General features: G+C 71.7%; 112 protein-coding genes and 3 tRNA genes. 63 read left to right on the plus strand and 52 right to left on the minus strand.

The genetic code is table 11. The features are described 5' to 3' along the window. The coding region (locus tag ABD241_RS12265) for an NAD(P)/FAD-dependent oxidoreductase (protein ID WP_344062681.1) at positions 1–823 on the minus strand (823 nt) is incomplete at its 3' end. Between the two features lie 34 nt (positions 824–857). Here ABD241_RS12265 and ABD241_RS12270 point away from each other — a divergent pair. The 7 genes from ABD241_RS12270 to lysS all read left to right on the plus strand — a co-directional run bounded on the left by ABD241_RS12270 (position 858) and on the right by lysS (position 8,517). Next, positions 858–1,706, plus strand: coding sequence for a GNAT family N-acetyltransferase (locus tag ABD241_RS12270; protein ID WP_344062684.1), 849 nt, complete (start codon positions 858–860; stop codon positions 1,704–1,706). Between the two features lie 131 nt (positions 1,707–1,837). Further along, positions 1,838–2,866 (plus strand): class II fructose-bisphosphate aldolase, encoded by a 1,029-nt coding sequence (fbaA, locus tag ABD241_RS12275; protein WP_344062687.1) that lies wholly within the window; start codon positions 1,838–1,840, stop codon positions 2,864–2,866. Continuing rightward, positions 2,863–3,270 carry a DUF3151 domain-containing protein gene (locus ABD241_RS12280; protein WP_344062690.1) on the plus strand — a complete coding sequence of 136 codons (408 nt, stop codon included), beginning with the start codon at positions 2,863–2,865 and terminating at the stop codon, positions 3,268–3,270. The genes fbaA and ABD241_RS12280 overlap by 4 nt, the downstream gene beginning before the upstream one ends. 10 nt (positions 3,271–3,280) lie before the next feature. After that, positions 3,281–4,084, plus strand: a complete 804-nt coding sequence (locus ABD241_RS12285) for a Cof-type HAD-IIB family hydrolase (protein WP_344062693.1) — start codon at positions 3,281–3,283, stop codon at positions 4,082–4,084. 190 nt (positions 4,085–4,274) lie between these two features. Further along, positions 4,275–5,186, plus strand: coding sequence for a hypothetical protein (locus ABD241_RS12290; protein WP_344062696.1), 912 nt, complete (start codon positions 4,275–4,277; stop codon positions 5,184–5,186). A 197-nt stretch (positions 5,187–5,383) separates the two neighbouring features. Next, positions 5,384–6,694: an adenylosuccinate synthase gene (locus tag ABD241_RS12295; protein ID WP_344062699.1), complete on the plus strand. Its 1,311-nt coding sequence runs from the start codon at positions 5,384–5,386 to the stop codon at positions 6,692–6,694. Between the two features lie 29 nt (positions 6,695–6,723). Continuing rightward, positions 6,724–8,517, plus strand: a complete 1,794-nt coding sequence (lysS, locus tag ABD241_RS12300) for a lysine--tRNA ligase (RefSeq protein WP_344062702.1) — start codon at positions 6,724–6,726, stop codon at positions 8,515–8,517. An 81-nt stretch (positions 8,518–8,598) separates the two neighbouring features. On the opposite strand, the gene ABD241_RS12305 is transcribed toward lysS, so the two are convergent. Next, entirely contained in the window at positions 8,599–10,173 is a 1,575-nt protein-coding gene (locus ABD241_RS12305; RefSeq protein WP_344062705.1) for a M4 family metallopeptidase, read from the minus strand. A gap of 521 nt (positions 10,174–10,694) precedes the next feature. Further along, on the minus strand, positions 10,695–13,010 hold the full coding sequence (locus tag ABD241_RS12310; RefSeq protein ID WP_344062708.1) for a HelD family protein: 2,316 nt from the start codon (positions 13,008–13,010) through the stop codon (positions 10,695–10,697). A gap of 59 nt (positions 13,011–13,069) precedes the next feature. Between ABD241_RS12310 and ABD241_RS12315 the strand changes: the two genes are divergently transcribed. The 7 genes from ABD241_RS12315 (at position 13,070) to purL (ending at position 20,091) form a co-directional block, all read left to right on the plus strand. Beyond that, positions 13,070–13,708, plus strand: coding sequence for a GNAT family N-acetyltransferase (locus tag ABD241_RS12315; protein WP_344062711.1), 639 nt, complete (start codon positions 13,070–13,072; stop codon positions 13,706–13,708). Positions 13,709–13,718: 10 nt separating this feature from the next. Next, positions 13,719–15,005 (plus strand): phosphoribosylamine--glycine ligase, encoded by a 1,287-nt coding sequence (gene purD / locus ABD241_RS12320; RefSeq protein ID WP_344062714.1) that lies wholly within the window; start codon positions 13,719–13,721, stop codon positions 15,003–15,005. Beyond that, entirely contained in the window at positions 15,002–15,895 is an 894-nt protein-coding gene (locus tag ABD241_RS12325) for a phosphoribosylaminoimidazolesuccinocarboxamide synthase (protein WP_344062717.1), read from the plus strand. Before purD ends, ABD241_RS12325 begins: the two co-directional genes overlap by 4 nt. 122 nt (positions 15,896–16,017) lie before the next feature. Next, positions 16,018–16,647, plus strand: a complete 630-nt coding sequence (locus ABD241_RS12330) for a hypothetical protein (RefSeq protein ID WP_344062720.1) — start codon at positions 16,018–16,020, stop codon at positions 16,645–16,647. Between the two features lie 92 nt (positions 16,648–16,739). Continuing rightward, a complete protein-coding gene (gene purS / locus ABD241_RS12335; protein WP_344062723.1) occupies positions 16,740–17,081 on the plus strand; it encodes a phosphoribosylformylglycinamidine synthase subunit PurS in 342 nt (113 codons plus the stop codon). After that, entirely contained in the window at positions 17,078–17,773 is a 696-nt protein-coding gene (purQ, locus tag ABD241_RS12340) for a phosphoribosylformylglycinamidine synthase subunit PurQ (protein WP_344062726.1), read from the plus strand. Before purS ends, purQ begins: the two co-directional genes overlap by 4 nt. Further along, the gene (purL, locus tag ABD241_RS12345; protein ID WP_344062729.1) at positions 17,770–20,091 is read left to right on the plus strand and encodes a phosphoribosylformylglycinamidine synthase subunit PurL; all 2,322 of its coding nucleotides are present in this window, start codon (positions 17,770–17,772) and stop codon (positions 20,089–20,091) included. The genes purQ and purL overlap by 4 nt, the downstream gene beginning before the upstream one ends. Positions 20,092–20,107: 16 nt before the next feature. Here the strand turns inward: purL and ABD241_RS12350 are convergent, their stop codons facing one another. Genes ABD241_RS12350 through ABD241_RS12360 form a run of 3 tightly spaced genes read right to left on the minus strand, consistent with a single transcriptional unit; the run spans position 20,108 to position 22,777 of the window. Then, positions 20,108–21,124, minus strand: a complete 1,017-nt coding sequence (locus ABD241_RS12350) for an LLM class flavin-dependent oxidoreductase (RefSeq protein WP_344062732.1) — start codon at positions 21,122–21,124, stop codon at positions 20,108–20,110. Between the two features lie 46 nt (positions 21,125–21,170). Beyond that, positions 21,171–21,989, minus strand: a complete 819-nt coding sequence (locus ABD241_RS12355) for a spermidine synthase (RefSeq protein ID WP_344062735.1) — start codon at positions 21,987–21,989, stop codon at positions 21,171–21,173. Next, positions 21,986–22,777 carry a GNAT family N-acetyltransferase gene (locus ABD241_RS12360; protein ID WP_344062738.1) on the minus strand — a complete coding sequence of 264 codons (792 nt, stop codon included), beginning with the start codon at positions 22,775–22,777 and terminating at the stop codon, positions 21,986–21,988. Before ABD241_RS12360 ends, ABD241_RS12355 begins: the two co-directional genes overlap by 4 nt. Positions 22,778–22,799: 22 nt before the next feature. Between ABD241_RS12360 and ABD241_RS12365 the strand changes: the two genes are divergently transcribed. The 6 genes from ABD241_RS12365 (at position 22,800) to purF (ending at position 27,766) form a co-directional block, all read left to right on the plus strand. Beyond that, positions 22,800–23,681 (plus strand): LLM class flavin-dependent oxidoreductase, encoded by an 882-nt coding sequence (locus ABD241_RS12365; protein ID WP_344062741.1) that lies wholly within the window; start codon positions 22,800–22,802, stop codon positions 23,679–23,681. Positions 23,682–23,746: 65 nt separating this feature from the next. Beyond that, the gene (locus tag ABD241_RS12370) at positions 23,747–24,109 is read left to right on the plus strand and encodes a sterol carrier family protein (protein WP_142219449.1); all 363 of its coding nucleotides are present in this window, start codon (positions 23,747–23,749) and stop codon (positions 24,107–24,109) included. Between the two features lie 14 nt (positions 24,110–24,123). Continuing rightward, positions 24,124–24,387 carry a hypothetical protein gene (locus tag ABD241_RS12375; RefSeq protein ID WP_344062744.1) on the plus strand — a complete coding sequence of 88 codons (264 nt, stop codon included), beginning with the start codon at positions 24,124–24,126 and terminating at the stop codon, positions 24,385–24,387. Then, entirely contained in the window at positions 24,384–25,607 is a 1,224-nt protein-coding gene (locus tag ABD241_RS12380; protein WP_344062747.1) for a CaiB/BaiF CoA transferase family protein, read from the plus strand. The genes ABD241_RS12375 and ABD241_RS12380 overlap by 4 nt, the downstream gene beginning before the upstream one ends. Next, positions 25,604–26,176, plus strand: a complete 573-nt coding sequence (gene thpR, locus ABD241_RS12385; protein WP_344062750.1) for an RNA 2',3'-cyclic phosphodiesterase — start codon at positions 25,604–25,606, stop codon at positions 26,174–26,176. Before ABD241_RS12380 ends, thpR begins: the two co-directional genes overlap by 4 nt. 27 nt (positions 26,177–26,203) lie before the next feature. Further along, positions 26,204–27,766 carry an amidophosphoribosyltransferase gene (purF, locus tag ABD241_RS12390; protein WP_344062754.1) on the plus strand — a complete coding sequence of 521 codons (1,563 nt, stop codon included), beginning with the start codon at positions 26,204–26,206 and terminating at the stop codon, positions 27,764–27,766. 39 nt (positions 27,767–27,805) lie between these two features. On the opposite strand, the gene ABD241_RS12395 is transcribed toward purF, so the two are convergent. Further along, on the minus strand, positions 27,806–28,720 hold the full coding sequence (locus ABD241_RS12395; protein WP_344062757.1) for a hypothetical protein: 915 nt from the start codon (positions 28,718–28,720) through the stop codon (positions 27,806–27,808). 183 nt (positions 28,721–28,903) lie between these two features. Between ABD241_RS12395 and purM the strand changes: the two genes are divergently transcribed. Continuing rightward, positions 28,904–30,034, plus strand: coding sequence for a phosphoribosylformylglycinamidine cyclo-ligase (purM, locus tag ABD241_RS12400; protein WP_344062760.1), 1,131 nt, complete (start codon positions 28,904–28,906; stop codon positions 30,032–30,034). Between the two features lie 237 nt (positions 30,035–30,271). Here the strand turns inward: purM and ABD241_RS12405 are convergent, their stop codons facing one another. Then, positions 30,272–30,466, minus strand: coding sequence for a DUF3073 family protein (locus ABD241_RS12405; RefSeq protein WP_142181019.1), 195 nt, complete (start codon positions 30,464–30,466; stop codon positions 30,272–30,274). A gap of 358 nt (positions 30,467–30,824) precedes the next feature. Between ABD241_RS12405 and ABD241_RS12410 the strand changes: the two genes are divergently transcribed. Together ABD241_RS12410 and ABD241_RS12415 are read left to right on the plus strand one after the other, a co-directional pair. Then, positions 30,825–31,016 (plus strand): BldC family transcriptional regulator, encoded by a 192-nt coding sequence (locus tag ABD241_RS12410; RefSeq protein WP_045191048.1) that lies wholly within the window; start codon positions 30,825–30,827, stop codon positions 31,014–31,016. Positions 31,017–31,147: 131 nt separating this feature from the next. After that, entirely contained in the window at positions 31,148–31,618 is a 471-nt protein-coding gene (locus ABD241_RS12415; protein ID WP_344062763.1) for a VOC family protein, read from the plus strand. A 12-nt stretch (positions 31,619–31,630) separates the two neighbouring features. Here ABD241_RS12415 and ABD241_RS12420 read toward each other — a convergent pair whose 3' ends face one another. Next, complete coding sequence (locus ABD241_RS12420; RefSeq protein ID WP_344062766.1) at positions 31,631–33,271, minus strand: PucR family transcriptional regulator; 1,641 nt, start codon at positions 33,269–33,271, stop codon at positions 31,631–31,633. Between the two features lie 142 nt (positions 33,272–33,413). Between ABD241_RS12420 and ABD241_RS12425 the strand changes: the two genes are divergently transcribed. Then, complete coding sequence (locus ABD241_RS12425) at positions 33,414–34,682, plus strand: NAD(P)/FAD-dependent oxidoreductase (protein WP_344062769.1); 1,269 nt, start codon at positions 33,414–33,416, stop codon at positions 34,680–34,682. A gap of 72 nt (positions 34,683–34,754) precedes the next feature. Here ABD241_RS12425 and ABD241_RS12430 read toward each other — a convergent pair whose 3' ends face one another. From ABD241_RS12430 to ABD241_RS12480, 11 genes are all read right to left on the minus strand, one after another. Beyond that, on the minus strand, positions 34,755–36,524 hold the full coding sequence (locus tag ABD241_RS12430) for an alpha-amylase family glycosyl hydrolase (protein ID WP_344062772.1): 1,770 nt from the start codon (positions 36,522–36,524) through the stop codon (positions 34,755–34,757). A gap of 136 nt (positions 36,525–36,660) precedes the next feature. Beyond that, positions 36,661–37,614, minus strand: a complete 954-nt coding sequence (locus tag ABD241_RS12435) for an N-acetylglucosamine kinase (RefSeq protein ID WP_344062775.1) — start codon at positions 37,612–37,614, stop codon at positions 36,661–36,663. Further along, positions 37,611–38,519, minus strand: a complete 909-nt coding sequence (locus ABD241_RS12440) for a carbohydrate ABC transporter permease (protein ID WP_344062778.1) — start codon at positions 38,517–38,519, stop codon at positions 37,611–37,613. The genes ABD241_RS12435 and ABD241_RS12440 overlap by 4 nt, the downstream gene beginning before the upstream one ends. Continuing rightward, positions 38,516–39,415, minus strand: coding sequence for a carbohydrate ABC transporter permease (locus tag ABD241_RS12445; protein WP_344062780.1), 900 nt, complete (start codon positions 39,413–39,415; stop codon positions 38,516–38,518). The genes ABD241_RS12440 and ABD241_RS12445 overlap by 4 nt, the downstream gene beginning before the upstream one ends. A 22-nt stretch (positions 39,416–39,437) precedes the next feature. Continuing rightward, the gene (locus tag ABD241_RS12450) at positions 39,438–40,763 is read right to left on the minus strand and encodes an ABC transporter substrate-binding protein (protein WP_344062782.1); all 1,326 of its coding nucleotides are present in this window, start codon (positions 40,761–40,763) and stop codon (positions 39,438–39,440) included. 65 nt (positions 40,764–40,828) lie between these two features. Then, positions 40,829–41,752 carry an N-acetylmuramic acid 6-phosphate etherase gene (locus ABD241_RS12455; RefSeq protein WP_344062784.1) on the minus strand — a complete coding sequence of 308 codons (924 nt, stop codon included), beginning with the start codon at positions 41,750–41,752 and terminating at the stop codon, positions 40,829–40,831. Positions 41,753–41,875: 123 nt separating this feature from the next. Then, positions 41,876–42,775 carry a MurR/RpiR family transcriptional regulator gene (locus ABD241_RS12460; protein ID WP_344062786.1) on the minus strand — a complete coding sequence of 300 codons (900 nt, stop codon included), beginning with the start codon at positions 42,773–42,775 and terminating at the stop codon, positions 41,876–41,878. A gap of 4 nt (positions 42,776–42,779) precedes the next feature. Beyond that, complete coding sequence (locus ABD241_RS12465) at positions 42,780–44,522, minus strand: serine hydrolase domain-containing protein (protein ID WP_344062788.1); 1,743 nt, start codon at positions 44,520–44,522, stop codon at positions 42,780–42,782. 46 nt (positions 44,523–44,568) lie between these two features. Beyond that, a complete protein-coding gene (locus ABD241_RS12470; protein ID WP_344062790.1) occupies positions 44,569–45,891 on the minus strand; it encodes an exo-beta-N-acetylmuramidase NamZ family protein in 1,323 nt (440 codons plus the stop codon). Positions 45,892–45,926: 35 nt separating this feature from the next. Continuing rightward, the gene (locus ABD241_RS12475) at positions 45,927–47,741 is read right to left on the minus strand and encodes a glycoside hydrolase family 3 protein (RefSeq protein ID WP_344062793.1); all 1,815 of its coding nucleotides are present in this window, start codon (positions 47,739–47,741) and stop codon (positions 45,927–45,929) included. 173 nt (positions 47,742–47,914) lie between these two features. Next, entirely contained in the window at positions 47,915–49,471 is a 1,557-nt protein-coding gene (locus ABD241_RS12480; RefSeq protein WP_344062796.1) for an ATP-dependent DNA ligase, read from the minus strand. A 196-nt stretch (positions 49,472–49,667) separates the two neighbouring features. On the opposite strand from ABD241_RS12480, the gene ABD241_RS12485 reads away from it, so the two are divergent. The 18 genes from ABD241_RS12485 to ABD241_RS12570 all read left to right on the plus strand — a co-directional run bounded on the left by ABD241_RS12485 (position 49,668) and on the right by ABD241_RS12570 (position 64,630). Then, positions 49,668–50,678: an alpha/beta hydrolase gene (locus tag ABD241_RS12485; protein WP_344062799.1), complete on the plus strand. Its 1,011-nt coding sequence runs from the start codon at positions 49,668–49,670 to the stop codon at positions 50,676–50,678. 144 nt (positions 50,679–50,822) lie between these two features. After that, complete coding sequence (locus ABD241_RS12490) at positions 50,823–51,617, plus strand: SDR family oxidoreductase (RefSeq protein ID WP_344062801.1); 795 nt, start codon at positions 50,823–50,825, stop codon at positions 51,615–51,617. Next, complete coding sequence (gene fabG, locus ABD241_RS12495) at positions 51,614–52,381, plus strand: 3-oxoacyl-ACP reductase FabG (RefSeq protein WP_344062804.1); 768 nt, start codon at positions 51,614–51,616, stop codon at positions 52,379–52,381. Before ABD241_RS12490 ends, fabG begins: the two co-directional genes overlap by 4 nt. Position 52,382: 1 nt before the next feature. Beyond that, positions 52,383–53,435 (plus strand): phosphotransferase family protein, encoded by a 1,053-nt coding sequence (locus tag ABD241_RS12500; RefSeq protein WP_344062807.1) that lies wholly within the window; start codon positions 52,383–52,385, stop codon positions 53,433–53,435. 1 nt (position 53,436) lies between these two features. Beyond that, positions 53,437–54,657 carry an acyl-CoA dehydrogenase family protein gene (locus ABD241_RS12505; protein ID WP_344062810.1) on the plus strand — a complete coding sequence of 407 codons (1,221 nt, stop codon included), beginning with the start codon at positions 53,437–53,439 and terminating at the stop codon, positions 54,655–54,657. After that, entirely contained in the window at positions 54,644–55,909 is a 1,266-nt protein-coding gene (locus ABD241_RS12510; protein WP_344062813.1) for an acyl-CoA dehydrogenase family protein, read from the plus strand. The genes ABD241_RS12505 and ABD241_RS12510 overlap by 14 nt, the downstream gene beginning before the upstream one ends. A gap of 148 nt (positions 55,910–56,057) precedes the next feature. Beyond that, positions 56,058–57,866, plus strand: coding sequence for a GAF domain-containing sensor histidine kinase (locus ABD241_RS12515; protein ID WP_344062816.1), 1,809 nt, complete (start codon positions 56,058–56,060; stop codon positions 57,864–57,866). A gap of 208 nt (positions 57,867–58,074) precedes the next feature. Further along, positions 58,075–58,305, plus strand: coding sequence for a hypothetical protein (locus ABD241_RS12520; protein WP_142181040.1), 231 nt, complete (start codon positions 58,075–58,077; stop codon positions 58,303–58,305). A gap of 240 nt (positions 58,306–58,545) precedes the next feature. Further along, positions 58,546–59,430, plus strand: coding sequence for a hypothetical protein (locus ABD241_RS12525; protein ID WP_344062829.1), 885 nt, complete (start codon positions 58,546–58,548; stop codon positions 59,428–59,430). A gap of 5 nt (positions 59,431–59,435) precedes the next feature. Beyond that, positions 59,436–60,731 (plus strand): SRPBCC family protein, encoded by a 1,296-nt coding sequence (locus ABD241_RS12530; RefSeq protein ID WP_344062833.1) that lies wholly within the window; start codon positions 59,436–59,438, stop codon positions 60,729–60,731. A 52-nt stretch (positions 60,732–60,783) separates the two neighbouring features. Beyond that, positions 60,784–61,200 carry a gas vesicle protein GvpJ gene (gvpJ, locus tag ABD241_RS12535; protein ID WP_344062836.1) on the plus strand — a complete coding sequence of 139 codons (417 nt, stop codon included), beginning with the start codon at positions 60,784–60,786 and terminating at the stop codon, positions 61,198–61,200. A 15-nt stretch (positions 61,201–61,215) separates the two neighbouring features. Then, positions 61,216–62,016, plus strand: a complete 801-nt coding sequence (locus ABD241_RS12540) for a GvpL/GvpF family gas vesicle protein (RefSeq protein ID WP_344062839.1) — start codon at positions 61,216–61,218, stop codon at positions 62,014–62,016. Then, on the plus strand, positions 62,007–62,252 hold the full coding sequence (locus tag ABD241_RS12545) for a gas vesicle protein GvpG (RefSeq protein WP_344062842.1): 246 nt from the start codon (positions 62,007–62,009) through the stop codon (positions 62,250–62,252). The genes ABD241_RS12540 and ABD241_RS12545 overlap by 10 nt, the downstream gene beginning before the upstream one ends. Then, positions 62,173–62,742 (plus strand): gas vesicle protein GvpO, encoded by a 570-nt coding sequence (locus tag ABD241_RS12550; RefSeq protein WP_344062845.1) that lies wholly within the window; start codon positions 62,173–62,175, stop codon positions 62,740–62,742. Before ABD241_RS12545 ends, ABD241_RS12550 begins: the two co-directional genes overlap by 80 nt. After that, positions 62,739–63,194: a gas vesicle protein gene (locus ABD241_RS12555; RefSeq protein ID WP_344062848.1), complete on the plus strand. Its 456-nt coding sequence runs from the start codon at positions 62,739–62,741 to the stop codon at positions 63,192–63,194. Before ABD241_RS12550 ends, ABD241_RS12555 begins: the two co-directional genes overlap by 4 nt. 4 nt (positions 63,195–63,198) lie before the next feature. Continuing rightward, positions 63,199–63,996 (plus strand): GvpL/GvpF family gas vesicle protein, encoded by a 798-nt coding sequence (locus ABD241_RS12560; protein ID WP_344062851.1) that lies wholly within the window; start codon positions 63,199–63,201, stop codon positions 63,994–63,996. A gap of 80 nt (positions 63,997–64,076) precedes the next feature. Then, positions 64,077–64,244 (plus strand): gas vesicle protein GvpJ, encoded by a 168-nt coding sequence (gvpJ, locus tag ABD241_RS12565; protein WP_344062854.1) that lies wholly within the window; start codon positions 64,077–64,079, stop codon positions 64,242–64,244. After that, positions 64,241–64,630, plus strand: coding sequence for a gas vesicle protein K (locus ABD241_RS12570; protein ID WP_344062857.1), 390 nt, complete (start codon positions 64,241–64,243; stop codon positions 64,628–64,630). The genes gvpJ (ABD241_RS12565) and ABD241_RS12570 overlap by 4 nt, the downstream gene beginning before the upstream one ends. 31 nt (positions 64,631–64,661) lie before the next feature. Here ABD241_RS12570 and ABD241_RS12575 read toward each other — a convergent pair whose 3' ends face one another. Genes ABD241_RS12575 through ABD241_RS12605 form a run of 7 tightly spaced genes read right to left on the minus strand, consistent with a single transcriptional unit; the run spans position 64,662 to position 67,673 of the window. Then, the gene (locus tag ABD241_RS12575; RefSeq protein ID WP_344062860.1) at positions 64,662–65,231 is read right to left on the minus strand and encodes an Asp23/Gls24 family envelope stress response protein; all 570 of its coding nucleotides are present in this window, start codon (positions 65,229–65,231) and stop codon (positions 64,662–64,664) included. Continuing rightward, a complete protein-coding gene (locus ABD241_RS12580) occupies positions 65,228–65,812 on the minus strand; it encodes a DUF6286 domain-containing protein (protein WP_344062863.1) in 585 nt (194 codons plus the stop codon). The genes ABD241_RS12575 and ABD241_RS12580 overlap by 4 nt, the downstream gene beginning before the upstream one ends. Beyond that, the gene (locus ABD241_RS12585) at positions 65,809–66,228 is read right to left on the minus strand and encodes an Asp23/Gls24 family envelope stress response protein (protein WP_344062866.1); all 420 of its coding nucleotides are present in this window, start codon (positions 66,226–66,228) and stop codon (positions 65,809–65,811) included. Before ABD241_RS12585 ends, ABD241_RS12580 begins: the two co-directional genes overlap by 4 nt. Continuing rightward, entirely contained in the window at positions 66,221–66,400 is a 180-nt protein-coding gene (locus ABD241_RS12590; protein WP_344062869.1) for a DUF2273 domain-containing protein, read from the minus strand. The genes ABD241_RS12585 and ABD241_RS12590 overlap by 8 nt, the downstream gene beginning before the upstream one ends. Before the next feature lie 51 nt (positions 66,401–66,451). Then, positions 66,452–66,781, minus strand: coding sequence for a hypothetical protein (locus ABD241_RS12595; RefSeq protein WP_344062871.1), 330 nt, complete (start codon positions 66,779–66,781; stop codon positions 66,452–66,454). Next, positions 66,781–67,185, minus strand: a complete 405-nt coding sequence (locus ABD241_RS12600) for a hypothetical protein (protein WP_344062873.1) — start codon at positions 67,183–67,185, stop codon at positions 66,781–66,783. The genes ABD241_RS12595 and ABD241_RS12600 overlap by 1 nt, the downstream gene beginning before the upstream one ends. After that, positions 67,182–67,673, minus strand: coding sequence for an Asp23/Gls24 family envelope stress response protein (locus tag ABD241_RS12605; RefSeq protein WP_344062876.1), 492 nt, complete (start codon positions 67,671–67,673; stop codon positions 67,182–67,184). Before ABD241_RS12605 ends, ABD241_RS12600 begins: the two co-directional genes overlap by 4 nt. A gap of 187 nt (positions 67,674–67,860) precedes the next feature. Between ABD241_RS12605 and ABD241_RS12610 the strand changes: the two genes are divergently transcribed. Both ABD241_RS12610 and gvpJ (ABD241_RS20685) read left to right on the plus strand, forming a co-directional pair. Further along, positions 67,861–68,193 (plus strand): hypothetical protein, encoded by a 333-nt coding sequence (locus ABD241_RS12610; RefSeq protein WP_344062879.1) that lies wholly within the window; start codon positions 67,861–67,863, stop codon positions 68,191–68,193. Between the two features lie 37 nt (positions 68,194–68,230). Beyond that, positions 68,231–68,740 carry a gas vesicle protein GvpJ gene (gene gvpJ / locus ABD241_RS20685; protein ID WP_425580757.1) on the plus strand — a complete coding sequence of 170 codons (510 nt, stop codon included), beginning with the start codon at positions 68,231–68,233 and terminating at the stop codon, positions 68,738–68,740. Between the two features lie 42 nt (positions 68,741–68,782). Here gvpJ (ABD241_RS20685) and ABD241_RS12620 read toward each other — a convergent pair whose 3' ends face one another. Further along, positions 68,783–69,547 carry an endonuclease/exonuclease/phosphatase family protein gene (locus ABD241_RS12620; protein ID WP_344062882.1) on the minus strand — a complete coding sequence of 255 codons (765 nt, stop codon included), beginning with the start codon at positions 69,545–69,547 and terminating at the stop codon, positions 68,783–68,785. Between the two features lie 99 nt (positions 69,548–69,646). Here ABD241_RS12620 and ABD241_RS12625 point away from each other — a divergent pair, with 99 nt between their 5' ends. From ABD241_RS12625 to ABD241_RS12635, 3 genes are all read left to right on the plus strand, one after another. Next, positions 69,647–70,207, plus strand: a complete 561-nt coding sequence (locus tag ABD241_RS12625; RefSeq protein ID WP_344062885.1) for a nucleotidyltransferase family protein — start codon at positions 69,647–69,649, stop codon at positions 70,205–70,207. A gap of 184 nt (positions 70,208–70,391) precedes the next feature. Continuing rightward, positions 70,392–71,852, plus strand: a complete 1,461-nt coding sequence (locus tag ABD241_RS12630) for a TIGR00366 family protein (RefSeq protein WP_344062888.1) — start codon at positions 70,392–70,394, stop codon at positions 71,850–71,852. A 5-nt stretch (positions 71,853–71,857) separates the two neighbouring features. Beyond that, a complete protein-coding gene (locus tag ABD241_RS12635) occupies positions 71,858–73,342 on the plus strand; it encodes an amidase (protein WP_344062890.1) in 1,485 nt (494 codons plus the stop codon). A gap of 85 nt (positions 73,343–73,427) precedes the next feature. On the opposite strand, the gene ABD241_RS12640 is transcribed toward ABD241_RS12635, so the two are convergent. Beyond that, positions 73,428–74,048: a DUF6448 family protein gene (locus tag ABD241_RS12640; protein ID WP_344062893.1), complete on the minus strand. Its 621-nt coding sequence runs from the start codon at positions 74,046–74,048 to the stop codon at positions 73,428–73,430. A gap of 132 nt (positions 74,049–74,180) precedes the next feature. Here ABD241_RS12640 and ABD241_RS12645 point away from each other — a divergent pair, with 132 nt between their 5' ends. The 6 genes from ABD241_RS12645 (at position 74,181) to ABD241_RS12670 (ending at position 80,279) form a co-directional block, all read left to right on the plus strand. Beyond that, entirely contained in the window at positions 74,181–75,272 is a 1,092-nt protein-coding gene (locus ABD241_RS12645; protein WP_344062896.1) for a glycosyltransferase family 2 protein, read from the plus strand. Beyond that, positions 75,269–75,766, plus strand: coding sequence for a glycosyl-4,4'-diaponeurosporenoate acyltransferase CrtO family protein (locus ABD241_RS12650; RefSeq protein ID WP_344062899.1), 498 nt, complete (start codon positions 75,269–75,271; stop codon positions 75,764–75,766). Before ABD241_RS12645 ends, ABD241_RS12650 begins: the two co-directional genes overlap by 4 nt. Before the next feature lie 41 nt (positions 75,767–75,807). Beyond that, complete coding sequence (locus ABD241_RS12655) at positions 75,808–76,368, plus strand: DJ-1/PfpI family protein (protein WP_344062902.1); 561 nt, start codon at positions 75,808–75,810, stop codon at positions 76,366–76,368. 161 nt (positions 76,369–76,529) lie between these two features. After that, positions 76,530–78,347 carry an amino acid permease gene (locus tag ABD241_RS12660; protein WP_344062905.1) on the plus strand — a complete coding sequence of 606 codons (1,818 nt, stop codon included), beginning with the start codon at positions 76,530–76,532 and terminating at the stop codon, positions 78,345–78,347. 3 nt (positions 78,348–78,350) lie between these two features. Continuing rightward, positions 78,351–79,250, plus strand: coding sequence for a universal stress protein (locus ABD241_RS12665; RefSeq protein ID WP_344062908.1), 900 nt, complete (start codon positions 78,351–78,353; stop codon positions 79,248–79,250). A gap of 546 nt (positions 79,251–79,796) precedes the next feature. Continuing rightward, on the plus strand, positions 79,797–80,279 hold the full coding sequence (locus ABD241_RS12670) for a hypothetical protein (RefSeq protein WP_344062911.1): 483 nt from the start codon (positions 79,797–79,799) through the stop codon (positions 80,277–80,279). On the opposite strand, the gene ABD241_RS12675 is transcribed toward ABD241_RS12670, so the two are convergent. Together ABD241_RS12675 and ABD241_RS12680 are read right to left on the minus strand one after the other, a co-directional pair. Further along, on the minus strand, positions 80,203–81,513 hold the full coding sequence (locus tag ABD241_RS12675) for a PP2C family protein-serine/threonine phosphatase (protein WP_344062914.1): 1,311 nt from the start codon (positions 81,511–81,513) through the stop codon (positions 80,203–80,205). The genes ABD241_RS12670 and ABD241_RS12675 overlap by 77 nt on opposite strands. Before the next feature lie 265 nt (positions 81,514–81,778). Beyond that, complete coding sequence (locus ABD241_RS12680) at positions 81,779–82,564, minus strand: ATP-binding protein (protein ID WP_344062917.1); 786 nt, start codon at positions 82,562–82,564, stop codon at positions 81,779–81,781. 1,896 nt (positions 82,565–84,460) lie between these two features. Here ABD241_RS12680 and ABD241_RS12685 point away from each other — a divergent pair. Further along, positions 84,461–85,492, plus strand: coding sequence for an AraC family transcriptional regulator (locus ABD241_RS12685; protein ID WP_344062920.1), 1,032 nt, complete (start codon positions 84,461–84,463; stop codon positions 85,490–85,492). Positions 85,493–85,922: 430 nt separating this feature from the next. Then, positions 85,923–86,171: a DUF7455 domain-containing protein gene (locus tag ABD241_RS12690; RefSeq protein WP_344062923.1), complete on the plus strand. Its 249-nt coding sequence runs from the start codon at positions 85,923–85,925 to the stop codon at positions 86,169–86,171. Between the two features lie 550 nt (positions 86,172–86,721). On the opposite strand, the gene ABD241_RS12695 is transcribed toward ABD241_RS12690, so the two are convergent. Together ABD241_RS12695 and ABD241_RS12700 are read right to left on the minus strand one after the other, a co-directional pair. Next, positions 86,722–87,222, minus strand: a complete 501-nt coding sequence (locus ABD241_RS12695; RefSeq protein WP_344062927.1) for a DUF4825 domain-containing protein — start codon at positions 87,220–87,222, stop codon at positions 86,722–86,724. Between the two features lie 310 nt (positions 87,223–87,532). Continuing rightward, a complete protein-coding gene (locus tag ABD241_RS12700; protein ID WP_344062930.1) occupies positions 87,533–88,471 on the minus strand; it encodes a GlxA family transcriptional regulator in 939 nt (312 codons plus the stop codon). Positions 88,472–88,569: 98 nt separating this feature from the next. Here ABD241_RS12700 and ABD241_RS12705 point away from each other — a divergent pair, with 98 nt between their 5' ends. Beyond that, entirely contained in the window at positions 88,570–89,130 is a 561-nt protein-coding gene (locus ABD241_RS12705; protein ID WP_344062933.1) for a cysteine hydrolase family protein, read from the plus strand. 209 nt (positions 89,131–89,339) lie between these two features. Here the strand turns inward: ABD241_RS12705 and ABD241_RS12710 are convergent, their stop codons facing one another. Then, a complete protein-coding gene (locus tag ABD241_RS12710) occupies positions 89,340–89,798 on the minus strand; it encodes an HIT family protein (RefSeq protein WP_344062935.1) in 459 nt (152 codons plus the stop codon). A 129-nt stretch (positions 89,799–89,927) separates the two neighbouring features. Between ABD241_RS12710 and ABD241_RS12715 the strand changes: the two genes are divergently transcribed. Next, complete coding sequence (locus tag ABD241_RS12715) at positions 89,928–90,302, plus strand: AAA family ATPase (RefSeq protein WP_344062938.1); 375 nt, start codon at positions 89,928–89,930, stop codon at positions 90,300–90,302. Between the two features lie 279 nt (positions 90,303–90,581). Here ABD241_RS12715 and ABD241_RS12720 read toward each other — a convergent pair whose 3' ends face one another. After that, positions 90,582–90,944: a GNAT family N-acetyltransferase gene (locus ABD241_RS12720; RefSeq protein ID WP_344062940.1), complete on the minus strand. Its 363-nt coding sequence runs from the start codon at positions 90,942–90,944 to the stop codon at positions 90,582–90,584. 755 nt (positions 90,945–91,699) lie between these two features. Between ABD241_RS12720 and ABD241_RS12725 the strand changes: the two genes are divergently transcribed. Continuing rightward, positions 91,700–92,026 carry a hypothetical protein gene (locus ABD241_RS12725; RefSeq protein ID WP_344062943.1) on the plus strand — a complete coding sequence of 109 codons (327 nt, stop codon included), beginning with the start codon at positions 91,700–91,702 and terminating at the stop codon, positions 92,024–92,026. A 509-nt stretch (positions 92,027–92,535) separates the two neighbouring features. Here the strand turns inward: ABD241_RS12725 and ABD241_RS12730 are convergent. Beyond that, a tRNA-Phe gene (locus tag ABD241_RS12730) sits at positions 92,536–92,609 on the minus strand. Between the two features lie 94 nt (positions 92,610–92,703). Beyond that, positions 92,704–93,225, minus strand: coding sequence for a hypothetical protein (locus ABD241_RS12735; protein WP_344062946.1), 522 nt, complete (start codon positions 93,223–93,225; stop codon positions 92,704–92,706). A gap of 154 nt (positions 93,226–93,379) precedes the next feature. On the opposite strand from ABD241_RS12735, the gene ABD241_RS12740 reads away from it, so the two are divergent. After that, complete coding sequence (locus tag ABD241_RS12740) at positions 93,380–94,816, plus strand: GuaB1 family IMP dehydrogenase-related protein (protein ID WP_344062948.1); 1,437 nt, start codon at positions 93,380–93,382, stop codon at positions 94,814–94,816. A 115-nt stretch (positions 94,817–94,931) separates the two neighbouring features. Then, positions 94,932–95,873: a hypothetical protein gene (locus ABD241_RS12745; protein ID WP_344062951.1), complete on the plus strand. Its 942-nt coding sequence runs from the start codon at positions 94,932–94,934 to the stop codon at positions 95,871–95,873. 5 nt (positions 95,874–95,878) lie between these two features. On the opposite strand, the gene ABD241_RS12750 is transcribed toward ABD241_RS12745, so the two are convergent. Genes ABD241_RS12750 through ABD241_RS12760 form a run of 3 tightly spaced genes read right to left on the minus strand, consistent with a single transcriptional unit; the run spans position 95,879 to position 98,947 of the window. Beyond that, positions 95,879–96,574, minus strand: coding sequence for an HAD family hydrolase (locus ABD241_RS12750; RefSeq protein WP_344062954.1), 696 nt, complete (start codon positions 96,572–96,574; stop codon positions 95,879–95,881). A gap of 5 nt (positions 96,575–96,579) precedes the next feature. Next, positions 96,580–97,863: a fatty acid desaturase family protein gene (locus ABD241_RS12755; protein ID WP_344062958.1), complete on the minus strand. Its 1,284-nt coding sequence runs from the start codon at positions 97,861–97,863 to the stop codon at positions 96,580–96,582. A gap of 13 nt (positions 97,864–97,876) precedes the next feature. Then, positions 97,877–98,947, minus strand: a complete 1,071-nt coding sequence (locus ABD241_RS12760; protein ID WP_344062960.1) for a ferredoxin reductase — start codon at positions 98,945–98,947, stop codon at positions 97,877–97,879. Here ABD241_RS12760 and ABD241_RS12765 point away from each other — a divergent pair. Then, positions 98,946–100,235, plus strand: coding sequence for a PucR family transcriptional regulator (locus ABD241_RS12765; RefSeq protein ID WP_486388858.1), 1,290 nt, complete (start codon positions 98,946–98,948; stop codon positions 100,233–100,235). The two genes, ABD241_RS12760 and ABD241_RS12765, sit on opposite strands and share 2 nt — an antisense overlap. An 89-nt stretch (positions 100,236–100,324) precedes the next feature. Here ABD241_RS12765 and ABD241_RS12770 read toward each other — a convergent pair. The 11 genes from ABD241_RS12770 to ABD241_RS12820 all read right to left on the minus strand — a co-directional run bounded on the left by ABD241_RS12770 (position 100,325) and on the right by ABD241_RS12820 (position 107,110). After that, positions 100,325–100,401 (minus strand) — tRNA-Asp (locus ABD241_RS12770). A 32-nt stretch (positions 100,402–100,433) separates the two neighbouring features. Further along, positions 100,434–100,506: transfer RNA gene (locus ABD241_RS12775), tRNA-Glu, on the minus strand. Positions 100,507–100,598: 92 nt separating this feature from the next. Then, the gene (locus ABD241_RS12780; RefSeq protein WP_344062967.1) at positions 100,599–101,645 is read right to left on the minus strand and encodes a PHP domain-containing protein; all 1,047 of its coding nucleotides are present in this window, start codon (positions 101,643–101,645) and stop codon (positions 100,599–100,601) included. 52 nt (positions 101,646–101,697) lie between these two features. Further along, complete coding sequence (locus tag ABD241_RS12785) at positions 101,698–102,555, minus strand: hypothetical protein (RefSeq protein ID WP_344062969.1); 858 nt, start codon at positions 102,553–102,555, stop codon at positions 101,698–101,700. Further along, positions 102,552–103,055: an RNA polymerase sigma factor gene (locus tag ABD241_RS12790; RefSeq protein ID WP_344062971.1), complete on the minus strand. Its 504-nt coding sequence runs from the start codon at positions 103,053–103,055 to the stop codon at positions 102,552–102,554. The genes ABD241_RS12785 and ABD241_RS12790 overlap by 4 nt, the downstream gene beginning before the upstream one ends. Before the next feature lie 139 nt (positions 103,056–103,194). Continuing rightward, positions 103,195–103,740, minus strand: coding sequence for an NUDIX domain-containing protein (locus tag ABD241_RS12795; protein WP_344062974.1), 546 nt, complete (start codon positions 103,738–103,740; stop codon positions 103,195–103,197). Positions 103,741–103,832: 92 nt separating this feature from the next. Further along, positions 103,833–104,312 (minus strand): PNPOx family protein, encoded by a 480-nt coding sequence (locus tag ABD241_RS12800; protein WP_344062977.1) that lies wholly within the window; start codon positions 104,310–104,312, stop codon positions 103,833–103,835. Between the two features lie 57 nt (positions 104,313–104,369). Beyond that, entirely contained in the window at positions 104,370–104,981 is a 612-nt protein-coding gene (locus ABD241_RS12805) for a methylated-DNA--[protein]-cysteine S-methyltransferase (RefSeq protein WP_344062980.1), read from the minus strand. Beyond that, entirely contained in the window at positions 104,974–105,474 is a 501-nt protein-coding gene (locus ABD241_RS12810) for an RNA polymerase sigma factor (protein WP_344062983.1), read from the minus strand. Before ABD241_RS12810 ends, ABD241_RS12805 begins: the two co-directional genes overlap by 8 nt. Positions 105,475–105,581: 107 nt before the next feature. Then, positions 105,582–106,094, minus strand: a complete 513-nt coding sequence (locus ABD241_RS12815; protein ID WP_344062986.1) for a methylated-DNA--[protein]-cysteine S-methyltransferase — start codon at positions 106,092–106,094, stop codon at positions 105,582–105,584. Next, a complete protein-coding gene (locus tag ABD241_RS12820; RefSeq protein ID WP_425580760.1) occupies positions 106,091–107,110 on the minus strand; it encodes a cation diffusion facilitator family transporter in 1,020 nt (339 codons plus the stop codon). The genes ABD241_RS12815 and ABD241_RS12820 overlap by 4 nt, the downstream gene beginning before the upstream one ends. Positions 107,111–107,241: 131 nt before the next feature. Here ABD241_RS12820 and ABD241_RS12825 point away from each other — a divergent pair, with 131 nt between their 5' ends. Next, complete coding sequence (locus ABD241_RS12825; protein WP_344062989.1) at positions 107,242–107,436, plus strand: CsbD family protein; 195 nt, start codon at positions 107,242–107,244, stop codon at positions 107,434–107,436. 137 nt (positions 107,437–107,573) lie between these two features. Further along, positions 107,574–109,970, plus strand: a complete 2,397-nt coding sequence (locus ABD241_RS12830) for a phosphoketolase family protein (RefSeq protein WP_344062992.1) — start codon at positions 107,574–107,576, stop codon at positions 109,968–109,970. 34 nt (positions 109,971–110,004) lie between these two features. On the opposite strand, the gene ABD241_RS12835 is transcribed toward ABD241_RS12830, so the two are convergent. Further along, the gene (locus tag ABD241_RS12835) at positions 110,005–111,198 is read right to left on the minus strand and encodes a thiolase family protein (protein ID WP_344062994.1); all 1,194 of its coding nucleotides are present in this window, start codon (positions 111,196–111,198) and stop codon (positions 110,005–110,007) included. Positions 111,199–111,291 lie beyond the last annotated feature (93 nt).

Here is a 111,291-nt window from a genome sequence, read left to right on the forward strand (position 1 = left end):
TCATGAGGACGTGGTCGTAGACCGGGAGCACCCAGGCGCTGAAGCGGCGGAGCACCCCCTGCGACGCGTTGGTGCCGATGACGACGCGGCGGGCGTGGATCGAGCCGCGCTCGAGAGTGACGCGCACGCCGGCGCCATCCACGTCGAATCCCCTTGCGCGCGTGTGCTCGTGGAGGCGCACCCCGAGCGACTCGGCCGCGCGGGCGAGCCCCCAGACGAGTCGGGCCGGGTCGACGAGCGCCACCTCGGGGTCGTACATCCCGGCGAGGTAGCGTGGCGAGTGCACCCGCGCCTGCGCCCCCTCGGCGTCGAGGAGCTGGGCCGGGACGCCGTGCGCCCGGTGCAGCTCGTACGCCTCGCGCACCGCGGGCACCTGGTGCTGCGTCAGGGCGAGGGTCAGCTCCCCGGGACGGTGGAAGTCCGCGTCGATGCCGTATGCCGTCAGCGTCCTCTCGAAGCCCGCGACGTTCTCCGCGGCGAGCCGGTCGAGAACCGGCATCTCGTCGGGCCAGCAGCTCACGCCCTGGGCCAGCCCGTGCGTCAGCGACGGCGCGAGGAATCCGCCGTTGCGACCGGAGGCCCCGTCGGCCAGCCGCCCGCCCTCGACCACGACGACGTCGCGAGACGGGTCCGCCTCCTTGGCCTGGATGGCGGCCCACAGCCCGGTGAAGCCGCCGCCGACGACGAGCAGGTCGGTGGGCCGCGCGGCGCCGGTCAGGGGTGCCCGCGGTGCCGGACGCTCGGGTCGGTCCGTCCAGAAGGGGACAGGGCGGGCATCGGCGAGGGCGGCGGCGGCGCGCGTGGAGGGCGAGGAAACACGCATGACGAGACGGATTCGACCATGCTTGGCTTCGCGTGTGAACCCCTCTTCGTTCCAGAGCGATGCCCTCCCCGCCGCCGACCGCGATGCCGTCGGTCCCGACCAGCTGCTCCGCGTCTTCCACGACCAGACCCGCGCCCCCGTCCCGGTCGGGACGGCCGAGCGTCCGGTCGAGCTCGACGGCCCGGTCCGCAAGCACTACGACCTCGACCCCGCCGGCCACTTCGCGATGGTCGAGAGCCCCGACGGGCTGGGGGAGGACCCCGAGGCGCGGATCGCCCGGGTCCGCGACTTCTTCGCCGAGCGCGGGCAGCGCGTCGAGTGGAAGACGTACGACTACGACGAGCCGGCCGACCTCGGTCCCCGGCTCGAGGCGGCCGGCTTCGTACGCGAGGACGACGAGGCCCTCATCCTGGGCGAGGCGGCGCCCCTGGCCGAGCAGGAGCTGCACCTGCCCGAGGGCGTGGTCGTCCGGGCGGCCGACTGCTACGAGGACTTCGTGCGCTTCCGCACCATGTCCGAGACGGTGTGGGGCGAGGACCACGCCTACGTCACCGACTCGCTCTACCCCGACTGGGTCGCCCGGCCCGAGTCGATGCACGTCGTCGTGGTCGAGGAGTCCCGCGAGGGACCGGTGCTCTGCGCGGCCCGCGGCGAGTACGACGAGAGCAGCTTCACCGGCTTGTGGGGCGGCTCCACCCTGCCGCAGTGGCGCGGTCGCGGCCTCTACCGCGCCACCCTGCTCCACCGGGCGCGGCTCGGCCTCGAGCGCGGCAAGGACTACGTCCGGGTCGACGCCTCACCCGACTCCGAGCCGATCCTGCGACGCCTCGGCCTGCACCGCGTGGCGACGACGACGCCCTACGTCTTCGACCCGCGGCGCTGACCTGGTCGAGCCCGTCGGGTGCCTGGTGAGCGGGCGCTCACCGGTTCGTGGGCACCCGCCGACGCGGGACGGCATACGTGGCAGGATTTCCGACGGACCAGGAACCCGCTTCCCAGACAGCAGGAGTTGCAATGCCCATCGCCACCCCCGAGGTGTATGCCGACATGCTCGACCGCGCGAAGGCCGGCTCCTTCGCGTACCCCGCCATCAACGTCTCGAGCTCGCAGACGCTGAACGCCGCGCTCAAGGGCTTCGCCGACGCCGGCTCCGACGGCATCATCCAGGTCTCGACGGGTGGGGCCGAGTACCTCTCCGGCCCGAGCATCAAGAACATGGTGAGCGGTTCGCTGGCGTTCGCGGCCTACGCGCACGAGGTGGCCAAGAACTACCCCGTCAACATCGCGCTGCACACCGACCACTGCCCCAAGGACAAGCTGGACGGCTTCGTGCGCCCGCTCCTCGCGGCCAGCACCGAGCGCGTGAAGGCCGGCGGCACGCCGTGGTTCCAGTCGCACATGTGGGACGGCTCGGCCGTGCCGCTCGAGGAGAACCTCCAGATCGCGCAGGAGCTGCTCGCCCTCGCCAAGGCCGCGAACGTCATCCTCGAGATCGAGGTCGGCGTCGTCGGCGGCGAGGAGGACGGCGTCGAGGGCGCCATCGACGAGAAGCTCTACTCGACGCCCGAGGACGCCATCGCCACGGTCAAGGCGCTCGGCGCCGGCGAGAACGGCCGCTACCTGACGGCCCTGACCTTTGGCAACGTCCACGGCGTCTACAAGCCGGGCAACGTCAAGCTGCGCCCCGAGATCCTCCTGCAGGCCCAGCAGGCCGCGGCCAAGGAGCTGGGCCTCGGGGACGACGCGCGCCCGTTCGACCTCGTCTTCCACGGCGGCTCGGGCTCGCTGCCCGAGGAGATCTCGGCGGCCGTCGACAACGGCGTCATCAAGATGAACGTCGACACCGACACGCAGTACGCCTTCACCCGCAAGATCGCCGACTGGATGATCTCCGGCTACGCCGGCGTCCTCAAGATCGACGGCGAGGTCGGCAACAAGAAGCAGTACGACCCGCGCGCATGGGGCAAGGCGGCCGAGGAGGCCATGGCCGTGCGCGTCGTCGAGGCCTGCACCGCGCTGCGCTCGGCGGGGACCCGCGCGTGAGCGACAACCTGCTCGGCATCCCCGAGACCCGCCTCGCACCCGACCCGGCGGCCGAGAGGCTCGACGCCGGCGTAGACCCGGTCCAGGTGGCCGCGGCCTTCCCCGCGAGCTCGCTCGCGTGGGCCGTCCTCGCCGAGGACGCGCTGGCCGACGGTGACCGCGACGTCGAGGCGTACGCGTACGCCCGCACCGGCTACCACCGCGCGCTCGACAGCTTGCGCAAGTCGGGCTGGCGTGGCCAGGGGCCCGTCCCGTGGTCGCACGAGCCGAACCGCGGCTTCCTCCGCGCCCTCGCCGCGCTCGCGCGCGCCGCCCGCGCCATCGGCGAGAGCGACGAGGAGGCCCGCTGCACGCAGTTCCTCCGCGACAGCTCGGCCGAGGCGGCGCGGGAGCTTGGTCTCTGAGCTCCACCGCATGACGCTCTTCTGCTCCGACGTCGACGGCACGCTCCTCGACCACCGACGCACCCTGTCCGACCGCACCGTCGCCGCCATCCGGGCGGTGCGGTCGGCGGGGCACGCCTTCGTCCTGTGCTCCTCGCGGATGCCCGCGTCCCTGGAGGGGCTCGAGCGGCTCTGCGGCGTCGATCCGGCCCCGCTCATCGCGTACAACGGCGGCCTCGTGCTCCGCGCCGACCGGAGCGTCGTCACCGACGTGCCGATCGCAGCGGGCGACGCCCGGGAGGCGTATGCCGTGTGCTCGCGGCTCGGACTCCACGCGAGCTTCTTCGCCGGTGACGACTGGTACGCCTGGGGCCCGGACGAGTGGACCGAGCGGGAGGCGACGATCACGGCCGTCGACCCGAATGCCGAGTCGGCGCACGACTACGTGGCGAGCGGGCGCGTCGACACGCAACCGCCGCACAAGGTGATGGCGATGGGCGATCCCGCACTGGTCGACGAGCTGGAGGCGGCGCTCGCCGGCCGTGCCGGCATGGTGACGTACCGGTCGAAGCCCACCTACCTCGAGATCGCCAATGCCGGCTGCTCCAAGGGTGACGGGCTGCAGGCCCTGGCGGGCGAGCTCGGCGTCGACCTCGCCGACACCGTCTTCTTCGGCGACAACCACAACGACGTCTCGGCGTTCGAGGTGGCCGGCACCGCCGTCGCCGTCGCCAACGCCGTCGACCCCGCCCTCGAGGCCGCGACGGCGGTCACCGCCCACCACCGCGAGGACGGCGTCGCCGAGTACCTCGAGGACTGGCTCGCGAGCCACTGAGCCGGTCCGGTCCATGCTCGGTTCGTCCGCCGGCGTCCCGTCCTTCGGTACGTGGTCGACCACGTACCGAAGGACCGTGCCGCCCACACAGGGATCGGGCGCGTCCACACCCCGTCCGCATGCCGGTGCGGCATCCACAGCCGCCGAGTCGGCGATGGCGCCCCGGTGCGGGCCGAAGCAGGGTCGGCACATGGACCCCGCCCTCATCGCCCACGACGACGTCTTCCCGGCCGCGCGCGCCACGGCGCTCGGCCTGACCCGCGCCGACCTGCGCCGGCTGCTCCGGGACCGGCGCATCGTCAGACTCCACCGCGGCTGGTACGCGACGCGCCAGCCCCGTGACGACGCCGACCTGCACCGCCTGCGCGTCGCGGCGCTGCTCGCGGAGTACGACGGACGCGCTGTCGCGACCGACGCGTCGGCCCTGCTGCGTCTCCGGATCGCCACGTGGCGGCCGGACCTGCGTCGCGTGCACCTCGCCCTGACCGACCCGGGGCTCAACAGGCACCGCAAGGCAGATCTCGTCGTGCACGCGCACCGGCCGACGGCACCCTTGCTCGCACCCAGGCCCGCGGTGGGGACGGTCCATCCGGCCGTCGCCATCGCGGCCGCCGGGCTGACGGACCCACGCTCGTTCCTCGTCCCCGCGGACGACGCCCTCCGGCGAGGCCTGGTCACCGCGGCCGAGCTCACCGCCGCGGTGGACGCGCTCGGCCGTCGTCACGGCGCCGCCGGAGTGCGGGCTGTGCGCGACTGGTGCGATCCACGGCACGAGTCCCCGGGGGAGACGCTGGTCGCCCACCTCCTGCGGCTGGCCGGGCACCCCGTCGAGCCGCAGTTCGTCGTGCCGGGCACCGGGAAGTGGACGCGGGGCGGCCAGGGTTACCGTGCCGACCTACGGCTGACCGGGACGCACGTGCTGGTCGAGTTCGACGGGCGGGTGAAGTACGAGAGCCGGGAGGCGCTCTGGGAGGAGAAGCTGCGCGAGGACCGCATCCGCTCGTTGGGGTGGGTCGTCGTCCGGGTCACGATGGCTGACCTGCGCGACCCGGCGGCGGTCCGGGGCCGGGTCGACGCCGCCGTGGCGCTCGCGGCAGCGTGACGGAACGGTGCGACGGTATGCGTTCGGAGCACTCTGTACGCGGTCCACCGCGTACAGCAGGCCGCAGCAGTGGCCAAGAGACCCAGTGGGCGAGGACGGACGGACCGACGGCTGGCGGCCGGCGGCCGGGGTCGGGGGCACGGGTCCCGAACCGATAACCTTGCGGTTGGCTTGGACCACAACCGGAAGGCAGACCGATGCCGGCAATCGTGCTCGTCGGAGCGCAGTGGGGCGACGAGGGCAAGGGCAAGGCGACCGACCTGCTCGGCAGCAGCGTCGACTACGTCGTGAAGTTCAACGGCGGCAACAACGCCGGCCACACCGTCGTCATCGAGAAGGACGGCAAGCGCGAGAAGTACGCGCTGCACCTGCTGCCCTCCGGCATCCTGTCGCCGAACTGCACGCCGGTCATCGGCAACGGCGTCGTCATCGACCTGTCGGTCCTCTTCGAGGAGCTCGACGGCCTGCAGGCCCGCGGCATCGACACGAGCAAGCTGCTCGTCAGCGCCAACGCGCACGTGATCCCGAGCTACAACCGCACCATCGACAAGGTGACCGAGCGCTTCCTGGGCAAGCGCCGCATCGGCACGACCGGCCGGGGCATCGGCCCGACGTACGCCGACAAGATGAACCGTGTCGGCATCCGCATCCAGGACCTCTACGACGAGGGCATCCTGCGCCAGAAGGTCGAGGCGGCCCTCGAGCTGAAGAACCAGATCCTCGCGAAGGTCTACAACACCCGCGGCTCCGAGGTCGACGAGGTCGTCGAGGAGCTCCTGTCGTATGCCGGCCGCCTGGCCCCCATGGTCGCCGACACGAGCCTCGAGCTGAGCCGGGCCCTCGACCGGGGCGACACGGTGCTCTTCGAGGCCGGGCAGGCGACCCTGCTCGACGTCGACCACGGCACCTACCCCTACGTCACGTCCAGCAACGCCGTCGCGGCCGGCGCCTGCACCGGGTCCGGTGTGCCGCCGACCCGCATCGACTCGGTCATCGCGATCCTCAAGGCCTACACGACGCGCGTCGGCGAGGGCCCCTTCCCGACCGAGCTGCACGACGACATGGGCGAGTTCCTCCGGAAGACGGGCGCCGAGTTCGGTGTCACCACGGGCCGCCCGCGCCGCTGCGGTTGGCTCGACACCGTCATCGGCCGCTACGCGACCCGGATCAACGGCGTCACGGACTTCGTCATCACCAAGCTCGACATCCTGACCGGGCTCGAGAAGGTCCCGGTCTGCGTCGCCTACGACGTCGACGGCGTGCGCCACGACGAGATGCCGGTCAACCAGACCGACTTCCACCACGCGAAGCCGATCTACGAGGAGCTGCCCGGCTGGTGGGAGGACATCAGCCGGTGCCGCACCTTCGAGGACCTGCCGGCCAACGCCCAGGCCTACGTCCTGCGCGTCGAGGAGCTCATCGGTGCCCGCGTGTCCGCGATCGGTGTCGGTCCGGGCCGTGACGAGATCATCGAGCGCTTCCCGCTCAAGCCGGCCGTCGCGGGCTGACCGCAAAGTTCTGGAGCTGAAGGAAACCCATGACTGAAGAGGTCACCCCGCTCGACTGGGTCACGCGTCTGGCCGACGACGTGATCGCCGAGGCGCAGGAGCGCAACCCCGGCGAGAAGATCGTCTGCGCGTCCGGCATCAGCCCGTCCGGGCCGATCCACCTCGGCAACTTCCGTGAGCTCATCACGCCGCACCTGGTCGCCGACGAGATCAAGCGCCGCGGCATCGACTGCGAGCACATCCTCAGCTGGGACGACTTCGACCGCTTCCGGCGCGTGCCGAAGAACCTTGCGGGAGTGGACGACTCGTGGGAGCAGTACATCGGTATGCCGCTCACCTCCGTGCCGCCGCCCGCCGGCTCGCCCCACGCCAGCTGGGCCGACCACTTCAAGGCGCCGCTGCTCGAGGCGATGGCGGCCACCGGCATCGAGGTGCGCCAGATCAGCCAGACCGAGCAGTACCGCGCCGGCGTCTACCGGGAGCAGGTGCTGCTCGCCATGCGTGAGCGCACCACCATCGACAAGGTGCTCGACCAGTACCGCACGCTCGAGGCCGTCGAGGCCGCCCGCCAGAAGGCCAGCGGCAAGGGCAAGGGCGGCCAGCAGGGCGGCGGCGGCGGCAGCAAGGCCACGAAGCTCACCGAGGAGCAGGCTGCCGCAGCCACCGAGGCCGAGCGCGGCTCCGGCGCGGCGACCGAGGACGACGGCAGCCAGGGCAAGGCCGGCTACTACCCGTTCAAGCCGTTCTGCACGAGCTGTGGCACCGACTTCACGACCGTCACCGCCTACGACGACGACAGCCACGAGCTGACCTACGAGTGCGCGAAGTGCGGTCACACCGAGACCGTCGACCTCGACACCTTCACCAACGGCAAGCTCGTGTGGAAGGTCGACTGGCCGATGCGCTGGGCGCACGAGCACGTGATGTTCGAGCCGTCGGGCGTCGATCACCAGAGCCCAGGGTCGAGCTTCGTCGTCGGCAAGGACCTCGCGCCGATCTTCGGCTGGGAGCGCCCGATCGGCCCGATGTACGCGTTCGTCGGCATCGCCGGCATGGCCAAGATGAGCTCGAGCAAGGGTGGCGTGCCGATCCCGACCGACGCGCTCGAGGTCATGGAGGCGCCGGTGCTGCGCTGGCTCTACGCCCGGCGCCGGCCCAACCAGAGCTTCGACGTCGCCTTCGGGCCGGAGCTGCAGCGCCTCTACGACGAGTGGGACGCGCTGGGGCGCAAGGTCGCCGACGGCTCCGCCCAGGCCGGTGACCTGGCCGCCCACCAGCGCGCCACGTCGACCGCGGCAGGCCCGCTGCCCATGACGCCGCGACCCATGCCCTTCCGCACCATCGCCTCGGTCATCGACGTGACCCAGGGCGACGAGGCGCAGGCCGTGCGCATCCTCGGCGAGCTCGAGCCCGACAACCCGGTGACCTCGACCGACGACCTGCGGCCCCGGCTCGACTGCGCGGAGCGCTGGATGCTCGGCTACGTGCCGGCCGAGGACCGCACCATCGTGCGCTCCGAGCCGGATGCGGAGCTGCTCGGCAGCCTCAACGAGGCGCAGCGCGAGTCGCTGCGCCTGCTCGTCGACGGGCTCGACGAGCACTGGTCGCTCGACGGCCTGACCCACCTCGTCTACGGCGTGCCGAAGATCCAGCGCGGTATCGACCCGGCGGCCAAGGTGAAGGACCCCGAGCTGTCCGCGGCGCAGCGCGCCTTCTTCGTCCTCGTCTACCGCCTGCTGGTCAGCAAGGACACCGGCCCGCGCCTGCCCACCCTTCTGCTCGCGGTCGGCGCCGACCGGGTGCGCACGCTCCTCGGTCACTGAGCCACTCGGCATACGGCCACGAACGCGAAGTGCCCAGTCGACGACCGTCGAGTGGGCACTTGCGTGTGCGAGGCGTCCGGGTCAGTTGACCCCGACGGCCGACCAGGCGGCGGCGGTCGCCGTGTACTGGGCGCTGCCGGCTCCGTAGAGGTCCTTGGCCGCCGAGAGCATCCCGGTGCGGGCACCCGCGTAGTTGGTCGACGAGGTCCAGTACGTCGTCAGGGCGCGGTACCAGATGGCGGCCGCGGCGTCGTGGCCGATGCCGGTCACCGTGGAGCCGTTGCACGTCGGGCTGTTGTAGCTCACGCCGTTCAACGTCTTGGCGCCGCTGCCCTCGGACAGCAGGTAGAAGAGGTGGTTGCCGACCCCCGAGGAGTAGTGCACGTCGAGGGTGCCCACCCGCTTGCTGTAGCAGTCCGCGGAGGCGCCGTCCTTGCTCGGCTTGTCCATGTAGCGCAGCGGACCGCCCGAGCCGATGGCGAAGCGCTCGCCGATGAGGTAGTCGCCCGGGTCGCCGGAGGTGTTGGCCGTGAACTCGACCATCGTGCCCATGACGTCGGACGTCGACTCGTTGAGGCCGCCGGATTCGCGGGCGTAGGTCAGACCGGCCGTCGCCGACGTCACGCCGTGGGTCATCTCGTGTCCGGCGACGTCGAGCGAGACGAGCGGGGCGTAGCTGACGCCGTCACCGTCGCCGTAGCGCATGCAGAAGCAGGTGTCGCTCCACGAGGCGTTGACCCAGTTCGTGCCGACGTGGACCAGGCTGCGGGCGCCCTTGCCGTCGTTCTTGATGCCGTTGCGCCCGAAGGTGTTCTTGTAGAAGTCCCAGGTTGCGCCGACCCCGAAGTCGGCGTCGACCGCGGCGCTCTGGCGGTTCGTGTTGGAGCCGGTGCCCCAGACGTTGTCGGCGTCGGTGTAGAGCGTGCCGGTGGTCGTGGTGGTCGCCCCGTTGTTGGCGTCCTCGGTGCGCGCTCCGCCGCGCGTGCCGTCGACCAGCTGGTAGCTGCCGCCGGAGAGCGTCGTCTGCAGGGTCACCGTGCCGAGGTAGAGGCTGTTGCCCGTGCCGGCGTCGTTGAGCTCCGTCGCCCACTGGTCGACGACCGAGCCGGTGCGAGCGTCGACGAAGACGACCTTGCCGGCCGGCTCGCCGTGCGAGCCCGTGCCGTCGACCTGCGTCTTCCACACCAGGCGGGCCGGGGCTTCCATCGCGTAGACCGCGAGGGTGGGCTTGGACGTGCTGACTGTGAAGTCGGCGGTGCGGGCCGCGGTGGTCGCGGCCGTGGCGGCAGCGACGGCAGGGGTGGTCGAGGGGACCCGGACCGAGGTGGCAGCGGCGTTGACACCCTTCCAGCCACCCGCCTTGTCGGTGTGGACGACGAGGTCACCGCCGACGACCGGCAGTCCCTTGAACGTGCGGTCGAAGCGGACGTGGGTCGTGCCGTCCTTGTCCGCGGCGACGCTGCGGGTGCTCAGGGCCTGGTCCGCGTCGAGACCGAAGGCGGCGCCGTGGGCCTTCGCGGCGGCGACGACGCGGTCGACTCCCGCGCCGGGGGTCGACGCGGTGGCTGCCTGCGCGCCGCTCGTGGCGACTGTCGCAAGGGCGGTTCCGGCGATCGCGGCGGTGGCGATCGTCGTCGAGATGAAGCTCTTCTTCAAGGCGTTCTCCTGGCTGCCGAATTTCCCCCGGGGGCGGTCCGGATGACCGTGCCGCAACAGTCGTCGGTCGAAGAAGAGGGCGCCAGAGCACCGGCGCAATGTTTGCCGCCGCTTGAACAACATTTGGAGTGCACAGAGCGGTATTCCCAGACTTCTCCCAGAAACGGCCGCAACCAGCGGCGTGAGCGGCCGTGCATGCCAATCGCCTGAGAAATGTCTCGGAGCTGGCTCGGAAAGCGTGAGGGCGCTGACGGCCGGTGACAGGGAGCGGCGAGGGGCGAGATGCAGGGGGGTAGCGTCTCGCCCCTCGCCTGGTTGCGCCGTCCGTATTGGGGGGGCCGGACCGGCGCAACGCCGAGGGTCTCGGGGGAGGAGACAGCGGGGAGGGTAGGTTCGCTCGCCTCGGCGATGAGTCCATCATCCCCCTGACAGGGGCTGGCGTCGACGACATGCACGCAACTTTGAGAAACCTTGACCGACCGTCGGTGGGCAAGGCTCACGAAGGCCCCAGGACGGCGGCCTCAGGACAAGATGGTCATCCGGTGCGCAGCGCGGGTGAGTGCGACGTAGAGGACGCGGATGCCGCCGGGCGACTCGCGGCTGATCTCGTCGGGATCGACGACCACGGTGGCGTCGTACTCGAGCCCCTTCGTCGACATGGGGTCGATGACCTGGACCCGTCCGTCGCCCAGCTCGGCGGCCGGTGCGAGCGCCGCCGCGTGCGCGGCCGGCGTGATGACGGCGATCGCCCCCTCGACCTGCTCGAGCAGCGACTGCACCGCATCGGTGACCGACGCGAGAACGTCCGCCCCGAGACGTAGCTCGAGCGGCTCGACGCCGGTCTCGCGCACGGCCTGCGGGATGTCCGCGTCGGGCACCTCGCGGCGCACGACCTGCGCCGCGAAGTCGAAGATCTCCCGCGCGTTGCGGTAGTTGGTGTCCATGTGGAACTGCTGGCGCACCTGCGACCCGAAGGCCTCCTCGCGGGCGGCGGCTGCCTCGGCCGCATCGGGCCACGACGCTTGGGCGGCGTCACCGACGACGGTCCACGACGCGTACCGGCCTCGGCGCCCGACCATGCGCCACTGCATGGGGGAGAGGTCCTGTGCCTCGTCGACGAGCACGTGGGCGTACTCGTCGGGCTTGCCGATGCGGCCCGCGAGCAGCTTCTCGCGGGGCTGGGTGAGCACGAGGGGAGCGCCGTCGTCACGGGCTGCGCTGCGGACCGGCTGCACCTCGGTGACGCCGTACTGGCTGAGGTCCTCGAGCTCCTCGATCTCGTAGAAGCCGCGCTCCTCCTGCGGTGCCTCCTGGACGGGGCCGAGACGGGCCGCGACGTCGTCGATGAGGGCGACGTCGGCCACCGACCACGTGCCCGTCTCGAGGGCCAGCCGGAAGGACGCGGCCAGGGGCTCGATCTCGTCCTCGCGCAGGGACCCGCGCGCGTGCCGACGCACGAGGGCCGGGTCGGCGAGCCAGAGCAGCACCTCCCGGGGATCGACCTGGGGCCACCAGTCCTGCATGAACGACTCGACGTCGAGGTGGTCCTCCCACTTGTCGAGGAACTCCTCCTTGGCCTCCCGGTCACCCGTGATGCCGAGCGAGGTCCACGCGGCCTCGCCGAGCGCAGCCTGGGCCGCGGCGGTGGCGGTGTTGCGCTGGTGCTGGCGCAGCACCTGAGACCGGACGCGGTCGAGGTCACGAGCCTCGAGCCGGACCGGCCGGCCGGCGACCATGGCGCGGAACTCGGTCGGAGCCTCCGGCACGCGGCCGCGCACGGCAGCGCCGAGCAGCGTCCGGATGCGGGTCGAGCCCTTGGTGCGGGCGACGGCGGGGGAGTCGAGGCGCTCGGTGTGCACGACGTCCAGCACGTCGCCGAGGGCCCGCAGGATGACGCTCTCCTCGCCGAGCGAGGGAAGCACCCGCTCGATGTAGGCCGTGTAGGCGCCCGACGGACCGACGACGAGGATGCCGCCGGACTCGAAACGGCGGCGGTCGGAGTAGAGCAGGTAGGCGGCGCGGTGCAGCGCCACGACGGTCTTGCCCGTGCCGGGGCCGCCGGTGATCTCGGTGATGCCGCGCGCGCTGGCGCGGATCGCCTCGTCCTGGTGGGCCTGGATCGTCGCGACGATGTCGCGCATCCGCTCGCCGCGGCTGCGGGTCAGGGCGGCCATGAGGGCGCCGTCGCCGACGACGACGAGGTCGTCGGGCGCCTCGGGCACCATCAGGTCGTCCTCGACACCGATGACGGTGGTGCCGCGGCTGCGCAGGACACGTCGCCGGATGACGCCCATCGGCTGGGCCGGCGTGGCGCGGTAGAAGGGGGAGGCGGCCGGGGCCCGCCAGTCGATGACGAGCGGCTCGTAGTCGTCGTCGCGGACCCCGAGGCGACCGATGTAGCGCACCTCGCGGTCCTCGCCGGAGGCGTCGCGGACGGAGCCGTGGCCGTTGCCCTCGGAGCCGGCGGCTGCCCGGAGCATGGCGTGGTCGATGTCGAGGCGCCCGAAGACGAGGCCTTCGTACTGCGTGTCCAGTGCCGTGCGCCGCTTGGCCGCGTGGAACATCAGGGCGTCGCGCTCGAAGAGGCCGGCTCCCTCCGCGTCGCCGATCTCGACCTGCCGACCGAACTGGGTGCGGGCCAAGCCCTCCGCCTGGACGCTGTCGGCGCGCAGGCCGGCCTTCTCCAGCTCCTGGTGCACGCGGTCGACGTGCGCCTGCTCGACGGCGATCTCGCGGGCGAGCTCGTCGGGGATGCGTTTGGTGCCCACCGGTGAGGCATCCCGGGCGCCGGGAGTGCTGCCCCGCTGGGACGACTTGTTCGAAGTGCTCACTGACATCCATGGACTCTCGAAGGGCGCCTGGGTGGCGCGGGAACCATCAAGTCTACTGTCACTCCATGCTCGAGAAGGCCTGTATCGCACCGACCGGCGCGCCGCTCCTGGGCCGGTTCGTCCGGCTCGACATGACGACCCCCGAGGACGCCCCCGGGCTCTTCGAGGTCTACTCGGACCTGCGCTGCTACGAGCAGGGCTACGCGATGATGCGGCCGCACCAGACGCTCTCCGAGACGGAGGCGCTGGTGGCGGCTGCGGTGGCGGCCCGAGCTGCCGACGGGACGGGCCGGACGGCATACACGATCAGGCTCGTCGCCGACGGGGACCTCGGCCCCGCGGGCACCGTCGTCGGGACGAGCTCGCTCGGCGACGTCGACACCGCACGCGAGCACGTGCACCTCGGCTGGACGATGTACGGCTCGCGCTGGTGGGGCACCCGGGTCAACCCCGAGGCCAAGCTGCTGCTGCTCGGGCACGCGTTCGACACGTGCGGCTTCGGACGCGTCAAGATCCAGACCGACGTCGTCAACGCCAGGTCGCGGGCCGCGATCCTCAAGCTGGGTGCGACGTTCGAGGGCGTCACCCGGCGCGACGTGCGCCGCCCCGACGGCTCGTGGCGCGACACGGCCGTCCACTCGATCCTCGCGGACGAGTGGCCCAGCGTGCGGGCACGGCTGCTGGCCCGGCTGGGCGCCCCCTAGGCTGGCGCCCGTGAAGGTCCTCGTCCTCGGTTCCGGCGCCCGTGAGCACGCACTCGTCAAGGCCGTCGCGGCCGACCCCGAGGTCGACGCGGTGATCGCCGCGCCCGGCAACCCCGGCATCGACGCGACCGCCCTCTGCGTGCCCGTCGACATCCTCGACGGCGCCGCCGTCGCCGCCGTCGCGCGCGAGCACGAGGTGGACCTCGTCGTCGTCGGACCCGAGGCGCCCCTCGTCGCGGGCGTCGCCGACGTATGCCGGGAGGCCGGGTTCGCCGTCTTCGGCCCCTCCGCCGAGGCCGCCCGGCTCGAGGGCAGCAAGTCCTTCGCCAAGGAGGTCATGGCCGCGGCAGACGTGCCGACGGCCCTCGCGCACGTGTGCACCACCATGGCCGAGGTCGAGGCGGCGCTCGACGCGCTCGGCGCGCCGCACGTGGTCAAGGACGACGGTCTCGCCGCCGGCAAGGGCGTCGTCGTCACCGACTCGCGCGAGGTCGCCCTCGAGCACGCCCGCACCTGCCTCGACAAACCGGACGGGCGGCTCGTCGTCGAGGAGTTCCTCGACGGCCCTGAGGTCTCCGTCTTCTGCATCAGCGACGGCGAGACGGTGGTCGCCCTCGCGCCGGCGCAGGACTTCAAGCGCGTCGGCGACGACGACGACGGCCCCAACACCGGCGGCATGGGCGCCTACTCGCCACTGGACTGGGCCCCGGCGGGCCTGGCCGACGAGATCGTCCGGCGGGTCGCGCAGCCGACGGTCGACGAGATGCGCCGCCGCGGAACGCCGTTCGTCGGGACGCTCTACGTCGGGCTCGCCCTCACCTCTCGTGGGCCCAAGGTCATCGAGTTCAACGCGCGCTTCGGCGACCCGGACGGGCAGGCCTCGATCGCGCGACTCGAGACGCCCTTCGCGCAGCTGCTCCTCGCCGCCGCGACCGGTGGCCTGGCGGAGTTCGGCCGGCTGCGGTGGTCGGACGACCACGCCGTCGTCGTGGTCGTCGCGTCTGCGGGCTACCCCGCGTCGCCGCGCACCGGCGACCCGATCACCGGGCTCGACGCCGCGGCCGAGGTGCCCGGTGTCGTCGTGCTCCACGCCGGCACGGCCCTCGACGCGGAGGGGACGCTGGTCTCGGCCGGCGGTCGGGTCCTCGACGTCGTGGCTGTGGCTTCCTCACTCGCCAAGGCCCGCCAGGCGGCCTACGACGCCGTCGCCGTCATCGAGCTCGACGGCTCGCACCACCGCACCGACATCGCGCTGCGCGCCGAGCGCGGCGACATCACCATCGGAGGGGCTCGATGAGCGCGCTCGACCTGCCCGGCTACACCCACGTCTACTCGGGCAAGGTGCGTGACCTCTACGCACCGGTCGGTGCCGACGGCGAGGTGGTGCCCGACCGGCTGCTCCTCGTGGCCTCGAACCGCCTGTCGGCCTACGACTGGATGATGTCGCCGGAGATCCCCGACAAGGGTGCGGTGCTGACGAGGCTGTCGCTGTGGTGGTTCGACCAGCTCTCCGACCTCGTGCCCAACCACGTCGTGTCGACCGACGTGCCGGAGGCCGTCGGGGGGCGCGCCGTGCTCGTGCGCAAGCTGGAGATGCTCAAGGTCGAGGCGATCGCCCGCGCCTACCTCACCGGTGGCGGACTCGAGGAGTACCGCGAGAAGGGGTCGGTGTCGGGCGTCGTGCTGCCGGACGGGCTCGTGGACGGCTCGAAGCTGCCGGAGCCGGTCTTCACGCCGACGACGAAGGCACCCGTGGGCGAGCACGACCTGCCGATGTCGCCTGCCGAGGTCGAGGCCGAGCTCGGCGCCGACGTGGCGGCCGAGGTGTCGCGCCTGACCCGCGCGATCCTGGCCCGGGGCAACGAGATCGCCGCCCAGCGCGGCATCCTCATCGCCGACACCAAGGTGGAGTTCGGTGTCTCGCCCGACGGCAGCGGCGGCCTCGTCCTCGCCGACGAGGTGCTCACTCCGGACTCGTCGCGGTTCTGGCCGGCGGAACTGTGGGAGCCGGGGCACCCGCAGCCGTCCTACGACAAGCAGTTCGTGCGTGACTGGCTCACCTCGACCGACTCGGGCTGGGACCGCAAGGCGGGCGGTCCTCCGCCGGAGCTGCCCGCGCACGTCGTCGAGCAGACGCGCGCCAAGTACGTGGAGGCGTACGAGCGCCTGACCGGCGAGACCTTCTGACGGGACCGACCGGTCTTTGTGCCTGGTGCCTCGTCCGGTCGGTGAAAACGGCTCCTCGTCAGTGGTGCGCCGCTCACGACGAGGCCGACCGCTGACGAGGACTCGCGTGGCACGCTGGCCGCATGAGCGAGCCGCCACCCGACGCCGTCGTCGACGCGCCGGCGGAGCGGTACGTCCTGCGCCACAGGCGGACCCCGACGGCCGACCGGTACGAGGTCATGCGCGCCGACGAGCGCGGGCGCGAGCTCGGCCTGCTGTGCTTCGCCGAGCACGACCGCAGTGCGCCCGGGGAGCACGTCACGTTCTTCACCGACGAGGCGAAGGCCCACCCGCTCTTCGGTTTCCGGGCGCGACGGCGCCTCGACCTCGGCACCACCTACGACGTCACCGACCGCCACGGGCGGCGGATCGGCTGGTTCAGGAAGCACTTCACGCCAGCCTCGCTCACCTCGACCTGGACCTTGGGGCTGCCCGACGGCCGCGAGCTCATCGGGCGCCAGCGCAGCGCCAAGGCCGACGTCGCCCGGCGGCTCTGGGAGGTCGTCCCCCTCGTCGCGGACGTCCCCGGACCCTTCCTCCTCCACGTCGACTTCGTGACGGCCGAGGGGCGGCTCGCCCTCAGCTGGGCAAAGCGAGCCGGCGTCCGCGACGCCTACCGGGTGACCCTGCCCGCCTTGGACGACGGCAGGCCCATCGACTGGCGCGTCGGCATGGCGATGGGGGTCGCGATCGATGCCCTTCAGCCACACTGAGACGTTGTCAGGAGGCGTCTCGGGCGCCCGATAGACTCGGGGCGTCCGGGGGGACGTCCCCTCACCCATCCAGCGCAGGAGAACCACCACTGATGGGAAGCATCGTCGTCGACGTCATGCTCAAGCCTGAGATCCTCGACCCCCAGGGCCAGGCCGTCGGCGGGGCCCTGCCGCGGCTCGGGTTCAACGGTTTCACCGACGTCCGCCAGGGCAAGCGCTTCGTGCTCTCCGTCGACGGCGACGTCACGGACGAGCACCTCGCCGCGGCCCGCGAGGCCGCCGAGAAGCTGCTGTCCAACCCCGTCATCGAGGACGTCGTCTCGGTGCACGTGCTCGAGGACGGCTCGTCCGACCAGGGCGGCTCGGAGGGCGGCTCGGAGGGCGGCTCGGAGGGCGGCTCGGAGGGCGGCGAGGCAGAGGGCGACGAGCAGTGAGGATCGGCGTCGTCACGTTCCCCGGCTCCCTCGACGACCGTGACGCCGCGCGCGCCGTCCGCGAGTGCGGCGGCGAAGCCGTCCCGCTCTGGCACGGCGACGCGGACCTCAAGGGCGTCGACGCCGTCATCCTCCCCGGCGGCTTCTCCTACGGCGACTACCTCCGCTGCGGCGCCATCGCCCGGTTCGCACCGGTCATGGACGCGCTCGTGCCGGCGGCGCAGGGCGGCCTGCCCGTCCTCGGCATCTGCAACGGCTTCCAGGTGCTCACCGAGAGCCACCTGCTTCCCGGCGCGCTGATCCGCAACGACCACCGCAAGTTCAACTGCGTCGACCAGCGCCTCGTCGTCGAGAACGCCTCCACCGCGTGGACCTCCGACTTCGAGGCCGGCCAGGAGATCACGATCGTCCTCAAGAACGGCGAGGGCGGCTTCGTCGCCGACGAGCGCACCCTCGACGAGCTCGAGGGCGAGGGACGCGTCGTCTTCCGCTACGTGCCCGACGCGCAAGGCCGCAACCCCAACGGCTCCTACCGCCACATCGCCGGCATCACCAACGAGCGCGGCAACGTCGTCGGGCTCATGCCGCACCCCGAGCACGCCGTCGAGGAGGGCTACGGCCCGAGCCTCGACGGGCGCGGCTTCTTCACCTCGATCATCAAGCAGACCCTCGAGAGCGCAGCCACCGCATGAGCGACACGCAGACCGTCCAGCCGGCGCCCGTGGCGCCCGTCCTCGACACGGTGCAGCACGCCGCCGAGACGCCCGACGTCGAGCAGCCGTGGGCCGAGCTCGGGCTCAAGGCCGACGAGTACGCCACCATCCGCGAGATCATCGGCCGCCGCCCGACCATCGCGGAGCTGGCGATGTACTCGGTGATGTGGAGCGAGCACTGCTCCTACAAGTCGAGCAAGATCCACTTCAAGCTCTGGGGCGAGAACACCACCGACGAGATGCGCGAGAAGCTCCTCGTCGGCATCGGTGAGAACGCCGGCGTCGTCGACATCGGCGACGGCTGGGCGGTCACCTTCAAGGTCGAGTCGCACAACCACCCGTCGTACATCGAGCCCTACCAGGGCGCCGCGACCGGCGTCGGCGGCATCATCCGCGACATCATGTCGATGGGTGCGCGCCCGATCGCCGTCATGGACCCGCTCCGCTTCGGCAACCTCCACCACCCCGACACCCAGCGCGTACTGCCCGGGGTCGTCGCGGGTGTCGGCGGCTACGGCAACTGCATCGGCCTGCCCAACATCGGCGGCGAGGTCGTCTTCGACGACTGCTACCAGGGCAACCCGCTCGTCAACGCCCTCTGCGTCGGCGCCATGCGCGTCGAGGACATCCACCTGGCCAAGGCCTCCGGCGCCGGCAACAAGGTCATCCTCTTCGGCGCCCGCACCGGCGGCGACGGCATCGGCGGCGTCTCGGTGCTCGCCTCCGAGACCTTCGACGAGGGCGGCCCGACCAAGCGCCCCGCCGTGCAGGTCGGCGACCCGTTCGCCGAGAAGGTGCTCATCGAGTGCTGCCTCGACCTCTACAGGGCGGGTGTCGTCGACGGCATCCAGGACCTCGGCGGAGCCGGGCTCTCCTGTGCCACCAGCGAGCTCGCGTCCAACGGTGACGGCGGCATGCAGGTCGAGCTCGACCTGGTCCCGCTGCGCGACGCCAGCCTGCAGCCGCAGGAGATCCTCATGTCCGAGTCGCAGGAGCGCATGATGGCGGTCGTGTCGCCGGAGCACCTCGACGAGTTCATGGCCATCACCGACAAGTGGGACGTCGAGGCCACCGTCATCGGCGAGGTCACCGACGGCGACCACCTCGTCATCACCTGGCACGGCGAGACCATCGTCGACGTGCCGCCGCGCTCGGTCGCCCACGAGGGCCCGACCTACGACCGCCCGCTGGCCCGGCCGGCCTACCTCGACGAGCTGAACGCCTCGAGCGCGGCCGCGCTCGCCAGGCCCGAGACGGGCGAGGAGATCCGCGCCCAGCTGCTCACGCTCATCGGCTCGCCGAACCTCTGCGACAAGTCGTGGATCACCGACCAGTACGACCGCTACGTCCTGGGCAACACCGCACTCGCGCAGCCCGACGACTCGGGCGTCGTCCGCGTCGACGAGGAGACGGGCCGCGGGGTCGCCGTCTCGACCGACTGCAACAGCCGCTTCGCCAAGCTCGACCCGTATGCCGGGGCGCAGCTCGCGCTCGCCGAGGCCTACCGCAACGTGGCCACCACCGGCGCCGCCCCGCTCGCGGTCACCGACTGCCTCAACTTCGGCTCACCCGAGGACCCGGGCGTCATGTGGCAGTTCCGCGAGGCGATCCGCGGTATCGCCGAGGGGTGCAGGTTCCTCGGCGTCCCCGTCACCGGCGGCAACGTGTCGTTCTACAACCAGACCGGCGACGTCGCCATCCACCCGACGCCGGTCATCGGCGTCCTCGGCGTCATGGACGACGTGTCCAAGCGCTCCGGCTCCGGCTTCCGCAGCGACGACGCCCACGTCTACCTCCTCGGCACCACCCGCGCCGAGCTCGACGGGTCCGAGTGGGCGCACGTCATCCACAAGCACCTCGGTGGGGTGCCGCCGAAGGTCGACCTGGCGGCCGAGCAGGCGCTCGGCCGGGTCCTCGTCGAGGCGGCCCGCGCGGGCATCGTCGAGGCGGCCCACGACCTCTCCGAGGGCGGCCTCGCCGTCGCGCTCGCCGAGGCGTGCATGCGCCACGGCGTCGGCGTGACGATCGACGGCATCGACCGGGTCGGCCTCGACGCCGACGGCAACCCGCTCGATGTCTTCACGGCCCTCTTCTCCGAGTCCGGCGCGCGAGCGCTCGTGGCGGTCCCGGCAGGCCACGCCGCCGAGTTCGAGGCACTCCTCGGCGACCTGCCGCACGCGCGCATCGGCGTGACCGGTGGGCGCGACCTCGACGTCGTCGGCCACTTCGCCGTGTCCGTCGCCGAGCTGCGGTCGGCCCACCAGTTCACGCTGCCGGCGGTCTTCGGCGAGGACTGAGGGCCGGAGCGGTCGGTCAGCGCCAGCCGAGGCCGGGAGCGACGTCCTTGAGCACGCTCTCGATCAGGTGCGCGTTGTAGTCGACGCCGAGCTGGTTGGGCACGGTGATGAGCAGCGTGTCGGCGGCCGCAATCGCCGAGTCCTCCGCGAGGTCACGCACGAGCTGGTCGGGCTCACCGGCATACGTCTTCCCGAAGCGGGCGAGTCCGCCCTCGAGGTGACCGACCTGGTCGCGGCTGGCCGTCTCGCGGAAGAAGTACTGCCGGTCGAGGTCGCTGGTGATGGGCAGGATGCTCCGGCTGACCGACACCCGCGGCTCGCGCTGGTGCCCGGCTGCTCGCCAGGCGTCCCGGAAGCGCGAGATCTGCTCGGCCTGCAGCTCGTGGAACGGGACGCCCGTGTCCTCGGTCAGCAGTGTCGAGCTCATGAGGTTCATCCCCTGCTCGGCGGTCCACTCGGCGGTCGCGCGCGAGCCGGCGCCCCACCAGATGCGGTCGCGCAACCCGGGCGAGTGCGGCTCGATGCGGAGCAGCCCCGGCGGGTTGGGGAACATCGGCCGTGGGTTCGGCTCCGCGAAGCCCTGACCGGACAGGACCTGCAGGAAGACCTCGGTGTGCTGGCGCGCCATCGTGGCGTGGTCGTCACCCTCGGGCTCGTAGCCGAAGTAGCGGAAGCCGTCGACGACCTGCTCGGGTGACCCGCGGCTGATGCCGAGCTGCAGCCGGCCGCCGGAGATGAGGTCCGCGGCGCCGGCGTCCTCGGCCATGTAGAGCGGGTTCTCGTAGCGCATGTCGATGACGCCCGTGCCGATCTCGATCCGCGACGTCCGCGCGCCCACCGCCGCGAGCAGCGGGAACGGCGAGGCCAGCTGCCGGGCGAAGTGGTGCACGCGGAAGTAGGCGCCGTCGGCGCCGAGCTCCTCCGCCGCGACCGCCAGGTCGATCGACTGGAGCAGCGCGTCGGACGCGGACCGCGTCTGCGAGTGCGGCGACGGAGTCCAGTGGCCGAACGAGAGAAACCCGATGCTCTTCACGATGACTCCAACAATCCTGCGCCCCGAACCCTTCCGAGGGGTGCGCTCAGCGCGCCCGCCACCTCCCCGTCTCGGGAGGCGGTGGGCTCTGCTGCCCCTCCTCGCCGAAGGGCTTGGCGCCGGCCAGCAGCTTGGTCAGCGCCGCTCCCTCCCGCAGCCCGGTGGGCAGGGCCGCGCGGGCGACCTCGCGCCGCAGCGCCTCCAGCGGCAGTGGCGCCGCAGACGCGAGCAGCACCGAGTTGCCGAACCGGCGGCCCTTGAGGACCTCGTGCGTCGCGACGAGCACGACGTTGGGAAGGGCGGTGGCCACGGTCGCGACCAGCCGTGCCACCCAGCGCATCCCGGGCTCGTCGGCGAGGTTCCACAGGCCCAGTCCCATCGGGCGCAGCACCCGTGTCACCTCGCGGGCGTATGCCGTCCCCGCCAGCTCCGCCGGCACCCGCCCTCCCGCGTAGGCATCGGTCACGACCACGTCCGCGGAGTCCTCCTTGAGGGCGCGCAGCCCGGTCAGCCCGTCGACGGGGCGCACGCGGATGCGGTGCCGACGGGGCAGCGGGATCTCGCGGCGCACGAGCTCGGTGAGCGCCTCGTCCGGCTCCAGCACGATCTGCGGCGAACCCGGTCGGGTCGCCTCGACCCACCGCGGCAGCGTGAGGCCCGCCCCGCCGACGTGCGTGACCCCGAGCGGACCGGCCGGCATCGCGTCGATGGCGAGCGCCAGGTGTTGGACGTACTCGAAGACGAGCAGCGTCGGGTCGTCGGGCTGCACGTGCGACTGCGGGGCGCCGTCCATGTGGACGGTCACGCCGCCGCGCTCGTCCCACTCGAGCGAGACGTGTTGCGCTCCAAGGGAATCCGCGCTCACGGCAGGTCCTGGACGAGGACGCGCTCCTCGCCGTAGCGGGTGAAGCCGAGCCGGCGGAGGATGGGGGAGGAGGTGTCGACCACGCCGTGGGTCAGCGCGAGGGTGGCGCCGGCGGCCCGAGCCGCGGCGAGGCGCTCGGCGAGCACGGCGCGGTAGGCCCCGCGGCCCCGGAGCGAGCTGTGCGTCGCCCCACCCCAGAGACGGCATACGTCCTCGGCGAGCGTGTAGCCGCCCGTGCCCGCGGGGCGCCCGTCGAGGTAGGCAACCCATCTGGCGCCGGTGCCGTCGGCGAGGCCGGCCTGCACCTCGGCGAGGCTCGTGGCCACCTGCTCGGCACTCGGGTCCTCGCCACCGAAGGCGTCGTTGCCGACGGCGAGCGCGTCGCGGACCGTCTGCTCGTCGGTCACCTGCCGGACCCGCACGTCGTCGGGCACGGGCAGGTGGGGCACGCCGTCTGCGATGGGCATCGCGAGGACGTCCATGCGGTCGACGACGGTGGCGCCCCGCTCCTCGAGCAGGGGCTCCAGGCCCGAGGGCCTCGTGAACTCCGACAGCCGCCACCACAGGCGGCCGCGACCCCACTGACGAGCGATGCCGCAGATCTCGTCGGCGAGCTCGGTCGCGTCGCGGTCCGAGCCGAAGACACGCGCGGACGTCGGCGTGATGAACCAGTCGGGGTAGGCGACGACGAGGTACTCCGCGTTGCGGACGTGGGGAGCCCCGTCGGGGACCCAGGCCCACACGTTGGAAGCGGCGAGCACGGAGGCGGCGTCCCAGTTCGTCGTCACCCGGACAGGCTACGGTCGGGCCATGCGATTCGGTCTGACGATCCTGCCGGAGCACACCTGGACGGCGGCCGAGCCGAGGTGGCGCGAGGCCGAGCAGCTCGGCTTCGACCACGCGTGGACCTTCGACCACGTCACGTGGGGCGGCCTGCCGGACTCGCCGTGGTTCGCCGCGGTGCCGACCCTCGCCGCCGCCGCGGCCGTGACCGAGCGGATCGGCCTCGGCACCTTCGTCTCGTCCCCCAACAACCACCACCCGGTGCAGCTGATGCGCGAGGTGCTCACGCTGCACGACATATCCGCCGGCCGCTTCCTGCTCGGCCTCGGCACCGGGGGAGACCTCGACGCGAGGATCATGGGCGAGGACCTGCCCCTGCGCGACCGCGTCGCCCGCTTCCACGAGTTCACGCGGCTGCTCGACCGGCTGCTCAGCGAGGACCACGTCACCGAGGAGGGGCGCTTCTACGCTGCCCGCGACGTGCGCACCCTGCCCGGCCCCGTCCGCGCTGCAGACGGCCGCAACCAGGTGCCGCTCGTCGTCGCGGCCAACGGGCCCAAGTCGATCGGGCTCGCCGTCGAGCGCGGCGACGGCTGGATGACCTACGGCGGCGCAGCCGACACCGACGACGACTGGTGGGCCCTCATCGGACGCCTCAGCCGCCGCGTCGACAACGCCCTGGCAGAGGCGGGGCGCGACTCGAGCACCCTCGCCCGCTACCTCAACCTCGACTCGGCGCCCACCTTCTCCCTGACGAGCGCCGCCGTCTTCGAGGAGGCGGTGGGGCGCGCCGCCGAGCTCGGCTTCACCGACGTCATCACGCACTGGCCGCGGCCCGACGAGCCGTACCGGGGTACGCGCGACGTCCTCGACGAGGTCGCAGCCGACGTCATGCCCCGCCTGCGCTGAGGCGGAGGGCCAGGGGGGACCGGGCGGCGGCCAGACCGTCGGTGGCCGCCGATAGCCTTGGCCGTATGCCGCCTCGCCGACGCACCCCGGTCGCAGAGGGGCGCGCCGCCCTCGAGGCGTGCCGGGCGGCCGACTGGGCCGCCGACCGCAGGACGACCGCGACGGCCGTCCGTTACACCCTGGAGGAGCTGTCGACGACGGCCCCCGGCCGCACTGTCGAGGTTCGCGTGCCGCCCTTCGGCGCGGTGCAGTGCATCGAGGGGCCGGTCCACACCCGCGGCACGCCGCCCAACGTCATCGAGACCGATGGCGTCACGTGGCTGCGTCTCGCCGTCGGCGACCTCGACTGGGACTCGGCGCTGTCCGGGGCGCTGGTGCGCGCGAGCGGGCAGCGGGCGCACCTGGACGGACTTCTTCCGCTTCTCTGACCTACGCTTGACCCGTGACCCTTCCCTCCTCGAACCGCCCGCCGCACACGCGTCCCGAGCACCAGCCGCGGGTCCCGAACTTCAAGCGCTTCCTCATCACGGGCGCCGTGATCGGTTTCGTCATCGGCGCGGCGATCTCGATCATGGGCGACGAGGTCCAGGGCTACTCCGCGACCAGCGGCGCCCTCTACATCGGCGCGTTCGGCGCCTTCATCGGCACCGGCCTCGCCGGGATCGTCGGCATCCTCCTCGACCGCTCGGGTCGCGACCACCCGTGACCTCGGCGGCGGGTGGTGCGAGCGGAGGGGGAGCCGCGCGTCACGGCCCGCTGGCCGGAGTGCGGGTCGTCGAGCTCGCCGGGATCGGCCCCTCGCCGTTCGCCGCCATGCTGCTGGCCGACCTCGGCGCAGACGTGATCCGCATCGAACGTCCCGGCGAGCCGAGCCTGCCGGTTCCGCTCGCTCCCGAGCACGACCTGCTCCGCCGCGGCCGCCCCTCCGTCCTGCTGGACCTCAAGCACCCCGGCGGGCTGGCCACCGCCCGGGCCCTCGTGGACCGGGCCGACGTCCTCGTCGAGGGCTACCGGCCGGGCGTCGCCGAACGCCTCGGGCTCGGTCCCGACGAGTGCCTGGAGCGCAACCCACGCCTCGTCTACGGCCGGATGACGGGCTGGGGCCAGGACGGCCCGCTCGCCCAGGCCGCCGGCCACGACATCGGCTACGTCGCCATCACCGGCGCCCTGCACGCGATCGGTCGCGCCGGCGGACCCCCGCAGGTGCCGGTCAACCTCGTCGGGGACTTCGGCGGCGGCGCGCTCTACCTCGTCGTCGGGGTGCTGGCGGCCCTGCTCGAGGCGCGCACCAGCGGTCGCGGGCAGGTGGTCGACGCCGCCATCGTCGACGGCACGGCGCACCTCTCCTCGCTCGTCGTCGGTCTCGTCTCGGCCGGCCTGTGGTCCGACCGCCGCGGCACCAACCTGCTCGACACCGGCGCCCCCTTCTACGACGTCTACGAGACGAGCGACGGCGGCTGGATGGCGGTCGGCCCGCTCGAGCCGGTCTTCTACGCCGAGCTGCTGCGCCTGCTCGACCTGACCGGCGCGGCTCCGGACCGGCTCGACCTGAGGCAGTGGCCGGCCCTGCGCGCCGTGCTCGCCGACACCTTCCGCACGCGCACCCGCGACGAGTGGGCGGCTGTCTTCGACGGGACCGACGCCTGCGTCGAGCCGGTCCTCAGCTACGCCGAGGCGCCCGGCCACCCGCACCTCGCCGCGCGCGGCACCTACGTCGAGCGCCACGGCGTCGTCCAGCCGGCTCCGGCGCCGCGCTTCTCGCGCACCCCCGCTGTCCTCGGGACCCCGCCGTCCTCTCCCGGAGCCGACACCCGGACCGCCCTCGCCGCGTGGGGCATCGACGACGTCGAAGGTCTCCTTGCGTCCGGCGCCGCGGCCGAGGCCACCGAGGCCGCCGAGACCGACGCGCCGACCCGGACACCATGAGGCTGTTCGTCGCCGTCGTCCCGCCCGACGAGGTGCTCGACGACCTCGAGGAGCACCTCGAGCCACGTCGCGAGGCCGGGCCGGAGATCCGGTGGACCGACCGCCACCAGTGGCACGTCACCCTCGCCTTCCTCGGCAGCGTGCCCGAGGCGCGCCTCGACGAGCTCACCGAGGCCCTCGCCCTCTCCGCAGCCCGTCGGGACCCGCTCGTCCTGCGGCTCGCCGGGGCCGGCGCCTTCCCCAACCCGTATGCCGCCCGCATCCTCTGGGCGGGCGTCGATCAGGTGCGCGGTGACCTCGGGAAGGTGGCACACGGCATACGCAATGCTGCGAGCTCGGTGGGCGCGACGCCGGACGGCACCCGCTTCTCACCGCACGTCACGCTCGGCCGGTTCCACCGCCCGACCGAGGCCACGCGATGGATCCGGGCGCTCGACGCCTGGGAGGGACCGGCGTGGCAGGTACGCGAGGTGGCGCTCGTCGAGTCGCACCTCGGGCAGGGGCGGGGGCGGCGGCCGCGGTACGAGGTGCTCGCGGTGCTGCCGCTGCGGACCAGCCGGGCCGGGTGACCCACCCGGGTGTGGGAGACTTGCCCGGTGGCACGTGGCGACGGTCGTTTGAACCATGACCTCATCCCCGGCGAGAAAGGCCCGCAGGACGCCTGCGGGGTCTTCGGCGTCTGGGCCCCCGGGGAGGACGTCGCGAAGCTGACGTACTTCGGGCTGTACGCGCTGCAGCACCGCGGGCAGGAGTCGGCCGGCATCGCGACGGGCGACGGCGAGAAGATCCTCGTCTACAAGGACATGGGCCTGGTGTCCCAGGTCTTCGACGAGACCGCGCTCAGCTCGCTTCGCGGCCACATCGCGATCGGCCACACGCGCTACTCCACGACCGGCGGCTCCACCTGGGAGAACGCCCAGCCGACGCTCGGCGGCACCGGCCGCAGCACGCTGGCCCTGGCCCACAACGGCAACCTCATCAACACGGTCGAGCTCAAGGCCCTCGTCGACGAGCACTTCGGCGACAGTCGCATCACCGGCGAGCTCGCCCGCGGCAACACCTCCGACACCGCGCTCGTGACGACGTTGCTCGCCGCCGACGAGGACCGCACCCCCGAGCAGGCCGCCCTCGAGCTGCTGCCGAAGCTGCGCGGTGCGTTCTCCTTCGTCTTCATGGACGAGACCACGCTGTATGCCGCCCGCGACCCGTGGGGCGTGCGTCCCCTCGCGCTCGGTCGCCTCGAGCGGGGCTGGGTCGTCGCCTCCGAGACCGCTGCCCTGCAGACCATCGGCGCCGCGGTCATCCGCGAGGTCGAGCCCGGCGAACTGATCGTCATCGACGAGGACGGGCTGCGCTCGCACAAGTTCGCCGAGCCCACCCCCAAGGGCTGTGTGTTCGAGTACGTCTACCTCGCCCGTCCCGACGCCGTCATCCGCGGCCGGGTCGTGCACGAGGCGCGCGTCGAGATGGGACGCGCCCTGGCTCGCGAGCACCCCGTCGAGGCCGACCTCGTCATCGGTGTGCCGGAGTCGGGCGTGCCTGCGGCTGTTGGCTATTCGCAGGAGTCGGGCATCCCGTTCGGCCAGGGCTTCGTCAAGAACGCCTACGTCGGCCGCACCTTCATCCAACCCTCGCAGACGCTACGGCAGCTCGGCATCCGGCTCAAGCTCAACCCGCTCGAGCACACGATCCGCGGCAAGCGCCTCGTCGTCGTCGACGACACGATCGTGCGCGGCAACACCCAGCGGGCGCAGATCCGGATGCTCCGCGAGGCCGGTGCGGCCGAGATCCACGTGCGCATCTCGGCACCGCCGGTGCAGTGGCCGTGCTTCTACGGCATCGACTTCGCGACGCGCGCCGAGCTCATCGCGACGGGCCTCGGCGTTGAGGAGATCCGCGCCTCGATCGGGGCTGACTCGCTCGGCTACATCTCCGAGGAGGGCATGATCGGGGCCACGAACCAGCCGGCCGACCAGCTGTGCTCGGCCTGCTTCACCGGCAAGTACCCGATCGAGCTGCCCGAGGACGGCCGCATCGGCAAGCACGTCCTGGAGACGCTGCCCCTGTCGGTCCGCACCGGCCACGACCGCTCCGTCGACGTCGAGGGCGTGAGCCTCGGGATCGGCGTCGGCGGCGAGAGCGCCCTCCAGCACCCCTGACCCGGTTGGAGGTGATCGGCGACCGCATTCAGTCGCGCATCACCTCCAATGCTCAGCTCCGAGTCCGAGAGCCACCTGTTGCAGGAACTCGTTCTCGTAGAGCCGCAGCCCGACGAGGTCGATGCGTAGGACCCGGTCGTTCGCCAGCGTCACGGCGTTACGGCTCAGGTTGTCCGCAGTCACGTTGAGGCCCTCCCGGTGCTGCGCCCCGTCGATCTCGACGACGAGGCCGTTGTCCCAGCGGACGTCGAGGTAGATCCGCCCCCGCGGCCCGCGGCGAACGGCCTGTCGCGACGGCTCGGGTAGCCCGCGGCGTCGACACAGCCGAGCGAAATCCAGCTCGCCCAGGGACTGCACGCCGTCGGCAGCGTCGAGCAGGATCGTCTTGATGAAGCCGCGCCGCGACCGCCCCGGCATCATCGCGGTCACCTCGAGCATCTGGCCCGGTGTCGCCAGGCGTTGTTGGGTCGTCATCAACAGCACGAGTGCGGCCTGACGGTCCGAAACGCTCCATCCGGCCGCCCGAACCGCTGCCACGGCTGGAGTGGTCCGTGGGATGCCGGCTCCAGCCAGTTCCGTGGGAAGTCGCCGGATCACCTTGTGCAGGACCACACCCGGCATTCGCTTCACTCTGGCGGTGTGCGCCACGGAGACATGGATCCGGTCGTCGTCGAAACCGCGCAGGCCCGCTGCCTGCAGCGCCGTCACTCCATCAAGAGCGGTCACATCGACGCCGGTCTCCCACAACGCGCGCCACCGAGTCGCGTCGACGCTGATCGGTCCGCAGTGGAGCGCGACGGTCTGCTTGCCGTGGCAGCGCCACCGGCCGGCAGCGACCTCGGTGCGCACGTCGATGTAGGTGAGGCCAACCGACCGCAGTGAATCTCGTGACGCCAGACCCTCGTCGGTGACGCTGACGGTCTGAGCCAGAGCTCGTCTCTGTGCGCCCTTCACCTGGTCACAATGGGGGGCTGGTCGGCGTGTGGCCCGATCGCCCTGCGCTCCTGTGGACGAGCCACCCTGATGAACGGTGGGTGTGGACAGCGAGTAGAGGTGATCTGCGACCACATCTGGTCGCCGATCACCTCGAATCGGACGGTGGGGGAGGCGTGGTCGTGGCGCCGGTAGGCTGGGCGGGTGAGCGACGCCCCCATCACGTATGCCTCGGCCGGAGTCGACGTCGAGGCGGGTGACAAGGCGGTCGAGCTGATGAAGGCCTCGGTCCGGCGCGCGACGCGACCGGAGGTCGTCGGGGGCCTCGGCGGCTTCGCCGGGATGTTCGACGCGAGCGCCATCGCGCGGATGACCCGGCCGATCCTCGCCACCAGCACCGACGGCGTCGGCACCAAGGTCGCCATCGCGCAGGCGCTCGACCGGCACGACACGATCGGCTTCGACCTCGTCGGCATGGTCGTCGACGACATCGTCGTCTGCGGCGCGGAGCCGCTCTTCATGACCGACTACATCGCCACCGGCAAGGTGGTGCCCGAGCGCATCGCCGCGATCGTCGGCGGCATCGCCCGCGCCTGCGAGGAGGCGGGCGTCGCGCTCGTCGGCGGCGAGACCGCCGAGCACCCGGGCCTGCTCGACCCCGACGAGTACGACGTCGCCGGCGCCGCCACGGGCGTCGTGGAGTATGCCGCCGTGCTCGGTCCCCAGCGCGTCGCCGACGGTGACGTCGTGGTGGCCCTGGCCAGCAGCGGCCTGCACAGCAACGGCTACAGCCTCGTGCGCCGCGTCGTCGCCAGCGCCGGCTGGGAGCTCGACCGGCACGTCGACGACTTCGGCAGGACCCTCGGCGAGGAGCTGCTCGAGCCGACCCGGATCTACACCAGGCCGCTGCTCGAGCTCATCGCCGACGACGGTGTCGACGTGCACGCCCTCAGCCACGTCACGGGTGGTGGGCTCGCAGCCAACCTCGCCCGCGTCCTGCCGACAGGGGCCTTCGCCCGTCTCGACCGTGCCACGTGGACCCCGCCCGCCGTCTTCCGCACGATCCAGGACCTCGGCCACGTGCCGCAGGCCGACCTCGAGCGCACCCTCAACCAGGGCATCGGCTTCGTGGCCGTGCTGCCCGAGGCGCACGCCGACCGTGCGATCGCCCTGAGCGAGGCGCGCGGGGTCCAGGCCTGGCGCCTCGGGGAGGTCGCGACCGAGGAGCGCGCACACGAAGCCGGTCTGGTGGCCCGGGACGTCGAGATCGTGCGCGGCGCCAAGGGGGTCGACGGCGGGTCGGTGCAGGTGGTCGGCGTGCACCCGACCGCCTGAGCCCACCCTGCCCGGTCATCGTGCCTGGGCGGACCGTGCAGGCACACGGCATACGGCACATCGCGGCGACTGACGAAGCCCGCGCACCCGAGAAGGGCGTGCGGGCTTCGCTGCGTCACCGAGGACAGCCGGCCGGACTTGCGACCCGGCACGGCGGCGCCTCGAGGGCAGCACCGGACGCGTGCCGGGCGCGAACACCCGACACACGAGGTGCAGACGGAGGAGGAAGCGGGGAGCTCAGCGCTCGCCCGAGACCCACTTTCCGTATTCGTCGTACTCGTCGTCGTCGACGGACCGTGGCTGGTTGGCGCCGTCGCGTTGCGACGGTCCGTGCAGCTCACGCTCCAGCGCGCTCAAGTCCGTGTCAGGTGTGTAGTACTTGAGCTGCCGTGCGACCTTGGTCTGCTTGGCTTTGGCTCGGCCGCGCCCCATGGCGTGACCCCCTCGTGCGTCGTGCCGGGACGGCATCGCTCGTCGAAGAGCCGAGTGGCTCTTCGATGTACGCGTAGCGGTCCCGGGAATGTGTGTGTTCTCGTGGTGCTAACGCTACATGAGTCCGGGGCGATCCCGCGCCCGCCGGACCCCGGCTCGCCGGGGACGCCTGGCGGCCGGCGGTGAGAGCGGGGACTCGACCCCGTATACACCCACGGCCCGAAAATGAGGTCGAATTGACTCTTTTCAGTGTTTACCTGTCATGGGCAGCGCCGAGACTTTACCCTTGCTTTACTGGGCTCCGAATGGGGCGCATGCGTGTCGCTGCACCTAGCGACAGGGTGGTGGGGAAATGAACATGACGACTCAGGATCGACACGAGACCGAGAAGCTGCTCACTCCTGCTGAGGTAGCGGCCCTCTTCCGAGTGGACCCCAAGACGGTCACCCGGTGGGCCAAGGCAGGAAAGCTCACTTCGATCAGGACCCTCGGTGGACACCGGAGATATCGCGAGTCAGAGGTTCGCGATCTCTTGGGCGGCGGGCACTGAGCTCGACCGACAGTCTGGGGTGACAACCGGTCGCAGGGCCGGGGGAGGGCGCCAGGGTGCGCTCCCCCGGCCGCAACCGGGTGGTGTTGGCGGGCGCGCGCGATGTGGGTGGCGCGCCCTAGCGTAGGGGCATGAGCCACCCCGACATCACCGCCGTCACGCTTGGCGTGCGTGACGTCGAGCGGTCGCTGGACTTCTACGTCCGCGGGCTGGGCTTCCGGCCTGTGCTGCACCAGCCGGGCGAGATCGCCTTCGTGCAGTGCGCGCCCGGCCAGCTGCTCGCCCTCTGGGACGTCACCCGGATGCCGAGCGAGTACGGCGACGTGGCCCACGGGCCCTCAGCGCCGCCGGTGTCGCTGGGCCACAACGCCGGCACCGCGGAGCAGGTCGAGCAGCTGTATGCCGCTGCCCTCGCGGCCGGTGCCACGTCGGTGTCCGCACCCGCCGTGCGCGCCTGGGGCGGGGTCAGCGCCTGCGTGGCCGACCCGGACGGCTTCCGCTGGGACTTCGTGCACAACCCGGCCTTCCGGACGGACCCCGACGGCACCGTCCACCTCGGCGAGCCGGACGGGACCGACGAGGTGGACGAGCCGGGCCTGTAGCCGGCCGCTGCGTCAGTGGCCCAGCGCCCGCAGCTGCAGGCGGAGCGCGAGCCGGGTCTCCGGGTCGTGCAGGTCGAGCTCGACAACGTCCGAGAGACGCTGCAGGCGGTAGCGCAGCGTGTTCGGGTGCACGTGCAGGCCTTGGGCGGACGCCCGCGGGTCACCCGGGTGGTCCAGCCAGGCTGCCAGGGTCGTGAGGTATGCCGTCTGGTGCAGCTCGTCGTGCTCGCGCAGCATCCCGACGGGGCCGAGCAGCTCCTCGGTCCAGATCCCGCCCAGGGCGCGGGCGTTGGTGACGGCGGCCCACGCGTCCTCGACGGTGGTGCTCGTGCCGGTCACGCGACCGACGTCGCGCAGGCGCTGCACCTCGGTGGCCTCGCGCCGCGACCGGTCGAGGTCGGCCGCCCGGGTGGCCCTGCCCCCGGCGCTGGCGGTCGCCGTCGGCGTCAGCCCGGCCACCTCCTCGACGAGCGCCAGCAGCCACTCCCACGTGCCGGGCGAGGCGTCGCCCGGTGCGTCGCGGACGAGGGTCAGGGCGCTCCCGTCGAACCCGGCGAGGAGCGGGTGGCGCCACGAGCGCCTGCGGGCCGCGGCCTCCCAGACGTCGATCTCCCGCTCGACCTCCGCGGGTCCGGGGTCGGCAGCGGCGGCGCGCGGCCGGTGCGCTCCGGCCAGCACGACGACGCGCCACGGCGCCGGAGGCAGCCAGCCCTCGGCCTCGACCGTGTCCCCACTCAGGACGGCGCGCAGGCGGTCGGCCGAGACGCGACGCGCGAGGTCGGCCTGCGAGCGCAGGCGCAGCAGGTGCAGCGCCACGACCGAGGCCGTCTGGGCGAGCGAGGCCATCACCCGGTCTGCCGGTGCCTCGTCGACGACGGCCCAGATGGAGCCGAGCCACTCGGTGCCGGCGCGCACCGGCACCACGACACGGGGGCCCAGGCCTCGTCCCGCGGGCACGAAGAAGGGCTCGTCCGAGCGGGCGAGCCTGCGGAAGACGCCGCGCCCGCGCAGGTTTGCGATGACCTCGTCAGGCACGCGGCGGCCGACGATCGTCGAGACGCGGGCCGGGTCGGCCACCGCCTGGGTCGAGGAGTAGGCGAGCACCCGCGACTGCGTGTCCTCGATGGTGATGGGGCCGCCCACGAGAGCGGCGCAGGCGTCGGCCAGGGCGAAGAGCTCGTCGAGCACGGGTCCCTCGGCGCGGAGGGTGGGACCGCTCGCCGCGCGGTCCAGCACACCGCGGAGCAGCCAGACCACGTGGGCCCACGAGGCGTGCTCGGCCAGCTCGACGAGGCCCACGCCCAGGCGGGCCGCAGCAGCCCGCACCTGCCGGTCACGAGCCGCGGCGCGGCGCAGCACGACCGCGCCGCTGCCGACGCCCGCGGCTCCTTCGAGCAGGTCCACGGCGTCGGTGGCCCGTTCCACTCCCACGCCCAGGAGCAGGTCTCCCGCCTGCCCGAAGACGCCCGAGCCCGGTTCGGCCAGCGTCACGTCGTCGACGGCCCGACCGCCGGCCTGCACGACGACCGTGAGCAGGCCGCCGCCGAGCGTGTCCGCGAGCTGACCGACCGGCAGCCCGACCGGGGTCGTCGACGACGTCCGGGTGGTCGTGCCCCGCGGGGAGCGGGGAGAGCGAGAGGAAGCGGACGGCATACGCCATTGTGGCCCTGGACTGTGCTGGAAGCACAACGTAGGCCCAGATGTCTGTACCGACGGCACCACGCTCGGGGTGCGCACCGCACCGACCATGGAGCAGAGGCACCCCGCCGCCCACCCAGACACAGGAGTCGTATCCATGCCCGCCGTGAGCCCCGCCGGTACCCCCGTCCCCGAGCGCGTCGCCGTCGTCGGCGCCGGCATGGTGGGTCTCGCCACCGCCTGGTTCCTGCAGGAGCGTGGCGTCGAGGTGACGGTGATCGACCGCGACGGTGTCGCCGCCGGCTCCTCGTGGGGCAACGCCGGCTGGCTGACGCCCGGCATCGCCACGCCGCTGCCCGAGCCGGCCGTGCTGAAGTACGGCCTGCGCGCCGTCTTCAGTCCCAGCTCGCCGGTCTACGTGCCGCCGAGCGTCCGGCCCGACTTCCTGAAGTTCGTCACCGGCTTCACCCGCCACAGCACGATGACCGCGTGGAAGAAGGCAATGGGCGCGCTCGTGCCCGTCAACGACCTCTCGCTGCAGAGCTTCGACCTGCTCGAGGAGGGCGGCGTCCAGGCCGAGACCTACGAGGCGAAGTCGTTCACCGCGGCCTACCGCACCGCCGAGGAGCGCCAGACCCTCCTCGAGGAGATCGAGCACATCCACGGCTCCGGCGGCGACATCACCTTCGACGTCCTCACCGGGGACGAGGCCCGGGCCATCGAGCCCGCGCTGTCCGACGAGATCGGTGCCGCGATCGTGCTGCACGGGCAGCGCTTCGTGAACCCGGGCGCGTACGTCGCGGCACTCGCCGACTCGGTGACGGCGCGCGGCGGCAAGATCGTGACGGGCAGCGCCGTGCGGTCGATCACCGACACGCCGACCGGGGTCCTGCTCACGAGCGACCAGGGCACGTCGGAGCACTTCGACGCCGTCGTCGTCGCGACCGGCGCGTGGCTGGGCCGTCTCGCCCGGGAGTTCGGCGTCAAGCGCGTCGTGCAGGCCGGCCGCGGCTACTCCTTCTCGGTCGAGGTCGAGGACCTGCCCAACGGCCCCGTCTACTTCCCGGCCGCCCGCGTCGCGTGCACGCCCATCGAGGACCGCCTCCGCGTGGCGGGGATGATGGAGTTCCGCCAGCCCGAGGCCGCCCTCGACCGGCGTCGCATCCAGGCCATCGTCGAGTCGGCGCGCCCGCTCCTGAAGGGCGCCGACCTCGACCACCGGCAGGACGAGTGGGTCGGCTCGCGCCCGTGCACCGCTGACGGGCTGCCGCTCATCGGCGCCTCGCGCAACCCCAAGGTCTTCGTCGCCGGCGGCCACGGCATGTGGGGCATCACCCTCGGCCCGGTCACCGGGCGCCTGCTCGCCGAGCAGATGGTCACGGGCGTCGCGCCCGCGCAGCTCGCCCCCTTCGACCCGCTTCGCTGACCCCCCACGCGCCGTGCCTGCCGGCGAACGCCGAAGACCCGGCCCCACCCGGTGGGGCCGGCTCGTCCGCGCTCAGGCCGGGGTCAGCACCACGAGGGTGTACGCCCCGACGGACACCGTGCCCCGGGCGGGCTGGTCGTCCAGCGGCTCCTCGAGCGCCTCGACGTCCAGCGTCTTGTGCCCGGCGAAGAGGGCGCTGTAGGTCGCGGCGTCGGAGTTGAACCGGACCGCCCAGGTGCCGGCGGACGGCATACCCGTCGTGACGTCGCGGGGCTCGGCGCTCGCGTTGACGACGACCATGGCGACGTCCTGTCCGTCCCGGCGGGCCCACGCGAGCGACTTCGCCTCGTCGTCGAGGTGGAGCACCTCGAAGCCGGCGCCGCGCAGCCCCCGGGACACGCCGTCGGCGTCGCGGCGCAGCCGTACGAGGTCGCCGGTGAGCCGCACGATGTCCCGGAACTGCTCGGCGCGCTCCCAGTCGAGCGGCACGGTGTCGCGGAACTCCTGGCGCTCGAGGAACTCCTGGCCCTGGAAGAGCATCGGGATGCCGGGCGCGGTCAGGGCCAACGCGAGGCCGAGGATCGCGCGCTTCTGGGCCGCCCAGCCGCTCGGGTCGCCGCCGTCGACCTCGTCGGGGACCCGCAGGCTCCCCTCCGCGACCTCGTCGTGGCTCTCGGTGTAGACCACGCGGCGGAACGGCTCGTCGGCGCCGCGCAGCGCCTCGGCGAGCTCGGCCATGGAGCGCTCGTGGTCGTCCACGGCCGTCAGCACCTGTCGCACCGGGTGCACGAACCCCGGGTCCCACTGGGCGTGGAAGCCGGCCCCGCCGTCGTCGGTGGAGGTGATCGCGGGGTCGGACTGCAGGTCCTCGGCGATGAGGATCGCGTCCGGGTGGCGCTCGCGGACCGCGGCCGTGATCGAGCGCATGAGCTCCCAGCCCTCGGGCACGTCACCGGAGCCGAGGCCGTCGACGGTGCGCACGTAGAGCGTGGCGTCGAAGCGCAGCCCGTCGAGGTGGAACTCCTCGAGCCACATCAGGGCGTTGTCGTGCAGGTAGGCGCGGACCTCCTCGCGCCCGTAGTCGGGACGGGTGTCACCCCACGGCGTCGCGGAGCGCTCGTCGTTGTAGAAGTAGATGCCGCCCTTCTCGTTCTCGCTCCAGCCGTCGAACTGCCAGAGCGCCAAGTCGCTGGGCCCGAAGTGGTTGATCACCACGTCGAGGACGACGGCGATGCCGTGCCGGTGGGCCTGCTTGACGAAGTCCTTGAGCGCATCGGGCCCGCCGTAGCTGCTCGAGACCGCGAAGGGGTTGGACGGGTTGTAGCCCCAGGAGTAGTCGCCGGCGAACTCGGTGACGGGCATGAGCTCGACGGCGCTGACGCCGAGCTCGGCGAGGTGGCCGAGCTTGCCGGCGAGGCCGCCGAGGTCGCCCGCGTCGCCGTCCGTGGCGACGAACGAGCCGATGTGCGCCTCGTAGATCACGAGGTCGTCGTGCGGCGGGCAGTCGAACGCGTCGCCCTCCCAGTCGAACCCGTCACGGTCGTAGACGACGCCGTTGCCGGAGGAGTGCGTGACGGCACGGGCGCGCGGGTCGATGCGCATCAGGCGCTGCTCGCCGTTGGTGATGACGAACTGGTACTCGTCCCCCGGCCGGGCGCCGGCCACGTCGGCGTACCAGTGCCCGCCGTCCTCGGCCACCATCGGCTCGCCGTCGTCGGACCAGTCGGTGAAGCTGCCCGTCACGGCGACGGAGTCGGCGTTCGGCGCCCAGACGCGGAAGGCCGTGCCGCCGTCGTGGGGCATCGACCCGAGGCCGGGGCGGGGGGTGTCGTGCTGTGACATGCGGGCTCCAGGGGCAGGAGGGGACGGCCGCCGGGGGCGTGCCGCTGCGGAGGTGGACCGAGGAGGGTCATACCCGCTCGGAACGTCCTCCCGGTCGGTGGCCGTCCGGGTGCGCGCTGCTCCAGCCCGCCGGCCGTCAGTCGACGAGCAGGTATGCCGGGTGCCGGGGGAGGGTGCCCGTGTCGCGCAGGTGCCGGCCCAGGTGCACGGCACCCTCGAGCGCCCCGCCGGTGGCCGGGGACCGGTGCCGGCCGTCGAGGGCCAGGCGGGCGTCGAGCGCCTCGGCCACGGTCGGCGAGGCGAGCAGGCCGCCGGTCGCGGTGAGCACCGGCCCGTCGAGGCCCTCGGCTGCCCGAAGCAGCGACGTGGCCAGGTCGGTCCCGGCCTGCCGGCACAGGGCCAGGGCGGTCGGGTCGGTTCCCGCGGCGGCCGTGACGAGCGGGGCGACGGACGCGAGACGCTCCGGGGCGTCGGGAGCGGTCATGACCTGCCGCGGCCAGCTCTCGGGTGGCCCGAGCAGGTCGGTGGCGGCGCGCAGGAGCGTCGGCGACCCGTCGGCCAGCCCGTCGTGGGCCCGGAGTGCGGCGCGCAGCCCCGCCATGCCCAGGGCGGCCGCGGACCCGGCATCGCCGAGCACGTGCCCCCAGCCGTCGACGCGGCGCCACTGGCCGTCGAAGTCGGTCCCGAACGCCACCGCTCCGGTCCCGGCCGCGACGACCGCGCCCGGCGCGATGCCGGCGGTGGCGCCGACGAGGTTGGCGACGGCATCGCTCACGACGACGCTCCGGCGTGCCCCGAACCCGGTGACGACTGCGGCGAGCACCGCGGACCGGTCGGCGAGGAAGAGCAGGCCCCGCATCGACCACACGAGCACGTCCGGGGCGGCCGCCTCCGGCGCAGCGCCCCCGTCGGAGGCGGCGGCCAGCAGGGACCGCGCGTCGGCGACGAGCGTGGGCACGTCGATGCCACTGCCTCGGACCCGAGCGCCCGGGGCGGTGAGCACGGGACCGGGCCCTGCGGCATACGTCGTCAGCCGGAGCCCCGAGCCGCCGACGTCGACGGCCACGACCGTGCGGGGGGCGGCGGTCACTTGGCCATGCCGGCGGTCAGGCCCGCCACGATCTGCTTGGTCGCCAGCAGGAACAGCACGATGAGCGGGATGGTGGTGATGACGAGGCCGGCGAAGACGGCGGAGTAGTTCGTCGCGTTCTCGCCGAAGAAGTTCGTCAGCCCGACCGGCAGGGTGTACTTCTCCTCGCGGCGCAGGAGCACGAGCGGGAAGAGGAAGTCGTTCCAGATGGGCACGAAACGGAAGACTGCCACGGTCGCGACCGCCGGACGCACGAGCGGCACCATGATGCGCCAGAACGTCTGCCAGGTGCTGGCCCCGTCGAGCGCGGCGGCCTCCTCGAGCTCCTCGGGCAGCTGCCGGAAGAAGGTCGTCAGGACGAAGATCGAGAACGGGATGCCCGACGAGGCGTACATCAGCGTCAGGCCGAGGCGCGAGTCGATGAGCCCGAGGCCGTCGAAGAGGTAGAAGATCGGCAGGATCGCCAGGTGGATCGGCAGCATCAGGCCCGAGAGGAAGAGCGACTCGAGCCACCGGAAGATGCGCGAGCGCCCGCGCGCCAGGGCGTAGGCCGCCATCGTCGCGACCGCCGTCGAGAGCGCCACAGCCCCGATGGTGACGACCAGCGAGTTGCCGAAGTAGGTCGCGAAGTTGCCGGTCGTCCAGGCCTCGACGTAGCTGGCCGTGGTCGGGGGGCTCGGCAGGCCGAGCGGGTCGGAGATCAGGTCGCCGTTGGTGCGGAAGCTGTTGGTGACCATGAGCAGCAGCGGCACGAGCGCCAGGGCGGCATACCCCCACAGGAGCACGCCGGCACCCGCGCCGCCGACGGGTCTGGACGCCCGGGGCGGGCGCCGCCGGCCCTCGCGGGCCGGCCGCGCCGCTGCCAGCTCCTCGGGCACCTCGGTGGTGGCGACGGCCGTGGTCATGCGGTGATCCTCCGCTCGTGGCGACGCAGCACGGCCGTGGCCGCGTAGGCACCGCCGAAGATGATGAGGAAGAGCATCGTCGCCAGGGCCGATGAGCTGCCGATGGCGTCGGTGGCGCCGGAGTCGAAGGCCGTCCGGTAGAAGAGCAGGGACACGAAGTCCGTTGCGCCGGCGGGGTTTCCGGTCGACCCGCCGAACGCGTACGGCAGGGCGAAGGCCTCCATGGCGAAGATGAACGTCAGCACCGACACCGTCCCGATGGCGGGCACGAGCAGCGGCAGGGTGATCTTGAAGAACGCCTGGCGGTTCGTCGCGCCGTCGACCCGGGCGGCCTCTGTCAGCTCCTCGGGCACCCCGCCGAGCGCGGCGCCGTAGAGCAGGACCGGGAAGCCGATCCACTGCCACACGCTGACGAGGATGACCACCCACAGGGCCGTCTTCGGGTCGCCGAGCCAGGGCAGCGCCCACGAGTCGAGCCCGACCTTCGTCAGCAGCGTGTTGACGGGGCCGAACGTCGGGGAGAGCAGCAGCGTCCAGAGGTAGCCGATCACGATCGGGCTCACGAGGTAGGGCATCGCGTAGAGCGTCTGCAGCACCCGCCGGCTGCGGGGGCGGCTGTACAGCAGGTACGCGATCGTGAGCCCGAACGTGTTCTGGATCAGCATGGTGCCGACGAAGAAGAGCACGTTGTGCAGCAGCGCCTGCGGCAGGTCGGTCGTGAACGGCGCCCGCGTGAAGAGGGTGACGAAGTTCGTCAGGCCCGCGAACCCTCCGCGGGTCGTGCCCTGCCACGAGAAGAAGGCGTAGGAGAACGCCGTCACCATCGGGTAGAGCACGAACACCGCGAAGAGCGCGAGTGCCGGTGCGACGAACACGAGGCCGGTGCGGCGCTTCATGCCATGCCTTTCGGGTCGAGCGTCACGCGCTCGGCTTGAACCAGGTCTTGACGCCGGTCTCGAGGTCCTGGCTCACCGCCGCGGCGTCCTTGGAGCCGAGCAGCAGCTCCTGCAGGCCCTTGCCCATCAGCTCGCCGCCCGAGGGCGTGCCGTAGCGGAAGTCGGTCAGCAGCAGGTAGGGCGAGCCGGAGCTCTTGTAGTTGTCGCTCATCTGCTTGAGCAGCGGGTCGCTCGGCTCGACGCCGGGGACGGCCGAGATCTGCTTGATCTGGTCGGTGACCATCTGGCCGAACTCCTTGGTGGTCATCCACTTGACGAGCTCGGTGGCCTCGGCGGGGTGCTTCGACTTGGCGGAGACGGCGAAGTTGCCATCGGCCCATCCTGCCGTCGTCGCCGTCGAGCCGCTCGGCGACCCCGGGGCCGGCGGCACCTGGAAGATGCCGATCTTCATGGCGGGGTTGGCCTTCTGGAAGACCGACAGGTCGAAGCTGCCGCCGGGGATCATGGCAGCCTTCTCGGCCGAGAAGAGCGTCTGCGCGTCGGTCTGGGCCACGCCCGTGACGTTCTTGGGCATGTACTTCTCGAGGTCGCCGACGACCTTGACCGAGGCGACCCAGTCGGGGTCGGTGAAGGTCTTCTTGCCTGTCACGACCGCGTCGCGGAAGGCCTTGCCGCCGAAGCGGGCTCCCGCGACGACCTCGTGCACGATCGGCAGGGTCCAGTCGTCCTTGGCGCCGACGGCGATCGGCGTGACACCGGACGCCTGGAGCTTGTCGTTGGCGGCGATGAACTCGGCCCACGTGGTGGGGGCCTTGAGGCCGTTCTTGTCGAAGAGGCCCTGGTTGTAGAACATCTGGACGGTCTGGCGCGCGAACGGCACGGAGTAGGTCTTGCCGTCCTCCTTGCCCTTGGCGCTGGCCACGATGTTGTCGTCCCAGCCGGAGAGGTCGACCTTGCCGTCGAGGGGCAGCAGGGCCTTGGAGGCCACCGTGGTCTGCAGCTGGCCGTAGGAGCGGACCTGCGGCACGTCGGGGCCGCCCTCGCCGGCCAGGCCGGTCGCGAGGATCTTGTTGTACTCGGTCGCCTTGAACGCCTTGAAGTCGACGTGCACGTTGGGGTGGGACTGCTCGTAGGTGGCGAAGATCTTCTTGTATGCCGCCTCGTCCTCGACGCGCCACGACCAGACCGTGAGGTTGACCTTCCCGTCACCGCCGGCGCCGGTCGAGCCCGACGAGCCGCTCGCCGAGGGGGAGCAGGCCGTCACGAGGAGCGCTCCGGAGAGCGCTGCGAGCGTGACGAGCGTGCGGCGTGCGGGTCGCGAGCCGGGAAGGCGTGATGCGAACGTCATGGTGGTGCTCCTGTCGGGTTCTGCAGGTGCCGGGTGGGCGGCGCCGGGTGGGTGGGGACGGGGGTTCAGCGTTCGGGGGCGGGGGCCGTCGCGGCGGTGACCGGACCGCCGATGGCGCTCAGTGCGCGAGCGACGGACCCGCCGTTGGCGGCGATCGCCGCGCGGGCGGTGGAGGCGTCCACGCCGCCGAGCACGGACAGCAGCGCGGGCTTGAGCTCGCCGTCGGCCGCGTCGAGGGCGTCGCGGGCCTGGACGGCGTCGGCGCCGGTGGCCTCCTGCAGGATGCGCACGACGCGGCCGCGCAGCTTCGCGTTGGTCGCGACGACGTCGACCATGAGGTTGCTCCACGTGCGCCCGAGCCGGATCATCACGGCGGTCGAGAACGAGTTGAGGACGAGCTTCTGCGCCGTTCCGGCCTTGAGTCGCGTCGAGCCGGTGAGGGCCTCGGGCCCGGTGCGCACGGCGAGGAGGATGTCGGCGTGCACCGCGGCCTCGGCACGCGGGTTGGCGGTGACGAGGGCGGTGACGGCTCCGAGCTCTCGGGCCCGTTCGAGCGCGCCTGCCACGAACGGCGTACGCCCGGACGCGGTCAGCCCGACGGCGATGTCACCGGCTCGCAGCGCGTTCGCCTCGGACCGGCCGAGCTCGGCGTCGTCCTCGACGTTCTCGACCGCGTGGACCAGGGCCTGCGGACCACCGGCGTGGTGGGCGACGAAGAGGCCCTCAGGGGCGTTGAAGGTGGGGAGCAGCTCGGCGGCGTCGAGCACGGCGAGGCGGCCGGACGTGCCGGCGCCGAAGTAGTGGACGGCCCCTCCGGCAGACAGCGACTCGACGGCCCGGTCGACGAGGTGGGCGAGGTCGGGCAGCACCTCGCTGACGGCGACGGCGACCTTGGCGTCCTCGGCGTTGAGCGCCCGGAGGATGTCGAGGGAGGTGTGCGTGTCAATGGACGTCGTCCCCGGGTGGCGCTCCTCTGTGGGGGCGTCCACGGTCACCTCGCTCTTCACCCGTCGGAGGTTACTTTCCTACGGATCCAGCGTCAATGACGTAAATCAGTAACATTCCGGTCACGACGGTTCGGGCGCTCGGGTCGCCGGGCAGGCTCGTGGCCCTCAGTCGGTGACGTGGTGACCGGCCACGGCCTCGCGGGTGTCGACGACTGCCTTGCGGGCACGGCGCAGGTTGCGCTGGGCGACGGCGATGTAGAGGCAGTCGACGACCGTGAGGGCCGCGATCCGGCTGGCGGTGGCACCCGAGCGCAGGCTCGTCTCGCGAGCGGCGGTCGTCAGCAGGAAGTCGACGCCCGAGGCGAGGCGTGAGAGCGGGAAGTTCGTGATGGCGATGGTGCGGGCGCCGGTCGAGCGGGCCGCGGCGAGCGACTCGATGGTCTCGGTCGTGGTGCCGGAGTGGGAGATGCCGACCGCGATGTCGCCGGGTCCGAGCAGCGTGGCGCTCGTCAGGGCGATGTGGGGGTCGTTCCAGGCGAAGGCGACCACGCCGATGCGGTGCAGCTTCTGCTGCAGGTCGGTGCCGACGATGGCGCTCGCCCCGATGCCGTAGATGTCGACCCGGCCAGCGCGGGCGATGGCCCCGGCGGCCGCCGCGAGCGCCTCGCGGTCGAGCTGCTGGGCCGTCTCCTCGACGGCGCTCGCGTCGGTGAAGGCCACCTTGGCGATGATGTCGTCGATCGTGTCCTTGGCGCTGATGTCGGTGCCGCTGGTGTGCAGCGTGCGCGGGTGCGCCGACTCCTCGGCGAGAGCGAGGCGCAGCTGGGGGTAGCCGGGCAGCCCGAGGCGGCGGCAGAAGCGCAGCACCGTCGTCTCGGACGTGCGGGCGGCCGAGGCGAGCTCGCTGATCGTCAGTCCGGCCGCGCGGCGGGCGTCGGCGAGGACGATGTCGGCGACCCGGTCCTCGGCCGGTGACAGGGAGGGCCGGATCCCCCGCAGGTGGATGAGCAGCGATGCGCTCGCCGCGCCTGCGGGGGGCGAGGCCCCGTCCTCGGTCCTTGGCATGGGCCTACGCTACGGCGTCGCGGCCGGAGAGCCGCCATCCCTGGGCGGAGAAGGCATCCGGTGTCTTCTCGCCGTCGAGCAGGATCCCTCCCGGGCCCTGAACGCGGATGTCGTCGACGGCCACGCCTCGCCCGAGGTAGCCGCCGTCGGTGGTGTGCCGCCAGCGCAGCTGCTGGTCCCCGGTCGGCAGCTCGGCGCGGACCTGGACCCATCGCCTCGTGCCGGAGCCGGAGATGACGCCGTCGGCCGTCTCGGTCTCGCCGCGGTCGACGACCTGGAAGGGCACGGCCGTCCACGTCGCACCGCCGTCGGTGGAGCGCTCGAGGTGAAGCAGGTCGGTCTCCTCCGTGTCGAGGAAGAGGTCGAAGCCCAGGCGCGCACCGCCCGGGCCGACGGGGAGGGTCGGCGTCGTCAGCGTGGTCGTCGCCGCGTTGTCGGAGCCGGTGAACCATGCCGTGTCGCCGTGGCGCGGTCGGATGGCCATCGACGCCGCCAGGCCGTGCGCCCACTCGCGTCGCGCCAGGTTGATCGAGCCCCAGTTCCGCGACGGGTGGACCCGGTTGGTCAGCAGGATCGCGAAGGAGCGCGACGTGAAGTCGATGACGATGGAGGTGCCGGTGTAGCCGGTGTGCCCGGCGGTGCGTGGCCCGGACAGGGCGTCCATGTACCACCGCTGGTTGAGCTCGAACCCCAGGCCGTGGTCGTCACCGGGGAAGGCCTCGTTGAAGTTGGTGATGAGGGCCTCGACGCTCTTGCGGCTCAGGATGCGCTCGCCGCGGTAGGTGCCGCCGTTGAGGAGTGCCTGCGAGAGGACTGCCAGGTCGTCGACGGTGGAGAAGACGCCGGCGTGCCCGGCGACGCCGCCGAGCGACCACGCGTTCTCGTCGTGGACCTCGCCGCGCACCATCCCGCGGGGCGGCGAGGTCTGGTACTCGGTGGCCGCGGTGCGGGCCTTGTCGGTGGGGTTGTAGCCGGTGTCCTTCATCCCGAGCGGCGCGGTGATGCGGTCGTGGACCACGACGTCGAGGGGCTCGCCCCTGAGCCGCTCCACCATGACGCCGAGCGTGATGAGGTTGAGGTCGCTGTAGAGGTACGTCGTGCCCGGCGGGTTGGCCAGCGGCTGGTCCATCACGGCCTTGATGCGCGAGGCCTTGTCGGGCCACTTGCTCCACAGCGGCAGCCACGAGGTGAACCCCGACGTGTGGGTGAGGAGCTGCCGCACCGTGACGGACTCCTTGCCGTTCGCCGCGAACTCGGGCAGGTATGCCGCCACCGGGCTCTCGAGGGAGACCCTGCCCTCCTCGACGAGCTGGACCACCGCGATCGAGGTGAAGAGCTTGGACATCGAGGCGAGGTCGAAGACGGTGTCGGTGCGCATCGGCTCCCACTGGTCGCGGGGGAGCTCGGTGGTCGCGTCGGCGTAGCGCAGCGCCCAGCCGCTCGCATCGCGCTCGACGATGCGACCCTCGTGACCCATGATCCCGACGGCGCCGGCGAAGAGGGGGTGGCCGCCGGGCGGGGCCTGCTCGTGCGCGTGGATCCGGGCCACGGACTCGGCGATGGGAGCCGGGTCGAGGCCCAGCGACTCAGGGCTGGCGTCGGACAGGACGGTGTTGGGCGGGGCGAAGCCGCGGTCGGGCTTGCTGAAGTCGTCGGCGGCGGCCGGGCCGACGGGCCCGGCGGTCACGAGGCTGCCCACGACGGCGAGGCTGCCGATGGCAGCGGGGACGAGTCTGCGCAGGCGCATGTCACTCCTGGATTGTCACTTGGGGCGTCGGTGTCGGGCGGCGGCGTCAGCTGGACGGGCCGCGGTAGAGGAGGTACTGCCGGCGCCGGGCGTCGAAGGCCGCCAGCTCGTCACGCCACGCGCCGACCACCTCGTCGGCGGAGGCGCCCGCCGAGATCTGGGTGCGCAGCCGCTGCGAGCCGGTCAGCTTGTCGATCCAGTAGGGCCGGGCCGGGTCGTAGGAGTCGTAGCGCCAGGCGAAGTCGGGATAGAGGGCCTTGGCGGCGACGAGCATCTCGACGGCGGCACGCATCGGGTCGAAGCTCGACGGGTCGGTGACGTGGAGCTGCACGCCGCCGCAGACCTTGCCGGTGTGCTTGCTGAAGGTCGGCGAGAAGTACGCCTCGCGGAAGCCGACGCCCGGAAGGCCCAGCGCTGCAAGGCGTTCGGCCCACCTGTAGTCGACGAACGGCGCCCCGACGAGCTCGAAGGGCCGGGTCGTGCCGCGCCCCTCCGACAGGTTCGTGCCCTCGAACATGCCGGTGCCGGGGTAGACGAGGGCGGTGTCGGGAGTGGGCATGTTGGGACTCGGCATGACCCACGGGAGCCCGGTGACGGCATACGGCACGTCACGCCGCCAGCCCTTGACCTCGACGACGGACAGCTCGGTGAGCCGGCTGCCCGCGTCAGCGGCCAGGAACTCGCCGTCGAAGTAGCGGGCCAGCTCGCCGACGGTCATGCCGTGGGCCTGGACGATCTCCTTGGCGCCGACGCCCGAGGTCCACGGCGTCGTCATCATCGGGCCTCGCGCCGTGCCGCCGATGGGGTTCGGGCGGTCGAGCACGACGAAGCGGGCGCCGACGGCCACGGCCGCCTGCATCGCGGTGTACATGGTCCAGATGTAGGTGTAGAAGCGCGCGCCGACGTCCTGGATGTCGAAGACGACCGTCTCGACCCCGGCGGCGCGGAACATCGAGGTCATCTTGGCGACGTTGGCGCCGTAGGCGTCGTAGACGGTCAGACCGGTGCGCGGGTCGGTGTGGGTGCCCTCGGAGTCGCCGGCCTGCGCCGTGCCCCGGAAGCCGTGCTCGGGCCCGAAGACGCCGACGATGTCGACGGCTCCGGACTCGTGCATGTCGTCGACGATGGTGCGCAGGTCGGTGAGGATGCCGGTCGGGTTGGTGATGACGCCGACCTTCTGGCCCTTGAGCGTCGACCACGAGGCGGCAGCGGCGTTCTGCGCGCCCGTCGTCACGGGGTTGTTCGGGTAGCTGCTGGCGTATGCCGTCTGCGAGCCTTGCGCTGCAACGGAACCCGCCGCGGTGGCGGGGATGGCGACTGCGCCGAGGGCCCCTGCCGTGAGCAGCTGCCTGCGGTTGAGGTTGGTCATGTGAGAGCTCCGATCGGGTGCCGGCCGGGCCGGCGTCAGTAGGTCAGGCCGTGGCCGAAGGGGTAGAGCACGGCGCCGGGGTCGCCCGCGACGGGGATGTCGACCGGCAGCGAGGCCGTGGGGGAGACGTCGCCGACGAGGACGCGTGCGGCCGCCTCGATCGCGACGGGGCTGTAGGAGTACGTCGCGACGTAGGTGGGCGCGTCGGTGAAGTAGGCGATGTCGTAGGGGTCCCGGACGGCGACGACGACGACCGTCTTGCCGGTGGCGAGCAGCTGCTTGACGAGCTTCTGCTGCCCGCCGCGCTTGTCGGTGACGTTCGTGTCCCAGGCCTTCATGGTGGTGACGACGACGACGTCCTTGTCGGCCGCGGCGGCGACGGCGGCGGCGACCTGGGCGTCGGTGGGGGACGTGCCGGTCTGGAGGCTCTGCACCGTGGCGCCCTTGCCGGTCAGGGCGTCGGCCAGCGTGGCAGTCGTGCTGACGCCGTAGCCGGTGACGAGGACCTTCTTGCCGCTGGGAGCGAGCGGCAGGGCCTTCGCGTCGTTCTTGACGAGGGTTGTCGTGCGGTCGGTGACGGAGTCGGCGGCTGCGAGGTGGGCCGGGGTGCCGACGACGGAGGAGACGGCGCTCGGGTCGGCGTACGGGCGGGCCACGATGCCGCGGCGGTACTTCAGGCTCAGGACACGGCGCACCTTGGCGTCGATGTCGTCCTGGGGGATGCGGCCGCTGCGCACGGCGTCGAGGACGGCCGCGAAGGCATCGTCCATGGCGGGCGTCATGAGCAGCTGGTCGACGCCGGCGAGCAGGGCGCGCACGGCGACCTCGGCGTCGCCGTAGAGGTCGCGAACACCCTGCATCGCGAGGGAGTCGGTGACGATGACGCCCTGGTAGCCGAGCTCGCCGCGCAGCACTCCCGTGAGGATGGGCTTGCTCAGGGTCGCCGGGTTGCCCGAGTCGTCGAGGGCCGGGAACGACAGGTGCGCCGTCATGATCATGTCGATCTGCTCGTTGATCGCGGCCTTGAAGGGCGGGGCGTCGATGGCCTCCCACTGCTCGCGCGTGTGCGTGATGACCGGGAAGGCGACGTGGCTGTCGGTCGCGGTGTCGCCGTGGCCCGGGAAGTGCTTGGCCGACGACGCCACCTTGCCGTCACGCTGGTAGCCGGCGACCTGGGCGGCGGCCAGCTCGGCGGCGAGCTCGGGCCGTGAGGAGAAGGACCGCGTGCCGATGACGGGGTTGAGCGGGTTGACGTTGACGTCGCAGTCGGGGGCGAAGTTCGTGTTGACGCCCATGGCGAGCAGCTCCTGGCCGGTGATCGCGGCGGCGGTGCGGGCGTCGGCGGCGCTGCGGCCTGCGCCGAGGGCCATCGAGCCGGGGAACTGGGTCGCGGGCGGCCCGATGCGGGTGACGACGCCCTGCTCCTGGTCGGTGGCGATCTGCAGCGGGATGCGGACCTTGCTCGGCTGCGTCAGCGCGGCCTTCTGCAGGCCGTTGGACAGGCCCACGATCTGGTCGGGGTTCTGGACGCTGTCGGTCCAGGCGAAGTAGATGACGCCGCCGAGGTGGTACTTCTGCACGACCTCGGCCGGGCTGGCGACGCCGTAGAGGGGGACGTTGCGCTGGTCGGGCGTCGTCGCGTCCTTGCCGTAGACGTTCTGGATGAAGAGCTGGCCCACCTTCTCCTCCAGCGTCATCCGCGCCATGGTCGAGGTGACCCAGCCGTTCTCGGCGTCCGGGGGGAGCGGCGTGGAGCCTGCCGCGCGGGCGCTGCTGGCTGCCGCGCCGGCGGCTGCTGCGGCGAGCCCGCCGGCGAGGACCGAGCGACGGGAGAGGTTGGACAGGGACATGCGAGCCTCCGGTATGTGAACAAGTGACGCATTCTGCTCTTTCGCCGGAACTTACCTACGTGCTTCCGGGTCGGCAACAGATAGCGCCGACCGGTCCACCGGACAGCCGTCTTGGGCAGCGGTCACCGGACAGGTGATCAGGGGCTCACGAGCAGGGGCTCACGAGCAGGCGCTCACCAGCCGGCGAGGGACCTCACGGCCTGCACGGTGTCGATCTCGGTGACCGGCTTGTCGTCGCGGTAGCGGATGACCCGGGCGAACCGCAGCGCCATCCCGCCCGGGTAGCGGCTGGAGCGCTGCACGCCGTCGAACGCCACCTCGACGACCTGCTCGGGCCGCAGGGGCACGACCCATTCCATGAGTCGGCTCGGGTCGACGGCGAGCTCGGAGAAGCGTTCGGTCTGCCACTTCAGCATCTCGTCGGTCATGCCCTTGAACGTCTTGCCGAGCATCACCAGCTCGCCCGTCTCGGCGTCGCGCGCCCCGAGGTGGATGTTGGAGAGCCACCCCTTGCGCCGGCCGCTGCCCCACTCGACCGCGAGGACGACGAGGTCGAGGGTGTGCCGGGGCTTGACCTTGACCCACCCGGGACCGCGCCGGCCGGCGGCATACGGCAGGTCCGGGTCCTTGACGACGACACCCTCGTGGCCGGCTGCGACGAGGTCGGTGAAGAACTGCTGGGCACGCGCTGGGTCGTCAGTGAGCTCGCGGGGCACCATCCACGACGGCGGCACCGTGGCGGACAGGCGCGACCAGCGCGTTGCCGCCGGCTCGTCGAGCAGGTCCTCGCCGTCGAGGTGCAGCAGGTCGAAGAAGTAGGGCGTCAGCGGCACCTCCTCGCGCAACCGGTCGACGTCTGCGCTGCTGGCGGTGCGCGCGCCGGTCACCTGGAAGGGCTGCGGTCGCCCGTCCTCGGCGAGCGCGATCACCTCGCCGTCGAGCACGAGCGTCTCGACGTCGAGCCCGGCGAGGGCCTCGGTGATCTCGGGCATGCGCTCGGTGACCTCGTCGAGGGTGCGGGTGAAGAGCCGCACGGTGCCCGGGCTGGTGCGGTTGTCGACGTGGGCCTGCAGGCGTATGCCGTCCAGCTTGGTCTCGACGACGACCTCACCTCCCAGCGTGGCGAGGGCCGAGGCGACGTCGGGGGCGGCGCCGGCCAGCATCGGGCGCAGCGGCCGGCCGACCTCGAGGGTCAGGTCGTCGAGGGCCTCGACTCCGCCTGTCAGTGCGGCGCGGGCGACCGGCCCGGCGAAGCCCGCGACCATGACGGCGCGGCGGACGGCGGCGTCCGGGACCTCGGCGGCCCTGGCGATGGCCTGGAGCACGACGCCGTCGCCCGCTCCCTGGCGGGTCTCGCCGCTGATGAGCCCGCGCAGCCAGGACTGCTCGTCGGCGGTGGCGCGGGCGAAGAGCTCGCGGACGGCGCTCGCGCGCGCGGCCCCGGAGCCGGACCCGCCGATCGCGGCGATCGCGGTGGCGGCGGAGTCGACCTCCTCGACGGTCAGGGTCGACTCCTCGGCCGGCTGGGGCAGGTCCTGCAGGCCGCGCCAGCTCACACCGATGCGTCGCTGCGGCAGCACCCCGGACAGGTGAGCCGTGACGACCTCGACGACCGCCGGGCCGTCCTGCGCCGCTCGCCGCAGGCAGGCCGCGAGCGCCTCGACCTTCGCGGTGCGCGAGGCTGTGGCGGCGACGGTCCGTGAGGTGGCGACGACGTCCGAGAGCTGCATGACCTGATCTTGCCCGCCCGCGCCGACACGCAACCGTCGAGAGGCCACGTGTGGCCGCCTGTGCACCGTCGAGAGGCCACGTGTGGCCGCCTGTTCACCGTCGAGAGGCCACGTCTGGCCGCCTGTGGACCGTCGAGAGGCCACGTATGCGCGTCGAGGGGGCGCCGACGTCGAGGCGCCCGGCTAGATTCGCTCCATGGGTGGCGCCGTCGACAGGACTCTCAGCCTCGCGCGCAGGGTCGTGCTGGGCACGGCGACCGCTGCCGGCGCCCTTGTCGTGACGGCCAGGACGACACCGTGGCCGTCGGCCCTCCTCATCCGGGCCGCCTTCGACCGCGGAGCCGCGCGCACCAGCGCCGCCCTCGAGAAGCACGTCCCTGCCGACCTCGTCGAGGTGGTCGACGAGGCCTACGACATCTCCTCGCCCGACGGGAGGCTCGACGTCTTCCGACCCTCCCGGGACGAGCCGCTGCCCACCGTCGTCTGGGTGCACGGCGGCGCCTTCGTGTCCGGGTCGAAGCGCGACGTCGCCAACTACCTCCGCGTCCTCGCCGCCCGCGGTCTGACGACCGTCGGCGTCGACTACTCGATCGCGCCGGGCGCTCGCTACCCGACGCCCGTGAGGCAGGTGGCCGCCGCGCTGGCCCACCTCGTCGACCATGCCGACCGGCTCGGCGTCGACCCGGGCCGACTCGTCCTCGCGGGCGACTCGGCCGGTGCCCAGATCGCCGCGCAGGTCGCGCTGCTCGTCACCGACAGCGCGTATGCCGCCGAGCTGGAGATCGACGTCGAGCTCGAGCCGTCGTCGCTGCGAGGGCTCGTGCTGTTCTGCGGCGCCTACGACTTCACGCTGGCGCAGGGCTCGAGCGGCCTCGGCAGGTGGTTCATCGACACTGCGATCTGGTCGTACCTCGGATCACGTCGCGGGCACGACGAACGGACGACCCGGCAGGGCACGGTGCCGCTGCACGTCTCCCCGTCCTTCCCCGCCACGTTCGTGTCGGCCGGCAATGGTGACCCGCTGCTGCCGCACACCCTCGGCCTCGTCGACGTGCTCGGGCGGCACGGTGTCGACCACGAGGTCCTGCTCTTCCCCGACGAGCACGAGCCGCGCCTCGGCCACGAGTACCAGTTCGACCTCGACACTCGTGAGGGGCGCGAGGCGCTCGACCGCGCCGTCGCGTTCATCGAGCGCGTCGTCGGCTGACGCGCGGGCCGTTCGTGGCCTCTCGACGGTGGCGATGCGGCCGTTCGTGGCCTCTCGACGGTGGTTGGGGTGGAGGGGGCACTTGACGTGGAGGGCTCCTTGTCGTCAGGGTAAGCAAGCGCTTAGTCCATCGCGAGGAGCAGCATGCCCGACACCGCCGTCGTCACCGGAGCCGCCCGGGGGATCGGCCGCGCCATCGCCACCCGTCTCGCGCGTGAGGGCTGGCAGCTCGTCCTCGCCGACCTCGACGCCGTCGGGCTGCAGGCGGTGGCCGGCGAGCTCGACGCCCTCGCCGTCCCGGGCGACACGTCGACCGACGCCGGCGTGCGCCACCTGGTCCAGACGGCATACGACCGCCTGGGGCACGTCGAGGTGTTCTTCGCCAACGCGGGCGTCGGCACGCTGGCAGGGCTCGACGCCTCAGACGCCGACTGGTCCCGGGCGCTCGACACCAACGTCCTCGCCCACGTGCGCGCGGCCCGGCAGCTCGTGCCTCGCTGGCTCGAGGTCGGAGGTGGCCGCCTCGTCGTCACGGCCTCGGCGGCCGGGCTGCTGACCATGCTCGGCGACGCGCCGTACTCGGTCAGCAAGCACGCCGCGGTCGCCTTCGCCGAGTGGCTGAGCGCCACCTACCGCCACCGCGGCATCGTCGTGCAGGCGATCTGCCCGCAGGGCGTGCAGACCCGGATGCTCGAGGAGTCCGGCCCGCTGCAGCAGCTGCTGACCCGCGACGCGGCGCTCAGCGCCGACGACGTCGCCGAGGCCGTGTGGCAGGCGCTCGCGCGCGACGAGTTCTACGTCCTGCCCCACCCCGAGGTGCACGACTACTTCGCGCAACGCGCTGCCCACCCCGACGCCTGGCTCGCCGGCATGAACCGGCTCCAGCAGAAGCTCGACGCCCAGACCGGCACCACCACCCCCATCGAGGAGAACGCATGACCGAGCAGCCCACCTCCCAGCGCACCGCCATCGTCACTGGGGCCGCGCGCGGCATCGGCGCCGCCGTGGCCAAGCGGCTGGCCTCCGACGGGTATGCCGTCGCCGTCCTCGACCTCGACGAGTCGGCTTGCGCTACAGTGGTGTCCGAGATCGAGGCAGCCGGTGGCAAGGGCCTCGCCGTCGGCGTCGACGTCTCCGACGAGGCTGGTGTGCAGGCCGCCGTCGACCGCGTCGTGTCCGAGCTCGGCGCCCCGACGGTGCTCGTCAACAACGCCGGCATCATCCGCGACAACATGCTCTTCAAGATGACGACCGACGACTGGGACGCCGTCATGAACGTCCACCTGCGCGGCTCGTTCCTGATGACCCGCGCCACTCAGAAGCACATGATCGACGCGAAGTTCGGCCGCATCGTCAACCTCAGCTCCACCTCGGCCCTCGGCAACCGCGGGCAGGCGAACTACTCCGCGGCCAAGGCCGGCCTGCAGGGGTTCACCAAGACGCTCGCGATCGAGCTCGGTAAGTTCGGGGTCACCGCCAACGCGATCGCCCCCGGCTTCATCGCCACGGACATGACGCGGCAGACGGCGGAGCGCATGGGCATCACCTTCGAGCAGTTCCTCGAGGGGGCGGCCAAGGAGATCCCCGTCGCCCGCGTCGGCCAGCCCGAGGACATCGCCGCCACGGCGTCCTTCCTCGTGCGCGACGAGGCCGGCTTCGTCTCCGGCCAGGTCATCTACGTCGCCGGCGGCCCGAAGGACTGACGTGACCGACGACGCCGCGAGCACGACTGCGCCGCAAAGCGATCCGCCCGGGCTGCCCCTCGACCGGCTGCGCGGCTTCCTCGACCGGGAGGCGCCGGGGCTGCTCGACGGTCCGCTCACGGGACGCGTCATCGCGGGCGGCAAGTCCAACCTCACCTACGAGGTGGGCGACGGCACGAGCACCGTCATCGTCCGTCGTCCACCGCTGGGGCACGTGCTCGCCACCGCGCACGACATGGTGCGCGAGCACCGGGTCATCACCGCCCTGCGCGACACGGCCGTGCCCGTCCCGGCGACGTATGCCGTGTGCGCCGACCTCGACGTGATCGGTGCGCCGTTCTACGTCATGGAGCGCGTGCAGGGCACCCCCTACCGCTTCGAGGCGCAGCTGCGCCCGTTGGGCGCCCACCGCGTGCGCGCGATCAGCGAGCGCATGGTCGACACCCTCGTGGCCCTGCACGCCGTGGAGCCAGGGTCCGTGGGTCTCGCCGACTTCGGTCGTCCAGAGGGGTTCCTCGAGCGGCAGGTGCGCCGGTGGAGGCAGCAGCTCGACGCCTCCCGCAGCCGAGACCTCCCGGGCATCGACGAGCTGCACGAACGGCTGGCGGGCTCCGTTCCCGCACAGGGCGACACGACGATCGTCCACGGCGACTTCCGCCTCGACAACCTCCTCGTCACGAGCGACGACGAGGTGTCGGCCGTCCTCGACTGGGAGATGGCCACGCTCGGCGACCCGCTCACCGACGTCGCCCTGCTCGAGGCCTACCAGACGCTGCCGCTCATGATGGACAGCGTCGCCGTCTCCGACGTCTCGCGCACTCCTGGGTGGATCAGCGCACCCGAGCTGCGCCGACGGTATGCCGCCGGCAGCGGGCGCGACCTCGGCTCGCTCTCGTTCCACCTCGGGCTCGCCTACTTCAAGCTCGCAGTCATCCTCGAGGGGATCCACTACCGCCACACCCAGGGCCAGACGGTCGGGAGCGGCTTCGCCGGCATCGGCGAGGCCACCGTCCCGCTCGTCCGGGCCGGCCTCGCCGCCGTCAAGGAGAGCTGACATGGACTTCGGATTCGACGCCCGCACCGAGGAGCTGCGCCAGGCGCTCCTCGGCTTCATGGACGAGCGGATCGTCCCCTCGCTGCCGCTCTTCGACGAGCAGGTCTCGGCCCTGCCGGACCGCTGGGCGTGGAGCACCGCCCCCGTGCTGCAGCAGCTGCGGCAGGAGGCTCGTGACCTGGGACTGTGGAACGTCTTCCTCCCCGGCGAGCACGGGGCCGGCCTGACCAACCTGCAGTACGCCCCGCTCGCCGAGATCACCGGACGCTGCATCCGCCTCGCTCCGGCCGTCCTCAACTGCGCCGCGCCCGACACCGGCAACATGGAGGTGCTGGCGCAGTTCGGCACGTCGGAGCAGCAGGAGCAGTGGCTGAAACCCTTGCTGCGCGGGGAGATCCGCTCGGCGTTCGCGATGACCGAGCCCGACGTCGCGAGCAGCGACGCGACCAACATCGAGCTGTCCATCCGACGGGACGGCGACGACTACGTCATCAACGGGCGCAAGTGGTGGATCACCGGGGCGATGAACCCCGAGTGCGCGATCTTCATCGTCATGGGCAAGGCCGACCCGTCGGCCGAGCGTCACCGCCAGCAGTCGATGGTGCTCGTCCCGCGCGACACCGCGGGCGTCGAGGTCGTCCGCGGCATGGAGGTCTTCGGCTACGACGACCACGACCACGGCGGCCACGCCGAGCTGCGCTTCACCGACGTCCGCGTCCCGGCGTCCAACCTCATCGGCGAGGAGGGCACCGGCTTCGCCATCGCCCAGGCCCGCCTCGGGCCCGGACGCATCCACCACTGCATGCGCTCGATCGGCCTCGCGGAGGTGGCCATCGAGGCCATGTGCCGCCGGGCGTCCGAGCGGGTCGCCTTCGGCCGGCCCATCGCCGAGCAGGGCGTCGTACGCGACTGGATCGCCGAGTCCCGGGTGCGCATCGAGCAGCTGCGCCTGCTCGTGCTCAAGACCGCCTGGCTCATGGACACCGTCGGCAACAAGGGCGCCCACACCGAGATCCAGGCGATCAAGATCGCGACACCGAAGACCGTCGAGTGGATCCTCGACAAGGCGATCCAGACCCACGGCGCTGCCGGGCTCAGCCAGGACACCGAGCTCGCCGCCGCCTTCGCCGGCATCCGCACGCTGCGCTTCGCCGACGGCCCCGACGAGGTGCACACGAACGCCCTCGCCAAGGCCGAGCTGCGGAGGTATGCCGCCCGCTGACCGCGAGCGCACGGCATACGCCCCGCTGTTCGACCGGGCCGACCACACGACCGCACCTGACCGCACGACGAAGGGACCGACGATGGACTTCGACCTCAGCGCCGAGGAGCGCGAGATCCGCGACTGGGTGCGCACCTTCGTGCGCAAGGAGATCGTGCCGCTCGAGCCGCAGGTCCTCGAGCGGGAACGCCGCAACGAGCGTGGACTCACGGCCGACGAGCTGAAAAGCCTTCAGGACAAGGCCCGCTCGTCCGGCTTCTTCGGCATCCAGACGCCCGAGAGCCACGGCGGGATGGGACAGGGCGCCGTCGTCGCGGCGCTCATCGAGATCGAGCTCGGCCGGTCCTTCGTGCCGTTCCGCTTCGCGGGCGAGGCCGACAACATCCTCTTCTCGGCCACGGAGGAGCAGCAGGAGACCTACCTGCGCCCCACGATCGAGGGCACCCGCAGGTCGTGCTTCGCGATCACCGAGCCCGGCGCGGGCTCGGACGCCCGGGCCATCCGCACGAGCGCGCGCCGCGAGGGCGACGAGTGGGTCATCAACGGCGAGAAGACGTTCATCACCGGCGGCCACGAGGCCGACTTCGTCATGGTCTTCGCCGTGACGGACAAGCAGAAGGGCGCCGACGGGGGCGTCACCTGCTTCCTCGTCGACCGCGACCGCGGCTGGACGAGCACCCCGATCGACACGATGGGCGAGTGGGGACCGGCAGCGCTCGTCTTCGACGACGTCCGGGTGCCGCACTCGGCGATCCTCGGCGAGGAGGGCAAGGGCTTCGAGCTCGCGATGCGGTGGATCGGCAAGGGCCGCTACATGCTGCCCGCCCGGGCCCTCGGGTCGTGCGAGCGGCTCGTCGAGATGGGCATGGAGTGGGCGCGCAACCGCGTCACCTTCGGCCAGCCGATCGCCGAGCGGCAGGCCATCCAGTGGATGGTCGCCGACTCGGCGGTGGAGATCGAGGCGCTGCGCTGGCTCGTGCTGACGGCCGCCTGGCAGGTCGACCGGGGCCTGGACTCGCGCCAGTCGCAGTCGATGGCCAAGCTCTACGGCGGCGTCAAGGCCAACGAGATCGTCGACCGGGTGCTCCAGATGCACGGCGGGATGGGCTACACCCGCGAGCTGCCGGTCGAGCGGTGGTACCGCGAGCTGCGCCTGCTGCGGATCTACGAGGGCACCGACGAGATCCAGCGCCGCACGATCGCCCGCAACCTGCTCAAGGGGCACGTCTCGGTGCGCGGCCACCTCGGCTGAACGACGGGCCCGGGCGCCCTGATCGTGGCTCCGTGCGTCTCACCTGTGCGACAGGGCCCCTGAGTCGGGCACTGCGGACATATCGTGATGATCGGGACGGCGCCACCAGCGGTCCCGTCAGGGGATGGTCGCGGGTCAGGGGGACAGCGTGCGCGAGGTCGAGACGTGGGAGGTACTGGCCCTTCGCCGACTCACCGAGCTGATGAACCGCGTCAGCGCCCAGGACGACCTGTCGGTCCTCTTCGACATGGTGGTGGAGGGCGCCGCCGATGTCGTGGGCTTCGAGGTCGCGGCGATCAGCGTCGTCATCCCGTCGGGCGACGTGCAGGTCGTCGCCGTCGCCGGGGACGACGAGGCCAGGACCGAGCTGCTCGGCCGGGTCACGGCGCGTGAGGTCCTCGAGGCCGAGTTCGCGGTCGCGGAGCGCTGGGGCAGCCTCCGGTTCGTCCCGGCCGGGCAGCTGCCCGACGGCTCCGCCGACGGCTGGGTCTCCTCGCACTGGAGCGCGCCGGCGGCCGAGGACGACCCCGAGGCCTGGAACCCGCAGGACACCCTGGTCGCCCCGTTCTTCGACGCCGTCGGGGAGCTGCTGGGCATCCTCTCGGTCGACCTGCCCCTCAGCGGCCGACGTCCCGACCCGACCCAGCGGGCGGTGCTCGAGCTCTTCGCCAACCAGACGGGGATCGCGGTCTCGGCGGCCCGGCAGCGGCATACGCTCTCGGAACGGGTCCGGCTGGCCGAGGCGGTGCAGACGGTGGCCCGCATCGCGCAGGAGGACCTCGACCCCGCGAGGGTCGTCGACGTCGCCGCGGTCCCGATCTCGGTCGGGCTCTCCACGGCCGGCCTGTGGCTGCGTGCCTTCGCGGGGGAGGAGGACGACGAGCGCGAGAGCGTCTCGGCACGCAGCGGGGCGCCTGTGCCGACTCCGGACTCGCTCGTGGCGATCGCGCGGCGCCTCGCCGTCCGGTCCTGGCGGACCGCCGTGGTGCCGGTCCTCCGGGCCGGCCAGGTGCGGTCCGAGTCCCTCGTCGAGCCCGAGGACGCCTCACCCATCGAGTCGTTCCTCGCTGCAGCGGGCGCGGGCTCGCTGCTGCTCGCGCCGATGGGCTCGGGATCCACCTGCTTCGGCTACATCGCGTGCACGCGCGGACCCGCCGACCCCGAGTGGACCCACGCCGAGGCGCACGCAGCGCTGGAGATGGGCCGCGACCTCGGCCGCGCCATCCGCAACGCGCGGCTGTATGCCGTCGAGCGGCGTGTCGCGGACGAGCTGCGCGAGGCCGACCGGAGCAGGACGCAGCTCTTCTCGACCGTCTCGCACGAGCTGAAGAACCCGCTCGCCTCGGTGGTGGGCCACGTCGAGCTGCTGCGCCAGGAGCCGGACGGCGACCGGGACTGGTCGCTCGGCGTCATCGAGCGCAACACGCAGCGGATGCTCGACCTCGTCGACGACCTCCTGACGCTCTCGCGGGTGAGCGACCCGGACCGGTCCCTGCCGGAGACCGACGTCGACCTCGGCGAGGTGTCGCGGGAGGTGGTCGACACGTTCCGCCCGCGCGCGGACAACCGGCGGGTGACGCTCACCTTCGAGCTCGAGGACGGGGTGCCACCCGTGCGGGGCAGCGCCGGCGACCTCGAGCGCGTGGTGCAGAACCTGGTCAGCAACGCCGTGAAGTTCACCCCGGCGGGCGGCAGCGTTGCCGTGTCGGTGTCCGGGCAGCGCGACCGGGTCGTCCTCGAGTGCGTCGACGACGGCGTCGGCATCTCGGAGGAGGACCAGGCCGGGCTGTTCACGGAGTTCTTCCGCGGCACCAACCCGGCCAGCCTCCAGATCCCCGGCACCGGGCTGGGCCTCAGCATCGCCCGGCGTGTCGTGATGAGGCACGGCGGACGCATCGACCTCGACTCCGAGCTCGGCCGAGGGACCAGCGTGAGGTTGCTGCTGCCCGTTACGTGACGTTTTGTCCCACCGGACGCCACGCCCGAGCGCGGGGCGGCGCCACGGATTCGCCGGGGTCCGAGCCTTCAGGTGCGGACCCGGAAGGGGTAGAACGGGGAGCACGAGGCGACAGGGGCCGGTGGGCCGCCTCGTCGGGCCATGGCCCGGGAACGGCTCGCCGGCGCCTCGCAGGCCCTGACCCCTCAGACCCCTGCGAAGGTGCACGATGACGGACAGAGATTCGGGCGATGCCCGGGCCATCCTGGTCGACCTCCTGCTTCGGAAGGTCGCCGCGGACCGCTTCCCGTCGAACACGATGATGGACTATCTGGAGGAGCTGCTGCTCCCCGACGAGGTCCCGGCATACGTGGCGGTCCTGGCGCAGAAGCTGCGCGACGACCAGTTCCCGAGCATCTCCATGCTCCGCCGCCTCATCGACCTCACCGAGGCCGCCTGACGCTCTCGAACCCTCCTCCCGGGAACGGCTGTTCCACCGGCTGGTCCCGGGTTGAGTGCTGCCGTCCGAAATGGCAGCCATGCACGAAAAGCCTTGTGGCACAGCGTTTTTCCAGCGAACTTTACTGTTACCCGGCTTCTGCAGTGGGGTACCTAGGACCTGAAGGAGGTGGGTCGCGACCTGCAGTCCGGACGGGCAGCATCGCGGCTTGGGTCTATGTCTGTACCGACCAGGATCGTTGTGGGTGTCGCAGGTGGGTATCTCCTCGGGCGCACCAAGAAGCTGCGTCTGGCCCTGGCGCTCGGGGGCATGCTCGCCGGTCGACGGCTGGCATCGCAGGGGCAGGGCCTGCTGGGCCAGGGATCGAAGCTGCTCGAGAGCAACCCTCAGCTGAAGGAGCTGCAGAACCAGGTCACCGGGCAGCTGGTGGGGGTCGCGCGAGAGGCGGCGCTGGTCGCGGCGGCATCGCGCATCGAGGCGCTGACCAAGTCGCTGCAGGAACGCCAGGGCGGTCAGCAGGGCGTAGAGGGCCAGGGCCCGTCCGCAGATCTCGGCGCCGCACTCGGTGGGGTCACGGGTTCGCTCGGGCTGAAGACGCCGGGCAAGGGCAAGGGCAAGGGCGAGGATGAGCCCAGCGAGGACGAGCAGCCCCGGGACCAGGCCGAAGGCCAGGAGTCGAACGACGAGTCCGACGAGGAGTCCGAGGGTCGGCCCCAGGATCGGGCCGACGAGGCCGATGACGATGAGTCGGACGAGGACGAGTCCGACGAGGAGGGCTCGGAGGAGCAGCCTCAGGACCGGACCGACGAGGGCGACGAGGAATCCGAGGAAGGGAAGTCGGAGGGGAAGCCTCAGGGTCGGGCGAACGAGCAGGGGTCGGACGAAGAGTCGGCCCAGGGAGAGTCGGACCAGGAGCGGCCGGCACAGCGCGAGCGCCTCCGCGGGCGGCTGCGCAGGCGGCGGCCTGAGGGGAGCAAGGACCGGTCCAGCTCCGGAGGCTCTTCCGGGGGCTCCGGTGGTTCCGGCGGCTCCGCGCCGTCCGAGGACGAGGCCACGCCTCGGGCCGTGGCCAAGAAGGTCTCCGCCAAGAAGGCCAGCCAGCGCCTGGCCACGAAGGACCGGTGACCGTCATGAGCGAGAGCATCGGGCGTACGCGACTGAAGGACGCCTCGAGCGGCCTCCTGCAAGCACTGGGACAGAAGGTGGTCGGCTCCGTCGGCAACCGGGTGAGCGGACTCACAGAGCGCCTGGAGGGCGTGGCGAGTGGCAGCCCGTCGACCAAGGCGCTCGTCGGCTCCGGCACCGCCGTGGCGAAGGGCGAGAGCCCCGTCATGGGCGCCGTCAAGGGCATGGCCTCGGGCGTCAAGGACAAGGTCACCAACGCCATCCCCGGTCTCGGCGGAAAGTCGGGCGGCTCAGGCTCCAAGACGCCGAAGGCCACGAAAGCCACGAACTTCCAGGAGATCATCGACGTCGGCGTGCCCATCAGGGTCGCCTACAACCAGTGGACGGAGTTCGGCAGCTTCCCGAGCTTCATGAAGAAGGTCAAGACCGTCGACACCTCGGACGACATCAAGTCCACGTGGAAGGCGCAGGTGTTCTGGTCGAGCCGGACGTGGGAGTCCACGATCCTCAAGCAGGTGCCGGACGAGCGCATCGTGTGGCGGTCCAAGGGCCAGAAGGGCCACGTCGACGGGACGGTCACCTTCCACGAGCTGACCCCGACCCTGACGCGCATCGTCGTGGTCCTCGAGTACTACCCCCAGGGGCTCTTCGAGCGCACCGGCAACCTCTGGAGGGCCCAGGGTCGTAGGGCCCGGCTCGAGGTCAAGCACTTCCAGCGGCACGTCATGACCCGCACGATCCTCGACCCGGACAGCGTCGAGGGCTGGCGCGGCACCATCGAGGACAGCGAGGTCGTGACGACGCACGAGGAGGCCCTCGAGCAGGAGCAGCAGCAACGGGAGTCCGAGGAGCGGGAGTCCGAGGAGCGGGAGTCCGAGGAGCGGGAGTCCGAGGAGCAGGCCGGCGGCGAAGAGCCCTCCGAGGAGGAGGGTGCCGAGGACGAGGGCACCGAGCACGAACGTGCCGAGGACGAGGGTGCCGAGGAGGAGAACTCCGAGGAGGGCCGCGCCGAGCGTCGCGAGGACGACACCGAGGACGATACCGAGGACGAGTACGACGAGGAGGGAGACGAGGACTCCGACGAGGACGACGAGTACGAGGACGACGAGTACGAGGACGACGAAGAGGACGAAGAGGACGAGGAGTCCGGCGAGCAGGACTCCGACCAGGACGACGAGTACGAGGACGAGGAGTACGAAGAGGACGAGGACGAGGACGAGGACGACGACGAGGAGGACTCCGAGGACGAGCCCGACGAACCGCCCGTCAGGCGGTCCGCGCAGCGCGGAGCCGCGAAGTGAGCACCAGGAGCAGGAGCCGAGCAGGCGCCGTCAGTGAGCTAGGAGGTTCGGCATGACCGTGCAGACACATCGACGAGGCGGGCAGGGCGGCTACCTGTCGCGGCCCGCGCCGAGTGGCCTCGCCGACGTCATCGACATCATCCTCGACAAGGGGATCGTCATCGACGCCTACGTCCGCGTCTCCTTGGTCGGCATCGAGCTGCTGACCATCGACGCCCGCATCGTCATCGCGAGCGTGGACACGTACCTGCGCTTCGCCGAGGCGACCAACCGGCTCGACCTCTACGAGAAGGGCGGGAAGGACCTGCCCGAGCTGGTCCACGACATGCAGGAACGTGGCGCTTCGGGCAAGACCTCGGGTGCGATCCAAGGGGTGAAGCGGGCGCTGACCCGCGGCGACGACGGGGACGAGAGGGACCGGGATCGCGAGCGTCGTCCTGTCAAGAAGTCGACCTCGTCCTCGGGCTGACGACCGGAGTAGGCCGTGCGGACATCCAGCGCCGTCCCAGCGTCTCGGGGCACCAGCTCGGAGGGGGAGCTCTTCCTCTACGGCATCCTCCCGGCCAAGGACCTGGACGCCGGGACGGCGGCTGCCGTGGAGCTTCGCGGGCTCGACGGTCGACCGGTGGAGTTCGTCCGATCCGGCGACCTGGCCACGGCCGTGACGCTCGTCGACCTCGACCGGCGGCCGGGCCGCCGGGCCGACCTGCTCGCGTACCAATCCGTCCTCGACGGGCTGGCGGGGATCGGCCCGGTCGCCCCGGTCCGTTTCGGGTCGGTGATGCCGGACGCCGACACCGTCGTGGACGAGCTCATGACGCCTGACGCCGACTACTTCGTGGCCCTGCTCGAACGGCTGCGTGGTCGGCGCCAGTTCAACCTCCGCGTCACCCCTGTCGAGGAGGCGGCGCTCGCCGAGCTCGTCGCCGCCGACCCGGAGATCCGCCGCCTGCGCGAGCTCACGCGAGGTCTCCCGGAGGAGGCGTCCTACCGCGACCGGGTGCGCCTGGGCGAGCTGGTGGCGCACGGTCTCGAGCAGCAGAGCGCCCAGGACGCCGACATGGTCCTGGACCTGGTCGCGCCGCTGGCGGACGACCACCTGGTGCGCGGCGCTCCGTCGCCCACGGAGGTCGTCGACGTCGCGCTGCTCGTCGACGACGACCGCAGCGATGAGCTCGTTGACGCGCTCGAGCAGTACGCGGAGGCCTGGCACCCGCGGTTGCGCCTGCGGCTGGTCGGGCCGCTGGCCCCCTACGACTTCGTCGAGGAGGGCTCATGGGCCTGATCAGTGGTCTCCTCACGCTGCCGCTGGCGCCGCTGCGCGGGCTGACGGCCGTGGCCGAGCAGATCCTCCAGCAGGCGGAGGAGATCTACTACGACCCGGCCACCATCCGGAGGGAGCTCGAGGAGCTCGACCGGCTCCGCGAGGACGGCGAGATCGATGACGCGACCGCCACCGCGCGGGAGGACGAGCTCATCGACCGGCTCATGGAGGCCCAGGAGAGGGGGCGCCGTGGCTGACAGCGACAGCACCGCCGAGGACGGGCGCCCGCCCGAGAGCCGGAGCCCCGAGCGACGTCCCCGTGACCCGGACCGTGACCGTGACCGTGACCGTGACCGTGATCATGACGGTGACGGTGCTCCCCGGGCAGCCAGGCGCCCGGTCCGCAGGCGGCCCCGGCAGCCGGACGGTGACGCCCCGGCCACGAAGCCACACCCCGACAACCGGGAAGACGGCGCGCACCGTCGGATGAACGGCCCCAGGGCAGCAGGGCTGGCTGCGATGGTGCTGGCCGAGCTCACCGGCAAGGAGTTCGAGGGCATCGTCGGCATCCGCAAAGCGGGCGACGACTGGTGCGTCGAGGTCGAGGTGCTCGAGATGCGGCGCATCCCGAGCACGACCGACGTCCTCGCCGTCTACGAGGTGACCGTCGACGCGTACGGGGACCTGGTCGGCTACGAGCGCAGGGCGAGGTACGTCCGCGGCGACGCCCGGGAGGAGCGCGAATGACGGAGCGCCCGACGCGTTCACCCGGGGACCCACAAACAGCGGTCCCGGCATCGTCCGGAGCCGGGACCGCGCCTCGGCAGCACTACTCCGCCCAGTCGCCCCAGCCGCGTGGGCCGACCGGGGGCTCGCAGCCGGCGACCCTCGCGGACATCCTCGAGCGGATCCTGGACAAGGGGATCATCATCGCCGGCGACATCCGGATCAACCTCCTCGACATCGAGCTGCTCACCATCAAGCTGCGGCTGCTCGTCGTGTCGGTCGACAAGGCTCACGAGATGGGCATCGACTGGTGGCGGCACGACCCGATGCTGACGGTTCGCGAGCGCGGGCTCGACGAGGAGAACCGGTTGCTGCGCGAGAGGATCGCCCAGCTCGAGAGCCGCGATGGTCGTTCCGAGGACCACGCCGGCTCGCAGCCGGCCGGCGAGTCCGCCTCCTCCGAGGCGAGGTGACGGGATGGACACCCAGGTCGCAGGTGACGTCCCACCGTCCGCCCGTGCCACCGCGCGGTACCTGTATGCCGTGTGCCGGGGCCTGCCCCCAGGTGCCCTTTCGTCGGTGCGGGGCATCGACGGCCGGCCGGTCGAGCCCGTGCCCCACGAGGGGCTCGTCGCCGTGGTCAGCACCGTGGACCTGGCCACCTTCGGGGAAGAGGCGCTGCGGCGCCACCTCGAGGACCTGGCCTGGCTCGAGGCCACGGCCAGAGCCCATGACGCCGTGGTCCATGCGGTCGCCACGCAGGCTCCGACAGCGCCCCTGCGATTCGCGACGATCTGCTTCGACGACGACGCGGTGCGCGCACGGCTGGGCGAGTGGCACGACGCCTTGAGCAGGGCTCTCGACCGGGTCGAGGGCTGCACCGAGTGGAGCGTCAAGGTCCTCGCGCCGCCCGAACAGCCAGCGGCCGCAGGCAGAGCCGCGGGACTGAGCGGTGCCGACTACCTGAGGCTGAAGAAGGCGCAGACCGAGCGGCGCGCCGACGTGCAGGAGCATGCGGCCGCCGCGGCGCTGGCCATCCACGAAGACCTGGCGAGGCGGTCCCGCGCGAGCCGCCGCCTCCCGGCTCAGGACCCGCGCCTGTCCGGTCACCAGGGCACGATGCTGCTCAACGCGGCCTACCTCGTCCCCGACGCGGAGGCCGACGCGTTCGAGGCGGCGCTGACAGGGCTGCGCAGCGACCACGGGGACCTGGTGCTCGACGGCCGCGGCCCGTGGCCGCCGTACTCCTTCGCGATGCTGGATGCCGAGCCGTGAGCACGGTCCACCACCAGGGCATCGTGAGTTCCGGCGGGCCGTCCCGGCCGGTCGGGCGGCCTGCGCGCGAACTTGCTCCCATGGCACTGGTGGACCTGTTGGACCGGCTGCTCGGCTCAGGTGTCGTGGTGGCCGGGGACGTCGTCGTCTCGCTGGCCGGGGTGGACCTCGTGGAGATCAGGCTGCACCTGATGATCAGCGCCGTGCGAGCCGAGATGGCGCGGGACCGAACGGCGGCGCAGGGATGAGCGGCGGCGCCGGGATGAGCGGCGGGGCCGCGGGGAGCGAGTGGCGGTGGGAGGACCTCGTCGGCCGCGCGCCCGACGGGAGCGTCCGCGACCCGCTGGCAGCCCTTCCTCGCGCCCAGCTGCCGCAGCGGCTCGAGACCGACGCCGATGCCGTCGCCCGGGACCTGCTCAAGCTGGTCCTGACGATCATCGAGCTCATCCGGCAGCTCATGGAGAAGCAGGCCCTGCGACGGGTGGAGGAGGGCGACCTCACCGACGAGCAGGTCGAAGGGCTCGGACAGGGGCTGATGCACCTGGAGCAGGCCATGGACGAGCTGAAGGAGCGCTACGGCCTGACAGCGGACGACCTGAACCTGGACCTCGGGCCGCTGGGCACGCTGTTGTAGGTGCCGCCCGCCCCACGCAGTCACGCGGAGGTCAGTACACCCGCGGCATGGCCCTGTTGCGGCCCGCGGTCCGCAGCTGCACGAGGCCGGTGAGGTCCTGGCGTTCGAGCGCCGCCTGCAGCTCGCCCGTCACCGCGTCGGCAGCTGCCGCCACGGTGCGCAGGTCAGCGCCCCGCTCGATGGTGGCGTCGAAGTGGGCCACGAGCTGGCCGCGGTCGTGGTCGATGCGTCCCCTGGCCGACCGCACGCCCGGCGTCCGGGCCAGCGCGTCGGCCGTCGCGTCGACGACGGGCCCGGCCGCCACGTGGAGCCTTCCCTGGGGCCCTGACCCGGGCAGTGAGAGGTGGCTGATGCCGCGACGGGGCAGGTGTGCGACGAGCCAGCGGAGACCGAGCAGGACGAGGATGAGTCCGGCGAGACCGAGCGCCCACGGCCACCACTGCTGCCGGGGCCACCAGCGGATGGCGCTGAGGTCCACCCGGGTCGGGACGGACCCCAGCCGGCCGGCCCACCAGAGGATGCCGAGCACGCCGAGGGTGACGAGCACGAGGCCCACCAGGGCGGTCATGACCCGGTCGAGGGCCAGGGTTGCACGGCTCATCGCTTCTGCCTCTCGGTGGTGACCCTGACAGCGGGCTGGGTGGCCAGGGGCTCCAGACGCTGGGTGACCGTGTCGCGCACACGGTCCGCCACGTCGGCCTCGCCGGTCGAACGGATGCTGACGGCCACGCGACGCGGCGTCGCCGAGACGCGGACGCCGAGCACGCCGTCGACGGCCTCGGCCGCGGTCTCCACCAGACGCGTCACGTCCCGCGGACGCAGGAAGACGCCCGTCTCGGCCGTGACGACGGTGACCTTGGGCCCGGAGCGGATCAGGGCCTTGACGAGCAGCGCCAGGCCGAGCAGGCCGAGCAGCACCCCGGCGACGACGGTCCACGTCTGCGGCCGCAGCCCCTGCACGGCCGTCGCCAGCTCGTGCAGGAGCGGGCTGCCACCGATCAGGTCTGCATAGATCAGGGCGTCACGCACCGCGAGGACTCCCACGGCGGTCAGCAGCACCGCGAGCGTGATGCCCAGAGCGGCGGTGCCACGCGTACGCCGGGGCGTCCTGGCAGGCGGCATCGCCGGGTGGTCGGCGCCAGCGGGGGCGGGCCGGCTCAGGCCGGTGTCCGTCTGGCTCATTGGACCCTCCTGTGCTCGGTCCCCGCGGGCGAGACCGTCGCGATGGTCACGTCCACGGCATCGACCTTCACCCCGAGCAGGCTCGTGAGCCGCTCGCTCACGTGTTCGCGCACCTCCGCCGCCGTGCGTGCCAGCGGGATCGGCCAGGTGACGGCGATGTCGACGTCGACGCGCGCATGGCCACCGGCCATCTGCGCCTTCACGTTGGGGTACTGCCGCCCGACGACGCCCTCGAGGCTGGAGCCGACGGAGCGCACGCCTCTCACCTCGCACGCCGCGATGTGGGCCACGCGCTCGACGACCCGCTCGGCGATGTCCAGCCGTCCCCGTTCGCCGGGCTCGGCCAGGCCGACCTCACCGGACGCGGCCGTCGCTCCTGCCGGCAGGGGCTGCGGGGGAGCAGCGACCTCAGTCACGGCGACGGCCACCCATCAGCCTGGAGAGGTCGAGGCTCCCGTCGAGCTGGCCCCCGACCACGAAGCCGACGGCTCCGAGGACGAGGGCGAGGAGGAAGCCGGTGAAGCCACCTGTTGCGGCGGCGATCCCGAGCAGCAGGCCGGCGAGGAGGCCGATGGATGAGCTGGGCATGGAAGTCTCCTTCGACAGAAACGGCAGTCCGCGGAACGGGCCGACGCGGGTTCAGATGTCCGTGGTGCGTCTGGCTCCGGGGAACGAGCGCGGGAGCCGGCTGCGGAAGGTCCGGACGACCCGACGGGTGCGGCGGGTCAGGCGCATGGGGGAGCCGCGCCAGGTCCGGACCACCACGACCTCCGACACGCCGTTCGACCAGCCGCGGCCGCGTCGCCCCGAGTGGTCCTCGATGCCGAACGCCGCGTCCACGGCGGCCAGCGACGCGAGGTAGGCATTGACGTCGCCGCCCCTGTCCGGGTGGTGCGTCGCCGCGGCTCGCCGCCGCAGACGCGACCACTCGGTGCGCGCGAGGGGGTCGACGGGCCCGGCCGGTGGCATCAGGTCACCCGCCGGTCCATCGCCCCGACAGGGTCCGTGACGTCTTCGACGACGACGTCGACCGGACCGTGGGTGACCGTGAAGACCGCCTCACGCACCAGCGCCGCCGTGGCGGGCACGGGAACGCCCCACGCCAGCACGAGGTGCACCGTCGTGACCTCCGGCCTCAGCTGGACCCCGCTGACCGTGCGACCCGGGTAGTAGGTGGCGGCCTGCCCGAAGGCACCGCTGTGCAGACCCACGACGCCGGGCACCGCGCGGACCGCCGCGGCCACGGCGTATGCGGTGTCGATGGACCCGGGGTCGGTCGGCACCGTGCCCGGTGGGGTGGCCGTCGGCGTGGTGTCGGTCGGCGTGGTGTCGGTGGGCGCGGGCCGGCCTGCCGCGCCCGGCTCGCCGGTCACTGGACGCGAGGCTCCGACTGCTGCGACTGGTCCTGGTCCTGGCCGTCGCTCTCGAGATAGACGTCCTGAACCTCGATGTTGACCTCGGTCACCTGGAGGCTGGTCATCCCCTCGATCGAGGCGATGACGTTGCGGCGGATGCCCTGGGCCAGGTCGGCGATGGAGACGCCGTACTCGGCCACCAGCTGGAGGTCCACGGCCGCCTGGCGTTCGCCCACCTCGACGGCGACGCCCTGGCCCTGGTTGGTGCGGCCGCCGGGGATGCGTTCGCGGATCGCACCCACCGCCCGGGCGGCTCCACCCCCAAGCGCGTGCACTCCCGGCACCTCGCGAGCCGCGATGCCGGCGATCTTGGCCACGACCGTGTCGGCGATGGTGGTCCTGCCCTGCTCGGTGACGAGCGGGGACAGGGCGGTGCTGGCGCTGCTGCCGGCGCCGACGTTCGAGCTCCCCGCGCTGGTCTGGATGTCGCTGCTGGCTTCGCTCATCTCGGACTCCTTGAGATCGGGTCGGATGCGGCTGACGTCCGAGCCCCGGAGCCAACCGAGCCCTACGACATCGCCTACCTGGGTAAGTACCCACCAGCATGCGGCACGGACCGCTCGGGGGCGTGAGGATCGGACCGTGCTGGTGCCACCACGGGGCCGTGGGCTCCCTGGACATGCAGGAGGCACGATGAAACCACTGCGTTGGCTGTTGGCAGGTCTGGTCTGGGTGGTCGCAGGACTGCTCGGCCTGGTGGGCGCCCTGCTGTGCGTCACCATCATCCTGCTGCCGCTGGGCATCCCGCTGCTGATGCTCACCCGTCGGCTCTTCTCGTGGGGGGCCGCGCTCGTGCTGCCCCGCGCCGCACGCCATCCGGTCCAGGAGGCGGCGGACGCGCTCGCGCGCGGGACGAAGGACGCCGGGAAGAGCGTGAAGGGTGCCGGGAAGCAGGTGTCGCGCCGCTCGAGGCGGGCGAGGAAGAAGGCGGCCCGCACCGTCGACGCAGTGAACCCCACGGCATGAGCGTCCACGGCCGGGTGCCGGTGCGGGGAGGCGCCTGATGACCGAGAGGGCCGTCGTGCGCAAGCGCGGGGGCGGCTACCTGTCCCGGCCCGCCCCGAGCGGGCTCGCCGACGTCATCGAGATCGTCCTCGGCAAGGGCATCGTCATCGACGCCTACCTGCGGGTGTCGCTGCTCGGCATCGAGCTGCTGACCGTCGACGCGCGGGTGGTCGTCGCGAGCGTCGACACGTACCTGCGGTTCGCCGAGAGCACGAACCGGCTCGACCTCGAGGCGCAGGGCCCACCCAGCCTGGTCGATCTGGCGATCGAGGGTGGCGGCAAGGCGATCGAGTCCGTCGCGGCGACCGTGGTCGAGCACAAGATCGAAGGTGTGGTCGAGTCGGTCGAGGACAAGGTCGCGGGCGCGGTCGATTCGGCGCAGGAGGTGGTGGAGCAGACCGTGGAGAAGGTGAGGGACGTCGCCGGTGCGGTCGCGGACAAGACGCGCGAGGTGGTCGACAAGCTCACGCCGGACGACGGTGACGAGGACGAGGACGACGGGAGCTGAGCGAGTGGGTCCTGCCGGCGCGGCGAACCGCGCGGGTGTCCGTCAGCCGAGCGAAAGCTCCACACGCAGGGCCTGGTGGTCCGAGACGGGCAGCCGCAGCGCCTCCCCGCCGAAGGCGGTCACCGGTCCGCGCAGCAGCACGTGGTCGATCTGCTGCGTCGGGGACTCCGCGGGGAAGGTCGGCACTGACGCGGCCGCCCGCATGCCCGTCAGGCGCCCGGCGCGCTCCGGCTCCATGTTGAGGTCACCGACGAGCACCAGGGGACCCTTCTCGTCGGCGACGCTCGCGACGAGGTGGCGCAGCTGGCGGCGGTTCCACCAGTCGATGAACGACAGGTGCGTGTTGACGACGGTCACCGGCCCTGCGGGGGAGTCGATGTCCGCGACCACGGCCACCCTCGGCTCGTCCCGCACGAGCACGGGCCACCGCTGGCCCTTGAAGCGCATCGGCACGCGAGCGGGCACGGGCGCCAGCCGCACGACCCGCCACCCGCGCACCGGGTGGCGCGACAGCAGCGCGATGCCGTAAGCCGCCGCGTCGGGCTGCTCGTCGCCCGTGGCCGCCACCCACGTGGCGCCCGGGCTGCCCGACAGGGCCGCGACGAACCGGTGGTCCGAGGCCCCCATGACCTCGGCCGCGACGGCCGTGAGGTCGGCGTTGTCGGAGCGGTGCTGGTTGCGGTCGACCTCCTGCAGGGCCAGCACGTCGCAGTCGAGCCGTCGGACCGCCTCGCGGAAGCCTGCCAGGTCGACGTGCTGGTCGGTCGGCACACGCCCGTTGAGGATGTTGAACGTCGCGACTCTCATGGGTGTCGCCTACCCGTCGGCTGCCGCCGGTCACCCACGGTCGGCAGGCGCCGGACCTCGCCGTGCGGCATACGGCCTCGGGAGGGGTAGGCGGAGGGCATGGGAGCCGACAACACCTCCGACCTGCGGGAGGCCCTCAAGACGGTCGCCGTCGCGCTGAAGCACACCGGCCTGCCCTTCGCGCTCATGGGCGGGTATGCCGCGTGGGCCCGGGGCGGGCCCGAACCCGACCACGACGTCGACTTCCTCGTCGCCGATGAGGACGCGGTCGAGGTGGCCGCGCGCCTGGCCGACCAGGACCTCGACGTCGTGCAGCCGCCCGAGGACTGGCTCTTCAAGGTTTACACGCAGGGCGCCATGGTGGACGTCATCCACCGTCCGGTCGGTGGGCCCGCCGACCGGGAGGAGGTGCTCCGGGCCACGCCGATGGACGTGCTGTCGGTCGAGATGCCCGTGCAGGACGCGACCGACCTCGTGGTGCACAAGCTCAACTCCCTCGACGAGCACTACTGCGACCTCTCGGTGGTGCTGCCCACCCTGCGGGCGCTGCGCGAGCAGGTCGACTGGGCCCGGGTGGCCACGCAGACCGCCGACAACGACTTCGCCGCCGCAGTGATGTTCCTGCTCGAGCGCCTGGGCGTCGTCGGTGCCCGGGCGTAACCGGGCGGAACCGCTCTTGACACGACATCGGCGGCACCCCAGACTGCCGGTTGGCTCGGTGGCCCTGTGGCCTGGCCAATCTCCCACAGCGAGGTCAGGCGGCACGAGGACAGGGCCCGCTTCCTGACCCCACCCGGCCGCGGCGCCGAACGCGACCGCCGACACGCCCCGAGAGAAGCGCCCCATGTCGCACACCCCCGACCTCGTCCTCGACGAGGAGCAGACGGTCCGGGCCGGTCGCCCCGGACCGCTGCACCGTTTCACCGACCTCTCCGTCCGCTACGTCGAGAAGTGGATGCCGGACCCCTACCTGTTCGCCGTCATCCTCACCATCGTCGTCGTCGCCCTCATCTTCGCGTTCGTGCCGGACGCGAGCCTCGGGGGCGTCGTCGACGGCTGGTACAAGGGCGTCTGGGGCGAGGGCAACATCTTCACCTTCGCCATGCAGATGATCCTCATCCTCGTCGGCGGCTACACCCTCGCCGAGGCCCCGCTCGTCAAGCGCGGCCTGCAGTGGCTCGCGAGCAAGCCGAACAACCAGGCCCAGGGCGGGCTGCTCTGCTTCGGTGTGGCAGCCCTCGCGTGCGTCGTCAACTGGGGCCTCGGACTGGTGGTCGGCGCCCTGCTGGCCCGCCAGGTCTTCGCGCGACTGCGCAGCGTCAACTTCGCCTACCTCGTCGCCGCCGGCTACATGGGCTACATGGTGTGGACCTCGGGCCTGTCGAGCTCGATCGCCCTGGCCAACACCGACAAGACGAGCAAGCTCAACATCATCTGGACGCAGACCCACCAGCTGGTGCCGCTCAGCGACACGATCTTCCGGCCCTACAGCTTCCTGCCGATGCTCGTGCTGGCCATCGTGATCGGCCTGCTCGTCCACCGCATGTCGCCGCGCCCCCAGGCCACCACCGAGCAGGCGGACGTCGACCGGGAGGCCCTGCTCGCGCTCGACCTTCCCCACGACGAACGCGACGAGCGGTCGGGCGGGCCCCGCACCTTCGCCGAGCGCCTCGAGAACCTCTGGATCCTCAACGTCCTGGTCTTCGTGGCGGGCATCGCCTACTTCGTCCGCAGCGGCTTCAAGCTCAACATCGGCTCGATGGTGATGCTCTTCTTCATCCTCGGCGCGCTCTTCCACTGGACGCCGATGCGCTTCATCCGGTCCTTCACCGAGGCCGCCAAGACCTCCGGACCGCTGCTGCTGCAGTACCCCCTCTACGGCGGCATCATCGGCCTGCTCGGCTACACCCCGCACTCGGGCGTGCACCCGCTCCAGACCGTCATCGCCTCGGCGATCGTGTCGCACGCGACCTACTACACCCTGCCGTTCCTCAACTACCTCGCCTCGGTCGTCATCTCCCTCTTCGTCCCCTCCGGCGGAGGCCACTGGGGCGTGCAGGGCCCCGTCGCCGTCGACGCGGCGGTCCAGCTCGGCCAGACCTCGCCTGCCTACCTCGGCAAGATCTCGATGTCCGTGGCCAACGGCGAGGCCGTGGCCAACATGATCCAGCCGTTCTGGCTGCTGCCAGTCCTCGCGATCGCCAAGCTCAACATCCGCCGGGTGATGGGCTTCACCGTCGTCGCCTTCGTCGTCGGCTTCGTGGTGCTCGGCCTCGGCAGCCTCCTCATGCCGCTCCTACCCTGAGACCCATGAGCGACGCCGCAACCGACGAGCCGACGCCTGACCAGGCCGACCAGGCCGCCCTGGTCGGGCACTCGGCGCTCGAGCTCTCCGACCTCATCCACCGGCGGGAGGTGAGCTGCGTCGAGGTGATGTCCGCGCACCTGGCGCAGATCGAGCGTTACAACCCGGTCCTCAACGCGATCGTCGCGCTCCGCGACGGCGCCGAGCTGCTCGCCGAGGCCCGGGAGCGGGACGAGGAGCTGGCCGCCGGGCGCAGCCGCGGGTGGATGCACGGCTTCCCGCACGCCGTGAAGGACCTGGCCGCGGCCAAGGGTCTGCCCCACACGTCGGGTTCGCGGATCTTCGCCGACCGGGTCGCCGAGGCCGACGACGTGGCCGTCGCCCGCATCCGGGCCGCGGGAGCGATTCTCATCGGCAAGACGAACACCCCCGAGTTCGGGCTCGGGTCGCAGAGCTACAACGAGGTGTGGGGCACCACCGCGAACCCCTACGACACCTCGCGAACGGCGGGTGGCAGCAGCGGTGGCGGGGCCGCCGCCCTGGCCGCGCGGATGGTTCCGGTCGCCGACGGGTCCGACAACATGGGCTCGCTGCGCAACCCGCCGGCCTTCAACCACGTCGTCGGCCTGCGCCCCTCCTGGGGCCGCGTCCCCGAGCCGGGATTCGTGCCCTACGGCAGCGTCAACGGGCCCATGGGCCGCACCGCGGCCGACGTGGCGCGGCTGCTCTCGACGATGGCCGGCCCCGACGCCGGCGCGCCGCTGTCCCTCGACGACGACCCGTCGACGCTGGCGGCCGGCCTCGAGCGGGACTTCGCCGGGACGCGGATCGCCTGGGTCGGCGACTGGGACGGCCACCTCGCCACGGAGCCGGGGGTGCTCGCCCTGTGCGAGTCGGCCCTCGCCACGTTCGAGAGGCTCGGCTGCGAGGTCGAGCCGACGTTGCCGGCATACGCCCCCGAGGAGATCTGGCGCTCCTACCTGGCCTGGCGTGCCTGGGGGAACCTGCGCCACGCCGACCTCTACGATGACCCGGCGACGCGGGCACTGATGAAGCCCGAGCTCGTGTGGGAGATCGAGTACGGCCTTCGGCTCAGCGCCCGTGACCTCACGCGCGCGGCCGCCGCCAGGGACGCCTGGTATGCCGCCCTCGCCGACCTGCTCGAACGCTACGACTTCGTCGTGGCCCCCAGCGCGCAGGTCTTCCCCTTCGACAAGTCGGTGCACTGGCCCGACCAGATCGACGGCCGCCCCATGGACACCTACCACCGCTGGATGGAGACGGTCGTCCCGTGGACGATGTCGACCCATCCGGTCGCGGCGGTGCCGGCGGGGTTCGACCCTCGCGGGCTGCCGACCGGGATCCAGCTCGTCGGGAGGCGCCACGACGACCACGGCGTCCTGCAGCTCGCGCACGCGTACGAGGGGGAGAGCCCCGTCATGGACGGCACCCCTCCGCCTTTGCTCAGGCGGGTGCCGGGAGGGCGCTGACGCTCACCGCTGCCGAGACACGTGCAGTGGCGCGTCCCGGTCCGCGGGCCTCTCGGCTCCGCGGACCGGGGGGTCGGCGCGGCGGTCAGGGCACGGGGTCGTGCTCGTGGCCCGGCGCCTCCTTCGCTTCGTCGTGGTGCCTGTCCTGGTGCCTGTCCTGGTGCCTGTTCTGGTGCCTGTCGTGGTGGCCGCCACCTGCGTGCGGCTGCGACTCCAGCGTCTCGAAGAGGGTCTGGCTGTAGGTCTGGAAGCCGAGCATCGCCTCCACCCACTCGCGCTCGCGCTCCACGGACCCGTTGCGCGCGTCGCCCAGCTCGCCAAGCGTGGCCAGGCGCCGGTGCAGCTCGTCGGTGAGGACCGCACCGAGGAAGGTGGTGAGGTCCTCGGCCGAGCCCGACTCGATGGCCTCCTCCGTGAGCGGGATCACCGGGCCGACGTCGAGTCCGGCCGGCTGCAGCCCGGTGAACGCGGCGCCCTCGCCCTCCCGGTGCAGCCGCACGACCGTCTCGAAGAAGAGGCGCTCGGCCACGAGCCGCGCCCCGTGGCCGAGGGCGCGCACGGGCAGGACCGCCTCGAAGGTCGCCCGGACCTCGTCCTCGGCGCTCGCCGGGACGTACGCGAGTGCCGGCGTGACCTCGCCGGTCTCCAACGCGTGGCGTGCCGCCCGGACGACGGGCCCGTCCAGCGAGTCGCAGTGCGGGGGCATGGTCCCCTCCTTCGCGTCGTCCTGCTTGTCCTTCGACGGTAGGAAGAGACGCGGTCGGGCAGGAAGGGCCCAAGGTCCCTGCGCCGACCTGATATCGCCCGCCCCCAGCGGGCACCCGGTTACGGTGCGAGGGTGAGCACCGCATCGCTGGGCCTGCTGGCCGTCGGCTGGGTGCTCGGCTGGGTGCTCGCCGGGCGTCGGTTGGTGCTGCCTGCCATCGGCGCCCGTGCCGGCGAGGCGGGCGCCTCCAGCGTGTCCGTCGTGGTCCCGGCCCGGAACGAGGCCCGGCGGCTGCCCGAGCTGCTCCGCTGCCTGGCGACGCTCGACCCCACCCCGGGCGAGGTCGTCGTCGTCGACGACGAGTCGACGGACGGCACGGCCGCGCTGGCCCGTGCAGCGGGGGTCGACGTCGTGCCGTCGTCGCCCCCGCCCGGTTGGACGGGCAAGGCGGCGGCGTGCCAGCGGGGGGCCGACACGTCCACCGGCGACGTGATGGTCTTCCTCGACGCCGACACCACGCCCGGCCCGCGAGCGGTGGCCGCCCTGGCTGCGGCGGCGCGCGGGGGAGAGCTGGTCTCGGCCCATCCGCGCCACCGCGTCGAACGGCCCTACGAGTACCTGTCGATGGGGCCGGCCGTGGTCACCGTCCTGGCCGGCGGCCTCGGGCCATCGCCGCGGTGGCGCTGGTGGCGCCGCCCCGTGGCCTTCGGCCCGGCGATCGCGGTGCGGCGTGACGTCTACGAGCGCTTCGGGGGTCACGCGGCGGTGCACGGCGACCTCGTGGAGGACCTGGCGCTGGCCGGGGCCGCCGACCGGGCCGGGGTGCCGGTGCGGGCCCAGCTCGCCGGCGACCTGATCTCCTACCGGATGTACCCGGAGGGCCTGCGCCCCCTCCTGCACGGCTGGGGCCGCAACCTGGCCAGGGGCGCCGGCGCCACGCCGCTGCTGCGCCTCGTGGCGACGGTCCTCTGGGTCGTGGCGGCACTCCACTCAGGGCTCGTGCTGGGTGTCGACCGGGGCTGGCTCTCCGTCCTCTGCTACGCGGCCTTCGCCGCCCAGTTCGCCGTCGTCGCTCGACGCGTCGGGCGCTTCAGCCCGGTGGCGGCGGCCCTGCACCCCCTGGCGCTGGCGGCCTTCGTCGTCCTGTTCTGCTGGTCGTTCGTCCTCGTCGTCCACCGGCAGAGCGTGCAGTGGCGGGGCCGCAAGGTCGAGGTCGGGGTGTGACCAGCAGGCGCGCGTGGGTGGTCGCCGTCCTCGTCGACGCCGCCGTCTGGGCCGGGTGGAGCACCGCCGTCGGGTATGCCGCTCAGCGACTCCCGCCCGACGCCCTCACCCGGGACACCTGGCTCACCCGCATCCGTGGGTGGGAGGGCGGCGGTCGCACCTGGGAGGCCGTCGGCATCCGCCGCTGGAAGGACCGGCTGCCGGACTTCGGTCCCGCGCTGGGCGGCTCGTCCAAGCGCCACCTCCCCGGGCCGGGCGCCGCGGACCTCGAGAGGTTCTCCGCCGAGACCCGGCGGGCCGAGCTCGTGCACTGGGCCATCCCGATGGCGCTGCCCGTCTTCGCCCTGTGGAACCCGCCCGGGCTCCTCACGGGGATGGCGTTCTACGCCGTCGCGGCCAACGTGCCATGCCTGGTCGTGCAGCGGTACAACCGGGCCCGCGTCGACCGGCTGTTGGCGAGGCGGCGGGGCGCCGAGGAGCGGCGACAGGCCTGAGCGGCGCCTCCGGGCGGCGTCGTCTCCCTAGGATGCAGCGCATGTCGAAGTCCGTGTTCCTGCTGGTCTACGAGACCGTCGCCGAGTTCGAGGTGGCGGTGCTCCTGACCGCACTGCGAGGCACCGGTCACTCGCTCACGACCGTGGGGGTCACCCGCGAACCGGTGACCACCACCGGCAGGCTGACCCTTCTCCCGGACGTCGCGATCGACGCGGTGGACCCGGCAGCCGTGGACGCGTTGGTCATCCCGGGCGGAGACGCGGCCCATGCGATGGGCAACGAGCACCTGCGCGCGCTGATCCGCAGCCTCGACTCCCGTTCGGCCCTCCTTGCCGCCATCTGCGGAGGTCCGGCCGTGCTCGGCGACGCCGGCGTGCTCGACGGGCGCCGCTACACGGCGGCGCTGGAGCCGACCGATGCCGCATACGAGGGGATCCACGGACGCGGAACCCGCGAGCCCGAGCTCCTCGTGACCGACCGCAACCTCGTGACCGCCGTGGGATCTGCCTACCTGCTCTTCGCCGAGGAGGTGCTCCGGCACCTCGCTGACGGCTCGGCGACCGAGCGGCTGACCTACTTCCGCGAACCGACCATGGCCTGAGTGATCGAGCGGCAGCCGCCGTAGACAGACCACCCCACCGTGACTATTTTGGGCAGATCGTCGGGGCGGCACCACCCGCCTCGGGCCGATCGAGAGGGATGCTCCCATGTCTCGTCACCTCCACACGTGCCCGCCTTCCGCCGCAGACCGGGAGGCATGACATGTCCGGCGCCGGTCCCGAGCTGAAGAGGGCGCTCAACCAGCGCCAGCTGACGATGATCGCCATGGGCGGCGTCATCGGCGCGGGCCTGTTCGTCGGCTCCGGAACGGTCATCAAGGCCACCGGGCCGGCCGCGTTCCTCACGTATGCCATCTGCGGCGTCCTCATCATCCTGGTGATGCGGATGCTCGCCGAGATGGCCGTGGCCAACCCGTCGACGGGCTCGTTCGCCGACTACTCCCGCAAGGCCCTCGGCAACTGGGCGGGCTTCTCCGTCGGCTGGCTCTACTGGTACTTCTGGGTCATCGTCGTCGGGTTCGAGGCCGTGGCCGGCGCCAAGGTGGTCAACTTCTGGCTCCCCGGGGTGCCCACCTGGGTGCTGAGCCTGCTGCTCATGCTCCTCATGACGGGCACCAACCTCATCTCGGTCTCCTCGTTCGGCGAGTTCGAGTTCTGGTTCGCGGGCATCAAGGTGGGCGCGATCATCGTCTTCCTGGTGTGCGGTTCGCTGTTCGTCCTCGGCATCTGGCCCAACGCCGACCTGAACTTCAGCAACCTGACCGCCCACGGCGGCTTCTTCCCCAACGGGGGCCTGGCGGTCACCGCGGGAGTCGTGACGGTGATCTTCTCGATGGTGGGCGCCGAGATCGCCACCATCGCGGCCGCGGAGTCGGACAACCCGGAGCGGGCCGTCTCCAAGGCCGCCAACTCGGTGATCACCCGCATCGCGATCTTCTTCGTGGGCTCGATCTTCCTGCTCGCGGTCATCCTGCCCTGGAACTCCTCGACCCTCGAGGCCTCGCCGTACGTCGCGGCGTTCCAGAAGATGGGCATCCCGTACGCCGACCACGTCATGAACGCGGTCGTGCTGACCGCCGTGCTGTCCTGTCTCAACTCCGGCCTCTACACCGCCTCGCGGATGCTCTTCGTCCTCGCGGCACGCCGTGAGGCTCCCGCGTCGATGGTGTCGGTCAACTCGCGAGGCGTGCCGGTGGTCGCGATCCTGGCCTCGTCGGTCGTGGGCTTCCTCGCGGTGATCATGGCGGCCGTCTCGCCCGACACCGTCTTCTCCTTCCTGCTCAACTCCTCCGGCGCCGTCATCCTCTTCGTCTACCTGCTCATAGCCGTCTCCCAGATCATCCTTCGCTACCGGGCGGAACCCGCCACGCTCAAGGTGAAGATGTGGTGGTTCCCCGTGCTGTCGGTGATCACGGCCCTGGGCATCGTCGCGGTGCTGGTGCAGATGGGACTGACCGAGGACGTGCGGATCCAGCTGGTGCTGAGCCTGGTGTCGTTCGGTGTGGTCCTCGTCCTCTTCTTCGTCAACCGGGCGCGTATCGGTCGGCTGCCCGACCGGGTCGCGCCCGAGCACACCGGTCGGGCCCGACGCGTGCTGGTCCTGGCCAACCAGACCCTCGAGGCCGACGAGCTGATGACCGAGCTGCAGCGCATCGACGCCCAGGGGGAGGCGACGTACTACGTCTGCGTCCCGGCCAGCGCGGTCGAGACCGGGGCCGCCTCCACGCACGGCGCGGTGTCGGTCCGGGACGCGACGATGGAGGCCGCCGAGGGCCGGTTGCGACGCACGCTCGACGCGCTCGCGGCACACCGGCTCGACGCCACCGGCGGACTCGGCGACTACCGGCCGCTGCGCGCCCTCCGAACGGCGGTCCAGCAGTTCCAGCCCGACCAGATCGTCATCGTGACACTGCCCGCCTCGGAGTCGGTGTGGCAGCGGTTCGAGGTCGTCGACCGGGCAGCCGAGCTCGGGATCCCCGTCACCCACGTCGAGGCCGCCTCGATGGTGGCCAAGGTCTGATGCATGACGATCGTCGTCGCCTACACCGCGCAGGACAGCGGCACCTCGGCCCTCGAGCTGGCGAGCGTGCTGTCCCGATCCACGGGTGAGCCGCTCGCCGTCGCCGTCGTGGTGACGACACCACACGCGGCGGGAGTCCCGGAGCTCATCGACGGCGACTACCTCGGTCCGCTGACCGCCTGGGGCGAGTCCGTCCTCGACAAGGCGCGCGCGGATGTGCCCGGCGACGTCGCGGCGACCTTCGAGGTGCGTCAGGCATCCTCGATCCCCCGCGGATTGCTCGAGCTCGCCGCGGACGTCCACGCCTCCGCCATCGTGCTCGGCTCGTCGACCAAGGGTCCCTTGGGACGCATCTCGCTCGGTAGCGTCACCGACCGACTCGTCCACTCGGCCCCGCTGCCGGTGCTCCTCGCCCCACGTGGCTATCGTCCGGGACCGGCATCACACCTCCGCCGGGTCAACCTCGGCTACGGGGGATCGGCCGACGTGGGCCACGTGGCCGTCGTGGCTGCGCGCCTCGCCGAGAGGGTGGGTGCCGACGTGCGGGCCGTGACGTTCGCCGTCCGGCCGCCGAGGCGGTTCTACGGGGGCGTCGAGGAGTCGGCGGACGAGCTCGTCGTCGACAGCTGGGTGGCTCGGGCGAAGGAGTCGCTCCGGACGAAGGTGGGGCGGACTGATCCCGCTCTCGGTGAGCGACTTGCGCGGTCGCTCGTGGTCGGTGAGGGCGTGTCCTGGGGCAAGGCCATCTCCGACGTCCACTGGAGCAGTGGGGACCTGCTGGTCATCGGCCCGTCCTCGTCGGCCCCTGCCGCGCGTCTCTTCCTCGGCTCCCGGGCCTCGAAGATCGTCCGGTCGGCGCCCGTCCCGGTCCTCATGGTGCCGGCGCCGCCGCGCGGCGGCTGACCGTCCCGGGTCCGTCTCCACCCGCGCGCCGGGAGTGCCCGGGGACGACGAAACCGCAGGCCACGACGAGGTGACCTGCGGTTTCCGTTGTTGTGGCCAGGGGCGGGGTCGAACCGCCGACCTTCCGATTTTGGGGGAGACGCAGAGGTGCAGGTCAGTGGCGTCTTCCGCGCGGGCGTGCGATCCGGCGTGCGATACGCCATCAGGGAGGTCGTCGCGGCCGCACGCTCTCCACGTGAGCCCGGGAAGAGACTCGAGGGCGACACGGGCTTCTCCTTCGGCGACGGGGGGCACCCTCGCCATGGTGCTGGTTACGGGTTCATACAGAAATCGAGTTCGCGGGGGTGACCACCCGTCTCCCGGGAGCGGCATGTCCGGACGTCACGTCAGGCAGACTCAGCGACATGGGGATTCGGCTGGTCGGGGACGCGGCCCGACGGGGTGGCGGCACGGCTCACCGGGTACGCGTGCACGCTACGGGCGTCGCCCTGATGAGGGGGACAGTGACCTGACATGGTGAGGATCCGCCGGGTGGACATTGAGGGCATGGCGCGAGGCCGCGGTGGGCGGTTCGTGGCGGCGGTGGCTTTGGCGGCCGTCGCCGCCGCCGCACTGGCCGCGTGCAGCACCGATGCGGCCGACCAGAAGGTCATCGACCGGCTCTTCAAGATGGACGTACTGGCGGTGCCCCCCGGGGCCACCGTGATGTCGCGGACCAGCTCGAAGGGTGGAGGCAACAGCGCCATCCGCAACGCCTCGTCGGTCACTCTCGTGTATGCCACCACGCAAACGCCTGCCGAGGTTGGGAACCGCTTCCACGCAGGCTTCGACCCGACGTGGCACTTCAAGGACAACGGGGCCGTGGATCTCGGCGGTTGGCGAGCAAGTGGCGGCCCGGGCCCTGACCCTGACGCCGAGCCGGACACGGTCGCTGACGTGACGGCGCGCCGCGTCATGTCTGCGGACAAGGCGCCGGCCGGCACCCAGTCCGTGGTGACGGTCTCCGTGTCGGCCACCCGACCCGCCTGAGGCGGTCCGGGCCGCCCGCAGCGCGGCATGAGCGGTAAACGCCTCTCGCTGAGGGTCGGACGTTGTCCGGGGAGCGGCATTGTCGACGTCGTCCGGGGGCGGCATGGTCGAGGCGACCAGCGCGGGCGAAACTACCAGGGGCCCACCCTGGCCTGTGCCGACAGCGCCGGAAGGAGCTGAGCCCCGCAATCGCCTGGCCGGTGTGGCTCAGCGGCGCGTCGAGCCTCGGCGGTGGTCGGGCGGGTGCCCCGCCACCGGGGGCGGAGACGTCCGGGACGGTCGGCTCACGCGAGCGCAACACGTCGGGGGTGTCGGGTGCGCTCTGCTTCTCGGGGGCGGCGTACTCCAGGAGGAGCAGTGCGAGGTCGTCGCCGAGAAGGGCCCCGGTGGTGTGCCGTCCGACGGCTTCGAGCACGGCGTCCATGGCCTTGGGGACCTCTGGTCCGCTCAGCGCCGGGCCCAACGCGAGCGGTGAGAGGAACTCCCCGTCACGGTTGCGTGCCTCGGACAGGCCGTCGGTGTACAGCAGCAGCCGGTCTCCCGGGGCCCACGGCACGGTCAGATCCCGGTAGGGCCGGCCGTCAGGCAGGCCCATGCCCAGCGGTAGTCCCGGCGGGGCCTCCAGCAGTACCAGTGACCCGTCACTGCGGCGCAGCAGCGCCGGTGGGTGTCCGCAACTGACCAGGACGACGCGGGAGGGGTCCGAGACGTCAACCAGGACCACGGTGACGAACTCTTCGGGTTCGAAGAAGTCCGTCAGGTAGCGGTCCATGGCCTTGGCCACCAGTGGCAGCGTCGGTTCGATCGCCGCGGACTGGCGGAACGCACGGATGACCCGAGCGGCCTGCTCGACCCCGGCGATGCCCTTGCCACGGACGTCACCAACGATGAACCGCACCCGTTCCGGATCGTTCGATGCGGGGCTGCTGTACCGGTAGCAGTCGTAGAGGTCGCCGCCGACCACGGCATCCCGCGCGGCCGAGACGTACCGAGCCGCAACCCGGACAGGCCCCGCCCGGGCGGGCACGATCGGCAGGATCGCTCGCTGGGCCACGTCGGCGATCGCGACCAGCCGGGCGACCTGGCGTTCGCGCCGGACTCGGACCGTTGCGACAGCAACAGCGCCGACACCGACGAGCAGCACATCAACGATGCGGACCGCCTGCTCCGTCGTTCCCCAGGTGTGGTTCCACACCCCCGAGGCCGCGGCCAGGACGGTCGCCGTGGCCGCCACGAGTGCAGTCCACGCCGGGGACAGGACCGCGCACGCGATCAGCGCGGCAATCCCGTACAGGACGCTGAGCGTGAACGCCGGACGAGGATGCCGGACGTCGATCAGCAACACCAGTGCCAACCAAGCCACCGACGCGGCAAGACCCCTTGACGACGCTCGCCTCTCAGCATCCATACGTGGGCCCTTCCATCACACCATTGGCCCCCCTCGAGAGGTACCTGTGGGCCACTCCCGCGGAACCAGCTCAACATCGTTATGCCGGGCGCTACGGCCGTCGGGCGGCCCTCTGCCGCGTGGCTCGGTCACCCGTCGCGAGCGTCGCCCAGTAGACGCTGCCCCCCGCGGGGGCGCGCGTGCGGCCACTTGCCAAGGACAGTCTCCGAACGATCTCCAGCCCGCGACCGCGCTGCGGTATCCCGTCATTGCTCTCCAGAGCGTGGGCGGCTGCATCACTGCTCGCTTGGCGAGTGCTGAAGCTTCCGCGATCGCGTACAGCGATGTTCAGCAGGTCATGGCCGTGGTCCAGTCGCAGCTCGAGGTCCGAGCTTGCGTGGTCTATCCCGTTGGTGACGAGCTCACTGACGATCAGCGTGGCGTCCCCGATCATAGCTGACAGTGTCCAACGGGCCATGACCTCGATCGCGAAGCGCCGTGCCCGGCGCGGGGCGATCGGCAGCGGCGCGAGGAGCAACCGCTCACGTTGCATCGGCGGCTCTGTCGGCATCCGTGTGAACGCGGCTTCAGTCGAGTCGGCGAGCCCGACGAACGATGCAACGCCCGTCGCGCGGAGCGCCTCTGCCGGTTGGTCATGCGCGCCGACCAGCCATACCACCGGCCCCGGCCAGGGCCCGGACCATTGCGCCGCGACCCAGACAGCGACACACGCCGGGTCAAGCCACGTCACCTCCGTCATCTCGCACACCACGCAGGGCGGGTCCTCAACCAGGGCCTTGGCCAACGCATCACCAAACCGCGGCCCGTCGATGGAGCGGACCGACCCGCTCATGCGCAACACCGCGCACCCGCCGCTGTCGACCCGGGTCAGCTGCATGAGCGCGGTACCTTCCGGCATGAAACGAGGCCCCAGAGGGTCACCAGCCACCGGCCGCTCGTCATGTCCATCCCGGGCCCCACTCCCGCTCCGGTGCCCGCCCGCAGGCCGTCACCAAGATCAGCCTTTCACGTACAGAGGAAGGCGCGCCAGACGCACGACCTGCGGAGCGAGCAGCTCGTGGCTCGCCGGGGCCAGCGGGGGTCCGCCACGCGCCTCGTCGGGCACCGTGACGAGGCGTGGCTCAAGAGGGGACTGGCCCAGCTCGTAGCAGCACTGCCCACCTCGCCGTTTCCGTACCGGTTCGAGGAGAGTGCAGGAGGCGCCATGACGGGCGTGATCATCGGGGTCGATCCCCACGAGCTGTCGGCCACCATCGAGGTCGTCAACCATACGGCCACCTGCTGGGGTCGGGCCGGTTCACGACCGACAAGGCCGGCTACGCCGCCATGCGCAACTACGTGAAGACGTGGCCGCAGCGAACATGGGCCGTCGAGGGAGCCAACGGGGCTGGCAGGCCACTTGCCCAACGGCTCCTGCCGACGGCGAGCTCGAGGCGTTGCGGATGTTGGCCGACTGTCGCGACGAACTGGCGAGGCGTCGGGGGCAAGCGGTGACCCGGCTGCAGCGGCTTCTATCGGAACTCGTTCCAGGACAACGGAAGCGAGACCCGTCTGCCTTGCAGGCCAAGGTGATCTTGGCCTCGGTGCCGCCCCGGGACCTCGCCGGGAAGATCCGCCGTCGGATGGCCGCGGAGGAGCTGCTGCCCAGTGGGCGTTGGCCATGTCCACGGTCTGCTGGGACAACTCCCGGAAGGCGGTGCCGCGGTGGCCGTTTGAGCCGGCGCCACCTGGTAGCCGCATCCCCCAGGCATGGTGCCGTCTTTCCTCCACTGCTCCCTCGTCGAGCCCTCAGCGGCGGCCAGACTCTGACGAGGGGAGCATGGCCTCCCGCCCCAGCGTGGTGCGCGACCGGTCAGTCGTGGCTGCCATCTCGTACTGGAAGGCGAGGCACTTCCAGCCGTCTCGGTCGGCTCGAAGGCTGGCGTGCTCGGCGTCGGCTGCCGCCATGACCATCGCGTATGCGGCCTGCCACCACCCGGGCGGGCCTCCGAGTTGAGATCGTAGCCACGCCAAAGCTTCCTTGTATGGCTCGATCCGTTCGCCGGCAGCTGCCGGCCGCGGCTGCTCAGATCGGTCTCGGTCTGCGTGATTCACGGTTCCCTCCCGCGGTCGGTCGCGGCGCTGGCCGGCGGCGGGCGGCCACCACACCTCGATGCCGTCGGGGCTGGTGTACGGCTTGCCAGTCATTTGCAGCCCTCGTGGGCGCATCGGGTGGTGGGGTGGGTGCGCGTGGCGGTGTCGTGCGCGTGGGTGTCAGCGAGGGCTTTCGCGTTGGGTCCGTCGGCTTCCCACGGGCAGTGGGGGCGGGTGCAGGACTCGATGTCGTGCACGGTGTTCATGCGCTGCCCTCCTGCTCAGCTGAAGGTCGTGGCCGTGGGTTCGCCGTCCGCGGCTCTGAGTGCGCGGCCAGGCCAGCGAGGCGGGACAGACGCCGCTCGTGTCCATCGCGGGCAATCTCGGGAAGTGCTTTCATGCTGGTCCTTTCCTTGCGCGGGCCTCCCGAACGACCAAGCGGGCGCCTGCAACAGAGGCAACAGCGCGACTGCTTGGGCTCTCCGCGCATTGCGGACGTGCACCCGACGGAGGCCCCCAGGAGGGGAGGGGGCACCTGAGGGCCTCCTGCTGGGCGCACGGGGTAACCCAGCGACGCGGCTGCAACGTTTCATCGAGCGTCGCTGGGTTCAGGGGTGACCCAGCGGTGCGATTGCAACGTCTTCGAGCGTAGAAGGCTCAACGGGACCGCACTACACGGAACCGGACGCATGCTTGTCACATGGGGACACTCCCATCGCGGGGTGTGTCGGTGCAGCCGCTGATCCGCGCCGCGACGCTCGACGGCTACCTGGAGTTGGCCACGGCCCTCGGCCTCGACGGGCCGGCTTTGCTCGCGCAGGTGGGTCTGGCTCTGGCTGACCTGCAGGATCCGACGTCCTGGCTGCCGGCGAAACGCGCCGTGCGACTGCTGGACCTGTCCGCCAAGCTCTCGGCGCGCCCCGACTTCGCGGTGCTGCTCGGCGACCGGCGGCGCCTGGCAACTCTCGGGCCGATCAGCATCGCGGTGCGCGAGGAGCCGGACCTGCGACATGTCCTACAGGTCCTGACGGACCACGTGGTCACGTACAACGAGGCCCTGCGCATGCACCTGGACGAGAGCGAGGGCACCGCCACCGTCCGGCTCTGGCTCGAACTGGGAGTGCCGGCGCCCTTGTGGCAGGCCACTACCTTCGCCGTCGCTGCACTCAACGGCGTCATCCGGGCGGGCGCGGACGACGCGTGGCGCCCACTCGGCGCGCACTTCCCCTATTCGGCTCCCGCGGACGTCAGCGCCTACCGCAACGCGTTCGGCCCCGGCGTGCACTTCGACCAGCCCTTCGCGGGCCTGACCCTGCGCACCCGCGATCTCGCCAACCCGAACCGGCTCTCGGACCCGCTGCTACGACCCTACGCACGACAGTTCCTCGAAACCGCCGTCGCCCGCAGAGGGCCGAGCGTTACTACCCGGGTCACCGAGCTGGTCGAGCTGCTGCTGATCTCTGGGCACTGCTCACTGACCGCCGTCGCCAAGGCCCTGCAGGTGGATCCTCGCACCCTGCGGCGACACCTGGCAGCCGAGGGCACCACGTTCACCGCCATCGTGGACGACACGCGGGCCGCCATGGCCGAGCGCCACCTCGGCAGCGGTGGCCAGCCGCTCACGGAGATCGCCTACCTGCTCGGATTCGACACACCCGCCGCGTTCAGCCGATGGTTCAAGCACCGGTTCGGCATGACGGCCCGGGACTGGCGCAAGGTCTCCCGCGGTTAGGGTCGGCGCGAACCAGCGGCTGCACGAACCGACCTGCTATGGGGGTGTCCCCATATGACAAGCATGCGTCCGGTTCGGTGTAGTGCGGTCCCGGTAGTGCTTTCTACGCTCGAAGAGCGCTGCAACCGCGTCGATGGGTTGCCTCCTGAGCCCAGCGGGAGACCGCCCAGGCACCCGGACCCCTCCGGGGCCTCCGTCGGGTGCACGTCCGCAGGGTCGGAGAGCGCAAGCGGTCGCGCTGTTGCTCCTGTTGCAGGCGACCGCCTGGTCGTTCTTTGGGCCCCGCGACAACAAAGGACAAATGAAAGTACCTCCCGAGATTGCCCGACGGCTCACCTGGCTGGGATTAGGGGATGCGGCACGCGTTCGCACGTGTCGCCCTTGACGGTTCCGCGGTGAGACCTCCGACATTCATGACGAAAGGAGCGCCATGAGCGCCGCCACCCTCCCGCCTGCCCCGGACACAACGCTGCGACAGCTGACCGTTGCCGACCGATGCGACCGCTGCGACGCCCAAGCGTGGCTGAAGACAATCGACAGGGCTGGTCTGGACCTGCTGTGGTGCGCGCACCACGGACGCGTTCACCTGCCGGCGTTCCCGGACCAGGGCCTGGAGGTCGTCGTCGACGAACGCGAGTACCTGAGGGCCGCACCGAACCCGTCCGAGGACGCGGACTGACACGCCCCTGCCCTCTGGCGGCTGCGCGTCCTTCGGGCGCTGCTGAGGACCGACACAGCAGCGCCAGCTACCCGCCAGCCGCTACCGGAACCGAGCCTCCCAGCACAACCAGGCACTCGGCTAGAACCCATGAGATCCGGATGTTTGTGTCGGGACATGCGACGCGAGTGAAGTGGCGACTCGAGGAGGGGCCAAGGTCGCGCCACGCCGGCCCAGTCGACCTCGGCGACACGGTTATCCACTCTGGCCCAGCCGATCGTGGAGCACCAGCTGCCCCAGCCAGCCACCGACATGGCGACGCCCACCAGCCCCGCCAGCAGCATCACGAGGACCGCGACGGCCACTCTGGAAGCCGTCCACCGCTGCCACTCCGGCGTCGTCCAAGGCACCGACCCACCTCCGCCACGAGGGTGGCGTCCTCGAAGGCTCGGCCGCCTGAGCTCTCGCACTCAGAATCGCGCCAAGGGCGGCAAGAGCGGACGTCCGGTCAACTCTTGACGTCACCTGACAGCGGCACCTGTGGCTACCTCGTTGCTGCTCACGATGAGGGTCAGTCGCGATCTGCGGCGACGTAGTCGGTCAGCTTGCGCTTGTCCTGCCCGAGCTGTTTGACGTTGAAGCCGAGTGTCTTGCTGGCCTGCTTGGCCGTGAGGGTGAATACGGGCGTGTCGTTGCTGGTCACGGTGACCGAGTCGAGGTTGCCGATGGTGCCAAGTACCTTCGTCGCGGCGGGAGTGAAGTCGATCGCGTCGAGGGGCTTGCCGTCCACCTCCGTGCTGGGAAAGGTGACTGTGAGGTCGTAGGGGGCGTTCACGGTCTGCAGTTTGATGCTGTACGAACGGGGTGGGCCGAAGTTGGCGTCGGCGATGAGTGCGAGGGCCTTGTTGCTGTCCCCGACGTACGGGGTGCGGTGCGCCCAGAGGGCGTCGGACTCGGCGTCGACCCCGGCACCGGCGGAGGCATCGACCGAGCACCCGGTCAGCGGGACAGCGACGAGCGAGGCAGCGAGGACGAGTCCGGCGGCTCGGGAGCGAGTGGCGCGACGGTTCATGGATGTTCTCCTGGGGGTGGCGCCGGTGGGTGGCCAGTTGGGGGCCCTGGATGACCCGTCGGTCTCCAGACGGCTCCGCGGCCGGGGCCGTTCCGCAACAGAGGGGTCGTGCGTTTCGTCAGGGGCCCGTTCGGCTTCGACGCCCGCGCCAGATCCGTGCGCTCCGCCGTCCGTTGGGCAGCTGCGGCCAGGCAGCCATGGCCGGGTCCGTCAGCGAGGTGGCGAACGGTGCCGCCCACTCCTTTGGGCGCATCGCCGGACACCCCCGCGAAGCGGCACCGCCGGACTCGACGTCGTTGCTGCTCGACTCCTACGCGCGAAACTGGGCGCGGTGGCTCGTTGGTGTGGTTCCGAGTCGTGCTGTGAAGTGTTTGCGGAGTAGATCGTCGGAGGCGTAGCCGGCAGCGTGGGCCACCTCCTGGATGGACAGGTCGCTTTGCTCGAGCAGCCGTTGGGCTTCCCGGACGCGCAGATCGTTGAGCCAGGTGATCGGGCTGCGTCCGACGCGGTCGGCGAACCAGCGGTGGAACGTCCGCGGGGATAGCGAGCAGGCTGCGGCGAGGTCGTTCACGCTCCAATGCCGGCGAAGGTCGCGTCTCACGGTGAGCTGGAGGCGCTCCACGGTGGGCGTCGCGCTGGCCGGGGTGATGGTGTCGGCGTACTGGGCCTGGGATCCGGGACGGAAGACTGGCGTGACCATCGATCTGGCGACCGTCTCGGCCGCGGCGGCGCCCCAGTCGGTGCGCACGAGGTGGAGGAGCAGATCGATGCCGGCGGTGACGCCGGCCGAAGTCCAGACCCCGTCTGCGCCGCAGTAGAGGTCGCGGGGGCGCACGTCGACCGCGGGATAGCGCCGAGCGAGGTCCTCGGCGAAGCGCCAATGGGTCGTCGCGGTGCGGCCGTCGAGCAGGCCGGCTGCCGCGAGTGTGAACGCGCCGCTGCACAACGAGGCGACCGTGACACCGGCCGCGGCCGCGGCGGCGACCGCCGCGACTTCCGTCGGATCGGGGTCGGCGAGGGGGTCCTCAACCCCGGGCACCACCAGAAGGTCGAGGCCGGCGGTCCCGTCGAGATCGTCATGCCGTCGCAGCGCGTGCACCTCGTCCAAGTCGGTCACCGGCGCCGCGGCCAGGATGCGGATCTCGGGGCGAGGCAGCCCGCGGTCGGAGCGGTCGTCATAGACCTCGCGGACCACCGCGATGTCGAAGGCGCGGCGGCCGGGGCCGATGAGGATGCCGACGACGGTCATGGCGGGATCTTAGTGAAGACTGACATCCGTGCCAGTGGTGGCAGGCCAGTGCAGTCGGCTGGACTGTGGCCATGACGAAGATCGGTAGGGCGGCCCTCGTGGTCGTCGATGTGCAGCAGGGCTTTCTCGACGCGAGCTGGGGGGCGACCGCCAACTACCCCGGTTGCGAGACCAACGTCGAGCGGCTGCTCCAGGCGTGGGTCGAGCGTGGCCTGCCCGTTGTGGTGGTCCGGCACGACAGTGGCAAGCCGGACTCACCGTTGCACCCCGCGCATCCCGGGAACGCGCTCATCGCGCCGGTCGCCGATACGCCTGCGGACCTGCTGGTGACCAAGAGGGTCAACTCGGCGTTCTACGGCAGCCCAGACCTGGAGGCGTGGCTGCGTGCGGCCGGCATCGATCAGATCGTCGTGTGCGGCATCCAGACCAACATGTGTGTCGAGACCACCGCCCGGATGGGCGGCAACCTCGGCTTCGATGTCGTCGTGGCCCTCGACGCGACCCGGACCTTCGACCTCTGCGGGCCCGACGGCACCGTCGTGCCGGCCGCAACCCTGATGCAGGTCACCGCCACCAACCTCCATGGCGGGGGCTTTGCCCGCATCGCCTCAACCGATGCGCTCCTCGCCGAGCTGAGCCCGTCGCTGACCGCGAGGTGACCAGAAGCAGGTCGGTGGCCAGCGACCACGGCTCGCGAAGCGCCTCCCGCAGGGCGCCCTCCAACTGACGCCCAGCGGACCCTTGACCCCTTACAGAGCAGGATCGAGCTACCAGTCGCAAAAGGCAGTCTCGCGAGGGTGAGCGGATCCCTCATTCCCAGCGGTCATCCCTCCGATGTCGACACCCGACGAGCGGCAGTTCCGGACGTTCAGTCGGGACCCTGTCCGAGCGCAAGCGCTTCCTTGAGCTCTTCCGCTTCCTCGTCCAGCAGGGCACGCTCACGCTCCTTCCAGTCGGCAGTAGTCGAGAAGCCGTCTCCCGCGTAGCGAGGGATCACGTGCAGGTGGAAGTGGAACACCTCCTGGAAAGCGGCTTCGCCGTCGGCCAGGAAGACGTGGATCCCATCGCAGCGCAAACCCGTGCGCCGCAGTGCTCGTGCCATCTGGTGGCCGATGGACCACACGTGAGCGCTGGTTGCTGCATCAACGTCTTCGAGGCCGACGGCATGTTCGCGTGGCACGACGAGAAGGTGACCGTTTGTGACTGGGTTCAGATCCATGAACGCGACGACGGTCTCGTCTTCGTAGACCGCGCTGGCTTCTGCCTTCTTCGCCGCAATGGCGCAGAAGATGCACTCGTCTATCCCACTTGCCGGTGCTTCAGTCACGGGAGTGATCGTGTCAGGCCGCTTGGCGACGGGCCGCCAGGTTGTTGACGACCCAGAGGCAACGTTGCCCGGGCGTTGGCACGACCGATTGAGACGGATGAGTGCGTTGACGCCTAAGGTCTTGAAACCATGAAGCGCGTCTCGGTGGTCGGCAGTTCGGGCTCTGGCAAGACGACTGTCGCCCGACGGCTTGCCGAGGCGCTTGGCGTCCCCCACGTCGAGTTGGACGCTTTGCATTGGGGAGAGAACTGGAGCGCCGCGACGAATGCCGAACTGTCCGAGCGCGTGGGGGCCGCGACCGCCGGTGAGGGCTGGGTGGTTGACGGCAACTATTGGAGCAAGATCGGTCCGCAGGTGTGGACCAGGGCCGACACTGTCGTGTGGGTCAGCCCACCGCGATGGCGCGTTATCCGGCAGTCCGTGACCCGGGCCGTGCGGCGAGCGGCCACACGTGAGGAGTTGTGGGCCGGCAACCGGGAAAGCTGGCGTGGCCTGATGTTCTAGCGCGGGGAGGATTCGATCCTCTGGTGGGCCTGGACGACGTACGCACGCACTCAGGAGCGCTACGCCCACGCGATGAACGACCCGCAATGGAGACACCTCGCCTTCCATCGGCTGCGGACGCGTCGGGAGATCGACCGCTTCGTCGCTCAGGTGAGCCCGCACAGCAGGGCCATGCCCGAATAGCTACCCAGCACTGGTGGGCGCTCATCTACTCGAGTGGTGTCCCGTGCCTCGACCCGCGCAGCTCGCGGCTTGAGCGTGCACCTGTTGAGCCAGGACTCAGCGAGTGTGAACCGGATGGGAGGATGGCTGCCACTCCCGCTTGAGCAACCCGAAGACCCAGGAGTCAGAGACCTGGCCATTCACGACGCAGTCTTCACGCAAGGTCCCTTCGCGCACGAAGCCGAGCTTCTCAAGCACGCGGACGGATGCGATGTTGCGCGTATCTGCCTCAGCCTGGACACGATTCAGGTCCAGCGTGTCGAAGGCCCATTGGAGCAGAGCACGCGCGGCCTCCGCCGCATAGCCGTGGCCCCAAGACGCCTCGGTGAGGCAATAGCCCAGTGAGGCGCTCCTGTAGTTCGGATCCCACTTGCTCAGGTGGCACCACCCGATAAACGCTCCGTCGGAGTCGCGGTCCACCGGCGACCCGCGCCGCGGTGCCCTCTTCGGCCATCTGCTGGCAGCCCTTGATGAAACGTTCGGAGCGCCCGCGATCGCTCCAGGGTGCCGAATCCCAGTAGCGCAGCACAAACGCATTGCTCTGCAACTCGAAGAGGTCGTTCGCGTCCGTGTCGTTGAAGGGACGCAGTCGGAGGCGAGGAGTCAGCAGCGCGGGGGTCGGCAACATTTGAGTCGTGCCTCTCTCCGGTCGTTGGCCAGTCCACCCAACCTCCCGTGATGCCCGTTCGCAACGCGATTCCTCGGCCTGCGAGCAAACAATGAAAGCCCTCGGCACGACGGATCAGCGGCATGGTCGGGAAACACGGCACTGTCGAACGGCCGGATGAGAGCGTGGACCACACCAGCGTTCACACACAGGGGGTCCGATGGGCGCACGCGCAACAGTGCTGCTGGCTTTGGTTGTGGCAGCGGGGGCACTGGCGGCCTGCGGGACAACGCCTGCGGGGGACGCCTCCCGAAGCAGCGAAACGCCGGGCACGGGAGCTGGCGCCAGCGCCCCGCTGGCTTCGAGTACATCCAGTACATCGAGCGCATCGAGCGCATCGAGCGCACCGATCGCACCGAGCGCACCGAGCGCATCGCCGGTCGGCGCATCGACGTCGAACCTGCTGGGCCCAGTCTTGGCGGGCATCGACCCGGCGAAGCTACCCTCCACCGCCTCGGCCGTAGTGACTGTGCTCGGGAAGCTTCCCCCGACGCTGAACGGGCACCCGGTGACCAAGCGCACCAAGACGTTGGTGGACTACGCAGACGGGACCGGGCTGGAAGCGCAACCTCTCGTAGAGGCGGCCGGCCAGGGCATCACCATGGCTCAGTTCTGGCCCCACCTGGAAGCCGGCCACCCCGGCGACTTCACGGTCACGAGCCACAGCAAGCCGGGCGAACCCTTGCTCTGGCTCACCGCCGACGGTCAACCGCCCTATCAGGCGATCGTGGCGGCGGTGGCATCCCCCACCGGCTCGTGGGTGTTCGCCGTCGAGGCGCCATCCGAGAAGGCCGCGAACGACCTACTCACCGCCCTCCGAGCCGCCTTGGCCTAGCGAACGACACCAAAGCAGCCCTTCCACCCCTCCTCAGTGAGCGACTGTCGGTTTGCCAGGCGCTGTAGCGACTCTCGGCAACGTCCTCACATCGGCCATGTCCGGTAACGAGCAAGCACTTGGGGTGGGTGGGGGAGGACCTCCGGATCCGAGGCCGCGTCCGGCTCGCGTCGAGGGTGGCCGCCCGACATGGACGGTCCGTCGGACTCCGCTAGGGACGGCGCGGCGCGTGGCAACGCTGCCGGCGAGGCTGATGAGTCGAGCGTGCAATGACGCTGTCTTTCCCATCCCGAACGCTCGAGCCCAGACCTCGGTAGCGAGCTCCCGGTCGTCCTGGCTGATGTCTTGACGTCGAGACGCCGTGCGACAACTCGTGCGTAACTGGCGGCGATCCTCGGCGTGACGTGGTCACTGACGGTTACCCGGTAGAGCCGACGGCTGGCGGGCCGAACGGCTCAGGACAGGACGAAACCGCAGGTCAGAGGCTTCTGACCTGCGGTTTCGGGTTGTGGCCAGGGGCGGGGTCGAACCGCCGACCTTCCGATTTTCAGTCGGACGCTCGTACCAACTGAGCTACCTGGCCGGGACAACGAGTGGAACTATAGCCGACCTGCGATGCCATCCCGCAAACCGCCCATCGCCCACCGCTGCCCGGCCCGGAGCGCCCAGGGCGACCCTTACGCAGCCGGGCCCTTGGTCCGCACGTCGGCCACGTGCTCCATCGCGTCGCGCAGCTCACCGAGCCAGTCGCTCTCGTGCTGCCCGACGAGCTTGACGCACCACGCCAGCGCCTCGGCCCGCGAGCGGGCGACGCCCGCGTCGACGAGCGTGTCGAGGACGAGCCGCTCGGGCTGGCGCAGCCGGGTCATGGTGGGGGCGGCCACGTGCGTGAACAGCTCGGTGCGGTCGCCGATGCGCACGGCCCAGGAGACCTTGCGGTCGAAGCGGTGCTCCGCCTCGCGGGCGACCTCCATCCGCCGCCCGCGGGTGTCCTCGCGGAAGGCGCGGGTGCGGCCGGCTCGTGCCTCGGCGCGTTCGGCGTCGCTCGAGCCGTCCGGGAGGTCGACGTCGGCGATCGTCAGGACCACGGTGATCTCCTCGCGGTCGACGGTGATCTCGGGTGGCGTGCTGCGCCACTCCTCCGGGAGGCGGCCGACGAACCAGCCGCGCACCCGCTCCAGTGCTTCGTTCGTAATCATGTAATCAGGATTACTCGCTTACGCACGGAGGTCAACGGGTTACGCCCCCGGCGAAAGCGAGAGGGCGTATGCCGTGGGCCCGGGCGAGACGGCATACGTCCTCGGTGGTCGGCTGGCGAGGCGCGTGGGCGCTGGACGCCTAGAGTGGGGGACCGTGCAGTTCCTCAACGGCCTCCAGCCCCAGCTCGACCTCACCTACGACGACGTCTTCATGGTGCCGAGCCGCTCGTCGGTCACGAGCCGCCTCGACGTCGACCTCTCGACCGTGGACGGGTCGGGCACGACCATCCCGATCGTCGTCGCCAACATGACGGCGATCGCCGGCCGCCGGATGGCCGAGACGGTGGCCCGTCGGGGCGGCATCGCCGTCATCCCGCAGGACATCCCCGTCGAGGTCGTCCGAGAGGTCGTCGGCTGGGTCAAGCAGCGCCACCTCGTGCACGACACGGCCATCACCCTCGAGCGCCACATGACCGCCGGCGAGGCGCTCGTGCTCATCGGCAAGCGCGCGCACGGCGCCGCCGTGGTGGTCGACGGCCCCAAGCCGGTCGGCATCGTCACCGACAAGGACCTGACGGGCGTCGACCGCTACACGCAGGTGCACGACGTCATGCACGAGGACATGCTCGTCCTGCCCGAGAGCCTCGACCCGCAGGAGGCGTTCGAGCGCCTGTCGGCGGCGCGGCGCAAGGTCGCGCCGGTCGTCTCCGAGCACGGCGAGCTCGTCGGCATCCTCACCCGTGGCGCCGCGATCCGTGCCGGCCTCTACCAGCCGGCGGTCGACGGCTCCGGACGGCTCCGGGCGGCTGCCGCCGTCGGCATCAACGGCGACGTCGCGGCCAAGGCCGCCGAGGTCCTCGACACTGGCGCCGACGTCCTCGTCATCGACACCGCGCACGGGCACCAGGACAAGATGATCGAGGCCCTCCGCGCCGTCCGGGGGCTCGACCCGCAGGTACCGGTCGTCGCCGGCAACGTCGTGTCGGCTGCCGGCACGCGCGAGCTGATCGAGGCGGGGGCCGACATCGTCAAGGTCGGCGTCGGGCCCGGCGCGATGTGCACGACCCGCATGATGACCGCCGTCGGGCGCCCGCAGTTCTCGGCGGTGCTCGAGTGCGCCACGGCTGCAAGGGAGCTCGGCAAGCACGTGTGGGCCGACGGCGGCGTGCGCCACCCGCGTGACGTGGCGCTCGCGCTCGCTGCCGGTGCCGCCAACGTCATGATCGGCTCGTGGTTCGCCGGGACGCTCGAGTCGCCGGGCGACCTCTACACCGACAACGACGGCCGCCAGTACAAGGAGTCGTTCGGCATGGCCAGCAGCCGGGCCGTTCGCAACCGCACCGCCACCGACACCGAGTACGACCGCGCCCGCAAGGCCCTCTTCGAGGAGGGCATCAGCACCGCGCGGATGTACGTCGACCCGGCGCGCCCGTCCGTCGAGGACGTCCTGGACCAGATCGTCGCGGGGCTGCGCAGCAGCTGCACGTATGCCGGTGCGCGCACTCTCGAGGAGTTCCACGAGCGGGCGGTCGTCGGGCTCCAGAGCACCGCCGGCTTCGCCGAGGGTCGCCCCCTGCACACTTCCTGGTGAGGCTCGCCGCCTGACGTGCGGTCCGCCTCGGCTCAGGATTGGACGCACCTCGCCCGGGCCCCCGGGCTGTGGATGACGCGCGCAGAAGGGCCTGCCGATCGAGCAGGGTGCTTCCATGACCCTCGACGAGCAGCTCGGTGAGCAGGTCCCGGCCGACGTCCTGAGCCCAGCACGACGGCTGGAAGAGGCGAGGGACGACCTCGAGCGCCGACGACGCCTCGGGGCCCGACTGGCCGAGGCGCGTACGGCGCTCGCCGCTGCCCGCGAGGAGAGGGGCGGCCCGGCCCGGCGCGTGGACCGGGCGTCGACCGGGCTCGACCGGATGACGGGCGGCACGGCCGTCGCGCTCTGGTCGCGACTGCGCGGTCGGCGCGACGGCGACCTCGCGCGCCTGCGGGCCGAGCTCGAGCGGGCCCACGCCGACCTCGCGGTCGCGGATGCGCGCGTCGGCGCGCTGCGGGCCGAGGTGGACCGGCTCGTCGAGGAGTCCGAGGAGCTCGTCGACGCGGACCGGCGCGAGCAGTCCGCCCTCGAGGACCTGGCCCTCGGCGGCCTCGCGTGGGACGGGCAGGACCCCGTCCACGTGGCCCAAGCCAGGGCTGAGGTGGGCCGCCGCAACGTGGTCCGTGAGCTCGACGTCGCCTTGGCGACGGGGATGGGACTGCTGCGCTCGCTCGAGCTGGTCGAGTCGCTGGCCGTGGCGTTCCAGGGGCTCTCGTGGACCGACCACTACGACGTGGCGAAGTCGCGGCTGAAGTACCAGAAGCTCGCAGAGCTGGTCCCGCACGTGCACGCGGCCAACGACGGTCTGGCCGGCTTCGCCGCACGGGCCGGGGCGTTGGGCGCGCTCGAGAAGGGAGCGCTGCCGGCCCTCGACGCCCCGCACATCGATCGGCGCGTCCGCGCCGCCGACGAGTGGCTCGACGACCCCGTCAGCGACGTGCTCGTGCTGTCCGAGTCGCGCCGACTCGTCGACGCCGCACGGCTGGTCCTGGGCTGCGTCGAGGAGGCGGTGGCCGAGCTGCGCCGCCAGCGCGAGCTCGTCCCGAACGGGTGACTGCGTCAGTGGCGCTTGCGACCGACCTCGACGATGCGCCAGCCACGCTCACGGGCCAGCTCGCGCAGCTCGCGGTCGGGGTTGACCGCGACGGCGGTGCCGACCCGCTCCATCATCGGCAGGTCGCTGATCGAGTCGCTGTACGCGCTGCAGCGGTCGAGGTCGTAGCCGCGCTCGGCGGCCAGCTTCTCCATCTCGACGACCTTGCCTGCGCCGTAGCAGAACTCGCCGGCGAGGTGCCCGGTGTAGCGGCCCTCGTCGTCGAGCTCGCTGCGGGTGGCGACAGCCCCCTCGAGCCCGAGAGCCGTCGCGATGCGGCTCACGAGCTCGATGGGGGAGGCCGACACGACGATCCGGTCGTGCCCGAAGGCGCGGGCGTCGGCCAGCAACGTCATGGAGGCCGGGATGGCCTTGCGGACGATGCCCGGCACGATCGCGTCGGTGAGGTGGATGATCTCCGACTGCCGGATGCCGGCGACGGCCCGGAGGATCCGCTCACGCAGCGCCTCCGAGCCCTCGTCGGTCGAGCCCTTCCGGTGGAAGGTGACCGCGTTGACGGTGTCCTTCACGAGGTCCTTCCACGGCACGTGGCCGCTGCGGAAGGCCGCGATGGCGAGCGGGTAGTTCGCCGAGCCGCGGATCAGGGTCCGGTCCAGGTCGAAGAAGGCTGCCGTCGGCGCGCCGGACACCGGGCTCGACATCGGGCTCATCCCAGGTTGGCGACGAGCGGCAGCGCGGGGCGCCGCGGCGGCACCGCGGCGTTGACGGCCTTGGCGGCCGGCTTGGGGCGGTTGGGCAGCGCGAGCCGGAAGACCTTGGCCCACGCCTGGCCGACCTGCTTGGGCAGCGGGCCGGTCGTGTAGGGCAGGCCGTAGCGCTGGCAGATCTCGCGGACCTCGACGGCGACCTCGTGGTAGCGGTTGCTCGGCAGGTCGGGGAAGCAGTGGTGTTCGATCTGGTGGCTGAGGTTGCCGGTCATCAGGTGCATGAGCTTGCTGCCGGAGATGTTGGCCGAGCCCAGCATCTGGCGGATGTACCAGTCGCCGCGCGTCTCGCCCTCGATCTCCTCCTCGGTGAAGACGTCGACCCCGTCGGGGAAGTGGCCGCAGAAGATGACCGAGTGCGCCCACACGTTGCGGATCGCGTTGGCCGTGAAGGTCCCGATCAGGGCCTGCTTGCCCGAGCCGAAGGGCGCGGCGGCCAGGGGCGTCGCGACGTAGTCCTTGGAGAACTGGCGCAGCACCTTGCGGCCCACGGCCTTGAGGTCCTTCTTCAGGGCTTCCTTGGACTTCTCGCCCTCCTTGACGGCCTCGAGCTCGAGGTCGTAGATGGCGATGCCCCACTCGAAGAAGGGAGCCAGGATGCCGTTGATCACCGGGTTGAGGATGTTGAACGGACGCCACGGCTGGTCCTCGGCCATGCGCAGGGTGGAGTAGCCCACGTCCTTGTCCTTGCCCAGCACGTTGGTCCACGTGTGGTGCAGGTCGTTGTGGGTGTGCTTCCAGGCGGCGGCGGGCGTGACGAAGTCCCACTCCCACGTCGTGGAGTGGATGTCGGGGTCACGCATCCAGTCCCACTGCCCGTGCAGGACGTTGTGGCCGATCTCCATGTTCTCGAGGATCTTGGCGATCGAGAGCATCGCGGTGCCGGCGACGAACGCGGTCTTCTTCTTCGAGAGCAGCAGCGTGGCGCGGCCGGCGACCTCGAGGGTGCGCTGGACGCGGATGACGCGGCGGATGTAGGCCGCGTCCTTGGCGCCGCGCGTGGCGATGATGCGGTCGCGCAGGGCGTCGAGCTCCTTGCCGAGGCGTTCGACGTCGGCCTCGGACAGGTGGGCAGCGGCGCTGGGACGCTTGACGGGTCCGCCGGACGCGGCGAGGACCGGCTTCCTGGGCCGGGTCGTCACGGTGGTGCCGGCGGGGGTGTCGACGGCGATGGCCTCGGCGGCGCGGGTGGGCGCCGTCGTCGGTCGGTTCGTGGTGGCGGTCATGGGTGTTTCCTTCCTAGATGTCCAGGTGGACAGGTCCGGCGGCCGCGTTGACGCAGGTCTGGATCAGCTCGCCCTCGTCGCCGTGCACCTCACCGGTGCGCAGGTCGCGGACCTTGCCGGCCACGAGTGGGACGAGGCAGCTGCGGCAGATGCCCATACGGCACCCGCTCGGCATGACCACGCCACACTCCTCACCGGCCTCGAGGAGGGGGACGTCGCCGCCCGCCTCCACTTCCTTGTCCGACTTCTCGAACGTCAGCAGGCCACCCTCGCCGCCGGATCCCTCCAGCAGGACGGGTGCGAAACGCTCGATCGTCAGGTTGGTGTGGGTGTCGTCGTCACCATCGCGCAGCCACAGCTCCGTGGCCGCGTCGAGGAACTCCGTGGGCCCGCAGGCGTATGCAGCCCGCTCGCGCCAGTCGGGACAGAGCGTCTCGAGGTCGGTGGGATCCGAGAGGTCGAGGCGGCGGCCGCCCTCCGCGCGGGTGAACCAGTGGCGGACGGTGAGGCCCGGGAACTGGTCGGCCAGCTCGAGCAGCTCGTCGTGGAAGAGGGCGTCGTCGCGGGTGCGCGCCGAGTGGATGAGCACGACGTCGGCGTCCGGGCGGCGGGGGACGAGCGTGCGGATCATCGACATCACCGGGGTCAGGCCGCTGCCGGCGGTGAGCATCAGGAGCGGTCGCGGGTGCTCGGGGAGCACGAAGTCGCCCTGCGGGGTGTCGAGGAAGAGGATGTCGCCGACCTTGGTGTCGCGGGCGAGTGCCGTCGAGACCGTGCCGATCGCCGTCACCGTGATGGCGGGGTCGTGGCCCACGGCGGCCGACAGGGAGTAGCTGCGCCACTGACGCACGCCGTCGATCTCGACGCCGATGCGCGCCCACTGCCCGGCGGCGTGCGGGTTCCAGCCGCGGCCCGGGCGGAAGTGGATCGTCGTCGAGTCGGGCGTCTCGCGTTCGACCTTCGTCACGACGCCGCGCAGCTGTCGAGCGGACGCAAGCGGGTTGACGAGGTTCAGGAAGTCCTCGGGCTCACGCGGGGTCGTCAGGATCGACGCCACACGCCGGAGAGCTCTGAACTGGGTCATGACTTCCATTGTGGCCTTCGAGGCCCTGCCGCATCTTGGGGTGAGGCGTACTCTTTGGCTACAGAAACTGTTTCCCTACGACAAATTCCGGGAGGACGCCGTGGCGCAGGCCACATCTGACCCGCCATGGTTGTCTCTCCCCGCCGAAGTCGCGACCGTGATCCGTCCCGTGGTGACCGACATCGTGGAGGCCATCATCGAGGGCATACCCCGTGACGTCCCCGTCTACGCGATGCCGATGGAGGGACGCTTCGGGCAGGGCGTGCGGCAGGGCGTGACGGTGGCCCTGAACCGGTTCCTCGACCTGCCCGGGACGCGCTTGCCGGCCCTGTCGGAGGACGGGAAGTGGGTCTACGAGAGCCTCGGGCGGGGAGAGGTCCGCTCGGGTCGCAGCCTCGAGTCCCTGCTCGCGGCCTACCGCTACGGCGCGAGGGTCACGTTCCGGGCGATCTCCCGCACGGTGGACGTCTCACAGCTGGCACCCGACGTGCTGCTGTCGCTCGGGGAGTCGCTCTTCGCGTACATCGACGAGCTCTCGGCCGCCAGCGCCCAGGGGTATGCGCAGGAGCAGTCGGAGCGAGCCGGCGAGCAGCAGCGGCTGCGGGGCGAGCTGCTCGAGATGATCCTGCGCGGCGACTCCAGCGACGGCGGCGTGGCGCGGCTCGCGGCTGCCGTGGGGTGGACTCTTCCTGAGGTCGTCGTCGTCGCCCTCGTGCCGTTCCCGCACGTCGAGGGCCTGCGTGCAGGCCTGGGCCCGGAGGGACTGGTGGCCGAGCGGGGCACGGACGTCGTCATCGTCTACCCCTTTGGCAGCCAGCCGTCGCGCCGGCGGGAGCTCGATCGGGCACTGCGCGGGCGCCCGGCCATCGTCGGGCCGGCGCGACCGTGGCAGCAGGCCGGAGAGTCGCTGCACCTGGCCACCTCGGCCGGCGCGCACGGCGTCGGCACCCCGGAGGGCGGCGCCGGTGGAGTGGCCCCCGTCTGGGTCGAGGACCACCTCGCGGAGCTCGTCGTGCACGCCGAGCCGCTGGCCACGGCCGAGCTGGCCCGCACGCGCCTCGCCCCGCTCGACGGGCTGCGTCCGGCCGTGCGTGAGCGGCTGACCGAGACGCTCCTGTCGTGGCTGCGCCACCAGGGGCAGCGGGCCCCGATCGCCGAGGAGCTCTTCGTCCACCAGCAGACGGTGGGCTACCGCGTGGCCCAGCTCAAGGAGCTGTTCGGCGAAATGCTCGACGACCCGGAGGCCCGGTTCGAGCTCGAGCTCGTGCTGCGCGCCGGCCACCGCTGACCCGATCCGCTGACCCGGTCCGTCGAACCGACCCGGTGCCCGACGTGCGAAGAGGCGCCGCTCTCTGCTGAGAGCGGCGCCTCTTGGTGTGGCGACCCCGACCGGGCTCGAACCGGCGACCTCCGCCGTGACAGGGCGGCGCGCTAACCAACTGCGCTACGGGGCCTTACTGGGTGGTGCGTGTGGAACTGTACTGCGTATCCCCAACGGGATTCGAACCCGTGCTGCCGCCGTGAAAGGGCGGAGTCCTAGGCCGCTAGACGATGGGGACCTGCCCGACCTATCCGTTGGGACGTCGAAACTATAGGGGAGTTTCCGGTGCCCGACCAAATCGGCTCCGAGCCCCCTCCGACGGGCCGGTCCTCAGCCCTTGGCCCACGCCCGGACCTCGTCGACGGACCAGGTCGTGACGATGCGCTCGGCCGGGATGCCGAGCCGCTCGGCGCGCTCGCACCCCAGCGACTTCATGTCGAGCTGGCCCGGGGCGTGCGCGTCCGAGTCGATGGTGAAGAGGCAGCCGAGGTCTCGGGCGAGCTCGATGAGCTCGTCGGGCGGGTCGCACCGCTCGGGCCGGGAGTTGATCTCGACCGCCACGTCGTTCTCGAGACAGGCCCGGAAGACCTTCTCGGCGTCGAACTGCGACGGCGGCCGCTTGCCGCGCCCCCCGGTGACGAGCTGGCCGGTGCAGTGGGCCAGCACGTTGGTGTGCGGGTTGCGCACCGCCGCGACCATGCGCGGCGTCATCTCGAACGCCGGTTGGCGCAGCTTCGAGTGGATCGAGGCCGTGACGACGTCGAGCTGCTCGAGCATGTCGTCGTCCTGGTCGAGGGTACCGTCGAGGTGGATGTCGACCTCGATGCCCTTGAGGAGCGTGAACGCGTCGCCGAGGCTCGCGTTGATGGCCTCGACGCGCCTCAGCTGGTCGGTGAGGCGCTCACGGCTCAGGCCGTTGGCCACCGTGAGGCGGGGGGAGTGGTCGGTCAGGGCCATCCACTCCTGGCCGAGGTCGACGGCTGCCAACACCATCTCCTCGATGGGGCTGCCGCCGTCGCTCCAGTTCGAGTGGGCGTGCAGGTCGCCGCGCAGCGCGGCATACAGCTCGGCGCCGCCTCGGGTCAGCGGCTCGCCGTGCTTCTCCTCGGCGGAGACGAGGTATGCCGGCAGGACCCCGCGCACGGCCTGACCGATGATCGCGGCGCTCGAGTCGCCGATCCCCTTGAGCTGCTTGAGGGTTCCGGTCTCGACGCGCTCGCGCAGCTCCTCCTCGGGGACGAGCGTGATGGCCTCGATCGCCTTGCGGAACGCGTCGATGCGGTAGCTGCTCTCCCGGCCGCGTTCGAGCAGGAAGCAGATGCGACGCAGCGCGTCGAGCGGGCTGATCGGGGCCTGCGGCGGCGTCGGCTGCTCCATGCCGGCAGCCTAGCCGCGGCGTGCCCGAGGCCGCCGGGTCCGGCGGGGCTCGTCACCGTTGCAGGGGCGGCAAGGTCCTGCCCTCGGGGAGCTTCCCCGAGGGGTTCGCCGGAGCGATGACGACGCGGACGAGATCGCCGTACTTCTCGGTGAGCAGCCGCTGGTCGGACCCCTCGGCGACGACCACGACAACTCGGTCGGCGCGGCCGTCCTGGGTGACGCTGACGACGTCGACTCCCTTGTCGCGCCAGAGGTTTCGCTCCGCCACGATCTCCTGCTCGACCCTCTGCTTCTCGGTGAACGGGTGGCTTCGGATGACGAACTCCACGTCCGCGGGCGCCGGCATCGCGCCCCTCACGAACGCCTCGAGGGTGGGGTCGTGCCGGGTCACGGCGACGGCCACGCGGTCGCCTGCCGGGGTGACGGCATACGCCCCCGAGAAGACGTCGGGCCAGCGGGCGGCCACGGCGGGCTCGATCGCGTCGAATGCGTTCGTCTGGCGCGTCGAGAGGGTGCCGAACCACCGCGTGGTGTCACGGGCCGACGGGACGGAGGGGGCCGCGCCCGGGGCAGTCGGCGGTGCGGCGCCGCGCAGCGAGTCGCTGGAGCCGGCCGACGAGCCTGCGGCGCTCCGTGCAGTCGTGCCCGACGAGGCGCTGTTCGAGGACGATCCCTGGGTGGCGGCGACCCACGTGCCGCCGACCGCGCCGACGACGAGCACGGCCGCGGCCGCGCCGAGCAGCGTGGAGCGACGCCGGGAGGTGCGGGCGCGCCCACGCATCAGGGCGCGTTGGGCGAACAGGTCGTCGCGGGGTGGCTCGAGGTCGTTCATCGCCGACAGTGCCTTTCGCAGCTGCAGCTCGCCCGGCTCGGGTGCGCCGGCGGGCCCGCGTGTCGTGTCGTCCGTCATGAGACCGCTCCTGCGCCGCTCAGTGGTGGGTCGGCGAGCCGGCCCCGCAGGGCGGCGAGGCCTCGCGAGATGTGGCTCTTGATCGTGCCCTCGGCGACACCCGTGCACTCGGCGATCTGCGGCACCGTCAGGTCCTCCCAGAAGCGCAGGACGAGGATGGCGCGCTGCTTCTCCGGGAGGTCCTCGAGCAGGGCGGTGAGGGTCATCGCGAGCTCCCGGTCGTGCTCGACCGTGGCCGGCTCCGGCGCCTCGTCGGTGAGGACCTCGCGTCGCCGCTTGCGCTGGTCGTTGAGGAAGAGGTTCATCATGGTGCGTCTCGTGTAGGCGGTCTCGGCCCCGGCGGCGATGCGCGGCCACGCGACGTAGACGCGGGCCAGCGCCTCCTGGACCAGCTCGTCGCCGTCGGCCCAGTTGCCGCAGAGCAGGTAGGCGCGGCGGCGCAGCATCGTCTGCCGCTCCTCCACGAAGCTGCGGAACGCCGCCTCGTCCCTGCGTCTCATGAGCTCCCGCCGGTTCGGTCGTCAGGCTTCGAGTGTCTCGTACACCTGCTTGGACACTCGCGCGACGAGAACCGTTGCACTCCCCGGCCGCTCTCCGTCAGGGGGGCGTATGCCGTGTGCCGTGTCGCGCGCTCCGCGCTCAGCGGACGCGGCCGAGGGCGAGGAGGGCGAACATCAGTGCGGCGACGGTCTCCCCGTCGTCGATGCCGCCGCGCCGGACCAGGTCGAGCACCTCCGGGACCGGGATTCGCCGGACCTGGCTGATCCCCTCCTCGGTACGGGCGGCGTCGTGGTCGCCCGGCGCCGAGGACAGGCCGGTGGCGAGGTAGATGACCTCGGGGGCCCGGCAGATGCCGTTGAGGGCGTTCATGGTGCCGACCTGCTGCCAGTGCTCGGCCACGAGCCCGGTCTCCTCGGCGAGCTCGCGCTGGGCCGCCCGGAGGGGGTCCTCGCCGTCGGTGCCGCCGGCCGGGACCTCGACCGAGTGGCCGACGGTGTGGCGGTCGACCGTCACGAGCACCACCTCGTCCTCGTCGGTCAGGGCCACGACGAAGACCGCCGGGCGCCGCACCTCGACGACGCCGTAGGTCCCGTCGCTGCCGTCGGGCCGGGTGACGGCGTCCTCCCGGACCCGGATCCACGCGTTCTCGTAGACCAGTCGGGACTCGGTCGTCGGCCACGTCATGGGGCGATCCTGACGCACGCGGCCCGACTCGACCAGCCTCGACCAGCCCGATTCAGCCCCGACCAGCCCGATTCAGCCCCGACCAGCCCGATTCAGTCCAGGAGCGTCAGCAGCACCATCGCGCGCCCCGCGGTGCCGGCACGCACCTCCTCGAGGGTGGGCATCCGGTCGACGTTGACCTTGAGGCCGACGCGGTTGGCGCGCTTCGGTCCCACACCCTGCAGGAGCCGGAGGAAGAGCTCGGCGACGCGGTCGGGGTCCTCCTCCAGGACGGCGTGCGCGCGGCGTCGTCGCCCGTCGAGGGTGACCTCGAGGTCGGCTCCGCCGCGCAGGTTGACCCTCCAGGCGCCGCCGCCGAAGGTCACCAGCCGGCCGTCGAGCTCGTGGCGCCCGACCGGGACGTCATAGACCCTGCCCGTGCGCCGGCCCCGCACGTGCAGCACCATCAGGCCCCCGCTGGCGATCCGGTGCAGTGGCGAGGACAGCACCGCGCGCAGCACCGGGTTGATGATCCTGACCATCGTGGCGGGGGCGAGGCGCTGCTCCACCGCCGGTCTCGTGGTGTCGGCCATCACCTCAGGATCGCACCGGCGCGAGGCTGTCACCGGGCGATCCGTCGAAGCGCACGCTCAGGCGGCCGTGCGCTCGAGCGCGAGCAGCTGCTGCTTGCTCGGCAGGCCGCCGAGGTAGCCGCCGAGGGAGCCGTCCGAGCGCACGACGCGGTGGCAGGGCACGACGATCGGCAGCGGGTTGGTCGCGCACGCCGAGCCGACGGCGCGCACCGCCTTGGGGCTTCCGGCCGCGGCAGCCACCTCGCGGTAGCTCTCCGTGGAGCCGTAGGGGATCTCTCGGAGGTGCCGCAGCACGGTGAGGCGGAAGCCACGGGCCAGGCGCAGGTCGAGGGGCACGTCGAAGCCGTGCCGGCGACCGGCGAAGTAGTCGTCGAGCTCGCGGGCCAGCGGGTCGAGGCGGTGGCCGCCGCGCAGGATCCGCGGTCCGATCGTGGTGCCCAGCGCGTCGAGGACCCGGTCGTGGCCCTCCAGCTCGAAGGCCACGCGCACGACTCCTTCCGGCGTGGCCGCGAGCAGCAACGAGCCCAGTGGTGAGTCCACCGTGCGGTAGGTGACGTCGAGGGCGTCCTGGCCCTCGGCTCGCGCCACAAGCTGTGCGTGCAGCGTCGCGAGGCGTGCGGCCTCTCCGGCCGGGGGCCCCTCGAGGAGCTGGATCCAGCTGTCAGACATGGGTGGTCACCCTTCCGTGAGGTGCGTAGGTGGCTCGAAGCCGTGCGATGCCGTCGGCTGCCGCACGACGCGCGGCGGCCGGTGTGCCGCCGACGATGCGCGCGACCTCGGGGTGGGGCAGTCCGGCGACGTGGTGGTAGGCCACGCAGAGCCGCTGCTTGTCGGGGAGTGCGGCCAGGCACGCCCACAGCTCCTGGTCGAGCAGCGCCTCGCCGGGCTGGTCCGCGGCAGGCGCCGTCGTGTCGGGCACCTGCGCGACCGGCACGGCGTGGCGGCCCCGGGCACGGACCACGTCGAGCGCCTTGCGGTGCGCGATGGTGACGAGCCAGGCGCGGACGTTCGCGTCGTCGGGCAGGCCCGGCCACGCCCGCAGGGCGGCGAGGAAGGTCTCCGACCACGCGTCGTCGGCCTCCTCCGGGCCCAGCACCGCGCGGCACACGCGCAGCACGACGGCTCCGTGCTCGGTGACGGCCTGCTCGAACGGTCGCTTCATGCCCTGTAGACGCTCCGGCCTCGGGAGGTGTGAGGTCACCCAGTGTGGCGGACGCGACAGGACGCGCGCCGGAGCGGGGACGAAGACCAGCCCGCTGCGGGCACGGTTCAGAAGAGGCGACCCGACACGTCGGCGGACGGCTCCTCGAGCGCGAGGAGGAAGCGCTTGCGGTCGAGCCCACCGGCATACCCGACGAGGGAGCCGTCGGCGCCGATGACCCGGTGGCACGGGACGACGATGGCGATCGGGTTGCGGCCGTTGGCCGTGCCGACCGCCTGGGCGAGGTTGCGGTCGCCGAGGGCAGTCGCGAGCTGGCCGTAGCTGCGGGTCTCGCCGTAGGGGATCTCGCGCAGCAGCGCCCACACGCGCTGGTGGAACGCGTCGCCCCGCGGCGCCAGCGGGAGGTCGAAAGTCGTCAGCGACCCGGAGAAGTACGCGTCCAGCTGGGTCACGGCGGACGCGAAGGGCTCCTCGCCTGGGTCACCGACGTCGCCGAAGACCTCGGGCGCGCCCGGCCGGTGCCTGGCCGCGTCCATGAGGACGTGCGTGACGGCGCCCCCGTCGGCGACCACGGTGAGGTCGCCGACCGGGGAAGGCACCACCACGTGCGCCGGGGTCATGCCCGGTCGTCGCCCGTGGGGGTGCCGTGCTGGGCGAGGATGTCCTCGTGCGTGGGGATGGGGAACTCCGCGACATAGTCGCCGTAGGCGCGCGGGTCCTCCGACGGCTCGAGGTGGCAGGTCAGGGCGATCTCGCCGAACTCGCGGTTGACGGCGTCCTCGACCTCCTCGACGAGGTCGTGTCCCTGCTGGACGGTCCACGCCCCGGGGACCAGCACGTGCACCTCCGCGAACCGGTGGTGGCCCGAGAGCCGGGTGCGCAGCGCGTGGAAGTGCACCTCGCTGGTGACGAAGCGGGAGAGGATCTCGGCGATCGCGCGGTTGTCCTCCTTGGGCATGGAGATGTCCATGAGCCCCTCGGTGGACTCGCGGATGAGGCGCCACCCGGTCCAGACGATGTTGACGCCGACGAGGAAGGCGATGACGGGGTCGAGCCGCTCGATGTGGGTCAGCCCCACGAGCAGGACGCCCACGACCACGCCGGCCGAGGTCCACACGTCGGTCATGAGGTGCTTGCCGTCGGCCGTCAGCGTCAGGGAGCGGTGGCGCCGACCGGCCCGGAGCAGCACCACGGCGACGGCGCCGTTGACGACCGAGGCGACCACCGAGATGGCCAGGCCGATGCCGACGTTCTCGATCGGCCGGGGGTTGAGGAAGCGGTCGATCGCGGTGTACATGATCACGAGGGCCGCGACGAAGATCATCATGCCCTCGATGGCGGCGGAGAAGTACTCGGCCTTGGTGTGGCCGAAGTGGTGGTTCTTGTCGGCCGGCATGGCCGCGACCTTGAGCGCGATGAGCACCGCGATGGCCGCCACGAGGTTGACGACCGACTCGGCCGCGTCGGACAGCAGTCCCACCGATCCGGTGATGCGCCAGGCGATGACCTTCAGCGTGATGGTGACGACGGCGGCCACGATCGAGAGGTACGCGAACTTGCTCAGGTCGCGGGTCTGCTGCACGCGGCCGGTGCCGGGAGAGTCGGCTGGGACGGGAGACGGGATTGCTGACACCACCCCATTGTCCCAAAGCCTGGTGACAGCGACGCCACTGTCGCAGCCGGTGGGATGCCGGCCACGCTCTGGTGGGGATCGGTCGCCAGCGGGTAGGGGGGAGGCATCCGATCGCTAGCGAAAGGAGCCCTGGAATGGGTACTGCAGACAAGGCCAGGAACACGGGTGAAGACCTGAAGGGCAAGGCCAAGGAAGCCGCCGGAAAGGTCACCGACAACGAGCGACTCGAGGCCGAGGGCGAGCGTGACCAGGCCTCGGCAGACCTCAAGCAGCGGGGCGAGCAGCTCAAGGACGCGGGCAAGGACGTCAAGGACGCCTTCGACCGCTGACCTTCCGGAGTGGGGTGGGCCGGTCCCGACGGGGACCGGCCCACTGCTCTGTCCGGGCGGGCAGCCACCCTTGCCAGCCGGGCCGGCGTCGGTGAGGCTCGACGGGACGGACGACGACCGATCGAGAGGCCCCAGCTGTGACGACGACGACCACGGCCACCGTGCCGGCCCCCACCGCCGACGAGCTCGCGTCGATGGACGCGTGGTGGCGGGCCAACAACTACCTGACGATCGGGCAGATCTACCTGCAGGACAACGCCCTGCTCCGCCGTCCGCTCACGCCGGACGACATCAAGCCGCGCCTGCTCGGCCACTGGGGCACGAGCCCCGGCCTGTCGTTCGTCTACACGCACATGTCCCGCGTCATCCGGCACACCGGGCAGGAGACCATCTACCTCACCGGCCCAGGGCACGGCGGCCCCGCCCTCGTCGCGGCCGGCTACCTCGAGGGCACGTACTCCGAGATCTACCCCAAGGTCACGAGGGACGCCGAGGGGCTCCGGCGCCTCTTCCGCCAGTTCTCCGCCCCCGGCGGCATCCCGAGCCACGTGTCGGTGACGACGCCCGGCTCGATCCACGAGGGCGGCGAGCTCGGCTACGTCCTGGTCCACGCGTTCGGGGCCGTCATGGACAACCCGGACCTGCTGGCGCTCGCGGTCGTCGGGGACGGCGAGGCCGAGACGGGCCCGCTCGAGGGTTCGTGGAAGGGCATCTCCTTCCTCAACCCGCGTCGTGACGGAGCGGTGCTGCCGGTCCTGCACCTCAACGGCGCCAAGATCGCCGGGCCGACGGTCCTCGGGCGCAAGGACCCCGCCGAGGTCCGCCGGCTGCTCGAGGGGCACGGCTACGAGGTGCTCGAGGTCGGGGGCGACGACCTGCCCGGCATGCACGAGCGCTTCGCGGAGACGCTGGCGACGGCATACGGCCGCATCCGCGCGATCCAGGCGGAGGCGCGGGCCGACGGCTGGACGATGGGGGAGCGCCCGCGGTGGCCGCTCATCGTGCTGCGCACGCCGAAGGGGTGGACGGGTCCGGCGCAGGTCGACGGCGTCACGGTCACGGGCACGTGGCGCTCGCACCAGGTGCCGCTCTCGGGCGTGAAGGACAACCCGGAGCACCTGGCACTGCTCGAGAGCTGGATGCGGTCCTACCGCCCGGAGGAGCTCTTCGACGAGTCGGGCACGCCGACGGACCTTGTCCTGCAGGCCAACCCGGACGGTGACCTGCGGATGAGCGCCTCACCGCACGCCAACGGCGGCCGGCTGACCACCGAGCTCGACCTGCCGGACTTCCGCGACTTCGCGCGCGACGTGCCGTCGCCCGCCACGGTGCGCGAGGAGTCGACGCGGGCCGTCGGCGAGCTGATGCGCGAGCTCTACGTCCGCAACCCGACGACCTTCCGGCTCTTCAGTCCCGACGAGACCAACAGCAACCGGGTGGGCGCCGTCTTCGACGTGTCGGAGCGGATGACGGCCGAGCGGGTCACCGACGAGGACGTGAAGCTCTCGCACGACGGGCGCGTCATGGAGGTGCTCTCCGAGCACTCGTGCCACGGCTGGCTCGAGGGCTACACGCTGACGGGCCGCCACGGGCTCTTCGCGACGTACGAGGCGTTCGCGATGGTGAGCGCGTCGATGACCGTGCAGCACAGCAAGTGGCTGCAGGAGGCCAACAAGCTCGACTGGCGGGCCAAGGTGCCGAGCCTCAACATCCTGCTCACCTCGACGGCCTGGCGCAACGACCACAACGGCTTCTCGCACCAGGGGCCGGGCCTCATCCAGACGGTGCTCAACGCGCGCGGTGAGGTGGCCCGCATCTACCTGCCGCCGGACGCGAACTGCCTGCTCTCCGTGGCCGACCACTGCTTCCGGTCGAAGAACTACGTCAACCTCATCGTCATCGACAAGCAGCCCCAGCCGCAGTGGCTGACGATGGACGAGGCCATCGAGCACTGCGCGGCGGGCGCCGGCATCTGGGACTGGGCCGGCAACGACGACGGCGACCGGGACCCCGATGTCGTGCTCGCCTGCGCCGGCGACGTGGTGACGATGGAGGTCGTCGCGGCCGCGCAGATCCTCACGGAGCGGCTGCCGCAGCTGCGCGTCCGCGTCGTGAACGTCGTCGACCTCATGACGCTGCCGCGCGCCCGCAGCCACCCGCACGGCATGGACGACGTCCGCTTCGGCGAGCTGTTCACCGACCACGTCGACGTCGTCTTCGCCTTCCACGGCTACCACGGCGCCATCCACCAGCTCGTCCACGGCCGGCCCGACGCCGACCGCTTCCACGTGCGCGGCTTCAGCGAGGAGGGCACGACGACGACGCCGTTCGACATGGTCGTGCGCAACGGCGTCGACCGCTACTCCCTCGTCATGGACGCGATCAACAACGCCGGCCGTCAGGTGCGGGGGTCGAGCGAGCTGAAGCGGTGGTGCGAGGCCAAGCTGGCCAAGCACCACGAGTACATCGTCGAGCACCTCGAGGACATGCCCGAGGTCCGTGACTGGGTCATGACGACCGTCGTCGAGGACTGAGGGGCCACTCGGCCCGGTCAGCCCGAGCCAGCTGTCAGGCGGTGACGTTCTCGAGGACGACGGCGAGGCCCTGGCCGACGCCGATGCAGATGCACGCGACGCCCCAGCGCTCGCCCGAGCGCTGCAGGCTGCGGGCGAGCGTGCCGAGCACCCGGCCGCCGGAGGCCCCCAGCGGGTGACCGATGGCGATGGCGCCGCCGTGGCGGTTGACGATCTCGGGGTCGATGCCCCAGGCGTCGATGCAGGCGAGGGACTGCGCGGCGAACGCCTCGTTGAGCTCGACCGCCGACACGTCGGCCCACGTGATGCCGGCACGGGCGAGCGCCCGGTCGGCCGCCTCGACCGGCGCGAAGCCGAAGTACTGCGGGTCGAGCGCGCTGGCGCCCCGCCCCGCGATGCGGGCGACCGGCTCGAGCCCGAGGCGCTCGCCGGCGGCATCGCTGGCGACCAGGACGGCCGAGGCGCCGTCGTTGAGCGGCGAGGCGTTGCCGGCCGTCACGGTGCCGTCCTCCTTGCGGAACGAGGTCCTGAGGCCCGCGAGGCGCTCGACCGTGGTGTCGGGGCGGATCGACTCGTCACGCGCGAGGTCGACGCCGGGCACGGGGACGACGAGGTCGTCGTAGAACCCCGCGCCCCAGGCGGCGTCAGCCAGCCGGTGCGAGCGCGCCGCGAACTCGTCCTGCCGCTCCCGCGTCACGCCGTGCTTCTCGCGCAGCTGCTCGGTCGCCTCCCCGAGCGAGACCGTCCACTCCGCCGGCATCCGCGGGTTGACCAGGCGCCATCCGAGCGTGGTCGAGGCGAGCTCGAGGTTGCCGGCGGGATAGGGCTTCTCCGTCTTCGGCATGACCCAGGGCGCCCGGGTCATCGACTCGACACCACCCACGAGCACGACGTCGGCGTCGCCCGTCTCGACCTGCCGCGAGGCGGTCATCGCCGCGTCCAGGCTCGAGCCGCAGAGGCGGTTGACCGTCGAGCCCGGGATGCTCGTGGGCAGGCCCGCGAGCAGGGTCGCCATGCGCGCGACGTTGCGGTTCTCCTCGCCGGCGCCGTTCGCGTTGCCGAAGACCACTTCGTCGACCAGACCCGGGTCCGCTGCCAGGCCCGGGGAGCGGTCGACCACCGCACGTACGACGAGTGCCGCCAGGTCGTCGGGGCGCGTGCTCGCGAGGGCTCCGCCGAAGCGGCCGAAGGGGGTGCGGACGGCGTCGTAGACGAACGCGTCGATCACGGCGGTGACTCCCTCGAAGGGTGGGACGGCATACGGCGTCGTGAGTCTACGGGCGCTGTAGGAGACCTGTTGTCGAACGGTTCCCCGATGTGG

This window comes from Terrabacter lapilli (genome assembly GCF_039531305.1).
GTDB lineage: Bacteria > Actinomycetota > Actinomycetes > Actinomycetales > Dermatophilaceae > Terrabacter > Terrabacter lapilli.

Excerpts from the sequence above, each read along its gene's own strand:
- fbaA (WP_344062687.1), top strand. The coding sequence starts at position 1,838 with ATGCCCATCGCCACCCCCGAGGTGTATGCCGACATGCTCGACCGCGCG.
- ABD241_RS12285 (WP_344062693.1), top strand. The coding sequence starts at position 3,281 with ATGACGCTCTTCTGCTCCGACGTCGACGGCACGCTCCTCGACCACCGA.
- ABD241_RS12290 (WP_344062696.1), top strand. The coding sequence starts at position 4,275 with ATGGACCCCGCCCTCATCGCCCACGACGACGTCTTCCCGGCCGCGCGC.
- ABD241_RS12295 (WP_344062699.1), top strand. The coding sequence starts at position 5,384 with ATGCCGGCAATCGTGCTCGTCGGAGCGCAGTGGGGCGACGAGGGCAAG.
- lysS (WP_344062702.1), top strand. The coding sequence starts at position 6,724 with ATGACTGAAGAGGTCACCCCGCTCGACTGGGTCACGCGTCTGGCCGAC.
- ABD241_RS12310 (WP_344062708.1), bottom strand. The coding sequence starts at position 13,010 with ATGTCAGTGAGCACTTCGAACAAGTCGTCCCAGCGGGGCAGCACTCCC.
- ABD241_RS12315 (WP_344062711.1), top strand. The coding sequence starts at position 13,070 with ATGCTCGAGAAGGCCTGTATCGCACCGACCGGCGCGCCGCTCCTGGGC.
- ABD241_RS12325 (WP_344062717.1), top strand. The coding sequence starts at position 15,002 with ATGAGCGCGCTCGACCTGCCCGGCTACACCCACGTCTACTCGGGCAAG.
- ABD241_RS12330 (WP_344062720.1), top strand. The coding sequence starts at position 16,018 with ATGAGCGAGCCGCCACCCGACGCCGTCGTCGACGCGCCGGCGGAGCGG.
- purS (WP_344062723.1), top strand. The coding sequence starts at position 16,740 with ATGGGAAGCATCGTCGTCGACGTCATGCTCAAGCCTGAGATCCTCGAC.
- purL (WP_344062729.1), top strand. The coding sequence starts at position 17,770 with ATGAGCGACACGCAGACCGTCCAGCCGGCGCCCGTGGCGCCCGTCCTC.
- ABD241_RS12365 (WP_344062741.1), top strand. The coding sequence starts at position 22,800 with ATGCGATTCGGTCTGACGATCCTGCCGGAGCACACCTGGACGGCGGCC.
- ABD241_RS12370 (WP_142219449.1), top strand. The coding sequence starts at position 23,747 with ATGCCGCCTCGCCGACGCACCCCGGTCGCAGAGGGGCGCGCCGCCCTC.
- thpR (WP_344062750.1), top strand. The coding sequence starts at position 25,604 with ATGAGGCTGTTCGTCGCCGTCGTCCCGCCCGACGAGGTGCTCGACGAC.
- ABD241_RS12405 (WP_142181019.1), bottom strand. The coding sequence starts at position 30,466 with ATGGGGCGCGGCCGAGCCAAAGCCAAGCAGACCAAGGTCGCACGGCAG.
- ABD241_RS12410 (WP_045191048.1), top strand. The coding sequence starts at position 30,825 with ATGACGACTCAGGATCGACACGAGACCGAGAAGCTGCTCACTCCTGCT.
- ABD241_RS12415 (WP_344062763.1), top strand. The coding sequence starts at position 31,148 with ATGAGCCACCCCGACATCACCGCCGTCACGCTTGGCGTGCGTGACGTC.
- ABD241_RS12420 (WP_344062766.1), bottom strand. The coding sequence starts at position 33,271 with ATGCCGTCCGCTTCCTCTCGCTCTCCCCGCTCCCCGCGGGGCACGACC.
- ABD241_RS12425 (WP_344062769.1), top strand. The coding sequence starts at position 33,414 with ATGCCCGCCGTGAGCCCCGCCGGTACCCCCGTCCCCGAGCGCGTCGCC.
- ABD241_RS12430 (WP_344062772.1), bottom strand. The coding sequence starts at position 36,524 with ATGTCACAGCACGACACCCCCCGCCCCGGCCTCGGGTCGATGCCCCAC.
- ABD241_RS12440 (WP_344062778.1), bottom strand. The coding sequence starts at position 38,519 with ATGACCACGGCCGTCGCCACCACCGAGGTGCCCGAGGAGCTGGCAGCG.
- ABD241_RS12445 (WP_344062780.1), bottom strand. The coding sequence starts at position 39,415 with ATGAAGCGCCGCACCGGCCTCGTGTTCGTCGCACCGGCACTCGCGCTC.
- ABD241_RS12450 (WP_344062782.1), bottom strand. The coding sequence starts at position 40,763 with ATGACGTTCGCATCACGCCTTCCCGGCTCGCGACCCGCACGCCGCACG.
- ABD241_RS12460 (WP_344062786.1), bottom strand. The coding sequence starts at position 42,775 with ATGCCAAGGACCGAGGACGGGGCCTCGCCCCCCGCAGGCGCGGCGAGC.
- ABD241_RS12465 (WP_344062788.1), bottom strand. The coding sequence starts at position 44,522 with ATGCGCCTGCGCAGACTCGTCCCCGCTGCCATCGGCAGCCTCGCCGTC.
- ABD241_RS12470 (WP_344062790.1), bottom strand. The coding sequence starts at position 45,891 with ATGACCAACCTCAACCGCAGGCAGCTGCTCACGGCAGGGGCCCTCGGC.
- ABD241_RS12475 (WP_344062793.1), bottom strand. The coding sequence starts at position 47,741 with ATGTCCCTGTCCAACCTCTCCCGTCGCTCGGTCCTCGCCGGCGGGCTC.
- ABD241_RS12480 (WP_344062796.1), bottom strand. The coding sequence starts at position 49,471 with ATGCAGCTCTCGGACGTCGTCGCCACCTCACGGACCGTCGCCGCCACA.
- ABD241_RS12485 (WP_344062799.1), top strand. The coding sequence starts at position 49,668 with ATGGGTGGCGCCGTCGACAGGACTCTCAGCCTCGCGCGCAGGGTCGTG.
- ABD241_RS12490 (WP_344062801.1), top strand. The coding sequence starts at position 50,823 with ATGCCCGACACCGCCGTCGTCACCGGAGCCGCCCGGGGGATCGGCCGC.
- fabG (WP_344062804.1), top strand. The coding sequence starts at position 51,614 with ATGACCGAGCAGCCCACCTCCCAGCGCACCGCCATCGTCACTGGGGCC.
- ABD241_RS12505 (WP_344062810.1), top strand. The coding sequence starts at position 53,437 with ATGGACTTCGGATTCGACGCCCGCACCGAGGAGCTGCGCCAGGCGCTC.
- ABD241_RS12510 (WP_344062813.1), top strand. The coding sequence starts at position 54,644 with ATGCCGCCCGCTGACCGCGAGCGCACGGCATACGCCCCGCTGTTCGAC.
- ABD241_RS12520 (WP_142181040.1), top strand. The coding sequence starts at position 58,075 with ATGACGGACAGAGATTCGGGCGATGCCCGGGCCATCCTGGTCGACCTC.
- ABD241_RS12530 (WP_344062833.1), top strand. The coding sequence starts at position 59,436 with ATGAGCGAGAGCATCGGGCGTACGCGACTGAAGGACGCCTCGAGCGGC.
- gvpJ (WP_344062836.1), top strand. The coding sequence starts at position 60,784 with ATGACCGTGCAGACACATCGACGAGGCGGGCAGGGCGGCTACCTGTCG.
- ABD241_RS12545 (WP_344062842.1), top strand. The coding sequence starts at position 62,007 with ATGGGCCTGATCAGTGGTCTCCTCACGCTGCCGCTGGCGCCGCTGCGC.
- ABD241_RS12550 (WP_344062845.1), top strand. The coding sequence starts at position 62,173 with ATGACGCGACCGCCACCGCGCGGGAGGACGAGCTCATCGACCGGCTCA.
- ABD241_RS12555 (WP_344062848.1), top strand. The coding sequence starts at position 62,739 with ATGACGGAGCGCCCGACGCGTTCACCCGGGGACCCACAAACAGCGGTC.
- ABD241_RS12560 (WP_344062851.1), top strand. The coding sequence starts at position 63,199 with ATGGACACCCAGGTCGCAGGTGACGTCCCACCGTCCGCCCGTGCCACC.
- gvpJ (WP_344062854.1), top strand. The coding sequence starts at position 64,077 with ATGGCACTGGTGGACCTGTTGGACCGGCTGCTCGGCTCAGGTGTCGTG.
- ABD241_RS12570 (WP_344062857.1), top strand. The coding sequence starts at position 64,241 with ATGAGCGGCGGCGCCGGGATGAGCGGCGGGGCCGCGGGGAGCGAGTGG.
- ABD241_RS12575 (WP_344062860.1), bottom strand. The coding sequence starts at position 65,231 with ATGAGCCGTGCAACCCTGGCCCTCGACCGGGTCATGACCGCCCTGGTG.
- ABD241_RS12580 (WP_344062863.1), bottom strand. The coding sequence starts at position 65,812 with ATGAGCCAGACGGACACCGGCCTGAGCCGGCCCGCCCCCGCTGGCGCC.
- ABD241_RS12590 (WP_344062869.1), bottom strand. The coding sequence starts at position 66,400 with ATGCCCAGCTCATCCATCGGCCTCCTCGCCGGCCTGCTGCTCGGGATC.
- ABD241_RS12595 (WP_344062871.1), bottom strand. The coding sequence starts at position 66,781 with ATGCCACCGGCCGGGCCCGTCGACCCCCTCGCGCGCACCGAGTGGTCG.
- ABD241_RS12605 (WP_344062876.1), bottom strand. The coding sequence starts at position 67,673 with ATGAGCGAAGCCAGCAGCGACATCCAGACCAGCGCGGGGAGCTCGAAC.
- ABD241_RS12610 (WP_344062879.1), top strand. The coding sequence starts at position 67,861 with ATGAAACCACTGCGTTGGCTGTTGGCAGGTCTGGTCTGGGTGGTCGCA.
- gvpJ (WP_425580757.1), top strand. The coding sequence starts at position 68,231 with ATGACCGAGAGGGCCGTCGTGCGCAAGCGCGGGGGCGGCTACCTGTCC.
- ABD241_RS12620 (WP_344062882.1), bottom strand. The coding sequence starts at position 69,547 with ATGAGAGTCGCGACGTTCAACATCCTCAACGGGCGTGTGCCGACCGAC.
- ABD241_RS12625 (WP_344062885.1), top strand. The coding sequence starts at position 69,647 with ATGGGAGCCGACAACACCTCCGACCTGCGGGAGGCCCTCAAGACGGTC.
- ABD241_RS12630 (WP_344062888.1), top strand. The coding sequence starts at position 70,392 with ATGTCGCACACCCCCGACCTCGTCCTCGACGAGGAGCAGACGGTCCGG.
- ABD241_RS12635 (WP_344062890.1), top strand. The coding sequence starts at position 71,858 with ATGAGCGACGCCGCAACCGACGAGCCGACGCCTGACCAGGCCGACCAG.
- ABD241_RS12640 (WP_344062893.1), bottom strand. The coding sequence starts at position 74,048 with ATGCCCCCGCACTGCGACTCGCTGGACGGGCCCGTCGTCCGGGCGGCA.
- ABD241_RS12655 (WP_344062902.1), top strand. The coding sequence starts at position 75,808 with ATGTCGAAGTCCGTGTTCCTGCTGGTCTACGAGACCGTCGCCGAGTTC.
- ABD241_RS12660 (WP_344062905.1), top strand. The coding sequence starts at position 76,530 with ATGTCCGGCGCCGGTCCCGAGCTGAAGAGGGCGCTCAACCAGCGCCAG.
- ABD241_RS12665 (WP_344062908.1), top strand. The coding sequence starts at position 78,351 with ATGACGATCGTCGTCGCCTACACCGCGCAGGACAGCGGCACCTCGGCC.
- ABD241_RS12670 (WP_344062911.1), top strand. The coding sequence starts at position 79,797 with ATGGCGCGAGGCCGCGGTGGGCGGTTCGTGGCGGCGGTGGCTTTGGCG.
- ABD241_RS12680 (WP_344062917.1), bottom strand. The coding sequence starts at position 82,564 with ATGCAGCTGACCCGGGTCGACAGCGGCGGGTGCGCGGTGTTGCGCATG.
- ABD241_RS12685 (WP_344062920.1), top strand. The coding sequence starts at position 84,461 with ATGGGGACACTCCCATCGCGGGGTGTGTCGGTGCAGCCGCTGATCCGC.
- ABD241_RS12690 (WP_344062923.1), top strand. The coding sequence starts at position 85,923 with ATGAGCGCCGCCACCCTCCCGCCTGCCCCGGACACAACGCTGCGACAG.
- ABD241_RS12695 (WP_344062927.1), bottom strand. The coding sequence starts at position 87,222 with ATGAACCGTCGCGCCACTCGCTCCCGAGCCGCCGGACTCGTCCTCGCT.
- ABD241_RS12700 (WP_344062930.1), bottom strand. The coding sequence starts at position 88,471 with ATGACCGTCGTCGGCATCCTCATCGGCCCCGGCCGCCGCGCCTTCGAC.
- ABD241_RS12715 (WP_344062938.1), top strand. The coding sequence starts at position 89,928 with ATGAAGCGCGTCTCGGTGGTCGGCAGTTCGGGCTCTGGCAAGACGACT.
- ABD241_RS12735 (WP_344062946.1), bottom strand. The coding sequence starts at position 93,225 with ATGATTACGAACGAAGCACTGGAGCGGGTGCGCGGCTGGTTCGTCGGC.
- ABD241_RS12745 (WP_344062951.1), top strand. The coding sequence starts at position 94,932 with ATGACCCTCGACGAGCAGCTCGGTGAGCAGGTCCCGGCCGACGTCCTG.
- ABD241_RS12750 (WP_344062954.1), bottom strand. The coding sequence starts at position 96,574 with ATGTCGAGCCCGGTGTCCGGCGCGCCGACGGCAGCCTTCTTCGACCTG.
- ABD241_RS12755 (WP_344062958.1), bottom strand. The coding sequence starts at position 97,863 with ATGACCGCCACCACGAACCGACCGACGACGGCGCCCACCCGCGCCGCC.
- ABD241_RS12765 (WP_486388858.1), top strand. The coding sequence starts at position 98,946 with ATGACTTCCATTGTGGCCTTCGAGGCCCTGCCGCATCTTGGGGTGAGG.
- ABD241_RS12760 (WP_344062960.1), bottom strand. The coding sequence starts at position 98,947 with ATGACCCAGTTCAGAGCTCTCCGGCGTGTGGCGTCGATCCTGACGACC.
- ABD241_RS12780 (WP_344062967.1), bottom strand. The coding sequence starts at position 101,645 with ATGGAGCAGCCGACGCCGCCGCAGGCCCCGATCAGCCCGCTCGACGCG.
- ABD241_RS12785 (WP_344062969.1), bottom strand. The coding sequence starts at position 102,555 with ATGACGGACGACACGACACGCGGGCCCGCCGGCGCACCCGAGCCGGGC.
- ABD241_RS12790 (WP_344062971.1), bottom strand. The coding sequence starts at position 103,055 with ATGAGACGCAGGGACGAGGCGGCGTTCCGCAGCTTCGTGGAGGAGCGG.
- ABD241_RS12795 (WP_344062974.1), bottom strand. The coding sequence starts at position 103,740 with ATGACGTGGCCGACGACCGAGTCCCGACTGGTCTACGAGAACGCGTGG.
- ABD241_RS12800 (WP_344062977.1), bottom strand. The coding sequence starts at position 104,312 with ATGGCCGACACCACGAGACCGGCGGTGGAGCAGCGCCTCGCCCCCGCC.
- ABD241_RS12805 (WP_344062980.1), bottom strand. The coding sequence starts at position 104,981 with ATGTCTGACAGCTGGATCCAGCTCCTCGAGGGGCCCCCGGCCGGAGAG.
- ABD241_RS12810 (WP_344062983.1), bottom strand. The coding sequence starts at position 105,474 with ATGAAGCGACCGTTCGAGCAGGCCGTCACCGAGCACGGAGCCGTCGTG.
- ABD241_RS12815 (WP_344062986.1), bottom strand. The coding sequence starts at position 106,094 with ATGACCCCGGCGCACGTGGTGGTGCCTTCCCCGGTCGGCGACCTCACC.
- ABD241_RS12825 (WP_344062989.1), top strand. The coding sequence starts at position 107,242 with ATGGGTACTGCAGACAAGGCCAGGAACACGGGTGAAGACCTGAAGGGC.